The organism is Dyadobacter sp. CY343, assembly GCF_021390335.1.
Lineage (GTDB): Bacteria > Bacteroidota > Bacteroidia > Cytophagales > Spirosomataceae > Dyadobacter.
Genome location: NZ_JAJUXK010000005.1, coordinates 57,672 through 173,014, shown reverse-complemented (window position 1 = coordinate 173,014; position 115,343 = coordinate 57,672). Strand labels below are relative to the sequence as shown.

Here is a 115,343-nt window from a genome sequence, read left to right as displayed (position 1 = left end):
GAAAAGCAGCGCGATCGACAAGCGTTTGTCCGAAAATATAGAAATTTTTCCGAACCAGCTTTTTCGCGCCGGCCCGTTGAAAGTGAAGGATATTCTGATAAAAATCGAGCAGCGCGTTCCTGGGCTTGGAGGCGAACAGATAGTAATAAAAAGTAACTATTCGCAGCAGGTAGTAGGCAAAGTTCAGTCCCAGGGTATTAATGAAAAAGAGAAATATCTTGTACCCTGTTAAAGATCCCTTGGTCTTACCGTCCCAACGGCTCATTTAAAGTGCAAGTTTCTTACGGACTAACTGATAAAAATCACCAAAAGTAACAATCTCCCTGAAATCCTCACCTGTGAGCTTGATACCAAGGTTTTCTTCTATCAATACCACAAGATCCACGTAATCGAGACTGTCCAAATCCAGGGTATCTTTCAAACTGTTCTCAGGACGAATCTCACTTCTGTCCACTTCAAACTCCGTTGATAAAAAGTCCCTGGTCCCTTCGATCACTTCTTCCCAACTCATTTTTACATCGTTAGCATACATAGCTGTAAAATTAGTTTATTCTCACTGATAGTTAAAAATATTCCCAGATTTTAAAATGCACCGGTTCGTTCACAAAACAACCGATATTCGGTGAACTATCATAAAATGAAGCGCGGAGGAGAACAAAAATACAAAAATACGAGTACAAGAAATCGCCGGTTACGAAGATGTTAATAGGCAGGCTATTAGACTTTTTTAATGATCAGCGTAGAATTTGTGCCGCCAAAACCGAACGAATTAGAAAGAAAACAATCGATACGCTGCTCTTTCGTTTCAGGAATAATGTTGATGAGAGCGGAATCTTCATCAGGATTTTCAAAATTGATATTCGGCGCGATGAAACCGTTCTGCATCATCAGCAGCGAATACACGATTTCACTGGCTCCCGCCATCCAGCATTCATGCCCGGTCATGGATTTGGTGGAGCTGACAGGCACTTTTTCTCCAAAAACATCATAAATAGCGCGGGCTTCGCTTCCGTCCCCAACGGGCGTGGAGGTAGCGTGCGCGTTAATATAGTCCACTTCTTCCCTGGCAATACCGGCCTGCTTCAATGCCATTTGCAGTGAGCGTTTCTGGCCGTCGATACTTGGATTCGAGATATGGTCGCCGTTGGAAGAAAATCCGTATCCGATCAGTTCGCCCAGGATCGGCGCGCCCCGTTCCATGGCGGCTTCGTAAGATTCCAGTATTACAGTTGCTGCACCTCCGCTGGGTATCAGCCCGTCGCGGTCGCGGTCAAAAGGCCGGGAAGCTCTGGCGGGCTCGGATTCGCGGACAGAAAAAGTGCCCAGCCCGTCAAAAGCGGCCATTGAAGCAGCATTGATCTCCTGCGCGCCTCCGCAGATAACGCGGCCCTGCAATCCCTGACTGATCATCAGATATCCCATTCCAATCGAATGCGAACCCGAGGCACAGGCTGCACTGAGTGTGAAATTGATCCCTTTCAACTTGAAAATCGTTGAGAGGTTCATGTTCACGGTACTATTCATATTTTGAAAAATCGCGCCGCTGCCGATCAGCATCGTATCGTGTTTTTCCTTTGCTTTATCAATAGCCTCCACTACCGAAGCGGCTGTGCTGTCATTCCCATAAATAATGCCGGTTTCGGTTTTTTCCAAAAAATCAATATCAAGCCCGGCGTATTCAAGGGCTTCTTTGGTCGCCATGTAAGCGTAAATAGCCGGCTGGTGCATTCCCACGCGCTGGCGGCGGGACAGGAAACTTTTTAAATCAGGCTCCGGGACCATGCCAGTTAGGGCCGATCGGAAGCCAAAATCCTTTCTTACCTGGTCAAATACAATTCCGCTTTTTCCTGCATACAAGGATTTCGTCACCTCGTCCAGGTTTGCACCCAGGCAAGAGTAAATTCCGATCCCTGTTATGACAACTCTTTGACCCATTATTTATGAATAAATCCCACCATTAATATTAATCACCTCGCCGGTAATGTAGCCGGCTTTTTCAGAAACCAGGAAGCTCACCAAATGCGCCACTTCCTGCGGATTCCCAAAACGATTCATCGGGATCATTTGTTTCAATTCGGCTTCATTCAGGTCCTTCGTCATGTCGCTGGTGATGAAACCGGGCGCCACTGCATTGACAGTAATTTTGCGTTTTGCCACTTCCTGGGCCAATGCTTTTGTAGCGGAAATGATCGCACCTTTTGCAGCCGAATAGTTCGTTTGACCCGCAACCCCTTTCATTCCTGATACCGAAGCGATATTCACGATCCGCCCCGATCTTTTACGCAGCATTTGCTGGATCGCGTTCTGGGTTACGTTGAAAAGTCCCTTTGCAGATATATTCAGAACGTCATCCCAATCCTTTTCAGGCATCCACATAAATAGCCCGTCGCGGGTAATACCTGCATTGTTGACCAAAACGCTGATCGATTTCTCTTCGTTCTTTTCCTTCCAGCTGTTCAGGGCTTCGTCCACTTCCGATTTGGTCTGCACATTGAATTGCAGCAACTCCCCGCTCCCGCCCGCCGATTCTATTTCAGCCAGCGTTTCCTTTGCAGCCGCCTCATTTGAAGCATAGTTAACCAGAATATGCAGTCCATGATCTTTTGATAGCTGAACTGCAATAGCTCTGCCTAGTCCACGGGACGCGCCTGTTACCAAAGCACAGCTCATAATTGAAAAGGGGTTTCTTTAATATATTCCAAAACTGCTGCGATACTCTCCGATTGCGGCAGATCTTCTTTTACGAAATGTGCTTTCTGACGGATTTGCGTATAAATGGATTTTGCATTCGGGGAAAGCCGCTCTTTTTCTTCCGGTTCCAAAAGGTCAATAGCCTGGCAGATCGCCATAATATGTATTGACATCACCTGAAAAGAGTTTTCCAAAACCTGCTTGGCGATCACCGCGCTATTGGTACCCATACTCACAATATCCTGATTATCATTGTTATTGGGAATACTGTGCACATATACCGAAGTCGAAAGTGCCTGATTTTCAGCAGTTGTGGAGGTAGCTGTAAATTGAATACCTTGAAATCCAAAATTCAGTCCCCAGGTACCCGCATTCAGGAACGGCGGAAATTTACCATTCAACTTACTATTCATCAAGAAGTTGAGCTGTCTTTCCATGAGCATCGAAAGCTTTGTCAGCACGATTTTCACTTTATCCATTTCGAGCGAAATATAGTCCCCGTGGAAGTTGCCGCCGTGGAAAACATTATCATCTTCCGGTTTTACGATCGGGTTATCGTTTGTCGAATTCAGCTCATTTTCAACTACTTCCTGCGCATATTGGATCGTATCCAGGATTGGCCCCAGTATTTGCGGCACGCACCGGATCGAATAGTATTCCTGTATTTTCCGTTCAAATTCCTTGCGCTGCATTGCGGTATCGTCCTTGAACAACTCCTCCCGGCTGCGGATCAGCTGACTGCCTGCCACGAAATCACGCATTTGCTGCGCAATCAGCTTCTGGCCTTTATGATGCTTTACGGCATTCAGTTCCTTGGAAAACGAATCGTCAAAAGCCTCGATCACCTCATTCAACATGGACGAAGCCGCTACTGCCCATTGCAGCAGACGTTTGGCATATATAATATTAATAGCCGCCATTCCCGTCATGCAGGAGGTTCCGTTAATCAGTCCCAGCCCGTCGCGGAGCTCCATTTTCAGCGGCGCAATGTTCTTTTGAGCTAAAACCTCCTCCGTTCTCCTGCGTATACCTCCCTCATACACAAAGCCTTCCCCGATCAGGTTCAGTCCCAGATGCGACAGCTGTACCAGATCACCACTCGCGCCGACACTTCCGTGCTCGAAGATTTCGGGAACAATCCCATTATTTAAAAAAGCAACTAACTGCTTGATCACCGCAGTACTAACACCCGAATTGGCCTGCAAAAATGAATTCAGCCGCGCCACCATAACACTGCGCGCGTATATTTCGGAAAGCGGCTTACCTACGCCGCTGGAATGGCTGCGGATTAGGTTATATTGAAGCGTACTGAGCTTGTCGGTCTCAATACGATACTGGGCCATCGGGCCAAAGCCCGTATTGATCCCGTATATAATTTTATCTTTGGAGAAATTGGTTAAAAAAGCAAAAGATTTCGATACTTGGTTGAGGGCGTCGTCGGCTAAAATAAATTCCTTTTTTTCAAAAGCATATTGCTCGATCTGAGCTAATGAAATACGATTCATTTAAAGATGGAGTAATTGAATGTTGTGTAAAATAAATCTTTTTTTGCCGCTTTGACAAACCGCAGGATCACCGCCTCCGGCCTGCCCGGGAGTTGCCGGATTTGTACATTTGATTAAATTTGTCTCACACTCACTCGTTCCAGCCCCGATGATCGGAGATTTGCTTTTAAGGTTAAATAAATTCCTTTCCGGTCACAAAACAGCATTTTACTTTACACTTATATTGCTTTGCGCGTTTCTTTTTTCCGGGATTTTCCGGTTAAAAGTCACCCAAAGTATCTTCGCTGCCTTACCAAAAGGGAAAAGCTTTGAAGAATTCAATCGCCTGGTCGAGAATAAAAACATTATCAACCAGATCGTATTTTCCATTAAGATTCCGGAAGATACTGATACTGAGTCGGCAAGAATGCTCGCAGAGCGATTTTCGGATTCATTGAGTCGGTATACCAACGGCTATATCCGGAATTTGCAGATCGAGCGGCCCAATGTGCAGGAGGATTTATACGAATATGTGTACACCCATTTTCCGCAGCTGATCGATGAATCCTACTATGCACATATCAGCTCGCGCCTCCCGCCCGACTCGATAAAAGCTTCGGTAGCAGCCACATACAATCAGCTCCTCACGCCCGGCGGGTCTTTTTTGAAAGCATTCATATTAAATGATCCGCTCGGTATCACGGGCAAATATTTCCAGTCGCTTAATGCGAGTAACAATGCAGGAAACCTGGTTATCGACGACGGAATGATGTTTTCGTCCGATCGAAGTCAGATGCTCATTTTCGCTTCCACCGCATTTGATTCGGGTAACTCGGATAAAAATGTGGAGCTGTTTGAGCTTACAGAAGCTTTTCGCGAAAAATGGAATGCGCAGCACCGGTACAACCATCTCACGTATTTTGGCACTTTCGAAATTGCTGCACGGAACGCGATACAGGTCAAGCGAGACAGTTACCTCACTTCTTTTATCGCGATCGGGGCAATCCTGTTATTATTGATCGGCTATTACCGCAAATTTCTCATTCCCCTGTTTATGCTGCTCCCTGGCGTTTTTGGGGCTGTATTTGCATTGGGTATCATAGGTTACCTGCGACCTGAGATCTCCGGCATTTCACTGGCCACCGGCGCCGTAATCTTCGGGATATTGCTCGATTATGCATTCCATTTTTTTACGCATCTACGGCACACCGCCTCCATTTCGACAGCGGTAAAGGAAGTAAGCGCGCCGCTCCTCACAGGAAGTTTCACGACTATCATGGCGTTCAGTGCGCTCAATTTCGCGAATTCGACCGTTTTGCAGGATTTCGGGCTGTTTTCGTCACTTAGCCTTTTGGGCGCTGCCATTTTCACACTCACCGCGTTGCCGGTCATACTGGAATCAGCCTCATTTGATTATAAAAAATTACCTGCCGAAAGAAAATCGCTCCGCTTGCCCGCAATATCTTCCAAATGGCGGCCGGCAATGCTCGGAGTGATCGCGTTGCTAACCCTTATATTACTCTATTTTGCGCGATTTACAGAATTTGACAGTGGCTTCGAAAACCTGAGCATTCAAAGTGACGACCTTGCTTCGCGAGAGCAGGCGCTCACCGGCATTGACCCTAAAACGCAGAAAAGGATCTACGTTTTTGCCTCGGACGCAAACCGCAATACAGCTGAAAAGATCAATTTTAATATCTACCAAAAACTGGCAGAACTGCGGACCAATGGAAATGTGAGCATTTTTGCGAGCTCGGGTGCCTTGCTAATACCGCGTGATTTACAGATTGAGCGCAACCGGAAGTGGCACGAATTCTGGGACCTCGGCCGCAAGGAAGTGACGTTCAATATTATGGACCGGGCGGGAGCGAAAAATGGTTTCAATTCTTTCGCTTTTAATGATTTCAAAAGCTGGGTAGCGGGCCAAAACCAGCATTCTGTTTCTCTGGACACACTTTTCCAGGAATTGGGTATTGATAATCTCATCGAGCAAAACCGGTCGGGCAGCACGTTTATTTCCACGCTGATCGTGCCTCAGGAGAACCTGCCTTTCGTGAAAAGCGAACTGCGCAACATTCCCGGTGCCGCATTATTCGACAGGGGCGAAATGGCCAGCGAAATGCTTTCGATGGTCAAAAACGATTTCAATTACCTGCTATTGATCTCAGCCTCAATCGTTTTCCTCACCCTTTTACTCGTTTACGGAAGGATCGAACTTACGCTGCTTTCGTTTCTTCCGATGGTGATCAGCTGGATCTGGATCCTCGGAATAGCGGCGCTACTGGGTATTAAGTTCAATTTTGTGAATGTCATCGTCACCACATTTATCTTCGGTCTGGGCGACGATTTCAGCATTTTCGTTACCGACGGTCTTTTGGGGAAATACAAATACCGGAAAGATACGCTCAGCTCCTACCAATCGGCGATCCTGTTATCTGCCACCACTACCATTATCGGAACCGGCGTCCTGATTTTTGCCGAACACCCTGCTATTCATTCAGTTGCATTAATCAGCGTGATAGGAATTGCTTGTATCCTGTTCATTTCCTTCGCATTTCAGCCGGTACTATTTGATTTTTTTGTTCAAAACAGAATAGCCCGCAAAAGAGCGCCGGTTACAATGCTGCCGTTTTTGATCAGCATTTCCAGCTTTACCTATTTTTTGTCCGGCTGCCTGTTTTTACATTCCAAGCTGGTCACGGTTCTGCTTTTACCAATCTCCAAAAAGCGTAAACGCGAGATGATCAACCGGTCACTTTCGTGGTTTGCAAAAACGGTGATATACTCTGGCCCGCACGTAAAAAAGCGCTTTTCAGGACTGGAAAACCTGAATATGGACAAGCCGGTGATTTTCATCGCCAATCACACTTCGTTCCTGGATATTCTGCTCGCGATCATGCTCCATCCCAAAATTGTATTGATGGTCAAAGGCTGGGTTTACAAATCGCCATTTTTCGGTCCGATCATCCGGTATGCAGGTTATGTTTACACCGATGATGGTACCGAGGAGAATATTGAAAAAGTGCGGGCATTGGTCAGGGAAGGCTATTCCTTACTCATTTTCCCGGAAGGTACCCGCTCAGAAGACGGTGAGATCGCACGTTTTCACAAAGGTGCATTTCACCTAGCCGCCCAGCTCGATCTGGACATTCAGCCGGTGCTGATCCACGGGGCGCACGAAGTATTGCCAAAAGGTGATTTCCTGATCCGCCCGGGCGCGCTGAATGTGCGCGTCCTGCCTCCTATCCCGCCTTCCGATGAAAAGCGGAGCGGCCAGCTGCGCGATCAAACCAAAACTATAGCAGCCTATTTCCGAAGCAGTTATGCCGAATTTCAATACGAAATGGAAGATACCGGCTATTTGAAACACAGGATATTTACCAACTACGTTTTCAAAGGACCGGTATTGGAATGGTACTTCAAGATCAAATGGAGGCTGGAAAGCGCGAATTTTACTTTTTATAACAACCTGATCGGTGATCGCAAAAATATCCTGGACCTCGGTTGCGGCTACGGATACCTCTCTTTTTTTCTGCACTATAAAAATCCTGAGCGTCGCATTACGGGCATCGATTATGACGAAGAAAAGATCTCGATTGCAGCAAACAGCTACCACAAAACGGCTAATCTGAGCTTCCGGCAGGCGGACGTGATGCAGGTTAAAATTGAGCAAACGGATGTTATTTTTTTAAATGATATCCTGCACTATTTGTCAAAGGAAAAACAGCTTAATTTACTGCAAAGTTGTGCGCTTGCGCTGAATCCGGGGGGTATCCTGTTCATTCGCGACGGCATCACCGATCATGAAGAAAAGCACCAAAAAACGAAAACCACAGAAGCATTGTCGACCGGTTTGTTTTCATTTAATAAAAAAGAGGAGGCATTCCACTTCTTTTCCTCGCAGGATATCCGTGATTTTGCCCAACAACATCACTTCCTTTACGAACTGAAATCGCATTCCAGGAACACTTCCAACGTACTGTTCATCTTGCGAAAGCCTGTTCAATCCCCTGAAATTACACGAGTCGCACCTTAATATACTGGCTGTCAAATGCTGTCTTCGCTAGAACAAGAATACGATTTCGTTATCGTCGGAAGTGGCCTCGGCGGGCTCGCTTGTGCGGCTATTCTGGCCATGGAAAAGTACAGCGTGATTGTGCTGGAAAAAAACCACCAGATCGGCGGGCATTTACAGGTTTACAGCCGCGGCAAAAGCATTTTCGATACCGGCGTGCACTATGTGGGCAGTCTCGATAAAGGCGAAAATCTGTACCAGTTTTTCAAATATTTCGGGATTCTGGACAAGCTTAAATTGAAGCGCCTCGACGACGATCAGTTTGATGTGATCCGCTTCGCCGATGGCGCCGAATATCCTTATGCTCAGGGGTTTGACCAGTTTGCCAAAACTTTGATTTCCTACTTCCCCGAGGAAAAGGATGCGGTTAATAACTATTGCGAGAAGATCATTGAGATATGCAGTAAATTTCCCCTCTATAATTTGAAAAGCACGTCGGACGGGCATTATCTGGACAGCGATATCCTGAACATAAACGCACACGACTACATTGCCTCGCTGACCGAAAATGTGAGATTGCGTAATGTGCTGGCAGGTTCTAACCTGCTTTACGCCGGCACAAGGCGCAAAACGCCATTTTACGTTCATGCGCTGATAATGAAAAGCTATTTGTCCGGGGCGTACAAGTTTACCGACGGCGGTTCTCAGATCGCGATCCAGTTTAGTAAGGTGATCAGGCAGCACGGAGGAAAAATCGTCAAACACAAAAAGGTAGTTTCGGCGGATTATACGGAAGACGGGCTTGTCAGGGAAGTGATTTTGTCAAATGGCGAGCGTGTGAGAGGGAAGCAATTTATTTCCAATGTTCATCCGGCCGTCAGCATCGATATTTTTGGGCAGGACAGATTTTTAAATATTTACAAAAACCGCATTCAGGGACTCGAAAACTCAGTTTCGACATTCCTGGTGCACCTTACTTTTCATGAAAAAACCTTTAAATACCTGAACCATAACATTTACCTGCACCACACCGATAATGTGTGGGAAACCGCTGATTACGAGCCTGATAACTGGCCGCAAACCAGCTTTATATGCACTCCGTACATTTCCCGGACTGGCGAATATGCGGATTCCATGTCGGTAATGACGTACATGAAAGCCTCGGAGACGGCCCAGTGGGCAGAAAGTTTCAGTACAGTGGCTGAGCCGGGCGAGCGTGATGGAGCATATATTCAGTTTAAAAAAGATAAAGAAGCGCAGGTGATCCGGCGAATGGAGGAAACTTTTCCGGGAATTTCTGAAAAGATCAAGGCGGTGCACAGTGCCACTCCGCTCACTTTCAGGGACTATATCGGTAACAAAGACGGATCGATGTACGGGATTATGAAAGATTCGATGTCACCTGCCAAAACGCAGATCAATACAAAAACCAAAATTCCGAACCTGCACCTGACTGGCCAGAACATCTCACTTCACGGGATTTTGGGAGTGACCGTGAGCGCATTTATTACCTGTTTTCCCTTCGTAGATAAAGATATACTCATTCAAAAAATAAAAGACGCTTGATTATGCAAACAGTTGATGTGGTGGTGATTGGCGCAGGGCCGGCCGGAACAGTAGCAGCTTCCTATCTGAAAAAGCAGGGTTACAATGTTACGATTTTGGAAAAAGAGAAATTCCCAAGATTTCAAATAGGAGAAAGCCTGCTACCGTGCTGCATGGAACATTTGAGCGAATCAGGTTTATTGGAAGCTGTCGAAAAACAGCAGTTCCAGAAGAAGACGGGGGCTGCATTTATGCTGGGCGAAAAACGTTGCGAGTTCTTTTTCACCGAACAATTTACCAAAGGATGGACCTGGACGTGGCAGGTAAAAAGGGCAGATTTCGATAGCGCACTGGCCGAAGCGACCCGGGAGAAGGGAGTGGATGTTAACTTTGAATGCGAGGTACTGAGCGTGACTTGCAGCGCTGAAAAGCAGGTGCTCGAATACAGGGATATTGAAGGAAATACGCACAAGATCGAATGTAGATTTATTATTGATTCGAGCGGATACGGTAGGGTTTTACCGCGGCTATTTGACCTGAGCAAACCGTCGGCTTTCACGCCAAGAGGCGCTATTTTCTCACATCTGGAAGATAAAAACAGGTCTGAGAAAGCAAGCAACAACATATTCGTCCATTCATTTGACAACAACAAATCGTGGATATGGGCAATACCATTTTCCGATGGGTCCACTTCTGTCGGGATTGTGAGCGATAAGGAAAAGGTGATGGAGCTGGCTGAAAATGGCGGTGAAAAGTATAAGTCTTTTATCCGCGATTTTGAAGATCTGAATGGCCGGTTCAAAGAATCTGAGTTCAAGTTTGAGCCGCGCAACATACTAGGCTATTCTGTCGGCGTAAAAACGATGTTCGGAGAAGGATTTGTGCTTTCAGGCAACAGTACCGAATTTCTGGATCCCATATTTTCATCCGGCGTTACATTCGCGACCGCTTCGGGTTTGCTTTCAGCTAAAATGACGGACAGACATTTGCGAGGCGAGAAAGTAGATTGGAAAACTGAATATGAAGATGTGGTACAAAAAGGGATCAACGTTTTCCGGAGCTATGTAACTGGCTGGTATAGTGGTGATTTCCAGACCATTATTTTCGCTAAAACGATCGATGATGATATTAAATATCAGATTTGCTCGGTACTGGCCGGATATGTCTGGGACCACTCAAATCCGTTTGTAAAAAAGCATGATACAATTCTTCCGACGCTTGCGAAGGTGATTAAAATGAGGGAAAAAGCTCAGATCTAGTCTGCTGTAACCAGGATAAATCCGTGCTGTAATCCCTTGGACTGATTGTAAATCAATGTATTACCCACCGGCCGTTCTTCAACAAAGTGATATCTGCATTGCGGAGGCAAAGATTTACCTTCATACATTTGAACAGCGAGCCACAATGCAAATGCAGTTGCAGTAGGATAATCGCCGACGAGATTCTTATACGAATAACAGTTGCTAGCGGGGAATAGCTTTTTGTGCAGATCTGTGTAAATATGATCTGTCCGGCTATCTCCGCTAATACCTAGAAACAATGTGTCAATATCTTCGGGCCGCAGGTTATTTTTAGCCAAAAACAATTCAACTCTTTCTGTAACAGCACTTTCCGGCAAATAGCTACTCTGATCCACATCGAGAATACGCGGCGCACTTTTAGTCGACTTATTCGTCTCAACCACAAACATCGTCGCGCCTTCCCCATTTACAGAACCAGGCGTACCAGATTGCAGCAATGTCTCCGAACTGGTATCCCCCGCCTTGAATGAGCCGCTCAGCGAATTGATATTATGGTTATAGTCTGAAATTTCCTCCACGCTGCCGACTACTAATTTGGAAGCTTTTTTTTCCTCCATCAACATCAGCCCGTCCAACAATGCAGCTTCAAATGCAAGTCCGTTATGAACGTGCGTTGTGTTGTACCCGGTCGTCTTGCTCATCAGCGCCAGGCTGCCAGCGACCGAATTGGGCGTACTTTGGACAAAATTTGTGGGAGTAAGTGTGCCTTCATTATAATCGACAATCTGGTTCAGGAATTTGAGACAATCTTCGAGCCCACCATTGGCAGTCCCCAGAATAATTCCGTCAATACCGTTTTCCTGCACAAGCGGCAGCCCGGCCCCCACTCCCATTCTGATCGCCTTTCCCATTCGTCTGAGCAGCCCCGCCGGGATCAATTGCCCGTATTCGGGCTCCAATGCGGGATACCTGACTCCCTGATGTACTTTTACTTCACCATCCAAAAAGGCATTGTCAAAAGTGCGTTGGGGAGAAATACAGTTTGATTGTGTGATATACATTCCTGGATAATAATGCTACTGATGGTATTATACTGATTTTGCGTCCGAGATAAATTTCATGATCAGATCCTTGTATTCTGAAATCTCTCTTTGCTTCTGGTCTCCGCTCCATTCCAATTCCCGTGCCATCAAATCGGCGACGACAGGCAATGCTTCTAGTGTCTCGTTCCATCCCGTAATTTCCAGGCGGATCCTTCTAGCAAAAAAGTCGCGCAAGGTCATTGCCATTTCCTGGCGGATCGTATAAATAACCTCCGCCTGAATATAGGGAAGCTCCGCTATTAGCCTGGCTTTAAAGTTATTGTCATTTACTGTCAATGCTGCGACTTTACCAGCCCGGGAGCCGTATTTTTGGGTTAAATGCCGGGATATATCTTCGGGTAAATTGTAGGTTGCGGCTAGTTGGGGCCAGGATTCAAAGCTGAAATTTTCACCTCCCGCCAGAATGCATGAATCTGTGGTGCAGCTGTTATTTTTTGAGAAGAATCGATCTGCTTCGTCGATCGTATCCTTCGCCATTAAACGGTAGGTCGTCCATTTTCCTCCAAGCAAACTAATCAGCCCCGACTTCTCATCCGTCTCCACTTCATGATCTCTGACCAGACTTTTTGTCGACTTCACCGGGTCAGCCGCAAGCAGTGGGCGTAATCCGCCGAAACCGGCTTTCAATTCTTCCAGCTTAATGGGCTTTGCCAGATAGGGATTCAGGGTATCTGCCAGATACTTCTTTTCACTTTCATTCAAAGTTGGCTCAATGGAAACGTCCACATAATCTGTGTCTGTTGTACCGATCATCGTTGCCCCTTCAAACGGAATTGCGAATACAACCCGGCCGTCAGAAGTTTTGGGAATGAGCATGGCGTATTCACTATTCAGCGTCGCGGCAGGCAGCACCACGTGCACACCCTTACTAGGTCGCAGCCTCTCCGAAAGTAACGGATTGGCGAGAAGCCGGATATGATCTGCGAATGGGCCGGTACAATTGATAACTAATTTCGCACGAATTGCACATTGCGCTCCTGACCTGGTGTCCGTAGCATTGACGACATTCAATTTCCCTGAGGTATCCTTTCCAAAACCGTTGACTTCCATATAATTGGCGACGGTACCGCCTGCTTCGGCAGTAGACTGAACAATTGCAAGGCAATAACGCGCATCGTCGAGCTGACCGTCGTAATACAAAACGCCGCTGTGAAGCTTCCTGGAATCAAGTGTGGGGATTTTGGCTAGCACTTCCTTTTTAGTCAGCCACTTACTCTTCGGCAGCGTATCATTTGTTGCAAATGCGTCGTAGATCTGTAACCCGATCTTGAAGTATAATCCTTCGATCCAGGAAGAAACAGGGGTCATTAACGCCAGCGGCCGGGCCAAGTGGGGCGCGTTTTTGAGGACAATATGCCGCTCTTCCAATCCGTGACGAACCTGCTTGAGTTGCGCAAAATCCAGTTTTTTAAATGCCTGTTCCAGGTAACGTACCCCGCCGTGAATAAGCTTGGTCGACCTGGAAGAAGTTTCGGCCGCGAAGTCTTTTTTATCGATCAATGCAACCTTATATCCTCTTAAAACCGCGTCCAGGGCACAACCTGCGCCACTCGCGCCAGCCCCGATAATACAGATATCAAACTCTTCACTTTTAAGCTTTTCAAGAGATTCGGGGCGATTCATTCGTAGCGGGAACAGGAGTCGGCATTAATTTCACTGATTGCAAAAGTACAAAGTAGATATCTAAAACGCGTGCAGCGTGGCGATTCATCTTCTGCTTTTACTGGTATAATAATTGCTCTTGGAGAATCGGGCAGGCAAAAGAAATGTCTTATCCCAGACAATCACCTTTTCATTTAAAACTAAAAAACATGGGCTTATTCTCGTTTCTCAAAGGATCAGGCGAAAAAGTTTTCAAAAAAGAAGAAGTAGCTGCACCGACCCCTGAGGCCGAACCGCTACGCGCCAGCGCATTACTCGCTCACGTGAAAGCACTGGGACTTTTTTACAACAATCTCACTGTGAAGACCTCAGGTGACACGGTTACTCTTGACGGAGAAGTAGCAAATCAGGAGGATTCAGAGAAGATCGCACTTGCTGTGGGTAATGTAGAAGGAGTTCAGGTTGTAGATAACCGCCTGAAAGTGGCGACTCCCGCACCGGAGGCTACTTATCACACTGTGGAAAAAGGTGACACGCTTTCCAAGATCGCGCAAACCGTTTACGGCGATATGATGAAATACCCGGTTATTTTCGAAGCAAATAAACCAATGTTGACGCACCCGGACAAGATTTATCCGGGACAGGTATTGCGGATTCCGGCGGTTTAATTAGCTGTTAGCTGTTAGCTGTTAGCTGTTAGCATAAAAAAAACCGGGATCGAGTTATACTCGTCCCGGTTTTTTTTTAAAACTAATCGCTAAAAGCTAACAGCTGATAGCTAAAAAGCTAAACTCAATCTTCCGCTGCAATTACATTCAGCGCAACTTTGTGTTTTACTTCTTTGTGAAGATCGATCGTTGCAGAATATGTGCCGATCGATTTTACATCGTCAACAGTGATTTTCTTACGATCGATATCAAATCCTTTTGCTTTCAAAATATCAGCAACCTGGGTATTGGTAACGCGACCGAAAATACGTCCGCTTTCACCTACCACAGTTTTGATATCAATTGTCAGATCGCCGATTGCCGATGCGATATCTTCTGCATCTTTTTTCAACTTTTCTGCTTTGTGAGCAGCCTGACGTACGTTCTCAGTCACGATTTTGCGGTTGGACGTATTAGCCAACAGTGCAAATCCCTGAGGAATAAGATAATTACGACCGAAACCCGCCTTCACGGTTACGATATCGTTCTTATAGCCTACTCCTGCTATATCGGTTATAAGTATGATTTCCATTGTTTGTAGCTCTTTACTGTATTATTTCAATTGATCAGCAACAAATGGCAAAAGGGCCAAGTGACGTGCTCTTTTAATTGCCTGAGATACTTTGCGCTGATATTTCAGGCTTGTTCCTGTAAGGCGGCGTGGTAAAATCTTACCTTGCTCATTTACAAGTTTCAGTAAAAAGTCAGGATTCTTGTAATCGATATATTTAATACCAGCTTTCTTGAAGCGGCAATATTTCTTACGGTTAATGTTCTTTTCAACCGGTTCGTTAACTAGTGACATAGCTTATGCGTTTTCGGTTTTAGATTCAGTAGACTCTTCTCTTTTTCTACCTACCAATCCTTTGCGTTTCTTCTCGTTGTAAGCGATAGAATGCTTGTCAAGGACGATAGTCATAAAGCGTAAGATACGCTCATCACGACGGAATTCAGTTTCCAGAACATCAACCACGTTTCCTTCTTCCGATGCAGTGTATTCTACTACATGATAGAAACCGGAGTTTTTCTTTTGGATGGGGTAGGCCAGCTTGCGCAATCCCCAGTTCTCTTCATGTACAATCGACGCTCCGTTAGAGGTAATGATCGTAGTGAATTTTTCAACGGCGTCCTTTGCCTGGGCCTCAGACAAAATGGGAGTTAGAATGAACACCGTTTCATACTGTTTAGACATACGGTAATTTGTTAGTATTTATAAAAGTAAAAAACCCTCACCTTGGTTTAAAGCCAAAATGAGGGTGCAAAAATAAGGTTTACAAACTGAAATTCCAAACCCGGAAAACCATTAAGCCGAAGTTAAACCGAGCAGAACACTATCTAACTGTAAAATCGCCCTCTCCTATCTTGAAACCTTCACTGTAAAGTTCGATCGCATATTTGCCGTCTTTCAAAGGAATACCGCCGCGACCGTACAGAATATCAACCGATTGGTTACTGTTATCGAAATTAACAACCTGCGAAGAACTGTAAATCAGCTCCTTACCATTATGTACAAACGAACCTGAGCCTGTTGCCATATCCGAAAGAACAGCTCCGTCGGGATCCAGGATCCGCAGGTAGATCTGCTTTTCATTTTGTTTAGCAACCGGATTTTCAGCGATTTTGAAATTCACACGCAGCTTATCAATGCGTTTTGCTTTGTATTTTCCGCCCTGACGTTCCTTACCTTTCGAGTTTACTGCATTGACTGTCAACGCTTCCGCTTTCAAAGCCGATGCCAGATTTACCTTTTCGCTCAATTCGCGGTTTTGTACAGAATAGTTGGTCACAGAATCAGCAAGCAACTGTTTTTCAGATTCCAGACCCGTTAATTTCTGGCTCAGCTCTTCATTCTTTGTAGTTGCAACACCTAATTGCTGCCTCAGCGTAGCGATTTCGCTGTCTTTTTCCGACAATATCGATTCGTAAGACTTAATCTTTTTATTGTAGTTAGCCGCCGAATAAGTAGTCGCGTTTTTAAGTTCCCGTTTATCCTTTTCCAGTTGTTCCTTTAAAGCAACCAGTGAATCTACGCTACCTCCCAACTTTTGTATTTCGGCGATCTTCACATCCAGCTCCGCGGAGATCGAATCGAGTTTCGTTTTGATTGATAAAACTTCCTCTGTTTTTGCAGTTATAATTTCATCCTTCGCCAGGTTCTCCTGTTTTTCGTGATAGATAAAATAAACAAGTACCAGATTGAGCAGTAACAATACAGCCAATGCTGCCCATAGAAGCGTTTTTCGGTCTTGTTTTTGTTCCTGGTTGTAGTCCATACAGAAGGTTGAATTTTTAATTAAGTTGGTAAAAGAAATATGTTTTTTTCAATTTTGAAATATGTCCACATCGAATTTCTGGTCGCCTGAGTCAGAAGCTGGGCTTTAATCTCTTAATTCTCAAAAATTTAACTCCTGATAATGTCATCAATCGCTGAAAATATTGCCCGAATAGAAAAAGGATTAAAACAGGAAACAAGGCTGGTTGCTGTAACAAAAACCAAGCCCGTGGAAGTTCTTTTGGAAGCATATCAGGCCGGCGCGAGGCGTTTTGGAGAAAACAAGGTGCAGGAAATGGTCGCCAAATCGGAGGAACTTCCCAAGGATATCGAGTGGCACATGATCGGGCATTTACAGAGTAATAAAGTGAAATACATGGCGCCATTCGTGTCGCTGATCCATTCTATTGATAGTTTCAAATTATTGAAAGAAGTAAATAAAGAAGCTCTTAAAAATGACCGTGTTATTGAATGCCTTCTGCAAATATACATTGCGAGTGAGGAAACTAAGTTTGGCCTTTCGGAAGATGAAGCCAAAGAGATCGTCACTTCGCCCGAATTGTCTGACTTAACCAATATAAGAATCGTCGGTTTAATGGGAATGGCTTCCAATACCGACGATACTGAGGTAGTGAGAGCTGAATTTAAGGGGCTCAAAAACCTCTTCGAGTCATTTAAACAACATGAAAGTCCCCGGATCGAAATGCGGGAACTTTCGATGGGAATGAGCGGCGACTATCTGTTGGCCGCAGAAGAAGGCAGTACGCTTGTGCGGGTAGGCAGCGCCATTTTTGGCTCACGGTAACTGACTGATTTCCGATTCCCTGTCCAGCACTTCCTTCACTTTTTCCTGTACAAATTCAAAAGTCAGGTCGCAGCACGGTTGCCCCGCCTGACGAACCAGCACCACATTTTCCTGGCGCCCATATTTACCAGAATAGGGATTATAGTTTAAAAAATTATTCAAAGCGCCCATCAGGATCATTCCGAAAGTACCGGTTGCATTCGCCAGATGTGACGGACCGCTATCCAGTCCGATGAAGAATTTCGCCCGCCGGATCACTTCTCCTGTTTCGAGGATTGATAGTTGCCCACATAGATTCCGATAAGAATTGGCACCTACATTCAGGCTGCTTTTCATCCCAACTTCCACAATCTGATAATCATAAGTAGCTGCCAGCCAAGCGATCAGGATTTCCCAACGATCGGAAGGCCAGTCTTTCGGTTTGTAGTTGGATTGACAATGCAATACAATAAAACGATCAGGTAAATGGAGCGAATCGACTTTAGTCCGGTGACTTTCCTGCAAATACAACCTGGGTTGATCGTCGGCCGGAAATGGAGATTTGGGAGGAATTAGATCTCCCGTCTGCGCAAATACTTCAAGCAGATTTCCGTAATCGAAATAATTGAAAATAGTAATATTCCGCCTCACTGCCACCGGATTATCAATAAAAACCTGGCACTTAGGACAGTGGTTGTTATTACTGAACTGCAATTCAATGACTTCATCAAATACATTGCCAGCCATTAAAGTCTGTCGCTGGGTAACGCAAAATTCTCGGAAAACTTCATTAATCTCCGGATTGTAATCCACCAGTTCGTGAAAAGCGGACTTGACAAACCAAACGATATATCCATCGGGATGCAGCGACCTGATGTAGCGCGCAATAGGTTCGGCAGCTATAATATCACCGAAATGCTCCGTTCTCACCACTGCGATCAGTTTTTGGCCGGGATTCAACTTCTGCTTTACAGCGCGGAAATGCGATCTTGCCCGGAAGCCCAGCAGCCGGGCCTCGAAGATGTGGGAATATTTATGATAGCGGTGTGTCCAGAGTTGAATAAAGCGTTCTAACGTCATTTGAATGTACTTGTGCGCGACCTGCGGAGGTGGTTTAATTCCGCTTTCCTGTGCTGCAATATAATAAAATTGGCACAAACGGTTGGTTGCACTTTCCGCAGCGGCTAACTTTACCTACTGACTTAAAGATCCATTTTATGAAATTCATGATACAGGCGGGCGGCATATTGGGCGCTCTTGCGGTTGCCTTGGGCGCATTCGGCGCACACGCATTGAAAGGAATGCTGGAAGCTTCCGGCAGGAGCGAAACTTTTGAAACTGCTGTTAAATATCAGTTTTACCACGCGATAGCCATGGTTTTGGTCGGCTTGCTCATGCAACGAGCCGGTGCAGACGCAGTGAAATTGCTCGGTTGGTCCGGAAATGCATTTGCGATCGGGGTAATTATATTCTCCGGGTCGCTTTACGCCATTTGCTTTACAGGAATCACCAAGTTTGGTGCCACCGCCCCAATCGGAGGATTGGCCTTGATAGTTGGGTGGGTGTTGTTGATTTTGGCAGCAGGGAAGGTTTAAGTTTTAGTTAGTGAGCGAGTTAGTGAATGATTGAATGATTGAATGATTGAATGATTGAATCACCGGGTCGCTGGTGAGATGAATTTCTGAATGACTATTTAATAACTTAACACTCACTCATTCATTCATAAACCCCTATCCGCGTGACAAAGTAAACGGCCGCTGCGCGTCGATTTTCAGGAAAATAAATAGCAGGATCGAGAAAGACCAGAGCGACGAACCTCCGTAACTAAAAAACGGAAGCGGGATCCCGATTACCGGCATCAGCCCGATTGTCATGCCGACATTGATCATAAAGTGAAAGAATATGATACCAGCGACACAATATCCATAAACCCTCGCAAAGCGGCTACGCTGTCGCTCGGCGAGTATTACCAGCCGGGAAATGAGGCAAACGAACAGGAATACTACAATAGCAGCACCGATGAAGCCGTGCTCCTCGCCTACTGTACAGAATATAAAGTCGGTACTTTGCTCGGGTACGAAATCGAATTTGGTTTGAGTGCCCTGCAAAAATCCTTTCCCAGCGAATCCGCCGGAACCGATCGCAATCTTGGATTGAATTACGTTCCAGCCGATTCCCCTCGGGTCGGAATCGGGATCGAGTAACACCATAATCCTGCCTCGCTGGTGTTTTTGAAGCACATTATTCATAAAAAAATCCACCCCGAAAACGATCCCGATCATCACCAGGGAAACTAATATCGTAGCCCACAAGCCGCCGCGCCGCCGCGTCATAACCGGCATAATCCAGATCGCCAAACCGGCAATAATGATGATCGCGCCGGCGATATACCATTTCACAAAAAGCAAGGTAATGATCAGCAATGCCGCCATTACCATTCCTATCGCAGGAATAAAGCCGGGCATTCCTTCGCGGTAAAGTACCACAGCAAAAGAGGCAAATACGAGCATAGAGCCCGTTTCATTCGATAGTAGGATCAAAAATGCGGGTAGCGCAATGATTCCCATAATTGGGTAATAGTCTTTCAGTTTGCGCGTCAGACTGATCGCCGGGTCGCTCAGGTATTTGGCAATAGCCAGACTGATCGCCAGTTTGGAAAACTCGGCAGGCTGTAAAGAGAATGCGCCGATCTTTATCCAGGAACGTGATCCGTTGATATTGGATCCTGCAAACAGTACCAGCACAAGCAATGCGATCACAACCGCGTAAATGATAAAAGAAAACGTCTCATAAAATTTGTAATCGATCACCAGGATACAAACAATCAGCAAGGCGGCGGTACCGATCCACATTAGCTGCTTTCCGGCGTTGTTACTCACATCGAACATGCTGGTTTGCACCTCAGGATTATAAACGGCCGCATAGATATTAACCCAACCTATGGCGAGGCAAGCGATGTAGATCAGCACTACAATCCAGTCTACATTTTTCGTAATGGGTTTATTTTCAGGCATTATATAGCTCGATATTAAAAAATCTGTACATAGATTATGGATTCACAGCAACTGGTCTGTTGCTCACCACAGGTTTCGCGGGAGCAGCAGGCTTTTTCTTCACAGAATCGGCAGGTACCGGTTTTTTCCTGGTGCTGTCGGTAGTAACTGGCTTTTTCACGCCTGGAAGGATTACTTTGCTCATAAAATCCGCTTTCAGCATTCGCTCCTCCAGCGCCTTGTTGGTCACCTTTCTTGTTAAATACTTTTCGATCACAAGGTTGGCGATCGGCGCAGCGGCTGATCCTCCTGCTCCTGCATATTCCACAAATACTGCGATGGCGATCTTGGGATCATCCGCCGGTGCAAATGCAATGAAGATTGAACTATCATCCCCTTTTTTGTTCTGCGAAGTCCCCGTTTTACCCGCAATCGTAATACCTTCCACTCTCGATCTCCGCGCAGTACCACCTTCCACCGCACCGATCATTCCTTCGATCACAGGATCAAAATGACGAGGATCAACGCCGCTGTCGTGCCTTTCCAGAAACTCGGGCTTTACATACTTTTTATCACCAATCCCGTGAATTACGTGAGGTGTATAATAGTAACCGCGGTTCGCGATAATCGCAGCGACATTGGCCATTTTCAAAGGTGTAATCAGCAACTCGCCTTCACCAATACTGAGGGAATAGATATTTGAAAACTTCCACCGGTATTCTCCGTAAAAGCGATCGTAATATTTTTTGTTGGGCAAATTACCTTTGTATTCGCTCGGAAGGTCTATCCCCAGCCGCTGACCAATCCCGAATTTGCTCATTTTGTCGTGCCAGTCGTCGAGACCAACCGCAGATGCGCGAAAAGTATTGGTTATATTGTTTTTATAGATCAGCCTACGGAAAACGTTGTAGAAATAAGGGTTGCAGGAATGCATTACCCCAAGTGCGACGGTACTTGTCGCCGGGTGCACGTGGCAGCCCATCGGACAGTTTGCGTGCGTAAATCCACTTTCGGGCGTAATCACTCCTGCCTGCAAACCAATCAGCGCCTGGATCAGCTTGAAGGTAGATCCCGGGCGGTAACTCGCCATGACCGGCCTGTTGAACAGCGGTTTGTAAGGATTGCGCGCGAGTGCCGCAAAGTTCTTGGAAAAATGCCTGCTTGCAAGAATATTGGGATCGTAAGTCGGCGCGGAAACCATTGAAATGATCTGCCCGGTCTTTGGCTCAATAGCAACAACGCTACCCACCTTGTTGACCATCAGACTGTCCGCATATTGCTGTACTTCGAGATCAATGCCCGTGTAAAGGTTTTCGCCAGCGACTGCCATCGTATCAAGCTCGCCGTTTTTCCAGGGACCTTTGTAAACGCCGGCCACATTCTGCATCACAAACTTGGTACCCCGCTTCCCGCGCAGCTCATTTTCATAAATTTTCTCAATCCCGCTTTGCCCGATGTAGTCACTCTGCCGGTAATAAGGCTCCTCCTGCTTTTCCAGCTGTGATCTGGTAATCTCACTGACGTAGCCAAGCGTATTCGCCAGGGTTGGCGCGGTGTATGTTCTGAGTGAGCTTTTGGCAAATTCAAAACCTGAATAATCAACCATAACGTCCTGAATAGACGCAAAGTCTTCTTTCGATAATTGTCGGAGAAATAGCGAAGGTTTAAACGGGCTATAAGCAGCCGCAGCCGCCATTAAACTGTCAAAATCCCGCCGCTCGATCCCCAATACCTGGCAAAAACGCAGGGTATCCTCCACTCTGGCTTTTCGGGGGGTTACCAAAAGGTCATAAACAGGGGTATTATAAACGATGAGCTTTCCAGTACGATCGTAGATCTGGCCGCGGAAGGGGATTTCAATAACACGTTTGATAGAATTACTCGACGACTCGATGGAATAGCTCTCGTCAAGAACCTGTAAGTAGAAGAGCCGCAATAAGTATATTAAACCTACTAATGAGAAAAATCCAATAATAACGAAGCGACGATTTTCAAGCATTCTGCACTATAAAATTCCGGTTTTCTATTTTTATACGAAGTTCGTCATATCGTTACACATATCAAAGCCTGTTTACTCGCCCCGCGCGACGACCATAACGACCGATTCTTTGTCGATTACCACTGCGCCGTCCGGAAGCCCTTTCGGTTTTCGTACAAATTTTTTCGGTGTGTAAATAACCGGGCACAGCGAGTCATTTTTTCTTTTGGAATAAAAGGCGGCCAACTCCGCCGCCCGTTCGATCACCGGTGCTGGAAACGGTTTTCCTGACTGATTTTTCACTACCACGTGCGAGCCGGTCACATCTTTGGCATGCAGCCAGAGATCTTCTTTTCCGGCATATTGTTTGGTCAAAACGTCATTATTCTTGGCATTTCTACCAATCAGGATCACGTAACCCATAAATTCGACGCGCTTGAAAAGCTCACTTACAGGCACCTCTGCTTTTTTCCCGTCCAGCTGGTGCGCCTTCACGTAAGCCCTGAGCTCCCGCAGTGATTCGAATGCGCCTATTTGCTCCAAATGCAAAGCCAGTTCTGTCCTCTCTTTTTCACGAAATGCAAGACTATCGTTGAGCCGCGCCAGCTCTATTTTTTCATTTTTAGATTTCCGGTAATAATTCTCTGCGTTCTTCTGTGCGGAAAGCTCTTTTTTCAGCTTGACTACGATCTGAGTATCCCGGTAAAAATCAAAAAGCTCCACTTTCTCTGTCCGCTCGGGGATAGCGTGCATATTGGCCATAATGATATTTCCAATCTCATCGTTCCGTACCGCATTTTCCAGCTCGACCAATTTTTCAAAGGTATTTTCAAGATAATTATCCGTCTGCTGAATGCGTTTTCGCAGTATTCTCAGCCAATCGGCTTTCTCCCTGTCCAGCCCACTGAGCCGGATGTAAGTGATGTAAAATGCATTCAGTGCCTCAACCGGATCGGTGTATTCCTCTATTACCTCGCCGATTTCTAATAGTACCAGCGCCGGTTCGAGTTCATTTTTGACCAAATAAAACACCTCTGCATCCAACTGCTTCAACACCTCCTGAATGACATCCCAGCGTTCCTGCGGCTCTTCTTTTCCTTTTAGTTTTTCGGATAAATAAGCATTTACCAGCTTCCCGAATGTTGGGAAAAGGGGTTTGTGATCTAGGTTATTTTGAAGGTAGGCTTCGAAAGATTGATCTACATCGCGGTCGAGCGACGCGAGTGAAAGTGATTTATCAGGAGTTAATTTATTATTGAAAACCTGAATAATACTACCCCCCCTATCAAAAGAAAGCAAATTCGATCTGTTCCCGAAAAGCTTGAAGACCAATGCACTATCATCAGATAACTGAACTATAATCGCGCGCTCATTCTTGAATACCCGTACTAAGGCAACCGGTTTATTCTCAAAATCGATGAAGAGGTTCACACTATTCTTCCGCGCCCGGTCAAATTTGTCGGGAAAGCTCAGACAGGCGAATTGAGAAGTAAGGGTTGCTTTTATAAAAAAAGGATTGATCAATTCCTCTTCCCCAGCCTGATCCGCAAAAATCAGGATGATCTCATCCTTCTCCTGACTGAAAGCCTCAATAAAATATTTCCCCGCCAAACGATCATGCAGGGCCGGAGCGAGTTGTTTTAAAAAATGGTAATTCTGATGCAAAGTCAGGGCATTTGGTTCAGAGCAAAACTACTTTGTTTTGTTTGCTAATTGATAAGCACCGTTTGGATAATTTGAGATTGGAAAGAACGGTTTTCTGGTAAAAGGTTGTTAAGTTGTATGAACATTAAACGGATTGAAATGGAACAGACAACCAAGTTGAACGACATGCAACTGTTCATGCTCAGGATGTTTGAGAAACAACTCAACGCAAGACAAGAGCGTGAAATAAAACAACTACTCTCAGAGTATTTTGCAAAACAGATCGACGAAGAAATGGATCGAATTTGGGAGGAAAAGAGCCTGACACAAGAAAAACTCGACGAAGCACTGAAATCTCACAAACGCACTAAATATGGAGTTTCTTGATTCTTGTAATTGATACCAATTGTCTGCTTGTAAGTATTCCCAGGTTGTCAAAAACGCGATGGCTTTTTGATGCATTGAAGGCAGGAACCTTTCAGATTGGTATTACGAACGAAATTATTGAAGAGTACGATGAGGTTATCGGCAACTTCTATTCTCCTACACTCGCTGCGAATACGATAGAGCTTCTCTTAAATCTCAATAATACAATTTGGGTTACCCCTTTCTATAAATGGGGGTTGATTAAAGACCAGGATGATAACAAATTTGTAGACTGCGCAATCTCCTGCCAGGCAGAATACATTGTAACTCACGACAGGCATTTTAACATTTTGGAAGAAATCCCATTTCCCAAGATCAGGATACTGACGATGAATAAGCTGCATTCGCTCTTGGCAACCCGCTAAGCCGGAGAATCCTGCAAAAAAAAAAGAGAAGCTCCCCAAGGCTGGGAAGCTTCTTCAATAACACTACTACACTTAAAAATTAATGCACTGCCGAAGTATCTACTTTCGTTTTGCCACTTTTTGTCCAAAGCACAAACGGGACGCAGATCAGGAACAGAATGCCCAGGTAAAGAAATACATCCATATAAGACATCACCTGCGCCTGTTTTGAAACCGTAAAGTCAAGGATCTTGTACCCGCTTTTCAAAGCAACATCAGACGAAAGTCCCTTTGCCATAAATGAGTGCTGCAAACCTTCAACCCGCTGCTGAACGATCGGATTGTTGACATCGAGCTTACTTACCAGATCATTCCGGTGGAACATATTCTGACGGGCTATGAAGGTGGTAATTACCGCAACTCCAAAAGAACCGCCCAGCTGCCGCATCATCCCCGTAAATGCCGCTCCCTCACCAATTTCGCGCCCCTTCAATGTCGACAATGCGAGCGTTGTGATGGGTACAAATAACAATCCCAGCCCTATTCCACGCACGATCAGCATATTGAAAAACGCGTCGCTGCCGGTATCCGGCGTCAGTACCAGGTAGCCCCAGTAGCTGTAAATGAAGAAAAACACCATTCCGATCGCCACCAGATATTGTTGTTTCACGCCGCGCTGCAAAAGCTGCCCGACAATAGGCATCATCATGGCGGTCACGATAGCGGCGGGTACCATCAGCATTCCTGACTGGGTTGCTGTCCAGCCCAATGTCGCCTGGGTGTAAAGCGGGATAATGAATGTGGAACCGTACAACCCAAAACCAAGAATGAATGAGAGTATCGTACCGACCCTGAGGTTACCATTTTTCAAAACCCGCAGGTTCACGATCGGGTTCTTGTAAGTGAGCTCCCGCCAGATGAAGAAGAAGAATGAGAAAACCGTGGTTATCGAAAGAATAGTGATGATCTCGTCATTGAACCAATCCTCTTCCTGCCCTTTTTCCAACACATATTGCAAAGAACCCACTGCCGCTGCCAGGAAAATGATCCCCCACCAGTCGATTTCACTGCTGCTCTTTTTCTCCGAATACTTCGGACTTCTCACAAATTGCAGCGTAAGCATTGCCGCGATAATACCGAGCGGAATATTAATGTAAAATATGTAAGGCCAGCTGTAATTATCCACAATGTAACCACCCAGCGGCGGACCTAATGTAGGCCCGACAATCACACCTAACCCATAAATAGCCTGCGCAATCCCGCGTTTTTCAGGCGGATAACTTTCGGTGATCAGCGTTTGCGCGGTTACCAGTAAAGCGCCGCCGCCAAATCCCTGGATCAGCCTGAAAAAGACCAGCTCCCAAATATTATTTGCATTACCGCAAAGAAATGAGGCGACGGTAAATATGATAATGGAGGCCGCAAAATAATTTCTACGTCCAAATTGCTGGGAAAGCCAGCTCGTCATCGGCACAATGATCACATTACCGATCGCATAAGCCGTAATTACCCAGCTCACTTCCGATAATGTACCGCCCAGGTTTCCCCTCATATCGTTGAGGGCAACATTGACGATCGTTGTATCCACAATTTCCAGCAGCGCGCAAAGCACGGCGGTAATTGTAATAATGATCCTTCTATACCCGTATTCTACGAGTGATTCCTGTAATTCCATCCTGATTTATTTCAAGATTAGTAATTCGATATCCTAGTTCAGCTCCACGTCCACCTGCACGTTCATGCCAGGACGCAGCTGCGCGATAAACGCATCATCCGCTTTTGTAAATTCAATCCTAACCGGCAGACGCTGAACTACTTTCACGAAGTTGCCACTTGCATTGTCGGGAGGAAGCAGTGCGAAACGCGCGCCGGTTGCAGGTGAAAATGAGGCAACTTTTGCTTCAAATTCATGGTCAGGATACGCGTCCACATGTATTTTCACATGCTGGCCCAGCTTCATTCTGGTAAGCTGCGTTTCCTTGAAATTCGCTACTATCCAGGGTTCAGTGGTTGATATAATGCTGAAAAGCGACTGTCCCGCTTGCAAAAACTGTCCAAGCTGCGCATTCACTTTTGAAACGCGGCCGTCGGTTGGCGCTGTGATCACGGTGTAGGAAAGATTCAATTCCGCATTCGCGATCTCCGCCGCACGGGCTTTGATATTTGCATTGGCCACGGCAGTTTGGCGTGAAGTAGCGCTCGTCTGCTTTCCGGCCGCCTTCGCCTGACGCTCCGCCGCATTTTTCTGAGCTACCAAAACCGCCAGCTGGCGTTCGGCTTTCTGTTTCGTAGCCGAAGCCTGCTCAAATTCTTGCTGCGTGATCGAATGGTCTTTGATCAGGTTCTCATATCTCGCAAAATCCTGGTTCGCCCGCCACACATTGACTTTCGCTTCCTCGATCTGTGCTTCCACAATCGAAACATTCGCTTCGTAAGTAATGCCGCTCGCCTGAGAGGCAGTGGTTGTCGCATTCGCTACCACCAAACTTCCCTCCGACCCTGCGAGCGCAGCTTTCGCCTGTTCGAGCCTGATCTGCTGATCGCGGTTATCGAGCACAAGCAGCGTATCACCTTTCTTAACTTCCTGATTGTCTTTTACTTTGATCTCAGTAACATAACCTGATATCCTTGGAATAACCGGACTGATATTCGCATCAACCTGCGCATCGTCTGTTTCCTCGTGGTGTAATCCGTGGTTATACTTCGTAAATCCCCAGGTCCCGCCAGCCATAATCAGCACAGCCAGGATGATAATAAACCGGTTATTTTTCTTCTTCGGTGTGGTTTCCATTTTACAATGATTGAATGAGTGAATTAGTGAATTAGTGAATGTTTTTTGGGAGGAAGGAGGAAGGGAGGAAGGAGGAAGGAATAAAAAATATTATAATTACTGCGAAACTCCATCCTCCCTTTCCTCCATCCTCCTTTCCTCCCTTCCCCCCTACTGAATCACCCCCGCAGTTTGTTCCAACCGCTTGAAAGCGACGATGGCATCTGCCTTGGCGGCTTCGTAGTTGATTTTTGATTGTACCTGGGCTACGTCAGCGTCGAGGAGTTCGGTGGTGGTTACCAGGCTGTTATCGTATTTATTTTTGGTAATGCGGTAATTTTCGTTCGCCTGCTCCACTGCCTTCGCATAAACATCTATTTTTCTTTTACTCAAAACATAGTTGTAATAGGCAGTATTGACTTCAAGATGCAGCTTGTCCAGCAAGATATCTTCATTGGTTTTCAGCTGATAAGCGTGTGTCCGTGCCTGAGCGATTTTTGAACCGGATTTCCAGAGCGACGCCACATCGTACCTGATCCCAACGCCCGCATTCACAGCATTCGGGATAACTGCAACGCCGGGAATGTTCAGCGCGACGTAGCCCGCCGTCAATGCCACACTTGGATAAAAATCCGCTTTGGCGCCCTTAATATCCACATTCGCTGCCTTTTGGCGAATCCCATTTGCTGCAATATCCTTTCTGTGCGTCAATGCTGTTTGTTCCCAGTCACCCACATTTCCTTCTTCTTTGAAAGTCAGAAAACTTGCAGAATCTGCCAGCAACGGCGTATTTTCGGGCAATCCCAAAAGCAGGTCCATATTGATCGTGGTCACTTTCAGGTCGTTTTCTGCGTCAAGTAATGTAAGCTCCACGTTAGATTCCTGCAACTTGGCTTTCATCAGATCGTTTCTCGCGAGCATTCCATTTTTTTCACGATTGGTAAATTCTTCCACCCGCTGGCGCTCACGCAATAGGTTTTCAGCAACCAGATCGACCGATTTTTTAGCTTTGTAAAGGTTACTGTAAGCCGCAATTGTATTCTGGATCACCGCGTCGCGGTCACTTTCAGCATCGAGTTTCGCAGCTTCTTCAAGGTAGTGTGCTGATTGCAGTCCGTATTTGAACCGGAAACCAGAAAATATCGGCAGCGACGCACTCGCCATTCCGTACATGACCTGGTGCACTTCCGGAGTCGCCGAGCCCGAGGCGGTACTGTCGCTCGTGCTTGGTTTTACCTTCAAATTGATATTCGGTGTGTTGACCCGCAGGTAGGAACCCGAAATGCTCAGACTAGGCAGCTGATTTTCCTTGATCTGCCTGATACTCAATCCGGCCAGGTCTACATTGGTCTGGCTCAATTTCAGCTGTTTGCTGTTTTTCAGGCTCATTTCAATGGCCTCTTCCAGGGTAATCGTGCGTGCGGCCTGGGCGAATGCGTGGGAATTTGCTGCGATCCAGATCGCTCCGGCTGCCACCCAAACCATTCTCCTAATTTTGAATGTGGTGTTCATTGGTTACTGTCGATTTAAATAAGCTTTTAAGATGCTGGCTCAGACTGCGTTTCAAGTGTATTTGAAACTCCTCCTCGCCCATCGATTCCAGGTTGTTGATTTTCTTGTAAAAGTCCTGTGTAGCAATCGCGTAGTTGACGGTCCCGTAAAGTGTTGTGCTCATCAGGCTCATATCGATCCCTTCACGGAAAACCCCGGCCGCCTGTCCCTCCTGGATCAGACGCTGCATGAGTTCGATGTTCCTCATTTTCAGTCCCATAATGTGTTTGGATATGGTCTCGTTACGGTCCGAAGAAAGCGTTTCGCGCAGCATGATATTGTGAAAGCTCTGGTTACCCATTAACCTATCTATCACATTGTCTATCAGCATATTGATCTTTTGCATGGGACTCAGCTCATCGTTTGTGACCAGCGTTTCCAACCGCGATCTGGACTCTGTCATCCTGAACTGAAACAAAGCTTCGATCAGCTTTTCCTTCGACCCGAAATAGTAGGAGATCATCGACACATTCACGTCCGCCTCCTGCGCAATGTCGCGCACCGAAGTACCGGCGAAGCCCTTTTGAGCGAAAAGCCGCTCCGCGACTTCTATTATCTGTATTTGTTTCGAGTTATATTCCATCTAATGTATTCACCATCAGCTGTTAAAACTTCATTATTGCTGATTGCAAAACAAAGGTAACTGACTGAAAAACAAAATTCAAACGATCGTTTGAATTTATCAAACAAACGTTTGAATTATGGTATCAATTATTAATTTAATACCATTAAAATTTTTTAATATTTAGATTAAAACGGAAGCAACGTTATCGCTGCAGATATTGTCATATCTTGGACACATAAATATTCCACCCATTCCTTTTCGTTCGTCAATCCGCTTATGAATGCAATTTCTACCGGCAGGTCGTTGCTGATCTTTCTATTCTTTTTCATTTTTAAAATAGCCGCCGCGCAGCAGAATCTGCCGGTTTGCGCCACAAACGATTCACTATCAGGTGCCAGATTAGCCAAATACGCGCAACTCAGTGACCTCACCCGAGCGCGTACCTCGGCCGGCGAAAGACTGGAATACCGCCTCGGTATCGACATCAATTATGACACTTACGTCGCATATAATGGCGATAAGGACAAACTCACAAAAGAGGCTTACCGCTTTATACAGGCAGCGTCGGACATTTTCGAGCGCGAGATCAATGTAAAGCTGACGATCAGCTACATCCAGATCTGGGATCAGCCCGAACCTTACGTTTTCACAAACGACTTCGAATATTTCACACACGTCCTGAACTACTGGACGTTGAACCGTTTTGAAGAACGCGACGCGGTAGTCGGCTTTTCGGTGCGAAACGGGTGGTTTTACGGAGGCTACCGCATGTGTACATCCAACTTCCCAGTGCCCGGTAATTCTTATATTGATGTAGACCTGCTTTGCCATGAACTGGGACACACCTTAGGCTCGCCGCATACCCACAGCTGCTCCTGGCCCGGCGGTCCGATCGACCGCTGTACCAATGTGGAAGGCGCTACAAGCGAATGCGAGGACGGTTACCAGGAGTATGTGAATGGTTCGATTATGTCCTATTGCCGTAGCGTGCTCAGCTTTCACCCGCTTTGCAGGAATTTGATGCGCGACTATGCGGAAGGTAAGATAGAACCGACTTTCAAGCTCGGTGCATTCACCGAGCAGCCCAGTGCGCCTGCCGCACTTTCACTCCGCGAACCAAATCCCGACGCAACCATTTCCACCCCGTCTTTCGACTGGAAAGCAGCCTTTCGCGCGGATAGGTACCGGTTCCAGATCGCAAAGGATCAAGCATTTACACAAATTGTGGAGGATACACTGATCAGACAATCTTATTTCCAATCGCGCGGACAAAGTGAGGGCAGTTATTTTTCCCGGTACCGGGCAGAAAATGATATTAAAGCAGAAGAATGGTCGCAATCTGTCCGCTTTACGATCGCACCTTTCTCAACCAGCACCGCACCTCCCCTGCTCTTTGATGCCAGAATAATCAGTGCGAGGAATCTGACCGGCTATTTTTATGCATTTGCGGGTATCAGTCACTATGAGGTGGAGATCACCGACGTGAATGCGCGGGAAAGTTTTACACGGTCGTTTGAAACCCTTGCCGGGGCGCAACAGTCTTTTTCAATTTTACACCCTTATGAATGGTATAAGCAGTTTATAGTCCGTTTGCGCGTTCAGAAAAATAATGTCTGGGGCGAATGGTCTGCTGTTTATCCCCTTTCCCAATCCTGGACGAATGCTTTCGGCCCGGCCAATCAGGTTACAAAAACATCGAGCACCCCTATCCTGACAACAACGCTGTCAAAAGGCACATTTCACCCTGGCCCTATTACAGGTTACCTCGAAGTGGCGACGGACAACAAGTTCAGTAACATCGTGCATCGCGATTCCATGGCGTCCAATGCGATTAATAGCTGGAATTCCACCAAAATGCTCTACCGCCCCGATTTGCAGGAAAATTCATCCTATCATGTTCGTTCCAGAATCAAATGGGCGCCTAAATCTTATTCAGAATGGGAGAACTTACAGCTCAGCACGGGATTCAAGGATCAGCGGTTTCGGTATCTGGGCGTTGTTTCGCCCAACTTGCAGGAACCAGGATACACGGCGATGTTTAGAAACCGGTTTGTAAAGGGAGTTGACAAAATGTACGTTCACTCTATCACCGCCGGCTACTATGAAAGCGGAGATCTGGACCAATGGGATACCTACATTTCCTCAACCACAAATGGCAAGTCACCCAATACCCTCCAATTCTTCGGGACTAACCGAAATGGAACGATCTATATGATGGACCTGGCCAATAATATGGTAGTAAAAACAGGCAATACCTACAAAAGATATTTACAACCCGAGAAATTTTACTCCAATGGTTTATGCCCGCTCGCAGTCACTGAGAACAGCGGGGTTTTCTTTGTGACCGGTGACAGGGGTATAGGTCGTTTTCAGGAAGGAAAGTGGTATTTCTACGGCCAGGAAACATTTGGCACCACCCGGCTGATGACGGTGACAAGTGACCCCGACGATCATATCTGGGCTGTAACCGATCAGGGGAACGTTTGGAAATTCTATAATAACAACTGGTCGCAGCATTCATTTATACCGGAAGGCTACCGCGTTACAGGGTTGGCTTTTGATCAGAATAAGCTGCCCACCGCCTATGGTGAATTCGGTATCAGGCAACTCAACTCTGCTAATAATAGCTGGGAAATGATCGAGGCAATTGCCCCGCAATCTATTAGAAAGGTTGTTTTCGATAAAAATAACCGGCTTTGGGCTGCGTCATTCAACTTTTGGGACGACACCAACATTCAGCAAAGCCTGATCAGTTACAAAGACGGAATCGCAAATGTGTACACGGACGGTCTGGATATGCTCAGGGAGAACTTTGACATCGAGTACTTTAACGAAAAACTGCTGATTCTCACAGGTGGGGCCGAGCTGCATACTTTTGACGAAAATAAAATCCAGCGGTTCGAACCCAAAGCGGGCTATTGCACGGGCGAAAACGTAGCACTTACGATCACTTCCAACTCGACTTTTTCCAAAAACAAATCGGCTACGGTTGAAATCAGGAATATGGAGAAAGGGAATATCACGAGCATTCCGGTTCAGGTCGAAAACGGGCTGATCAGCTTCCAGTTGCCTGAAACGATTGCAAAAGGTACTTACGCGCTCAAAACGATATTTACGTATCCGGCCCTGGAAAGTAACGAAAGCGGCAGTTTCCAGATCCAGCCGCCTGCGATAGTAAATGTAAAAGTGGAGAAAAACGGGTTCTTTAAAACGGCATTGAAAGTCGCAGAAGCTCCGGACCAGAGTTATCAGTGGCAACTCAACGGAACCGATATTCCCGGTGCGACCAGCCCGGTATGGATGGCTTCGCAGAGCGGCGAGTACCGTGTCATCATTTCAAATGACGGAGGCTGTGCATTGCGATCTGAGATGATTCCTGTGACGATTGATCAGCCGAACGAGGTTACCCTATTGCAAAATAACCCAAACCCGGCCGGCTCCTCCACCGATATTTCCTTCTATCTGCCTACTCAGACAGAAGTAGCGCTTGAACTATTTAACCTGCGCGGACAGAAAATTATGCAACTTCAAAAAGGCGATCTGGCACCCGGCTGGCACTTCTCGAAAGTGAATGCAACCAACCTGCCAAGCGGCGTTTATGTGTACAGACTGAAAGCAGGAAATACAGAAAAAGCGTTGAAAATGATCAAATAATGCTCATTTCACACGGTTGGGGTTTTCGGTAACGAATGCGCCCCAACCGCCTTTTTTCGACTTTTTAGCAGAGCCCGTCGCGCTCGCGGCTGGTGAATTAGCGTGGTACTGGTGACATATCGCGATCGCAATTCCGTCGGTAGCATCCATAAACTCCCGGTTCAGTTCCATTTTTAATATTTTTTCCAGCATATAAGCAACCTGCTCCTTGGAAGCATTTCCGCTCCCGGTCACCGATTGCTTCACTTTCTTGGGCGAATACTCCACGATGGGGATATTCCGGGCTAGCGCAGCCGCCATTGCCACGCCTTGTGCACGTCCCAATTTCAGCATCGACTGCGCATTTTTTCCATAAAAAGGATCCTCGATCGCCATTTCGTCAGGCAGGTAATCCTCGATCAGCTGGGTAATGCGCTCAAAGATTTTCTTCAACTTCAATTCGTGGGTAGTATATTTGCTCAAATGAATTACCCCATATTGAACGAGAGAAATTTGCTGATTTTTCACCGATATCACACCATATCCCATCACCTGCGTACCGGGATCCACACCAATAATAATCTTCTCGGAAACTTCGGTCTGCTGCAAATTCATCATGGTGCAAGATAACGAACTCTCCCCTCCAAAAGAAGGAACCAAGCGGTTAAACCTGCTCTGGCTGATCAAGCTGGCGGTAACGCTGCTGATCATCAGTTATATCTATAAAACCTTTCAGAACGAGCAGAAAGGCATTACCGACATTGGCGAAGTGCTCAAAACGGTACTACTTCCCGCTCACCTTTACTTACTGCTATTTATCCTCCTGCTCGTCCCCGCCAACTGGGCGCTGGAAAGTTTAAAATGGCAGCGACTTGCGCAAAAGGTCCTTCCGATGACATTCAAAGAGGCTTTACGCGGAACACTTACGGGACTGGCAGTGGGCGTGGCCGCTCCTGCACAATTGGGAGATACCATCGGCCGGATCGCCGCATTGAAATCCGACAAAAGGCTTGAAGCGATCGGGGCTGCGCTGGTTTCAAACGGTATCCAGTTCCTTGTTTCAGTAACAGCCGGAGCCGCCGGTTGGTTTTTGTTAAAAGAAAAACTGACGCTGTCAGACACAGGCAAAACGGCTGTTGATATATTGATTTTCACCATTCTCGGACTTAGTTTCCTGTTATTCGCATTCCGGGCAAAGCTCACAGACTGGCATCCGAATCGGCCGCTATTCAAAAAAATACATTCTTACATTCGGATCATAGGCAGCTATTCAGCCGCGGAACTTGGTGCCGCAACTTGCTTTGGAGCACTCAGGTATCTCATTTTCCTGAGCCAGTTCGTATTAACGCTGTCCCTTTTCGACCTGCCCGTTGCGCCGCTTCAACTTGCTGCCTGCGTGTCTCTGATATTTCTTGCCAAAACCCTTATTCCCGCTATTAATGTGCTGGGCGATCTCGGATTAAGGGAATTTACTGCGCTCCTCGTATTCGCATCCTATCAGGTGCCGCCCGAAAAGATCATCGCGGCGACATTTTTGGTATGGATCATCAATGTGCTCGGCCCGATCCTGGTCGGGATTTACCTGATCTGGGAGAGTAAATGGAAACAAATCAAGTGACAATGCATTCATGATCGAACAATATCTGCTTTCCTGGCTGGTTCCTGCACTTTGGCTGTTAGCATCGAGCTACGCCGTTTTTACATTGCTTTTACTCTTATTTTGGTCTAAAATAAAAACCCCGGCACACCTACCCGGCGAGCATACTGCTACTATTTCCGTAGTGATTCCGGTTAGAAATGAAGCCGCCAATATTGTACTTCTTCTGCAAGATCTGGTATCGCAGACTTTCCCGAACGAAAGGTTTCAGGTTTTGGTCATGAATGATAACTCGACCGACGAAACCGCTGCGCTGGTGGAAGAATTTGCAAGACAAAACCGACTTGATATTCAACTGATCAATCTCCCCGATACGCCCACTACCTCTCCCAAAAAACGTGCAATTGAAACGGCTATCTCCAATGCAACTGGCTCACTGATAGTCACTACCGACGGAGATTGCCGCGTTGAGCCGGATTGGTTGAATGCAATTGCAACTTGCCACGCGTCTATAAATACAAAACTGATCAGCTCGCCCGTAACCTTTTCGCCAGCCAACAGCCTGACAGATCATTTGCAGATTGTGGAATTTTCAAGTCTGATCGGAAGCGGCGCGAGTGCGATCGAGGCTGGCTTTCCCTCTCTCTGCAACGGCGCAAATCTGGCATACGAAAAACAAGCTTTCCTGGATGTAGGCGGCTATGACGGGGTAAGGCACATTGCTTCCGGCGACGACGAGTTTTTAATGCACAAGATCGCAGCCAGATTTCCCGGCTCGGTTCACTTCCTGAAAGACCAGCGCGCAATAGTCAGTACGCAGCCACATTACCGATGGACCGATTTCTTCCGCCAGCGCAAACGCTGGGCGAGTAAATGGAAGCACTACCAAACCGCCACACCCCTCGTCCTCGCGCTTTACGTGTTTTCCTGTAATTTGTCTGTGATTTTAGCCGGTTCGTTTTGGGCGTTTGGTATGCTCGAAACAACTTCTCTTTTGGGAATACTTGCCCTCAAAAATATTCCGGAATGGCTGTTTCTGGGCAGCGTACTGCGCTTTCTGGGCAAACCGCGATCGATAGTTTTCATTCCCATTACCCAGATCATTTACCCTTTTTATGTCTGCTTTTTCGGTTTGGCTGCGCAAAAACCCACCTACAACTGGAAAGGCCGCAAGCTGGTTTGATCGGGACAGCCCAACAAAAAAACTGCCCGCAGACTGCGAGCAGTTTTTAAGAAGTTCACATAACGCTTAAGACTTAACTATTTCTTTAAAAGCTTTGAGGTGTACTTGCCTTCTGCATTGACCACATTCACAATATAGAGTCCCTGTTCGAAAGCCTGCACGTTGATTTTCAATTCGGTCTGTCCCTGAATCGGAGTAGCAAAATACATTTGTTTTCCCGATAAGCTTAGTATCTCTACCTTTTTTACAGCTGAGAAACTTTTCACATTCACCTCATCCTGAGTTGGGTTAGGGTAAAAATCAACCGACAATCTCGCATCGCAGCTCCCTGCATCCACACTTCTGATCGCGCTGTATTCGAACGATTCGTCGGTGTCTACCTGCTGCAAACGGTAATAGTAATGCTTTGCGGGAGCAGTTTCAGCGGAGAATGGCGAATCGGAGAACCTATATTCTTTCTGAGCAGGATTGTAATCAATGCGGGCCAGTGGCACAAAGTTCCTTGCATCTGTCGAGCGCTGAACTACAAAGTGTGAAAAATCAGACGCTTCTGTCACAACCCATTTCAATTCTGCATTGCAATTTTTGTTTTCGGCCGTAAAGCTTGCAAGTGTTACAGGCAACGTAGTTGGAGGAGGGCTGGTGTAGCAGGTTCCGATTGAAGCCGGATATTTTACTTCGATAATTTTCCATGGGTCAACCGTCACACGGATTGTCGCGCCATCCTGGCGAAGTGAAGACCAGCGATCTTCTACTTCCTCCCATTTGTTTCCATTTTTCTCGAATCCAGGCCACGCAACGCCGTTTCCTTCCAAATCAATAGATGCACCCGGGAATAAAACGCTTCCAGTCAGCGGTAGATCTGAGTCTTCATGAACGATCTTTCCGTCTGAGTTGATCCATTCGATTTTCGCAAACTTACCGGTCGCATCGAAATTGGAAGGGGTAATCGTGTAATCCAGATACGGTGCATTTTTCTCGCATTTCGAGTGGACGTTCACTGAGATTGTCTTCTCAGCCGGCTCAGGAACCGAGGGAAGGAAAGGCCAGAAGTGAATCTCATCTCCGTTGTGCGCGAATTTTTTTGCAATGATCTGGCCATTGATATTGCCGTTGTTATTTTTAACAAGTTCCGCCTGCGGGGTGAATATCGTTCCGTGAATTACACTTCCTGTAATCGTCACGCTTTTCGTTGCGTCCGGAAAGTTGTAGATCACATAACTGCCCTGCGGGTCAGACAAGCCGCCTACGTTTGGAAATTTAATGCTGCTATTACCTCCTCTGGATGCACAGAAAGTTGGGAAATCGACGATATTGATAATTAAACCAAATCCTCCGCCACCTGCTGCATATTGTTCTTCGGTAGTTCCAAGCTGCGGCCCGGAAGGAATATTCTCAAAATTGATATTATTGATGCTATTCCAAACTTCCGCTGAAACCGTCAACACATTGATCGCATTCGGGTTGACACGGATCTTAGGATTCTGATCGAATTTGCTTGGGTTATTGTAAGGTCCCATTTCAGCACCTTCGATGATCCCGCCATTCTGGTTGCGGATCGGCAGGTTATCTGCCAGGTCTTTCAAATGACCCGATCTTTTAATAAGTGTCGTAAAGGCGCCATCGATATCAATCTGATTTTCACCGCTTCCAAAAACGTTTTCGAAAATCGGATTGTAAGATTCGCCTACTTTCTGACCAGCTTTAAAATCGTTGACGCTGGCATTCAACTGAATATTGGGCTGACTGTCCCATCCGCCATCGGTATCTGTAATGCGGATTGTGGATTCTGCATTGTTTCTGTCTTTGTACCAGATTTTAAGATTGTTCAGATCGGATGCATTGGGTGTACCGTTTCCGATCTTCAGATAATTCTGACCGTTGATCTGCAAGGTACCGCTATTGAGCCTTACACCGCCGCGAACCGCAAGACCGATGGAAACGCCATCTACGAAAAATGCACCGTGTCTCTTATCGAAGCTGATCTGATATTGATTGGAAATTAAATTTCCCCCTACTGCGATCGGACCTTCTGTTTCATTTGGCGCAAGTGTTAAATCGCCGTGAATGAATATATTGAACCTGTGAGCGGCGGCGGTTGGACTTTGAGCGCGGACTGGACTAAAATTGATTGCTATTATAGCAAGGAAGCTAATGAGTAAACGTTTGACGGACATGTTGAGTCGGGTTTTTGATTTCTCAACGAAATTATGCCGACTCAAAAAAACAATAATTCTTTTTGTGACCATCCCGGATAAGTTTGGGGTCACTTCTCCGATTTCGGGGGTTATACAAGATCAAAAATTGTACTATATCTGTAAACTGCGTATATAGCCCACAAACTATCTAGCGAAACTTTGTTAGATTCTTATGGCTCATAATACTATAAATTCTACAAAATATTGACGAATTAGCCCTGTCAAAATCAAATTCTAATGCGAATTACATTCGAATTGCTACTCATTTGCTTTTAATGCCGTTTTAATAATAGCACTTTGTCAAGAGTCGCCAACTTATTGCAGCGTCATATTCTGTGTCCGTATTTCCTGAACCATACAATTATTTGTATGCTCCCCGACCCTTGATTTCCTTGATCTCGTTCTGCATATCCTGCAACATCCGCATCAGTTGCTGCATATCCGACTGCGGCTCGGGAAGCTGCTTGCTGTGGAAACTGTAATATTCCCAAAACTCGATCACGTCCGAAATCGGGACGGTGTAGGCGAAATATTGTTTGTTAAAAGATTGCAACAGTACCGTACCATCATTATTAATAGTGACCTGCTTGAAAACAAAGTCCTGATCACCTCTCAGAATAACGATGCAGGGAGTTTCCGGCTTGATCGTAGTCCAGTCCTGAATGTAGCGCGTGATGATATCACTGCCTTCCGGCACCGGCAGCATAGAATCCCCCACCGTCGGGAACATACGGAAAGTCCCGTTCTTAGGTACAGTAGGCAAATTGAACCTCGGCAGCGTTGCCAGAAACTCAGGATCTGCGTAACCCGACCGGTAACCTGCTTTTGCATGAACAGGCACATATTCAATATTTTCCTGCTCTTCCTTATCCACCGTAATTGCCAGTACGCGAATCTGGTCGCCCTTCATAAATAACTCACTTCCCACTTCCAGGTCCTTGATCTTCTGACCTGAAAGCTTCGTCAGGTCCATTTTAAGGATACTGTCAATGCTCATTCGGAAAAACTCAGAGAAATTGATCAGGTCATCGATAGTGGGGTTAGCTGTACGCCCGCTTTCGTGCGCATTCAGTTTCACCCTGCTAATCCCCAACTTTTCCGCAAGAGCCTCCTGGCTTAATTTTTGACGCAGACGCAAGAACTTAATGTTAACCGACCAAAATATTTCCTGAGTTTTCATAACGAACGATTGATATTTAAGAAATCAAATATAAGATATTTTTAATATCAAAACATAGTTTGTGTATTTTCTTGGGAAATAATTACAAAAAAGTTTTTGTTTAAGTATTTTTGAAAAAAGTTAAACAAAATGTCATCGTATTCTATTAGAGATCTGGAACGTATTAGCAATACCAAGGCGCACACCATTCGTATATGGGAGCAGCGGTACGGCCTGCTTACGCCAGAACGGACAGATACGAATGTGCGGTTTTACGATGACGAACAGTTGAAGAAGTTGCTGAATGTCTGTACCTTACTGAACCACGGAATGAAGATCTCGCGGATCAGTCAACTTACAAGGAGGCAGATGACGGAGGAGATAGACAAGATTATTGCCAGCTCTTCTCAAATTGAAGACAATACAGAAGCGATTGTGAACCGTGCGCTGATTGCGGCCACGACTTTTGACACCTTTTTGTTTGAAGAAGTCTTTGGCGATGCAACTAAGAAGTTGGGGTTAAGAAAAGCGTACGAGAAAGTCATTTACCCTTTGTTGGTCAGGACCGGCTTGATGTGGGTGAAAGATGATCTGCTTCCTTCGCAGGAACACTTTTTATCGAACCTGGTCCGCCAGAAGTTGTTTGCTGCGATCGATGCACTTCCGCTTCCTGAGAATTCCCCGCAGAAATGGCTGCTGTTTTTGAATGAATATGAGGACCACGAGATCGGGTTGCTTTTTGCACATTACCTGATCCGCCAGCGCGGACAACAGGTAGTGTACCTGGGCGCACGTGTCCCGTACCCCGACCTTGCAAATGTGGTGAAGCAATTTCAGCCGACCCATATCTGCTCGTTTTTTGTGTCAAACCAGATTTCTGATCAGCTAGATGAATTGCTTCGAAAGCTGACAACCGACTTTAAACAAACGACGATTTGCATTTCCTGCGGCCAGCCCGATATGCGTGAAACGATTTCCAGATACAAGGTCACACAGATAATATCCATCGACAAATTGATAGAAATGCTGAATTATGCAGAATAACGGTCACATAACGAATGCGAAGGCGCACGAAATTGCCGTGATCGGATCGGGATTTTCTGGTATGGCCGCGGCTGCCGTGCTGGCGAAAGCGGGCAACAAAGTGACTGTTTTTGAGAAAAACGATACAATCGGAGGCCGCGCGCGATCTTTCTCCGAGCAGGGGTTTGTGTTTGATATGGGACCAAGCTGGTACTGGATGCCTGATGTTTACGAACGCTTTTTTGAGCTCTTCGGCAATTCGGTTTCTGATTTTTACGACCTGAAACAACTCGACCCCGGTTTTGCCGTAATTTTCGGCAACTCAGAGGTCATGGATATCCCCGCCGATTTCGACGAAACGTGCGCGCTTTTTGAAAGTATAGAATCGGGAAGCGCCGCCAAGCTTCGCAAATTCATTGATGAAGGTGAATTTAAATACGAGGTGGGTATGCGGGATATGGTCTACAAGCCGGGCCACTCCGTCACAGAATTTTTCAGTTTCGGGCTTTTTCAAAACGCATTGAAGATCCAGCTCTTTAAATCTTTTTCAGCACACGCGAGACAATATTTTCGCGACCCGCGCCTGCTTGCATTGATCGAATTTCCTGTCCTGTTCCTTGGCGCGATGCCGCGCGACACACCGGCATTGTACAGCCTGATGAATTTTGCCGGGTTAAAACAGGGTACCTTCTATCCAATCGGCGGTTTCGTAAAAGTAGCGGAGGCATTTCACCGGATCGCTGAAAGTCAGGGCGTGGCGTTCCGTACCGGCCAGCAGATCGAGAAGCTGGAAGTTTCTAACGGTGCGATCCGCCAAATCCGATCCAACGGGATGCTGAAAAACGTAGATGCAGTAATAGGTAGCGCTGATTACCGGCATATTGAATCGTCTTTACTCGACCCCGAATACCAGATGTACAGTGAATCGTATTGGGAAAACCGCACATTTGCACCTTCCTCTCTGCTTTTCTACCTTGGTGTGAATCGGAAAATCGACAAACTGCGACACCATAACCTGTTCTTCGACGAAGATTTTGAACAGCACGCCATTGAAATATATAAGGATAAGAAATGGCCGTCAAAACCACTTTTTTACGTGTGTTGTCCTTCTAAAACAGACCCTACTGTGGCGCCGGAAGGGTATGAGAACCTGTTTGTACTGATGCCGATTGCAACCGGGCTCGACGATCCCGAATCGATCCGGGAACGTTACTTTACCTTGCTGATGGACAGGCTCGAAAAATTTGCCGGCGTCCCTGTGCGGGAGCATATTATCCTGAAAAAAACGTATTCCGTTTCTGATTTCAAGAACGATTATAATGCATATAAAGGCAATGCATACGGTCTGGCGAACACACTGATGCAGACTGCCATTTTTAAACCCAAAATGAGAAGCACCAAGGTGAGTAACCTGTATTATGCGGGCCAGCTGACTGTACCCGGCCCCGGTGTGCCCCCTTCAATCATCTCCGGCCAGATTGCCGCCCAGGAACTTTTAAAATCCCTAAACTAGGAAACCATGAAAATACTGTATGACAACTTATCGGCATCGTGCAGCAAAAAGACAACACAGCTATACAGCACCTCGTTTTCGCTGGGTATCTACTTTCTTAAACCCTCATTAAGAGCACCTATTTACGCCATTTATGGTTTTGTGAGACTGGCAGACGAAATCGTCGACAGTTTTCACGATTACGACAAGGAAGCGATGATGCGGGAGATCCGGGTCGCTACGGTGGATGCGATCAGCAGAGGGATCAGTATCAATCCGATCCTGAACAGCTTCCAGCACGTGGTCAACAAATACCAGATAGAATGGGAGCTGATCGATACTTTTTTGAGGAGTATGGAAATGGATTTGCAGAAAAAGGAACATACGCGGGACACTTTCAGTGAATATGTGCTCGGGTCTGCCGAGGTGGTCGGGCTAATGTGCCTGAGGGTATTTGCAGAGGGAGACGACGCCATTTTCCAGGAACTGAAGCCTTACGCCATGAAACTGGGCGCGGCTTTTCAGAAAGTTAATTTCCTGCGTGACCTCAAAGCAGATTACCAGGACTTGGGCAGGACGTATTTCCCAGAGGTGAACTTCGATCATTTTTCGATGAAGGACAAAGAAATCATTCAGGCTGAGATCCAGGAAGATTTTGATAATGCACTGATCGGCATCAAGAAATTGCCCGGCGGCGCCAGAAGGGGCGTTTATCTGGCTTATTATTATTATAAAAAACTGTTTATACGAATAAAGGAAACACCGGCTGAAAAGGTCATGAATGCGCGGATCAGGATCCCGGATTATGACAAGCTCGGCCTGATGTTTCGTTCACTTTTAAGGCACCAGTTTGACCTGTTGTGACGTTCTAAATGTATATGTCACGCGAACTATCGCCCTGAAACCCACTAATAATATGAGTGATCAAGTAGTTCTGGTAAATGAGGAAGACGAGGCCGTGGGCCTGATGCCGAAGTTAGAAGCGCACCAGAAAGGAATGCTCCACCGTGCTTTTTCTGTTTTTATATTTAATTCAAAAGGCGAAATGCTGCTGCAACGGCGGGCTTTTGGCAAATATCATTCGGAGGGATTGTGGTCAAATACTTGTTGCAGCCACCCTTTTCCTGACGAATCCACCCACCACGCCGCGGTACGCAGGTTGCAGGAAGAAATGGGTATTACTACTGATCTCAATTTCCTTTTTACTTTCCAGTACCACGCAGCGTTAGAAAATGGTTTGACTGAAAATGAGCTGGATCACGTTTTCTGGGGGATTTCGGATGAAAAACCTTTGATCAATACAGAAGAAGTAAGTGACTTTAAATATCTCAAAATGAGTGAGATCAAGGCAGATATTGACCAGAATCCGACACATTACACCGAGTGGCTCAAAATTTGCTTCGACGAAGTTTTTGAAAAGATCAAGCTTAAAAAATAACCGCCCCTGACCGGGCTCAACTTATATTATGCCAGTCTGGATTACAAATACATTAATTGTCATGGCGGCATTCATAGGAATGGAATGCGTTGCCTGGCTTGCCCATAAATATCTGATGCACGGCTTTTTATGGTTCTTACACCACGATCATCACCAGCGCGACGACGGTGATTTTTTTGAGAAAAACGACTACTTCTTCGTCATTTTCGCAACACCCGGTATCTTGTTCCTGACGATCGGATTGAACCAGGATTTTAATTACCTGTTCTGGATCGGACTGGGCATTACCATTTACGGATTCACTTATTTCATAATACACGACGTATTTATCCACCAGCGGTTCCGGGTTTTCAGGAATACCGATTCGGTATATTTGCGGGCGATCCGGCGGGCTCACAAAATGCATCACAAACATCTGGGAAAGCATGAAGGCGAGTGTTTCGGAATGCTTTGGGTACCATTGAAGTATTTCAGAGAGGCGAAAAAAACGGCGGCGAGATGAGTTCATTGTATTTGTTAATAGACCTCGCATCCATTTCCGTCCCGGTTATTGCATCTTTTCATCCCAAAATTGGTCTGAGCAAGCATTGGCCGATTCTATGGCCTGCTATCCTGATAGCCGCATTACCATTCATCGTTTGGGACAGCTTTTTTACGCAGATCGGCGTTTGGGGATTTACACCCAAATACCTGGTGGGAGTTTACCTCCTCGGCCTGCCTATCGAAGAGATATTGTTCTTTATCTGCATTCCCTACGCTTGTATTTTCACCTATTACACTTTCCGCGTTTTTCTCGGATTGGATTACAGGATCCGCGCCGAAAACTTTGTAATCTGGCTGTTTATCGTTGTTTCGGGTATTTCAGCGATCGTTTTTTACGACAGAGCCTACACGTTCTCAACATCGATACTGCTCTTTTTCTTTCTATTGTATTTAAAATTCTCCGCAAAACCCGAGTGGCTGAGCCTGTTTCTGTATTCGCACATGTTCCTGCTGATTCCTTTCATTATTGTAAATGGAATTCTCACCGGCACTGGCCTCGACGAGCCGATCGTGTGGTATAACGACGCTGAAAATGTAGGTGTCCGCTTCCTGACCATTCCTGTGGAAGATCTTTTTTACGGCATGCTCATGCTGCTTTTGAATACTTTTCTGTTTGAAAAGCTCCTTGCCAGGCGCGCTGTAATAGCCCAGTTAAGTTAGAATGGTTTCCCGTGGGTAAGCGTTACGAGCTTATTGAGAAGTTTGGGGGTTTTGTCTAATAGCCGCAATGCAAGATCGGTCGTCGTTTCCTTTCCAAACAGGTTTTGCAGGTAATATCCCGCTGTAATGCGTTTGCTGAATGCATTATTCCACGCCCGCTGATAATTTATACTCAACGATTCTCTGGATTGTTTTTGGTGTAAATGCAGTGCGATTTCCTTCGCGAGCAAATAAGAAGCGTGCATGCCCAAACTCATTCCATTTCCACAAAGAGGCGTAATCGAACCGGCTGCGTCGCCCAGCAAAAATATCCCGTCGCTTTCGGTTGCTTTTTTTTCGAAGTTGATATTGCTGATCACGAGCGGCTGGGTATTCACAAACTCTGATTCCTGAAATATCCTTTTCAAATGAGGGTTTTTAAAAAGAATCCGTTCTTCCATCGCCCTGATATCTTTGCCGTTTTCCTGCAAATTTCGGGAAGTGGTCAGGTAGCAGAGACAATACTGGTTTCTATCGACTTTTGAAATACCGCAATATCCGTCGCGAAAATTATGCAGCTCGATCCGGTTTGCAGGGAGGTTGGTGTGCACGTGGTACTTCACGCCAATGTAGTTCTGCGCAGTTTTTGTGGAAGTGTTTTTAATAAATTGCGGGGTATACTTTCCGTAACTGCCGCATACCAAACGCGCTTTGAAAGTACCCGAACTTGTGGTAACATAATATTCTCCGCCGGTGCTCGAAACGTCGGATACCTTACAATTTTCCTTTACTACAACCCCTTTCGTAGCAGCGATGATACTCAGCTGGTGATCCAAAGTGTACCGGCTGATCCCAAACCCGCCCGATTGCAGCACATGTTCCAGCATAAAGCCACGCGACGAACTGATTCCCAGCTGATTGATAAAGGGAATATTCAGAGAATCGAAAGGAAGACCCAGCCTTTTCAGAAAATCAAAGCTTTCCATCGATATATACTCGCCGCAAACCTTATTGAAAGGATATCTGTTTTTCTCAAATAAAATCACTGAAAAACCCTCGTCGGCGAGTTGTATAGCCAGGCAAAGGCCCGCAAGCCCGCCACCTACGATCCCACAATCGTACACCTCAGTCCGCGTTTCCATATACGATCACTTCATGCCTGAAAGCCCATTTATTTCGAACCGAGAAATGCCCGGCGCCAGCTTCCCGAATAATCGCGATCCACTCTTTCCTTTTGAAACCCCTCAATACCGAAAGCGGCGCGTCGTTTTTCACCAGGTAAGATTTTGAGAAAAAACGGGTCAGGTATTTAATAGAATAATGCGCCAAAGCATTGCGTTCGAGATCGTTAATCACAAGGATAGCCTTATTTTTCAAAGCAAAACCCACCAACTCGGCCAACTCGCTATTACTGAGGTGATGACAAAAGAGACAAGCATGAATAATATCAACCTGCCCGACGTGTGAAAACAGGTTGCGATAATCGTCGCAAATCAGGCTGACGTTGCTGTTTTTAAGGTTGTTAGCCGCATACTTGATACAAACCGGCTTGATATCAATACCATACAAATCAAGATCGAAACCCGCTTTCCGGTTCCATTCGGCGATCCTTTTGAGCGTATCTCCGCCGCCGCAGCCAATATCCGCCAGTTTGTAGGATTTCTCTTTTTTTAATACACTTTTCAGTGCATCGAAAGAGATCGCATAGCCTCCCAGCCAGTGATTAATAAAATCGAGTTCTTTCAGATTTTCGAAAAGGTCGGCGGCTGGAATATCATCCCGGTCGAGCAATTCCTTTTCCGCGCTCCTGACCTCAAACATATTGCAGCTGCATTGTTTCAATGCTCAGTCCCGGACCAAAAGCTGCGGAGAATATCCGGTCGCCCTGGTGCTCCGGCTTCGCTTTTTCCAACACTTCTTTTAATACAAACAGAACCGTCGGCGAGGACATATTGCCGTAATCCTTCAAAATCTGGTAGGTATGTGCGAGCGCGCATTTGTCAAGCCCGAGCGCAAGTGCAAAATCATCCACGATCCTCTTCCCGCCCGGGTGTATCGCCCAGTGTTTGTAACCACCCACACTCAGCTTCACTGCCCGCAGCATCGGTTCGATATTCTTGCTGATCAGATCGGGCACATAGGAAGACAAATTCATAATAAAACCCGTTTCTGAGAGCCGCCACGCCATATCTGAATAGCCGTTATGCAGTACCATCGAGTTAAAAGATTCAATGCTGACACTATGCAGGTACTGTTCAGAAGGCTGCGCAGTTACGAGCGCCGCCACCGATCCGTCGCCGAAAAGCAGGTTGGAAAGCAGGTAGTCGTCGTTATATTGTTTTTGAAAATGAATGGTACAGAGCTCTGTGCACACCACCAGCACTTTGGCTTTTGGGGTTGTACGACAAATGGTATCGGCCTGTTTCAAAGCAATGATCGCCGCATTGCAGCCCATAAAATTGACACTGCTCCGCTGAATGGAAGGCGGCAGATTAAGCTCCCGCATCAGTTCCACATCCAGCCCTGGCGCAAACAAGCCCGTACAGGTTACCGTGATCAAATGTGTAATTTGACCTTTTATCTGCTCAAATCCCCTGATCTTATTGACTGCCTGCAAGGAAAGTTTTGTGGCGTGTTCCTGGTAAAGCTGCATGCGGCGGCCCAATCCGGGCTCGGGTAGCAAGTCAACCGATTTATTAAAAAATTCGTATTGCTCCGGTTGTTTGTCAAAATCTGCGATGACAGAATACCGTGTTTCGATCCCCGTTTTACCCGCTACTACCTTGATCTTCCTTTTGGTGATCAAATCGTCGGTCGATCCCGAATAAAATGAAGCTAATGTTTCCTGCGAATAACGATGGTCCGGAACGGCGGTCTCAATTGCTGATATATAACTCAAAGGAATCCTGTTAATAATAATTAATATGATGAAACAACTATTCATGCAGATCGCCGCCACCCAGTTCATCCGCATCGTGTTCCTGAAATTAGCCTCTCCCCTATCCTTTTTTACCAGATAAAACCAATATCCGAAGTAGACCACGATCGGTAAGAAAAACACCTGGACAATGAAAAAAATCATTCCAAGTTTGTTGGTCGTAAAATACAAATAATAAAAGCTATTGCAGAGCAAAAACATCAGCGCGGTGAACACGAATGTCCCGATGTAGCCTAGCTTGTAGCTCAGCGTAACGATCCCGTCTTTCAGGTCTTGCCGGTGCTGATAAACCTGTGTGAGCGGATAAGCACCCGCGATCTGGAATGAGCAGCCCAATAGCACGTACCAGTTTGCGGGACTCATTTCCAGCACCTTTCCGGAAATGCCGACGATCGACATATAATAGGTAAACGCGCCCTGAAAAAACACGACTGTGAGAAAACCCGCGTAAGGATATTTCTTCAACCGTATTTGCCGGGAACTGTAAGCCCGCGACGCAGCAATATATAAGATCAGACAAACTGCAAACAAAGTATTTACGAAGAGAAGCGCCAATAAGATTGAGGCAGCGTCCATTAAAACGGTTAGATAAAACAAATCCTTCGTAGGCAGCGGCGGTTTTTCAAGTCCGCCAATACTCTCCTCGTCCCGGTCGACGAAACTGTTGTAACCGTTACTGGCCGGATATACAAGCAGATGAATGATCAAAAAAGCCCAGAGCGCCTGCCGATGCACCACCGTTTCTGCCTGGCTGTACGCAAACAGAAAAAGCGGCATCAAAAAGAACGAGAATGGGATTCTCAGGAGCTTAATGGTATTACCGTCGATGCGCATAACCGAATATAAAGAAATATTCGGTCCAACTGTTCAGGCACACATTGCAACAATTGTAAAAAATCCAGACTAAACAGAACTATAAGCGAAATACATACATATATGCAGTATTTTATACATAAAAAAGATACATTTACTGAACAATATTCAGACAAACGTAATATTGAGCGAATATGAGCCCTGCTGAATTTACACTTGACAAAACAGACCTGAATATCCTGCGGCTGATGCAGGAAAATGCGCGGATTACCAATGCAGATCTGGCGAGGGAGCTTGAAATGGCGCCTTCTGCTGTTTTGGAGCGGGTCAAGAAATTGGAACAGAAGAATGTGATCGTACAGTACACAACCCGGATCAATCCCGCGGCATTGCAGCAAAGTCTGCTCGCGTTCATTTCGGTCAGATCATCCGAAGGAATGGGCAGCAATGATACGGCGAAAGAGTTTGCAAAAATCCCCGAAGTACAGGAAGTGCACCACATTGCCGGCGAGGATTGCTACCTCGTGAAAGTGCGCACAACCGACTCCGCGTCGCTGATGGAATTAATGCGTAACTCTTTCAGCAAAATCCCGAAAATCTTATCTACACGCACCACGATCGTTCTCGAAACTGTCAAAGAAGAACAATTATTAGTCATTCCAGAAAAATAAACGAACATGCAAACCGACAACAAAACTCCTTCCACAACCCTGGTTGTATTGGCTTTTGCCACAGTTTACATTGTATGGGGCTCGACCTATTTCTTCATTCAAAAAGCCCTCGAAGGCCTGCCTCCGTTCTTTCTGGGCGCCTTCCGCTTTCTGATCGCGGGCATGATCATGCTGGCGTGGAGTTTGGCAAGAGGTGAAAAGGTATTTTCTCTCAGAGTCATCAAACCGGCAATCGTGACGGGCTTGCTGTTACTTTTTGTAGGAAATGGCGTCGTGATCTGGGTAGAACAGTTTCTGCCGAGTGCGATGGTCGCGATTATGGTATCATCGTCGCCGCTCTGGTTTGTGTTGCTCGACAAGCCGAAATGGTCGGAAAACTTGACAAACCGTTCCACGATCATTGGGCTGCTGATCGGTTTTGCGGGGGTAATATTATTGTTTTACGAGAAAATCCTGGCGTCGATGTCGTCGCTTAACAGCTCGCGTGATCTTTTCGCGATGGGCCTGGTGGTACTGGGATCAATGGCGTGGGCGGGTGGTTCCTTGTATTCGAAATACCAGTCGGGGACTGATTCTGCCACTGTCAATTCCACCTGGCAAATGTTTGCCGCCGGTATTGCATTCATTCCCGGGGTACTTTTCACGGGCGAATTGAAAAGTTTTGATCCTGCTGCTGTGCCGGCCGGCGCGTGGGGTGCGGCCGTTTACCTGATCATTTTTGGGTCGATCCTCGGATTCAGTGCTTACGTCTGGCTTTTAAAAGTCCAGCCTGCCACCAAGGTAAGTACCTATGCATACGTCAATCCGGTCGTAGCGGTGTTATTAGGGATATTTTTTGCCAAAGAAAGCATTAGTCCGTTACAGATCTCGGGCCTGATCGTGATCCTGGGCAGCGTATTATTAATTAATTTGCACAAATACCGGAAACCGAAAACGCTGGCTACGAATGCTGCCTGAAAAAGGCCGGTACTCCAAATAGTATTCAGTAACAAAGATCCATATTTGCGACTCTTTCTACCCTGGAAATATCACGATTGCGCCGGATCAATAACATAATCTGTTCAAAGTCAATCAGTCGGGATACTTCGAAAGCGATGATCCCAACGAATATTTTCCCTTTACTTCTGAAATCCAGGCGCTTAATCTTCGCGCCGTTTACTGATTCTACTGTGGAGGTTATTTGATGGAGGCTCACGGCGTCGCGGTAGATGATGCGCAACAGGAAAACGTCATTCATTTTTTTTAGTTTATTTAAACAGTGGCTAATTGTAATGCACCCTGCCGCGCCACCCTGACCGACCCGTAAATGCCGGCCAGGGTTTCTACGATTTGGTCTACCTCCTCGAATGTGTTGAATTTGCTGAATGAAAATCGCACGTTCTCCTTTTCACTCTGACAGGGTAATGCCGCGATCACGTGTGAAGTACCGAGACTCGAACATGCGCTCCCACCCGAAACGGCGATACCGGCTTGGTCGAGCAGTTCCACGATATTGCCGGCAGGCAGACAGGGAAAAGATACACTCACGACGTTTGGAAGGCTGTTTTCAGACGACCTGCTCTCTCCATTATAACAAACTCCCTCAATGCCGCTGATCGCCAGTTTCGAGATCAGGTATTGTTTGAGTTTCCCGACTTTCGTCTGACTTTCCTCGTGGTTTTTGTAGGCCACTTCCAGCGCTCTTGCCAGTCCTACAATCCCGATCACGTTCTCGGTACCGCCACGCTGCCCGTTTTCCTGGCCGCCGCCGTGGATTTGCGGCGCTATTTTGTGTTTCCTGTTAATGTAGAGAAAACCAACTCCCTTGGGTCCGTGGAACTTGTGCGCCGATCCCACGATAAAGTCAATATCCAGGTCACCGAGATCGAAAACAACCTTTCCTATTGTTTGGGTAGTGTCTGAATGAAAGATCGCATCGTACCGTTTGGCCAGCTTGCCGATCGCCTCTATATTCGTGATATTACCGATCTCATTATTTGCATGCATTAAGCTGATCAAAGACTGTGGATTAGCTCGCAAAAGGTTTTCCAGATGATAGGTATCTACATTTCCGCGTTCGTCCAGCCGGACGTAACTTATCTCAATATCCCCCTCTTTTTCATGCTGCCGCAAAGTTTGCAAAACTGCTTTATGCTCGATCCGGCTCGTGATCACGTGACTGATTTCATAGGCTTTGATCGCACCGGTCAATGCCAGGTTATTGGCTTCCGTAGCGCCCGAAGTGAAATAGATTTCGCCGGGATTGGCACCAAGCAATCCGGCAACGGTCCGGCGGGCACTTTCAACACCTTCTCTGGCCTTTCTACCTGCCCAATGAGTAGAAGAAGGATTACCGTAATTCTCTGATAGATAAGGAATAATTGCGTCGATCACTTCGGGATCAAGCGCGGTAGTAGCGGCATTGTCACAATAGATTTTCATACTCTTTTTCTGTCTTTTCGGTAAAACATAGTTTTCATCCGTCGACCGATAACGTCACAAAAGCGCATCAAAATTTCCAGCAAAAACAACAGGCTTTTCGGCTCAACTGCGTCGCATTCGGTCACTTTTCACTTCCCTTGTAATCCGGTGGTTGGATTTCAGATTTATCAATAGAATTAGGTTGGGGCACCTTAAAAAGTCTTAGGTTGCCAGAAGATCATAGAGCCTAACCTCTCCCTTCCTTCTTTATAAATCTAGTAATTCGATAGACAAAGATGATATAAAGAATTTGATTGTCCAAATGCAGGCTGCAAAAATTCCGAAAAAAATTTATCAACTTACATTTCGGCAACGCATTCGCCACATTCCTGAATCCAAATCAACCTAATCATTTGCCTGATGCTCAATAAAATATCTCCATTCCTGATGTTTGAAGGCCGCGCGGAAGAGGCTATCAATCTGTATATCTCGTTGTTCGAAAATTCGTCGATCGACTCGCTGGTCAGACGCGGCCCCGGCGACTTTGAAGGCAAGATTTTGCATGCGGCTTTTACTTTAAACGGGCAGAGTTACATGGCATCGGACAGTGATATCAAGCATGATTTCACATTCACGCCGTCCACTTCCTTTTTTGTAAACTGCGAAAGTGAAGAGGAAATTGACCGCCTATATGCCGAATTGTCCAAAGACGGCGGAGTGCTGATGCCTTTGGACAATTACGGTTTCGGTAAAAAATTCGCCTGGATCAACGACCGTTTCGGCGTGAGCTGGCAGATCAGTCTGCCTTAGGGAGCAACTGACGCAGTAATCGGGTAACCTTTTTTGAGCAGCGCCGAAAGTTCACCAACCGTGATTACATAGTTCGTATCCTTTGCGAGATTGGTAAACTCGTTCGGATCTTTTTCGTGATCGTATAGCTCCACGCCCGCCTTTCCTCCGTCCCATTCGGTATACCGAAAGCGCTCGGTACGCACGCTGCGGCCAAATATCTGGCCGCGCCTTACCTGCGTATAAGCTGGCTTCGTCCAGCGTGCGGCCGGATTTTTAAGCAGCGGGGCCAGACTTTCGCCCTGTAATTTCTGCCCGGGATACAGTCCGCAAAGCTCGGCAAGCGTCGGATAAATATCTACAAGCTCAACGGTCCTGCCGGAAGATTTCCCTTTCGACTGACCGGGCGCAGAGATAATGAGTGGCACGCGCGCCGAGTTTTCAAACAGACTTTGCTTCATCCATTGTCCGTGCTGGCCTACGTTATAACCGTGGTCGCTCCACAGCACAATAATGGTTTTGTCGGTCAGTTTGAGTTTATCCAATGCATCCAAAACGCGGCCTACCTGCGCATCAATGAAAGAAATTGTCGCATAATAAGCACGCAATGCTTCCCGGCGCTGCGACTCGTCGAGGCCCCAATGTGGCGGTTTTGTAAATATGGCAGCTTCGGGAATATCGTCGAGGTCGCCTGGAATTTCTTTTGGCAGCGGGATATTGGCCAGTGGGTATTGGTCAAAATATTTCTGCGGCGCCACATAGGGGGAATGCGGCCGGTAAAATCCTACCGCCAGGAAAAAGGGCTCGTCTTTATGCTCTCCAAGCAGTTTGATCGCCTCGGTTGCGACCATCCCGTCCGTTTGCTCTTCGTCCGTTCCCTCGGTGGCGCGCCACGCCAGTGCACTTCCCAGTCCGCGATCCGGCGTGAGATTTTTTACCAGAGCTTCCTCCGTTTTGTCCCTGCCTTTCGGATTCACTTTGTGGTCCCAGGAAATCGGATCATCCAGCCCGTCCGTACCTATCTGCCCCGGAACACCGTAATGATATATTTTTCCGACGCGGGCACTATAATATTTATTGTTTTTAAAAAGCTGCGGTAAAGTGACGATATCTGGCAGGTTCTGCCGGAAATGCGTTTGCAGTTCGTAAATCTTCGTCACGTCAGGACGCTGGCCCGTCAGCAGCGAAGACCGGCTGGGGCTGCAAAGTGGAAATTGCGTATAAGCCCGGTCAAACTTCACGCCTCTTCTGGCAAGCCGGTCAATATTTGGGGATTTCACAAATGTGTTACCGTAAGCCCCAAGGTCTGTATTGAGATCGTCCACAGCGATAAAAAGCACATTGTACTTCGCCTTCTGCTGTGCTATGACAAAACCACCATAGAAAGCTACTGACACAAAAACTAACACCGTAAGAAAATACCTTGCTGCGTTCATTTGACCAATTTAAAAATATCACTCATTTAATCATTCACTCATTCACACATTCACTCATTCAATCATTCAATCATTCAATCATTCAATCACTTCCCACCCTTCGCCTTCTCATAATCATAAAACCACTTGAACGTCTTGTCATAATCCTCCGCTCCTACGCGCTTGTACCAGGCGTCGTATTTCGAGACCAGCTTCTGGGCTATTTCTGGTTGTTTTTCAAATTGATCGTGCAGCTCGGAGCGGTCTTTTTCAACATCGTACAACTGCCATTTCTCAGTTTTTTCAGCGACTAGTTTCCACTTCCCATCACGGATCGCGCGGTTGCCTTCGTGTTCCCAGAATATCGGGTTTTTCCGGTTACCAGGCTTTCCGGTAAATGCAGGCCGCAAGCTCGCGCCTTCGAGTGGCTGGATTTGTTTTCCGGCGAATTCAGTGGGATACTTCGCGCCGCCCAGATCGACGAGCGTTGCCATGATATCGATGATATGCGCAGGCTGCTTCTCAAATTTACCATTCCTTGAAGCCGGAATCCCCGCCGGCCACGAGATAATGCCCGGCGAAGAAATGCCGCCTTCGTGCGTGTGATGCTTATATGCCCAGAAAGGTGTGCAGGCAGCTTCCGCCCAGCCCTGGCCCAGGAATACGGTCGACTGTGAATCGCCCGGTTTCGTTCCTTCGTACCTTCCTTCCATACCCGGCTCCGCATTTCCGCCATTATCGGACACGAATAGAATAACGGTATCGTCAAAAACCCCGCGCTGTTTTAAACCTGCCACGAGGTCGCCGATGCTTTTATCCAACCTGTAAATCACAGCCGCATAAATCGCCATCATATCGTCGTAACGTTTCTTATCCTCCTCGCTCAGACTATCCCATTTTGGTATGTTTGGATTGGAAGGCGGCAGTTTCCATGACGGATCGATCAGCCCGAGTTTAATCTGCTTTTCGTAACGTTCCTGTCTCAACTTCTCCCACCCTTTCAAATATTTCCCCCGAAACCTGGCAATGTCCTCTTCGGGCGCCTGCAATGGAAAGTGCGGCGCATTATGTGCCAGATATAACATAAACGGCTTTTTCTCTTTAGCCGCCTCGTCGATGAAACGCAAACCGAAATCCGTCCATAAATCGGTCGAATACCAGTTTTTCGGCAGCTTTTCAGAATCGTTAGCGAGCTCTTCGCCGTTCAGGAACACTTTCGCGTTTTTTCCATCACCATAATAAAACCCGCCCGCCGGTGCATTCAGCGAGCGATCGAAACCGCGTTTCCAGGGCACAGTACCGTGCGGCTGTCCCACGTGCCATTTTCCAGTCATTGCAGTGAAATAACCCGCGCTTTTCATCACCTCGGCGATCGTCACACTTTTATCGTTCAACTGGCCGCGGTAGGCAGGGTGCTCCGCGCCTTTGTCGTCCATCATGTGGCCGATCCCCGCCTGGTGACTGTAAACTCCGGTGAGTAATGCGGCCCTCGTCGGGCAGCAGCGGGCGGTATTATAAAAGCTGGTAAGCCGCACGCCGTTTGCCGCAAGTTTGTCGAGATTCGGCGTAGGTATCTCACTCCCGTAGCAGCCCAAATCAGCATAACCGAGGTCGTCGGCCAGGATTACGATCACATTTGGTTTTTTCTGAGCATACACTCCGGACGAGAATAACGAGACGAAAACGAAGATTTTGAATAGTTTTTTCATAAGAATAGGTTACTGATAGTAAAGTTATTTGCCCGAGGCGGTCGAAAATTCAGGGTTCGGTTTTGAAGGAACCGGCGCATTGGTTTCTGTTTTCCAGGCGTCGAGTTTATCTTTCAACTCTTTCGCCTTCGCTGGGTTTGACTTCGAGATATCCTTCGTTTCGCCGATATCCTGGCGAATATTATACAGCTCAATCCGGCCATCTTCGTAAAATTCGTGAAGCTTGAAATCTCCTGACCGGATCGTGCTCGTTGGCCGCGTTCGAAAGGCATCTTTGTTCGTTTTGTCTCCTTTATAGGCTTCGAGGTAAGCCGGAAAATGCCAGAAAATGTCCCGCTGCTTTGTTTGTTTTTGTGTCAATAGTGGTACCAGGCTCTGACCGTCAACTTGTTCATTTAGCGGCTTATCAATACCTGCTATTTCCAGGAATGTCGGGTAAAAATCGATACCGATAACCGGCGTATCAGTTGCTGACCCCGGCTTAGTCTTACCCGGCCATTTCACTATCAGCGGAACGCGCACGCCGCCTTCATAAAGCATTCCTTTGGAGCCGCGCAACGGATATTGCTTCGTCACTGCGCCCATTCCGCCGTTATCCGAAAAGAAAACGACCAGCGTATTTTTGTCGAGATTTAAAGTTTCAAGCTGTTTCAAAACCCGTCCGATCCCTTCGTCTGCACTCTGTATCATCGCAGCATAAGTCGGATTGTTGTGACAAGCGTCGCCTTTTTTTGTCTTGTATTTACTGATAATATCCGCCTTCGCTTCAATTGGCGTATGGACTGCGAAATACGACAAATACAGAAAAAAGGGCTTTTCCTTATTGGAATCCAGGAATTTGACCGCCTCATCTGTAAGTCTGTCTGTCAGGTATTCGCCTTCTTTTCCGGACGTAATACCCTCGTGCGGGGATTCTTTGCCCTGTTTATTATATGGGTAAAAGTAGGAACTGGTGCCCGGCGTGCCGCCTGTCACGTGATCGAAACCCTGACTTTGCGCATCTGCTTTTTGATTTTTACCGCCTAATTGCCACTTCCCGATCAGCCCGGTGCTGTAACCAGCATTTTTCAGTTCCTCTGCAATTGTGACAAATGAAGAAGCGAGAACTGTCTTATTTTCGACAGGGATCAGCTTTCTGTCCGTAGTTTCGCCGCGCTCGGACGTACCGACTGTGTAAATGCCGTGACGCGGCGTATACTTCCCTGTCATCAGAGAAGCCCGGCTGGGAGCGCAGTTCGGCCCAACGGAATATGCCTGGCTGAAACGCATTCCCTGACCGGCCAGATTGTCGATGTTCGGCGTTTCGTAATATTTACTACCCGCAGAACTCAGGTCAGTCCAGCCCCAATCATCAACCAGAATAAAAAGGATATTAGTTTTTTGCTGCGTCGTTTGTGTCTCCTTACCCGCATTCCTCACAACACTTCCCCCCGCTCCCTGGGCATAAGTCTCCTGGAACAATCCCGCCAGAAAAATGAGAATGGATATATATTTGCTCATTGCACCGAATAGTGAGATTTTGATAAGAAATGCTATTTAGGGTAAAATCAGGCACACTCCCGCTTCAACGCACCTATATATACGTCACACATGGAAGTGCCGGATATTCATCGATGTTATTTCCGGAGAACACTTTCCAGTTTTTCCTTATCACCAACCAGGCGGCCGGTTTCACCTTTCAGGTAGCCAAAAGCGTGAAGATCCTTTTCTGCATTTTCAGCAACCCAAAGCAAGAATTTTTTCGCCTCCGCATTGGTATTCTGTTTGTCGATTGAAAAGTGAATGTACTCGATCGGGACATTTTTTACTTTCTGGGTTTCCAGACTGGCGATCAATGCGTCGCGGCTGTCAAGTGCTTTTTCTTCTTTCGAGACTTTTCCATTTCCATCCAGATCGACCGGGATGATCGTCAAACCCTCCGCAGGTTTGCCGGAGGCAGGATCATAAGCCAGCCCGATTGTGGTATAGGTTACGCCCGTTTCGTCTTTCAGCAATGCTTTGATCAAGTGTTCATCCGCACCGGCAATGCTTTTCCCTTTGATATTCTGCTGCTGATAGCCAAAGTATTTCGCGAAAGTTACAGGCGCCCCGGCTTTTTGCAAGCGCGTATAAACGGTGTAGTTCTCAGGAAGTGTTTTGTCTTTTTCGGCATAAATATCATGGAAGAACAGCTGCTTGTAAGTCTTCTCGGTCAGTCCCTTTTCACCATATTCCTTTGCAAATGCCGACTTTGCATTCGCGACAGGCAGCAGTGCGTAACGCCCCACCGAAACATATTCACGCTTCTCTTTCGATTCCTTGTCCTGTTCATAAGCTTCAATGAGCAGGTCGTATTTCTGCGGGTCCGTAATAGTCCTGGTCTCAATCCTGATATTTGCCTGCGGATTAACAGCCTTGTAGTCTCCTATCCACTTCTCGACCAATGGATAAGCGAAACGTACCCCGGTAATTACGACTTCATTGGAGGTTTGTCCGAAGCCCGGCGTATTCAATACGAATAGCCCGAATGCTGCAACTATTGATTTTGCAATTTTCATGATATTTTCAATATGTGAGTGAAAGACGGTCCGCTTATGCAAACCGGTTAGAATAGGAGTTGAAAGCGCAGTTGATTACTTCACCAGGCAACAACAGGCCAGCCTTGTCGGCATTTGACTTGAAATGACCACCATAGTCGCAGGAGTACTTTCCGAAGAAATTGGATTCATCGATATCATAAGTTAATAATGAATGATAAACGCTTATCCCGGCTGGTGGTTAACGAGGATAATCTACTAATTTAATAGACAAAGTAAATTTAAAGAAAATGAAATAGCAAGGAGAATCGGATTTTTTCAGGAAAAATGAGAAAACAGGGTTTCTACCAGCTCACTCTCAGTCCCTCGGAAATGTAATTGTGGATCAGACTATCGTCTGTGATGAGGTTGTAATCGCCGCTGATCGCCTGCCATATCAGCATTCTGTCGAAAGGATCCTTGTGATAATTTGCTGATAGCTTATGAAAGGAACTACCCTCTTCTACGGTTATATCAATCAGTTTAAAACCATATTTCCGGCATATCTCGGGCAATTTGGAGGGATTGATGTCACCGAGACTTATCTTGCCTGTGCCGGTTTTGATAGAGATCTCCCAGAAACTTACCGCACTGACAAAGATGTCATTATTACCATCGGTAAGGATCTGCTGAATGCGTTTTGATAATTTGGCAGGCTCAAAAAAAGTCCAGATTAGAATGTGTGTGTCCAGTAAATAGTTCATGCGCCAAACTCGTCGTCAGATGTGACTGTAAAATCATCGCGCATGAAATAGCCCGCTTTCCCTTCCATCGCACCTAGTTTACGTGTTGGCTTGACCTCCTCTTCTTTTGGAACAAGCATCGCTTTCACCTCTTTTTTTCTCCCAAAAGTGATACCGATTTTCTCGCCCTGCTCAACTTCCTTCAATACTTTCGAAAATTGAGCCTTAAATTCTCCTACGCTCATTGTTCTCATTTCAGATCAGATTAGATCATAAAGATAAACTAATCTTGACAAGTTGTCAAGTACGATCCTATTCTACCGTCTTGGTCAGCGCGTTGAGTTCCGTGTCAGTTGGTGTAGCGGAAGGTACGCCGTCTTTTGGAATTTCGCCTTTGGCCGACCAAACAATCGCATTCAATACCAATTTTCTGAAACTATCATTCTGCCAGTTTTTATGCATGTGTCCGCCCGTAAAACCAAATCCACGCCCCCCGTCGGGCCGGTCCAGTGCCCAGGCGAGCGTTTGCAATTCTTTTTTTTCCAGGACCGCATCGCGGACATATTTGTTGTTGGAATGCGTTCCGTCGGGCAGCTTCAAAGTTTCGTCCGACGGCAAAGCCTGTAAAATCGGTGTGATATTTTTCATTCCATCAGCAAACCGTAAGTGATAATACCACTCGTCTACAATAGAAAATGGCTTCACGCCGCTCGAAATGGGATGGTCCGGGTAACTGGCGAATTTCGCCTCCCAGACCGGATTGACAGACCAATTAGTCTCAAAATAGCCACCGATCCACTTTAAAAACTGATCTCCCGCATTACCCTTTGGCACTTCCAGTGAAAAGTGCAGAAACACCAGACCCACTCCTTTGCCAGTGAGCCGGTTAACCTGCTCTGCGTGCAGAAACGCCATGTGATCGTCCCCGCCGCCATCCGAGTAAATGACTATTGCGTCGGCATCGTCGAGTATAGTCGGATCTTTTGGCCAGCCGTTTCGCACAATGATTGCATTTACGCCGGGCACGCTATCGTTGATCGCTTTCGCAAGTAATGTACAGCCACCGTTATGCTCGTGCTCTCCTTTTCCATGGCTATCGGGGCCGGAAATGAAAACGATCTTCTTCTCACCTGCCGCTGCTTTGGACTCCTGCGCACATACCCCGCTCGCACTGAGAAACAGCATTAAAAGAACCAGGATATTTTTCATGGTCGGTTTATTTAAGGTAGACTATATTAGTCCAGCCGGATTTCAAAAGAATCACTGTCGCCGGTCTCCTGCACTGACAATGACAAACCCTCAGCGCGGTGCTCACGCAAATAATTTTCTACCGCCAGAATCGCGTCATTTTCCGAAGCTGCTCCGGTTACCGAAAGTGTTACGCCTTTTCCTAGTTTACCCGACGAGTCTTTGTTTTCAATAGTTGCCATATTTGATAGTTTTAGATCAATTTACTCCTAACACAAATTGTGCCAGCATTGAGTTGACTTTTACTTTTAACAAAGAAGGCCGACCTGTAATAGGTCGGCCTTCTTTCTATACTAATACTAATTCAATATTATTTTCTAGGTACAGTACCTGTGCCAGTTCCGCCAGTACTAGATGGAGTTGTGGTGCTACCAGGAACCGTTGACGACGGTTGGGTCGTGCCACTAGGAACGGTTGTAGGTTCTGTTGAATTTGTTCTTGGAACGTTACTTCCAGGAGTTGTAGTGCTTCCAGGTACTGTGCTTGAAGGCTGGGTAGTCGATCCTGGTACCGATGAAGGTTGGGTCGATGTACGGGGTACAGTACTTGAAGGTTGTGTTGATGTACCAGGACTAGTTGTTCCCGCTGGCATATTTGTTCTTTCAGGCACCGTTCCAGGAGGTACAGATGGCGTTGTGCTACCTGGTGTAGTTGTCGATGCAGGTTGCTGCGTTGTACGACCCGGCTGAGTTGTAGTGCTTCCCGGCTGAGTTCCGCCTGGCAAAGTCGACGGCTGTACAGTGCTTCCAGGTACTGTCCTAGGCTGTGTAGAAGAGCCTGGTGTAGTGCTGGAAGGCGAACTAGACGGCGTTGTGCTCGAAGGCGACGTGCTTGACGGTGATGTACTCGATGGTGTAGTCGTTTGAGCAAATGCAATTGTTGATCCCAACAATGCTAAGCCTAACAGGTTCAATTTTAGCGATTTCATAACTTTCTATGTTTGTTGATAACTTTATATTAATAAGCAATTGCCCGCTAATCATAAAAGATCGTACCAGAATACATCAAGTGCGCCACAGCTCTGTATGCGCGCATACTATTAAGTCTGCTAATGCGCATTGCCCCAAAGTATGTCTTAAATACCCCTCCTTTTAGACTAGTTTACCCACTGTATCTATCAGAAATTAAAGAGAGATTTGTATAAAAATGAGAAAATCATGGAAAAGCTGGCAACATCGAATGAAGCCGTATTAGTTATCTCCCGTCCGATCGTGGATCGTGGTACGTGGATAAAGGCACGGGTCGCACTGATGAATGAGGAAAAGGAACTCAGCAAAATGGCTGACAGCCTGGCCGAGAAGCGTCGCAATCTGCCCTGGGTACGCGTAGATAAAGATTATCTTTTCGAAACAACGGAAGGTCCGAAAAACCTCTCCGATCTATTTAACGGTAACAGTCAACTGTTTATATACCATTTTATGTTTGCGCCGGAATGGGAAGAAGGTTGCCCCGGCTGCTCTTTCATGGCGGATCATCTCGACGGGCCGAACCTGCATATTCCGCACCATGATGTTTCCATAGTAGTTGTCTCCCGGGCGCCCTTGTCGAAAATTTTGCCTTTTAAGAAACGAATGGGTTGGCAATTTCCTTGGGTTTCTTCGTTTGGAAGTGATTTCAATTACGACTACAATGTCTCCTTTACCGAAGAGCAGATTAAATCGGGCAATGTTTACTATAACTACGAGATATTGCCGCACGACGCAGACACCGAATCACCAGGGGCAAGTGTGTTCTATAAAGATGAAAATGGTGACATCTTCCACACTTATTCCGCATATGCCCGCGGTCTTGATATTTTACTGACCGCCCATAATATCCTGGATATGTCTCCCAAAGGCAGAAACGAAGATGGTACCATGGACTGGATGCGGCATCATGACAAGTACGAAGATTTCAAAGGAAAAACAGAGAGCTGCTGTCACTAGTTATGCAGATTCCCCCGTTTTGAGCGGGGGAATTCCTTCCACAAGAAACAAAATGTCTTCAATGCCTTCGGTAGAATCATTTCACAGCCAGTTCCTCAGAAGGCAGAAAGATATATTTGTCTCTCAAAAACGCAGCAATCCAAATCAGAGCCAGCGGAGTAATTGCATTCAATGGGCTGGCGTGGGAAAGCTCGGTGGCCAATGCGCCGGCGAAGTAACAGGTCAGTAAAATGAAACCCATCTTCATTGTTTTGGGGTAAAGAAATAAAGCAGTAAAGCCGATTTCCATCAACCCAAGCGTGACAGTATGATCCGCAACTCCCATTTTGCTCATTGTGGCGACCACTTCATCGGACCCCATTAATTTCATAACGCCGCTGAATACGACCATTGCCGATGCAAGCGCAGTGACTACAATTGTGATAATTTTCTTTGCTTTCATAATGAAGTTTTTTTTGAACAAAAGTAATTACCTTTACTAACCATTTATTAGTAGTATACAAAAGGTTAGTTACTTTGAACGATCAACTCACATTAGAAAGTCCGGTCGATACACGGACAGCAGCCACTTGCACGGGTAAACTGAGTGCGCTCGGCGATGCATTGTATGTCATCGGCGGAAAGTGGAAATTAAGGGTAATTATCGCATTGCGCGAAGGCCATAAGCGGTTTAACGAATTGCAGCGCACCATTCCCGGCATATCGGCCAGGGTGCTTTCAAATGAGTTGAAAGAACTGGAATTGAATGGTTTTTTGAAAAGAAAGGTGCAGACTGACCCGGTGGTGGTGATCGAATATGAACTTACACCGTACAGCGACACACTCACGCCCATACTCGACTCTCTTGTAATCTGGGGCGAAATGCACAAGGCGAAGATCCGCCAGGAATGGTCGGCTACTGCTCTGGCAGAGAAACAGTAATATGCCACATATCCCCCGAATTGGACACTTTTTCGGTTCCCCAAACGCCCGGCCCACCGTCGGCTCGCAGGTATACGCCAAACACGAGTGTACTGATATTTGAGCCTTTTACCAATATGCTGCCGCAAGCCGCGCCATTATCACAGTTGCCGGTAATAGCACTTTTGTCGTGCAGGATCTTCGTTTGTGTATCGTCTACGATCAATTCCTTGGTTCCCGAAAGCTTGGTGACTGTCAGCGAAGGTGTCAATAATTCCAGCTCGGTGGCGAAACCCAGTCGCTGGTTACCGAAGTTGGTCGTGGCACCAAGCCCCATGATAGATAACACGGGATTACTCACCGGTCTGCTGAATTGCAGGCGCAACTTGCCGTAATAATATCGGCTTGTATCTGTTTTGGGCGAATTGGCTGTCAGCAAAGGTTTGGCTGAGAGGAAGATCTGCACACCGGGATTTGCATACAAATTAACACCCTGACCTACCGGACCATTTGGATGTGCTGTGAAAATAGTGCGCGTGGTATCCGTAAAATAATAGTTGCTGTTCACAACCGGCACTGCTTTGAAATGTGTGCTGCTAGCTCCCGACGCCGCACCGAATGTCAGACCTGTAACGTTCTGGGGAACATTAATATAAGTCTGATCATCGAAGCTGAATGTAAGCGAAAGCGACTCCTGAAGCTTTTGAAAATAGATCCCGCGGTCGGCGTTACCGTCACGGTTAAAAAAGAAACTAAGCGTTTGCGGAATCGATGTCGGCCCCTTCGGAACGGGCGGCTTATAGCTGTTGTTGACACCATCCTGCACAAATTCAAAAGTATGCTGTGCAAAAACTGGTGAGATGACCGCCAAAGAAATCGGCAAGAGTAATGCAGCGCGTGACGCCAGTCTTGATAAAGAAAGCATGTGTGTTTATGAGTATCGTTGAGAATAATTGTTCGTGCCGGCAATATAGGATTTCTCGTCTTTCGTTGCCAACGTGTTTCCCGGCTAATTGTAATTTTTACAATAAAGTACAAAACGTTCCGGGATCAATACTATGTGTGTTGAAAATTTAATATTGCCTCGATATGAGCACATTACAAAAATTTCTATTGCTCAGCGGCACGATAATTCTTGAAGGAGAGCGACAACACGCTCATCGAGAGTTGGATTGAGATTCGAGAAGAGCCACCAGGGATGGATCACCGCACCCGCAGTTATCAGCTTGCGGATGATCGTTAAATGAGCCGGCATAACTCCCTCGTGCGTCGTAGCCCAAAGTGTCTGGTCCAGTACAGTACCACCGAATTCATTCCTCGCTTCCAGCGGCGCTTTTCTATCCAGCAATATCTGCACAGTTTCAGAATAGCCGTAATAAGCGGCCCAATGCAGGGCAGTCCATTGCCTCAAGTCCCTGGCTGCGGGATTCATTCCATTGTCCAGGAAAAACGATACGACCTCGATCTGGTTGTGCATAGCCGCCCACACAAAAGCCAGTTCCAGACTCTCGGGAGGCTTTACCGCATACCCGAGCCAGGGAATATGGATCACGCATTTGCCAGCAGCCGCTTTTATATTGGACTGTAAAAATGTACCTACCAGTTCCGTGGAGCCCATTGCAGCTGCTGTAACGATATTGTCGACCCGCGCCCCGCGCCTTACCAATGCTCTGGCCGCATCCGGATAGTGAAAACAAATGGCTGTAAGCAAAGGCGAGCAATTGTTATGGATCCCATCTACCGCAGCGCCCCAGTCGGCGAGTTTTTCTACCAAAGCAACCTGCAACCCAGCCTTTGCCGGGTGCACGCTCGACACGAGCAGGTCCAGGGTAGTACACCATTTCTGTCCATAAACAGAGGCAATTGCATCGGGTTCACTTCCCGATCGGAGCAGGATATCTGCCAGCTCGGGTGCATTCTCCGGTGTATGCTGCCGAAAAGCTTCGACGCCATTTGCGGCGATATAATGCAGTAAGGTAGCCGAGTGGCTGCGCGATGAGCGTGCTTTTACGATGTCAGGATCTGCTGCTATTATTCGGGTCAATGCCGCGGGATCGCCCGAAACGATCGCGTCGGCCGCCTTTTCAAATCTGTATACCGCTGAATTTTCATCCGCCAATCCTACTATATGCCGCGCCAACAGTTCAAAATCCTCAAATCCGTATTCCCGGGCCAGGATGATTTTTGCGTCGGCAATCGAGAAGTTAGTCGCAGGATTGTTCAGTTCCGCTATTTTTCCGGGATCGGGATGGTATTTGAGTACGTGTTGAACCGACTCTTCTTCTATCGACCGGCAGGCTTCAAGCAGCTTTTGTGCCTTTTTCTCATAGAAATCCAAGGTAGCGTCGGAAACCAGAGGTAACACGTCGGTGGTATTCATATGTATTGCAGAAGGTGAAGGTGCGCCGGTTAAGACGCACCCGTATGGAGCAGAAATTACGAACCTACCTCCATTTTGACAATAACAATGACCAGAAAATCCACGAACCGACGGGGCATTTTTCCCACAAACTTATTATTCGGTATAGCCTTTGAACCAGCGATACCCATACGCTTCCAAAGTGATCGTGTGCCTGCCTCGCTCGTCGAGTTTACTTTCAATATTGTTGTTGAGATCGATAAGCCTTGCAGCCCCCGCCTGCTTTTCAGGCACGACCAGTTCCAGCGACGTTTCCTTGAAATTATGCCAGATCAGCAGGATCTTGTTCCGCCAGGTATATTTCATACCCAATATTTCGGTAAAGCCGGTATCCAGGATCTCCCATTCGCCATATCCGATCTCAGGACACTCTTTTCTAAGACGGATGAAAGTCGTCATCCAGTTTAGCAGCGAGCCCGGATCGCGCCGCTGGTTTTCGACATTCGTATGTTCGTAGGCATAGTAACCTTCTGAGATAACGGGGTTTATAATTTCTTTTGATTTCGAGAAGCCCCCATTCTCGTCTCCTGTCCATTGCATCGGCGTCCGTACAGCCTCTCTTTCAGGAAGTGTAAGATCTTCGCCCATGCCTATTTCGTCTCCATATCGGATCACGGGAGTGCCCGGCAATGAGAACATCAGGCTGTAAGCGAGTTCGGTCTGCTGCCTGTTCCCAAGCATCGGTGAAAGTCGCCGCCTGATCCCACGGTGGTACAATTGCATATCTTCCTCAGGCCCAAACCTTTCAAAAACTTTCTCGCGCTCTTCTTCTGTGAGCCGCCCCAGATCAAGTTCGTCGTGATTTCGCAGAAAATGAGCCCACTGGCTGTTTTTTGGAATATCCTTGGTTTGCTCCAAAGCTTTGATCAGGGGCCGGGTATCATTGGTTGCGAGGGCGTAAAAGATATATTGATTGACAAAAAAATTGAACATCAGGTGAATACCGTCGCCCTCCTTGCCAAAATACTCTTTACTTTCTTCGGGTAATACATTCGCTTCGCCGAGCAAAACCGCATCGCCTCTTCTCCATTGCAAAAACTTGCGCATGTCTTTCAGATACTCGAAATGCATTGGCGGTTTTTCGACGCCGGGCGCGGGCGATTCGAGGATAAATGGTACCGCATCTACCCGGAAACCGGCAATCCCGAGTTCGAGCCAATAGCCCATGATCCGGGCGATTTCCTCTCTGACTTCCGGATTATCAGTGTTGAGATCGGGCTGAAATTCGTAGAATCTGTGAAAGTAATAGGATTTCGTTTTCTTGTCGATCGTCCAGGTCGCCTTTTGGACGCCTGGAAAAACCATTCCTTTATTCCAGTCTTTCGGCCGCTTGTCCGACCAGATATACCAGTGCCTTTTCGAATTATCTTTGGAAGAACGCGCTTCCTGAAACCAACGGTGCTGATCAGAAGTGTGGTTGACAACCAGGTCAATAATCACCTTGATTCCCAGTTTGCGGGCTTTGTGAATGAACTCCACAAAATCACCGCTGGATCCGTGCCGCGGGTCGACGCCGTAGAAGTCACTGATATCGTACCCGTTGTCGCGGTTGGGAGTGGGTTGAAATGGCGCGAGCCAGATCGTGTCCAGCCCGAGCGCGTGTAAGTAATCCAATCGCCGGCAAAGCCCCTCAAAATCTCCGGTGCCGTCGTTGTTACCGTCCATGAAGGTTTCGAGGTCCAGACTATATATTACTGCATTTTTATACCAAAGGTCTTCGATCATTTTGCTATCGTTTTTTCAGTGGTTCTAAAAAAGCAGTGCCATTAAATGCATTTTTTCGATGCAAAGCGCGATTCAGCCAATGTCCAGGTGCACCCACTCAGCAATATCGGCGCTGTTATGCGTCACAATTTCAGGACTGTATATTTCGATAAACAACTGATTTTCCTGATCAAATTCGCCTTCACGCCATTCTTCTTCGTCACCGCGCCTGAACCTGACCTGTGCACCGTTTTCGGGTAATTCTGTATGTTTTTCCATAAAAAAGCTGGCAAATGCGGAACATCCGTCCCGCTCTGCCAGCTTCCCTACAAAACCTTGCCGGATCATTATTCCTGACTATACATATTGAATGCAAGCAAATGTTTTTTAAACATCGCCTCATATTGTGCGGCTTCCGGCTCCTGCTTCGCGCGCTTGCATTCCTGAACGATCGTTTGCAGAATGAACAGGTCTACATTCACATCACGATCACGCTGACCATCCTTTTTCTTAACCCAGGTAAGATTATCGTCCGATCTCACTGCCATAATCCGCGCGGAATCGAGCGCTTTCTTATTCTCTCCCACATCAAACAATGCACCTACAAAACCGACCGATACCTGATCAAACGGAATGGTATCGTCGGGCATTACGGCCATCGCCTTGTCGATCACCTGTCGGGCTTTATCCACACGCTTTTCGGCGATCAGCTGCTGGGCAAGGCGCAAAAAGGATAGGCGGGCCGTGACCACGGGCGAGCCGCGGTAGGTATCATCGTAATACACTTCGGGATTATTCATTTCCCGCCAGAAGGTTTTTTTCATTAGATTTTCAAACATAATATCTGAATTCACGTAGCCATCGTCCGCGCCAGGCACACGCACGGGCAGCAGGCGGAAAGCGTAACCTTCCATTTGTAAGTGCTCCTGTAAACCCAGATTCTGTGAAGATCCCATCGTCGAGGAGAAATACACGGGCCTTTTCCAATTGTTGCTTGCGATGATATCCAGTATCACGAGATCGCCCTTCTGCAAATCCCTCTTTCCGATCTTCCAGCTCATTGATTCGCTCAATAAGGGGTTCAGCTCCTCCTTAATAATGTTCATCGCCTTAACCTCGGCCACATTTACGGGCAAAAACAGATTGGATGAAGGCAGAATGGAAGTAACATCCCCACTGGTGAGCGGCACCTGGATCGCCTTGTTATCCTGCTGCACCAGTTCCAGATATTCTTTCAGGTTAATACCATTTTTGACTGACGGTATTTCGTAAAACGGGATATACTCATTTTTACCCTTCGCATACGCATTACTATCCAGCGAAAGCGGCAATGCATCGGATTTGTTTATTTTTCGCTTCAACTGACTGATATACCAGTCGCTGCTCAGGAATGTCTGCACACAAACACGCACATCGGTTCTGAAACCCTCCACTTCCTGCACGTACCAAAGCGGGAAAGTGTCGTTATCTCCGCCGGTAAAAAGGATCGCATTCGGGGCGCAGGAGTTGAGCAGGTTCCGGGCGAAATCGACGGAATGGTAGCGGTTGCTCCGGTCGTGATTATCCCAGCCTTTGCCAACCAGGATCAACGGGACTGAAAGGCTTGCTGCCACGGCAATTCCTGCCCGCGCCACATTGTTTTTGATCAGTTGCGCCAGCAAGCCAGCGATGGCCAGAACCCCCACGCCGATCCACATACAGAAAATATAAAATGACCCTACATATATATAGTCCCTTTCGCGCGGCTCGGTGGGCGGCGAATTGAGGTAAATAACAAGCGCGACACCAGTGAGCGCAAACAAAAAACCCAGCACGAGCAGATCCTTGCGGCTGCGGTAGTACATATATAGTAGCCCCGAAATCCCCAATAAAAAAGGCAGCATCAGAAAGTTGTTGTGTCCCCTGTTGCTCAGGATCGACTGCGGATACGACGATGCATTCCAGGGCAGCAAAGTGCCTGCTCCTTCGTGGTCACTTTCGCGGCCCACAAAATTCCAGAGAAAATAACGCCAGTACATGTGTCCGAGCTGGTGGGAGAACAAATAGGAGATATTGTGCCGCAGCGTTGGTTTTTCGCCTTCTGCAAGTCCCGTCATTTGCTTGTAGAGTTCGGGGTGGCCAGGCAGGGAACTGTACATTCTGGGTAGTATCATTTTACTTCCTGGCTCGTATTCATAGATCGGGCGGTAGTCGGTCACCACGTATTTACCGTCCTTTTTTGTGTAAACCGGCTCTCCCCTTTTCTGGTTGATCGCATTGGAAACAAACGAAGGGCCGTACAGAAGCGGCCTGCTTTCATACTGTTCCCTTTTCAGATAGGAGACAAAACGTAGTACGTTACTGGGATCATTTTCATTAATAGGCGGATTGTACCCCGACCGCACCAGCACCAGCATATAGGAAGAATATCCAACCAGCACAAAGGCGAGGGACAGGAGCGCAGTATTAAGCAATACCTTCTCCCGTTTTTGCGAATACCTTATCCCCCACGCCAGCGAGCCGATAAATAGGATTACAAAAAATGCGATACCCACATTATAAGGCGTACCAAGCGTATTGACAAAGAAAATCTCAACCTTACCCGCCAGCTCCGGCAGCCCCGGGATGATGCCCGCATTGATAATAGCCAATATCAAAAGTCCTGTCAGAAAGGCAATTGTACCGCCGAGTATACCAGGTTTGGGATATTTTTTGAAATAATAAACAAGTGCGAGCGCCGGGATAGTAACGAGGTTGAGCAAATGCACGCCGATAGATAACCCGACGAGGTAGGCGGTAAAGATCATCCACCGGTTTTCGGTAGCGGGATCTTCTGTCCGTTCCCACTGAAATACGGCCCAGATCACGATTGCGGTAAAGAAAGAGGACATTCCGTACACTTCCGCCTCAACCGCCGAAAACCAGAAAGAGTCGGACCAGGCGTAGGCCAGCGCGCCTGTTACTCCTGATCCCAGTACAAGAACCGTTTCGAAAGTCCCCAGCTCCTGTTCTTTCTTGCCAACCAGTTTTACAGTCAGCAAAACAATGGTTTTAAACAAAAAGAAAACAGTGAATGCGCTGCTCAATACCGCGACCATATTGACCCAATAGGCAACTTTGGTAAGATCCCCGAATGCAAGCAGGGAGAAAATGCGGCTAACCAAAAGAAAAAAAGGCGCGCCCGGCGGGTGCGGGACCTGCAATTTAAATGCACAGGCTATGAATTCGCCACAGTCCCAGAAGCTGGCTGTGCGCTCCATCGTCATTACATAGGTGATCAGTGCGAGCAAGAACACGCTCCAACTGGTTACCAGGTTGAGTTTGCGGAAAGATGTCATAATGAACAGTTTTGAATCAAGGTCAGACGAGATCCAAAACTATTCAATGGCTTCGGGGAAGCTTGCGGCGGGAATCTTAAAAAAAGTTAACCGGCGGCGCAAACAGGTGTTCTTTAACTTTCTTTAACAACACCGGTCCATCCCGGACCGAAGCGCCGGAAACTGCGTGACTTATCTGCTGACAATGTAATGGATACTATAAATGATAGAAGTCCATAGAATCGATCCGGCAATGACGGTGAAGATTACCGCGCCGACGATAGAAAAATCCTTTGCGTTAGAGTGGGTTATCAAGGTTCTCATCTCGGTAATAGCTGCTTTTTATATATTTCTACCTTTTTGAATAATTCGAGAATGTTAGTGACTTCGAGCTTGTCGAAGATTCTTGCTTTATAGGTACTTACTGTGCTTTCCTTGATATTAAGCTCGGTCGCAATGTCTTTGGTCCACTTGCCGATCAGCAGCATATCCATGATTTCGAGCTCCCTGTTGGATAAAGTTTCGACCGGGCTTTGCTTACTGTCTTTCTCCAGCAAGCTGTTACTGACAAGCTGATGCTGGATCACGTTGCTGATATACGTTCCGCCTCCGAGAACAGATGTGATCGCCTTTTCTAATTCTTCGTTGGAAGCATCCTTCGGCAAATAGCCGTTTGCTCCGGCCTTAAAATAATGCAAGGCGTACAATTCTTCATCCTGAGATGAAAACACTAATACTTTGACGCGCGATTGAATATCCTTGATCTTGCCGATCATATCGAACCCTTCGCCTCCCGGAATTTTTATATCCAATATCACCAGATCAAAAAACCGGGTCTGCAATTGTTTTAGCGTTTCATTGAAAGTAGCGGCCTCTACAATCGTCACATTCGAAATAAAATCCTCGATCAGCAACCGCACTCCCATTCTGACGATTGAATGATCCTCAACTAGTAAAACTGTTTTCATCAAAACTATCTTTCATATTAACTCAGTTTTAAAGTTAATGGAATGCTACGAATTCTGTTTGTAGAAAATTAGCTACCTGGATTATTTTTGGAAAAAATGATATGTATCGCTGTGCCCCTGGGTTCAAATGGGACCGCCAGTAGTTTGACCCTGATCAGTGTGCTGATTTCCTTGACGATCAGCAGCCCCATTCCGAAGCTTTGCGGATTATCGTCAGGCCCCGGAACCTTCGCCTGACTGTTGATCCAGTTTCTGATCTCCGGGCTCATTCCCTGCCCGTCGTCACATACGATCAGGTGCAGCTCATTGCGATGATCTTCGACTTTTACAATAATATTCCCGTGCGACGTAACCTTATTTGCATTGTCGATCAGGTTATGCAAGATAATCCCGACAAGCTGTAAGTTACTTTTCACGATCACACCCGGACTCACTTCGTTGACCAGCGTATTGGACTGGTTGACAGCCTGCGCGGAAAAGATCTCGAATTTCTGCGCAACCAGTTCATTCAGATCCATATATGAGAAAGTGATCCCATTATTCTTGTACCGGAACTCGGTGTATTCAAGGAGATTTTTCATGAAATTATACAGCCTGTAACTCGACTGGCTGATCGCCCGGACCGTCGGCAGATCGGGATGACTCGTGGCCAGCCGCCCGGTTGTGATCATTAAGAAACGCAGCGGGCTTTTGATATCATGTGAAATACTGGCCAGTAAATGCATCTGATGAACCAGTTCCTCTTTCTGCTTCTGCTGCAATTCCTCCTGCAACCTGAGGTTCGTCGTCAGTTCCACCGTTCGCGCGTCAAGTGTCCGGATCGTTTCGTTGAATGAACTGAAGAAATAGTAATGGATGAGTATGAGGAATATAAGATCGTTAATAAGCAATAAGCCGACCGCGATCTTGTTCGACCCGGCCGGGCCCAGCGGAATATTTGAACCGATCGGGTAACCAGCAAGCGAAAAGATGATAAATGCGGATAACACTAAAAGAGAATACGCTACCCCCCATTTGTTTCCCAGTCCGTAGAAAGCGCAAACAATCAGTATCACAGCATACTGCAGCGTGACCAGATTGATGGAATTATCGAGCAAAAGCAAATTGCTCCATAAGATCCCCATGAATATCGAAATGGCAGTGTGGATCGCCATTTTCCAGTGCAGCCCCATGGAGAGCGCGACGTAAAATAGAATGGATATAATAAAAAGGGCACCTACCCTGATAGTTTGCTGCGAGTAGTCGCCGGAGAGATAAAATACCAGTAATATCGCCATCGAGAGTATTCTCAGATGAAGAATATAGGCCAGAACTTTTATACGAAGACGGTTTAGTGTGTTTGTTTCAGTCGCCAGTTGCTTTCGGACCGGCCATTCTAAAAATGCTAAACTCATGCGCGGGGTTTTATGTGATCGCACTTTTGTACCCTTATGCCTATACGGAGGAGATTCCATAAGGTACAGAAATAGGCTGACTAAATAACTCGATATTATGTCATTTTAAATTCATATCAATACGCTTTGTCAGCTAAATCTACTTGCCCGACACACGCTGATTATTAACAAGCCCGCCGGTGTCAAGAAACAAAAGTTTCAAAAATATAAAAAACGAAACATGAATTGTAGAGAAATTACTACAAGATAAAAAACGGTGATCGACACCGAAAAATGATGGGGTGTCGTATAATTGTGACTAATTGTTGGTCTGAACTAAAATCGTGATTCGAACGACTACATTCTGATCCGGGGCCGAATCGAAATTTGTTATAAACGTTGAGTATATCTTACACCTTCCGGTAGCTACCGCGAAGGTGTTTTGTTATATAGCGTTGAATCACAGATATAAAAATGAGGAACGAGAGCGGATAGTGTTGCGCCAGGTTGAGCGCGGTATTAATTTTTCGGAGAGAGGCTTGGCAGACAGGGAAATGCTATTAAACTGTTTTGTCAGGATTTTCCCGCTGCATTTTTTTGGCTTTTTTCACTTCGCCCGGCGTAAATTCTCCATTGATCCACCTAACGAAATTTTTGGATTGAACCTGATACACCTGAGCCGACAAAGGTTTCAGATCCGATTTCTCAATCTCTAACAGATAGTCCGCGAGGAGCCTCTTAATTTCTTCCAGATACTTACTCTGTGTTTTCATGCTGAATTATTATGGGGTTTACTGACAAAAAGAATTTTTCCAATGCGGAAGTTGGCATTTCAGTGATCCAACCAGCTGCAATTATAATTTATTCGTTTTATTCAGTTTTGCTTTTTGTGGTGAGCCCGGCAAAATCATGGGTTAAGCCGGCGGTTCATGGGGCGGTTTGTACACCCCATATCAACAAAAAGCGGTACTTCCAGAGCAAAGCCCGGATGTACCGCAAATTTCTGGCTAATAGTATGGTTACTTCTTCTGACGCAAATACACGTTATTACTGATCGATTCAAGTCGCACGTCCGGCCCGCCGCCTTGAATGGTACCTTCGAGCAGGTAGCCTACAATCGGATTCTTTTCTTTTTTGTTCTTAAAATCAATATTTAAATCTGAATATACCTCACCGGTAATCGTTTTCATGGCGATATTCGCGCCTTTGGTACCCGGCCAGTTCATATCCACGTAACCGCTGATGGTTTTAGCAGAAACCGGCGAACTCGCACCTTCAATATCAATATTGCCGTCGATCGTTTCCAGTTTGAGTTGCGCATTCTTTGGCAGAAATACCTGGTAGTGAATGGTTTTACATAAATAACGTGACTTGCCTTCTTTATTGGTCCAGCGACCCTGTTTCGTTTCCGGACAGTCTGATTCCAAGCTTCCGTCGAGTATTTTCTCATCAAGATCGGTACTCAGTTTCACCTCGTCGGAAGTTTGACTTTCCCTGATCACCAGCGCGTCATTAAGCCGGCCACCGTTGATGGTAATATCCATTTTTACGAGCGCCTCGTCTTTATCCCAGTAACGCACCTTGATGCTGTCAGCGAATTTCAGTTCGAGATTTACGATCTGTCCGCTTTTGTAAGGCAAAGTCTTGTCAATTTTTTTCTGGGCAAACAATGTGGTAGTGCACAGGCAAATGCAGATTATTCTGAAAAGATCTTTCATGTTCATGGCGGTTTTATTTCTGTTTACGGATATAGATATTGCTGCTGATCGAGTTGAGCTGCAATTCAACCCCTCCTCCATTGGTACTACCCTCAATGTTGCTCGCGCCGCCCAGTCGGGAAAGCCCGTCTTTCGAATTTTTCACACCTAACTCAAAGTCCGTGTACATTTCGCCGTTGATCGACCTCAGCTTCATGTTCGACTTCGTAGCAGCTGGCAGCGACACATCAATCTCACCGCTGATACACGAAATGGCGGTTGGCTTAGCCTGGCTCAGGCTAGAGAATACCACATTGATATTTCCGTTTGTACTGTTTGCCACCACCGGTCCCGTCACTTTGTTCAAATTGATATTCGCCCCGTTCGTACGGATTTCCAGGTCGCCGTCCATATTGTTGATAACCAGGCTGGAAGTACCCTGCCAGCTCGTTTCCTGAAATAACACAGCGACCTGCTTTGGTACGCGGATCGTATATTTGGCTTCCTTGCGCGCCACCTTTTCGATCTTAAGGCCGTTGTTTTCATTGGTAACCGCCAGCCCAATTCCTGTGTTGTCCACACTGGTGTGATACAGCGGTTTCAGCCCTTTCGCCCGCTCAGGCGGCGCTTCGTAACCCGCTGAGGCCTGGATCACGATCTCGTCCGTATTGCTCCCTTCGATCTTCACGTCGGCAGCCGCCATTTCTATCACCACTCTTTTATCCTTTGAGTTGGCTAGTTTGGCCTTAAATTCGTGGGTCTGCGCGCTTGCGCCGGTAAGGCACAGCAATACACCCACACTTACTAACAGTGCTTTTTTCATGGTTTTTGATAAAATTATTTTTACTTAAATCGAATGGAAACTAACTCTTACAAGCTCTGGACGTGCGTATTACTGAGCTCCCCTATTCCCTGCTCCGCCCTGAGGCGCACCACCTCCATATTCTTCCCATTCCGGGCAAGTTGCTGAAACTGCTCGCTGGCGCGCTTTTCCCGGATAGCAACCAGCGCCTCGATCAGCAAGATCTGGATATTAGGATCAGTCTGAATGGATAACGAGTGGATCAACGCCTCGTTCACTTGCGGCTCATTTTCGAAATGCACCAGTGCCTGGCAGGCTGCGAGCCTGACATTTATATTCGGGTCAAAATTGAGGGTATTGATTAAAAGCTGGGTGGTTTCCGTGTCCACATTTGTGAGTTCATAACTTTGATTCACCGCCTGAATCCGCTCGCTGGCTGAGGTAGAAGCCATTTTTTCAAACGCCAGCGCATTTTTTATTGCGTGCCGCGGTACTTCGTCGGCTGATCCTGCAATGCGATCACCGCTTCTGTCGGAGCCTTTTTGCAATACATACCCACCCGCAAAACCGACCAGCAACAAAGCTAATCCAGCCGCTATCTGCACGATCCAGCTTGTAAACCTCCGCACCGGCCCCTGCTGCGGCGGGTCCAACCGGGCAGCCAGCGCACCTGTGAAAGTAAGCGACGGGTATTCTTCACGTGCCGCCGCGAAATAGCCGAATTGCGCCGCGTGACTTTCGAGATCTTTCGGTACACTTTCCTCCCGAAAAAACCTTTTCAATTCTCTTTCTTCCTCCACGCTGGTTTCTCCTTCGTAATATTTTTCCAGCAGTTTTTCAATGCTCATTTTCATAATTACTCGCTTTAAGATAGCTCTCCCTCAGTTTCTGCCTCGCTCTTGAAAGGATCACACGAATGTTGGCATTCGTCAAACCCGTCACTTCTTCAATCTCTTCGAAAGAATATTCCTCTACATCGCGCAAATGCAAAACCAGCTTGTACTGCTCCGGCAGCCCGCCGATCAGTTGGTGGAGAAGCCGTGAACTGTCGCTGCTTTCGAGCTGCGCATAAGGCGACTGTTCCTTCGCATGCACTTCCGAAATGTCGGAGCCGCCTTCCGTTTTCTGGTTTCGATGCGATTTTAGCCTGTCCAGACAAAGGTTTTTGGTCATCTGCACTGCCAGCGCATCGATGCTTTGGTAAGTTTCGAGCTGCTGCCTGTTGGTCCACAACCTGAGCAACACATCCTGGATCGCGTCCTCTGCCTCTTCGCGGTTACGAAGAAACATTTGCGCCAGTCGGAACAGGCGCCCCTGAACGGGCAAAATGCGTTGGTTGAAGGTTTGTAAATCCATTTCAATGACAAAGACGACTGGGCACCGGATTCGTTACAGCAAGACTGAATATTTTTTTCCGGCCCATTCGGTCACGAATAGAAAGCGTCCATTTATGGACAGGATATCTTTGAGAAAGTGCTATTATAATGCAGGAAATACTGTGTTATAGTTATTGCGAAACTTTGACTTTATAAGGAATTGCGCGAATCAACCGGGTATGGTTAAACTCTTCAATGGTACGTACATTTTCAGCGGGGATAATCCCGCGATTGATCCAGTTCACAACTGTCTCAACATTTTTTACACCGAACCTATTGCAGTATTCCTTGATTGTCACCCACTCAGCGAGGTCCACAACTTCGCCCTGACTAATCAGATAACTTGTCGCTTCCTTAATGGCATTGTCCGCCCCGGCAAGCAACCGCTCGATTTCCTTTGTCAATTCTGGTTTGCCTTCCATCTTTTGTTCGTTTAAATGTTATTTTGCTTCCATTTTTTCCAATATTTCAATGACATCCTGCAATGTTTCGATCTTGCTCCAAATCTCTAACCGTTGCATTTCGGTCATTTCTCCGGATTGATCCCTGAGCAGCTGCTTTAATGCAGCCAGATACATTTTTAAATTAAAAAGGTGCATAATTGATAGTCGAAAGTAAAAAATGTTTGGTTACCAAACAACGACATGTGCTTGGTACTGATAAGACGCTCGAATGCTAAGAAAGTAACATCTACATATCCCGATATCGCGTGAGAATCATAAAAACACTGACGTTTGCGCTACTTATTTGCGCTACTGGTGCTTCCGCCCAGAATCATCCGGACTGCGGGTCACAAGCTGTCCGCGATAGTTTATTTGGTGTTTACTCTGAGAAAGCTGAAAATTACCCCATTGAGCATCCTAGCAGGGTGCAGATTTTCGATTCACTGATTTCAATTTGTCCGAATATCTCGGAGGCTTACCAGGAAAAAGCGTTTTCATTTATTGCTACCAAAAATTTTGAAAAGCTTTTCGAGAATATTGATAAAGCCGTCGAACTTGAACCCAATCGCTGGCTGCCTTATCGGGGCTATTTGCATTGTATTTTGGCAAAAAACTACGACAAAGCAATCGCTGATTTTGAAGTCGCCGAGCAAATGATGCCGCACGCATTTACGATGGATCACACATTTTCATTTTTCATCGCGATGGCCTATTTGCAGTCAGGTGACTTTGAAAAGGCTGAGGTATATTTTCAAAAAGATATGGCTACACAAAGAAGAGGCGAAGGCAGAAACGACATTCACTACAATACCCTGCTCTACTCCGGAATCGCGTATTACCTGGGCAATGAACTGGACAAAGCGCAGGCCAGGTTCAGCGAGTGTTTACAGCAATACGAGCAGCACCCGACGGCCAATTATTACATGGGGCTGGTTCTGAAAGTGACTGGTGACAAACAGTACCAGGTCTATTTTCAGAAATCGCGACAATATCTGGAAGACGGTTACAAGATCAACGAGCCCAATTCTCATTTTGTACCCTATCCCAGGCAAGTAACCCTCGCCGACCTGGACGCAAACTGATCACGAGAATTTCGCTTCTACCCAAAGTGCAGTGAAGCAAATGAGTATCAAAGTGAACCAAAACCAATCCGGAAGTCTGGTATGAATACTCTTTATTTTTCCCTTTGTCCGTTCCAGCCCGGAAAGTTGCCTTTCATAAGCAGCTACAAAATCCCTGACCTGCGCCGTTTTGACATAATCCGACGATTTTTCGACAAGGACTTCTGTATTTAAAGAATCCTCCAAAGCAACCCAGCCGACCGTAGAAGGAATAAATATGCCATTTTTTGTTTTTTCGTTAAATGGCGAGCCCGTTGTGAAAAGTGAGTCACTACCCCAGTTGACCAGTTTATTTCTTTTTGAGTTACTGATCTCAATGTGGCTTTTGGCGCCGGCGATCACCGGTGCGACGATATTCACATTGCTTTCCTGAGGTGGGCGCAGATACGCAAGTATTTTGTGCCAAATTTTTTGATAACCTACACTATCGCCTGCCAGTTGCATTGGAAAAGTCTCATTAAGCAGACTTACCGCCACTTTTCCACCCCGCTTCTCCACTGCAACAGGATAATCCGGAATCTGCAACTGGTTTCCCGAAAGGGCAAAACTGTAAGGAAGCGCGCTGAGCGTATTCGAAATGTTGATCGCAGATTCATTAGAAACCCTACGAACCTGAAAACGAGTGCCCAATTCAGCATTGATCAACTGCATTTCGCTTGAAGGATCCTGAAATCCCATAAACAGAACACTCGCGCCGTTTGCCACAGCTTTTTTTATAGCAGCATTCTTCGCGTTATCAGGACTGGTTATGAAAAGGTCGGGAGCCGCCGCATTGTTAATCCGGACAGAAGCGGTCAGATCTTTTGAAATCCTGGCATCGTAGGTTACTGAATTACCATTCTTACCCAGCCACGAAGCAAGGTTACGCGACTCAAAATCAGGACTATCCAGTATAAAACGAACAGTTAATGGATCTGCTTTCCGAGCAAAGAAGCGCAGTGTATCGACTGTTGTGTTGGCCAGATGAAGTACGACCGCAGTCCGCCCCTCGGCAAATGCAGGAAAACTCAATTTGAAATCATTTATCCCCGGATTCAAAACCACACTGTCCAACGCATTCGCTCCGAAAGAAACCTTTAAAACCTGCTTTTTAGAAGACTCAACACTTCCCCTAAACACCTGCATTTCGCCTTTATTCAAAACACCTTTCCAACTCAACTGACGAAGCTGGTCCGGTTTGAAATAAGGGATCCATTTCACAAAAGGATGCCGGCCCGACTGCTGCAAATCGCTGAATATAACTTCCGGAATTTCCTGTCCTAAAAGCACGAGGGTATCTAAAACCTTGTTTCTAAGCAACTTGGGAGCGATCAATTCGGTATTTGGCAAACTATCGGTCAAGCTCCGCGACACTTCGTATGGTACCTCTTTTCCCGCGATAATCCCGGTAAGTGATTGCACGGGCCGGTTGAAATAGGGCTGCAAAACAAATGCAAGCAGAGAAAACCAGAGCAATACATTCAACGCAACTTTCAGAACATTCCTGCTACCCGACAAGCGCACATTATTCCTGAATAACAGCCACAATTGCAGCGGCAGCAGCGCAATCACAACAACCAGCAAAACCAGGCTCAACGTATCCGACCAGTCAAAATCAAATTGGATCATTCACAACGGGTTAGTCCGCTAACGCATTTTATTCCAGAAAGCATCTTCCAGTTTTTTGCTGGCAGAGTAGCCATTTCTGGTCTGCATAGTGCGATTGGCGTATTTATAAAGTTCGGTTTTTAGCTGTTGTTTTTCGGTTTGAGAGAGTGCTTTCCCGCTTGTCAGTTTTTGCAAGGCAGCGAGCGTGGGCCAAAATCGGCTTGCATTACCCGAAGGCCCGCTATCTACCAACCTGTTACTCAATTCATTCCCAGCCAGTTGCATTTGCGCCTGCTTTTTCCCTATTCCCGGATGTTCCAGAAAACCGAGCAGTTCGGCGGCAAGTTGCGCCGTCGTTTTCTGATCATATTGTTTTTTGGTGTTAAAATCGGCGGCCAGTTCTTTCAGTTCACCAGTGAGCCGCTTTTCGTTTTCCTTGATTGGCGGCGGATCGTAGCCACTTTTTTTCACATAAGTACGCGCTTTCTGCTGTGCCGATTTCAGGTATTCCAGCGCCTTATTTTCGAATGGGATTGCCTTTTCCGGCTCATAAGTTCGCAAATGCAGCTCCGATTGCCACATTTGTTCCAAAGCCATTTTCAGCAAACTGCGCGTAGAAGCTTCGTAAAAAGTATTGGTTTCCGCGTCGTCGTGCGAGTGGGTATATTGCTCCATCAATGCGGCCAGCGGATCTTTTGATTCGGTATCAGAATGTGCCTTCCCGTGATCGTGGTCGTGATTTTCTCCCACTGCTTCTGTCGCACGCTGCTCCGCGCCTTCGCCGGTACCGTCGGAATGGTGTGTAAATGCATCGACAATATCGCCACCTTCTTCAGGCGCTGCGCCGCCGCCGATATTGGTTTCAAACTCTTCGCCGAGATACTGTCCGTACCGCAGCCGCAGCAGTTTCTGATCAAACCCGATTTCGTTGGAAGCTGCGTTAAATGCCTGTTTTGAAAGCTTTTTCCGACGAGCAAGCAACTTTTCAGTATCAATGATAATCTGCCGCTGACTACGGAAATATTCGGGCATAATGTTGACTGCCATCGTCGCCAGTTCGGCTTCCTCAATTTGCGCAGTATCCTTATATACAATGAAATAAGTATCCGATTTGGTAAAATTCGCTTCCGGCTCCCTGTTATCTGCGGCTGCCCAATAGTAATACAATTCGTCGCCCGGGCTAAAATTAAGCGCATTCAGATCGATCGTTTTTTGAATAGTTGCCTCCCTGAACTGCGAAGGCGCAAGTGTATATTTGATCTCCCGAAACTTCACATTCTCACCCGCACCCCGCGCCACCGTAGCCACGATATATGCCTGACTAACCTGAAAATCGTCTGATATTTTCGCCGAAACGCGGATTGACTTGCTGTCTTTCAGCAAATGATACGTGTAAAGTTCTTTGGAAGCAGGCGCTATTTTAGGCGCAAGGTCAGGTATCGCTTCCAGCTTATAGAACTCCGACTGGTAGAAAAGTGAGTCTTCGAGATAAGCTTTGATCGTGTACAAACCGGAGCCGGTTATCTTATCCGCATATTCAAAATCGCCTGCTTTCCTTTTAAATGCAACTTCCTCACCGCGCATATTCGCCAGCTTGATAGTTATCCCCACTGCATTACTAAATCGAATATTCCACGTCAGGCGCGAGCCGGCAATTGTGCTTACATTGAGCTCCGCAGACTCCCGGGCGGGTAAGCGGGTGTAAGCTGGCGGCTGCACAAAAACACGCGCAGAAGCGAGTACGGGTACTTTTTCAGGATTTGATTTCGAAATCTCTTTACTTTCAACAATCTGAGTGTTTCCGGCATTTCCTCCGTTTCTTATTTGAGGTATAAAAAAATAAACTGCCGCCGCCGCGAGTAAAGCCACTGCGTAAGGTTTCAGTTCAATATATAATTTGGAGTATGGAAACGTAGCTTCCCGCACACTGATCCTTTCCAACTGCATTTGCTCTGCTATATTAAGCTCCCCTTTTTCAAGCAAATGCAAACTATATTCCGAATCTCCGGTGTACCTGTGGATCAAATTGATCGCAGCCTGTTTTTTGTTTTGATAGATACCTGTTTTCCAAACACCAAAACAAATCGCCGCCAAACCTGCAATGCCCGCATAAATGCCGGGAGCAAATGCAGCTACAAGCAAATACGCCGAAACCGCGAGCAGTACGCAGCGGATCGCGGCAGCTGTATAAAGCTGATTTCTTACCGACAATACAAGTTTTCGCAATTTATCCATAGGTCGGCAAAGTTGTTTTCCGCAATGCAAGCCACCTTTCGAGCATCGTTAGCAAGACCAATAATAGCAGCAGCCAGCGCCTGAGCGAAGTGGCTGCCTGTTCCGCGGCTGGCTTCGCTTCCACGAAAATGCTTCGCAATTGCTGTGTACTCAGCATTCCGCTGTTTCCGACCAACCCGAAATGAGCCGCCATTTTTTCGCCCAGCCACTCGGGCAACCTCCCATTTTGTACCAGTTCGGAGGCAGGTAACCGCATCGAATCGGGCAGATAATGCACATTGTTTCTCTTTTGGATCGGCTCTGGCTTGCCTGAGATCAAATAAATGGATTGCGGATTTATAGTGGCCGGGAGCTGGTCAGCCAGTATCCAATCGTATTTCCGATCTGCATTTTCACTTTCATCAATATCAAAAGGAATTTTATAAACCGTTTCCAGCGCCTCAATAGCCGCGGTTACCGTCTGCCTTTCCAGGCTATTTTTAAATTTCACCAAAACATAAACGGGACCTGAATGCGCAGGTGCAGAAGCAAACCGATAACCCGCCGGCTCAGACCCGAAAACTTCTAAAATCCCTGTTTGCGGATGAACAGCCAACTTTTCCCCCTCACTATTCAGTAAATATCGAAGCGGCCTTCGATCTGTGGAATCAAATGCGGGATACAAATCGAATGCGCCGGGCACATAGATTTTGGGCTGATCTAACAGTCCTTGTTTTGAAGCCAAATAGATCTTGAAGCTTACACCCGCTGCCGGAATATGATTTATCGTGTTTTGAAGGTATTGGGCGGGATTATTCACTTTTGGTATGTTGCCTATACGCTCCATTTCCACAGCTTGCTTGTCTACCCAAACCACTTTCTCACCTTTTCTCAATGCATTTTCCAGTTCAAAACGATATTCATTGACCACAGCTGCATTCGGCTCGACAATATGGACGGTCTTGTCTGCCATGCTATTTTCCCGAAAATTGAATATCGGCTGGCTCAGGATCAAGGTCAGTAACAGTATCAATGCACATCGAACCAGCAGAAGCAAAATTTCATGCAAACGGACACCGCGGTGTTTCAGGGAGGTTTTTTCAAATAGCCAGCGCGAAGCGGCCCATTCCAGCACCTTCCCCTTTTTTTGGTACCAAAAATGGATTGCAAACGGCAGTACTATCCCGGCGGCGCCCCATAACATCCACGGTTGCAGCAATTCCATCAGCCTTTTCTTTTGGTTAAAAATGCTTTCAGTACCATTCCGATGGGGTCTGTCAGTTTGACGTTGATCAACTGGACCTGCGGGAGTTGCAACTCTTTTTTGAGATTTTCAAGGTATTCGCCCAGCGAAGCCCTGAACTTTTCCCGCACCGAACCTGCGTCCAATTCGACTTCCTGACCCGTTTCCAGGTCTTTGAAACGATAGAAACCTTCTAAGGAAAAATCAGCTTCCTGCGTGCCCAGTATCTGAAAAATAACGATCTCGCGATGCGGATTCGCAAGCGAGCGGATCATTTGCAGCCATTCATTATCAACCTGTAAGAAGTCGCTTACAAAAATAAGTTGCTCTTTCTTCTTCGATTGCAGCTCTAAAAATTTACTACCCCGCTCCTCGTCCAAACGCCATTCACCAGAAGCAACCGTTTTTTCCAGTCCAACCAATATCTTTTGAAAAGCTTGCCGACCGGAAGCGCCTGATCCAGTTGCATTTAACGTTTCCACCGAGCCATTTTTCAGTGCGTACAAACTCATCTGGTCATTCTGAATATAGCCAAGATAAGCCAGCGAAGCCAGTAGTATCTGCGCATATTGCAGCCGGCTCACGCCATTTTCACTATAATTCATTGACCCCGAAAGGTCCAGCACAAACCGGATCTGCCGGTCACTTTCGGTAGAAGATTCTCTCACCAAATGCTTGTCTGTCCGCGCAAACAGCTTCCAGTCAATGCGTTTCGGATCATCACCCGGCTCATAATGCCGGTACTGCTCAAACTCAATACCAATACCCGACCGCTTACTGGAGTGCACCCCCAGCATCAACTCCTCACTAACCAGCCTCCCGGTCAGTTGCAGGTTTTTGAGCTTTATTAAATTGGATGCCAGTAAGGACGGTTGTTTTTGCATTGGTTTCTTTTTTTTTACCCCCTGCCTCGTTGAACTCTTACCCCCTGTCTCGTTGAGCTCTTACCCCCATGCCCCCTGGGAGGGGGTTCTAAAGTGTTGCTGCTCTTCCCAATTACCCCCTGCCCCCTGAGAGGGGGTTCTTACGTTGTTATATTAGAATAAGAACCCCCTTCCAGGGGGCAGGGGGTATTGCTAGCTCCCCCTTTCAGGGGGCAGGGGGTATTCCCTTCAACAACTCCCTCACTACCTGATCACTACTGATATTCTCGGCTTCCGCCCGGAAATTCATGGCGATTCGGTGGCGGAAAACGGGGTATGCCAGTGTTTGAATATCCTCCGGAATTACTGCAAAGCGCTCATTCAGGACAGCCCTGGCTTTGGCGCAGAGTACCAGCGCCTGGCCTGCGCGCGGGCCGGCGCCCCAGTCGCACCATTCTTTCACAAATTCCGAAGACGTACTTTCCGGTCTAGTCGCGCGCACCAGTTTGTTGATCCACACGATCAGCTCGTCGCTGATATGCACCTGCCGAACGAGATTTTGCAGGTCGCGGATATCGGTGTCAGTCAGCACCTGATCTACTTTTGCTTTGAATGAACCCGTCGTACTTTTCAGTACATCCAGCTCTTCCTGCTCATTCGGATAACTTAGTTTGATATACAACAAAAACCGGTCAAGCTGGGCTTCGGGTAAGGGATAAGTGCCGGCTTGCTCGATCGGATTTTGGGTGGCGATGATCAGAAACGGGTCGGGAAGCTGGTAATTGTCACCGGCATAAGTCACGCTTTTTTCCTGCATCGCTTCCAGTAAAGCAGCCTGGGTTTTGGGCGGGGTCCGGTTTATTTCGTCCGCCAGTACCACATTGGCGAATATCGGTCCGCGGTTAAATTTGAAAAATTTCTTGCCGGTTTCGTGATCTTCTTCCAGAATCTCAGTACCAACAATATCGCCGGGCATCAGGTCCGGCGTAAATTGAATCCGCTTAAAACTCATATCGAGCGCCTCCGACATGGTTTTGACCATCAAAGTCTTCGCCAGCCCGGGCACACCTTCCAGCAGACAATGCCCCGAAGCCAGCAGCGAAATCAATATCTCATCAATAGCCTCCCGCTGCCCGACGATAACCTTGGCGATTTCTCTTTTCAGCAGCGGCAGCTTTGTTACCAGCGATTTGTAGTGATCGATGTTTAGGTTCAAGTTAATTTTGAATGAGTGAATGAGTGAATGAGTGAATTTTGAATTAGTGAATGAGTGAATGAATGACTGAATGATTGAATGATTGAATGACAAAATCGGCAAAGACAAAACCCTTTCCTCCCTTCCTCCCTTCCTCCCTTCCTCCCTTCCTCCCTTCCTCCCTTTCAACCCATCAAAGCATAAACCACAATATTCACCCCAAACCTCGTATTATCAACAGCCAGAAAACGTTTGTTCCGGAAATCGTAATCCCATTCGCAGCCGTAATCTTTGTTGCTGTACAGTACACCGATTCGGCCGTTGATGGTGATTGCTTTGAGGTAATCGTGTACCAGGTCGTCGCCCCAGCCGTTTAGTTCGAATGAGGTGGTTGGGGGGCCGTCTTCGAATTTGAAGAAGGCGGAGTAAATAGGGTGGTTGTTCGGAATTTTCTGTAAAACTTTCGGCCCGAACGTCCGCTCCATTTCCTGCTCAAAGGATTTAGCAAAAAGCCCGTCAATATCGTGGTTGCAGTCGTCGACGAACACGAAGCCGCCGTTTTGCACATAGCGCCGGAAATGGTCGCGCTCCTGGGCCGAGAACTCTACCAGTTTGTGCCCGCTCAGGTAACAGAATGGACTTTTAAATATTTCATTACCATTGAGTTGTACAATCTTTTCTTTTTCGTCGATAGGTATCGTGGTATATTCAACCAGCGAATGCAACAGGTTGGAAGGCATTCGCTGGTCGGTATCCCAGTTTCCCGAAGTGTATTGAATACGTGTGAAAAAGAAAGGCTTCAATACTTAAACCGCGTCCGAAAGTGATGAAAATGTAAATTCCCTGATCTTCATAGGTGGTATCAGGTAGTTCCGCTCGGATTCGGTACTCACCACCCGTTCTGCTTTGCCCAGGGTTTCCAGGTTGTTCAGCATGATCACAGGACTTTCATTAAAACGGAAGTTCTTGACCGGATGTTTGATCACCCCGTTTTCAATATAAAAGGTACCGTCGCGGGTAAGTCCTGTCAACAGTAAAGTTTGCGGGTCCACTTCACGAATATACCAGAGCTTTGTAACCAGAATACCTTGCTTCGTCGATTTGATCATTTCCTCCATCGTAGCCGTGCCGCCTTCCATAATTACATTGCTCGGAAAAGGAACGGGCTTTACATTGTTCTTTTGCGCCCAATAGCGCGAATAGACCATATTTTTGACCACTCCCTTCTCGATCCAGTTCATCTTGTTAATAGGTAACCCCTCGCCCGACCACGGTGAACCGGGCAAATCCGGATGCGATGGATCGGAATAGATATTAACCCTTTCGTCGACGATCTTTTCGTTCAGTTTGGTCTTGCCGCCGGGCTTGCTCAGAAACGACCTGCCTTCGTCAGCACTTCTCGCATCGAAATTGAAAAAGATATTCTCCAATAAAACGGCAGCCGCCGTCGGTTCCAGGATTACCGTGTATTTGCCTGGCTCCAAAGCCTTTGCGCCCACCGAGCCTTTCGATTTTTGTACTGCAATTTTAGTCGCAGCAGTTGTGTCCAGCTTTTTTGCATCACTATAACCTCTTGCTACATAACCCGAGCCTGTTCCGTCAGGTGTTCTGACAGTGAGTGAAAAATTGACGCCGGTACTTGGGTAATAGGCAAATAATCCTTTCGAATTCATCATCGCGGAATAACCTTTCTGATTATCCAGGAAACCGGCTGCCGTCAGGTTTTCAGAGCGGGTGATATCGAGGCTGTTACCTACCGCACTGGCCCGGAAATTTGCATTGATCGCGGCGGTTGATTCAAAATACCCCTGACTTTTCTGATAAGTCTGCGGTTCGAGTACACTGATATATTCCGGATTTTCAGGAGCCAGCTGCGCGAGCTCTTCGGATCTTCTCACTACTTTTTGCAGGGATTCGTCGCTGAATTCGTCGATTGTGGCAACCCCAACTTTCTTACCAAATGCGGATTGTACGGATAAATTCTGGTTGATCAGCGAGCCGCTGGTGGACACTTCGTTTCTTGCGTAGCGAATGTTGCCCCTTTCCTCCCCGAGAATATTCACTTCGCATTCATCCGCTTTGGAGTAACTCAGCACTTTTTGCAATAATGCCTTTGCTTCTGATTCCGATAAAATGATTGACATGGCTGAAACGGTTATATTTTTCTGGCAGTATTGATCACATTGACTCCATTGAAACGCGCTGTCGAACTTCCGTGCGAAACCGCGCTGGACTGCGACGGCTGGCCTTTTCCATCAAAGAAAGAGCCTCCCAAACGATAATCCTTTTCATCACAAACCTGCACACAGGAATTCCAGAATTCCTGCGTATTGGACTGATAAGCCACATCTTTCAGCATCCCGACGATTTTACCATCCTTAATTTCGTAAAAAAGCTGACCGCCGAACTGGAAATTATAACGCTGCTGATCGATCGAAAACGATCCGTCACCAATGATATAAATGCCTTTTTTGACATCTTTAATCATTTCATCCACCGACAGTGGCGCTTTTCCGGCTGCGAGCGAAACGTTCGGCATTCTTTGGAATTGGACAGAACTCCAGCTATCTGCATAGCAGCAGCCGTGCGATTCTTTTTCACCAATTATATGCGCCTGATCGCGGATAGCCTGATAATTGACGAGCACGCCATCCTTCACCAGATCCCATTTCTTAGTATTTACACCCTCATCATCCCAACCTACCGCACCCAGTGAACCTACCTGCAATTTGTCGGCGATCAGGTTAACCTGCTTGCTGCCGTATTGGAAGTTTTTGGATTGCCATTTGTCGAGCGTCGCGAAGGAAGTACCTGCAAAATTGGCCTCGTAGCCGAGTACGCGATCCAGTTCCAGCGGGTGACCAACCGATTCGTGAATGGTCAGCCACAAATGTGAGGGATCGAGAATCAAATCATATTTGCCCGCCTCAACCGACTTGGCCGTCAGTTTTTCCTTGGCCTGTTTTGCCGCCGCGGTGGCATCTTCCAGCATATCATAACCCATATTATAACGGGTTGTAATGCCAGTTACTTTGTCGGCTGGGTTGGACTGCAGATAGTCGTAACCCATTCCCATTGGGGAACTTAGCGCATTCCTGGTCTCAAATTTTCCACTTTTCGGGTCAATGCTTGTGATATTGAATATCGGCCAGATCCTGTGGACGTCCTGATCAATATAAGATCCGTCCGTAGACGCAAAATATTTTTGTTCGTTTACTAAAAAAAGCACCGAATTCACATAATTGGCGCCATTTTTCATCGCCGCGTCGTTCACAGACAGCAGCAGATCTACCTTTTCTTTAATAGGTACCTCAAAACCGTTTTTCTTGATGGGCGCTTTCCAGCTTACTTCACCAAAACCCTTCTGCGGAGCGAGCTGAACGGGTTCTTTCATCAGTCTGGAATTGGCTTTCGCGATTGCGACGGCATCTTCGGCCGCTTTTGCCATTTGCGCTTCGTTGTTCACATCCACTACCGCCGCAAAACCCCAGCAACCATTAGCGATCACGCGCACACCTACCCCGTAAGATTCCGTATTGACGATATTCTGGACTTTATCTTCCCGCGTCACCACATATTGATTGAGGTACCGGCCAATGCGGACATCGGCATAAGAAGCGCCTTTCGATTTAGCCGCATTCAGTGCCGCGTCGGCCAGCCTTTTCTTGACAGCCACGTCGGCGCCCGGTTCCAGAAATGCTTCCGGGGATACGTTTCTGCCCATTGCCAGGCCGGGTAACATGAACGCTCCGGTCCCTAACCCAGCCATTTGAATGAAATCTCGTCTTTTCAAGGTATGTATTGTTTGCTAATAGTGACTCATGAATGCAATTCTACACTGCGTCGGACAAGCTTGTAAATGTAAAGTCCCTGATTTTCAGCGGAGGTACGAGGCTTCCACTCGCGCGCACCGGCTTTCCGATCGCCTCTACATTGTTCAGCATAATCACCGGACTTTCATTAAAGCGGAAGTTTTTGACCGGATATTTGATCTGCCCGTTTTCGATATAAAATGTCCCGTCGCGGGTGAGACCGGTATATAGCAAAGTTTGCGGATCCACAGCCCGGATATACCAGAACCGGGTTACCAGAATGCCTTTTTCTGTTCCTTTTATCAAATCCGCAATCGATTCGTTTCCACCTTCGAAAATAAAACCTCCTGCCGGCGGGGTGGCTTTAACACCTTGTTTCTCAGCCCAGAAACGGGAATATGACATATTTTTCACAACTCCTTTGTCAATCCAAACCACCTTTTCCTGCGGCCTTCCGTCGAAGCTGTAAGGTGCGCCAGGAATTTCGGCATTCATTGGGTCAGAGTAAATGGTAATGCGTTCGTCGAAAAGCTTTTCGCCCAGCCGGGTTCCGCCTCCTTTTTTACCTAAAAAACTTCTTCCCTCGTCTGCACTTCGCGCGTCCATACTGCGCATCATATTGAGCAGCAGGTCAGCCGCGGCGGTGGGCTCTAAGATTACCGTGTATTTCCCCGGCTCCAATGCTTTGGTATTGGCAGAGGCCAGCGCTTTCTGCATCGCGATCTCGGTAGCCGCCGAGGTATTTAGTTTGGAAGCATCATTGAAATCGCGGGTTACGTAACCCGACCCTTTTCCATCAGCTGTTCGGACAGTGATTGAAAAGTCTACCGACGTACTTTTGTTGTATCCAAAAAGGCCCTTATTATTTCCTATTGCTGAAAAACCCGCGCTATCTTCCATGTAGCCAGCCGCCGTCAGGTTCTTTTTCACGCATGGATCAATGCTGTTGAATGCGGCCTGGGCGCGGTATTCCGGGTTAATGTCAGCTGTGCTTTGCGCAAATGCTTTGCCTTCTGCATATTGCTGGGCGCCCAGCATCGGCACATATTCAGGATTATCGGGTGCCAGTTTCGCTATCTCCTCGGCACGACGCACCGTTTTTTCCAGCGACGCATCGTCAAACTCGTTGATGGTAGCCGTGCCCGATTTTTTCCCGTAAACAGAAGTCACCGAAAGTGAAAGATCCGAAGTTTCCCCACTCGTAGAAACCGAATTCCTAGCATACCTTATATTCCCCGTCCTATCACCCGACAGCCCGACACTGACCTCGTCAGCCTTCGAAAACGCCAGGACCTTATCTATAATTTTCTTTGCTTCTTCTCTTGATAAAATAGCCATAATTAATAGCGTTGGCAGATTGTAGAAAAAATCAACTTGCTGGGTTCACCCCCAACCCCCTGGGAGGGGGCTTTTGCATTTTCCGTTAGCCCCCTCCCAGGGGGTTGGGGGTACCTTCCTCCTTCCTCCCTTTCCTCCTTCCTCCCTCTATATCTTCCTCCCCGTATTAATCACATTCACCCCGTCAAACCGTGTTGTGGAGCTGCCGTGGGAGACTGCGCTTACCTGGCCGGGTTGTCCTTTTCCGTCGAAAAATGAGCCGAAGGTGCGGTAATCGTCTTTGTCGCAGAGCTGGGTGCAGGAGTTCCAGAATTCCTGGGTATTGGATTGATAAGCGACATCGTCGAGCATTCCGGCGAGTTCGCCATTTTTAATCTCGTAAAAAACCTGACCTCCAAACTGGAAGTTATAACGCTGCTGGTCAATGGAATATGAACCTCTGCCAATGATGTAAATCCCCTTTTCCACACCTTTGATCATATCCATCACACTCCGCTTTTCAGTGCCGGGTTTCAGGGAGATATTCGGCATGCGCTGGAACTGTACCGAAGACCAGTTATCCGCATAGCAGCATCCGTGCGACTCTTTTTCTCCTATTATTTTTGCCTGATCGCGGATCGCCTGGTAATTCACCAGGATACCGTCTTTGATAATATCCCACTCTTTGCAAGGCACACCTTCATCGTCGAAGCCGACCGCGCCAAGCGTGTGCGCCTGCGTTTTATCCGCTACTATATTGACCAGCTTGCTTCCGTAAGCGAAATTTTTCGATTGCCATTTATCCAGCGTTGCAAAGCTTGTCCCGGCGTAATTGGCTTCATAGCCCAGCACACGGTCCAGCTCGGTCGGGTGACCTACCGATTCGTGAATGGTCAGTCCGAGGTGATTTGGGTCTAAAACGAGATCGTATTTGCCAGCCTGTACTGACTTAGCAGTCATTTTTTCCTTTGCCTGTTTCGCTGCGACGATCGCATCTTCCACCATATCGTACGAATTGCGATAGCCCACCAACCCATTTGGCCCGGCGATTTTTTCTGACGCAATTCCGTCGAGGTATTCGTAGCCCATTCCCATCGGCGAGCTGATCGCGTCGCGGGTTTTGAATTTCCCGGCGGCTTTATCTGTCACAGTTACCGTGAAAGTCGGCCAGATCCGGTGAATATCCTGGTCTATAAATGAACCGTCTGAGGAAGCGAAGTACTTTTGCTCGTTGACGAAAAAGAGATTGGAGGTTACGAAACTGGCGCCATTTTCCATCGCTTTCCCATTCACATTCATCAACAGATCGATTTTCTCCCGGCTCGGAATTTCAAAGGCATTTTTGACAATGGGCGTTTTCCACGTTTTGTCCCCTACTCCTTTTTGAAGCGCAAGTTCAACGGGTTCTTTCTGAAATTTAGAATTGGCTTTTGCAATCGCCACGGCCGTTTCGGCGCATTTGGCGATTCCATCAGGGGTAACGTCGCTGGTGGCCGAAAACCCCCAGGTACCATTTGCAATCACGCGGATCCCGATCCCGTACGATTCTGCATTGACGATATTCTGCACCTGCTTTTCACGCGTGAACAGATATTGTTGCAGGTACCTTCCAATCCGAACGTCAGTATAGGAAGCTCCCTTACTTTTCGCCGCATTGAGCGCCACTTCGGTCAGTTTCTTCTTCGCAGCAGCGTCGATCCAGGGTTCAAGGAGTTGCAGTTCATTGATAGAGCTGCCTGTAACCGGTATCTGGGGCAGCATCATAGCGCCGATTCCCATTCCGGACATCTGCATGAAATCTCTTCGTTTCATTTGATAAAGTTCGGCCTTTCCGGGTAAAGATGAAGGATAATTTTGTACAGGAAAGGCTTCACAATGTAATGAATATATTTTTTTGCCAAATGTTGCTTTGGCAATTTTTTATCGGCGAGTAAAAAACGCCGATTATTGCACAGGCTGTATGAAGAGGTGGCGCAGCTCCTGCTCGTCCCAGGGCTTATTGATATATCTGTGAAAGTACCCTTTACTGGCTGCGAGCATAATTTCGTCGGTGTAGGCATTGCCAGTCATCAGCACACGCACACTGGAAGGGTATTTGACCGAGGCTAGCCGGAGAAACTCGAGCCCCGTCATTTCAGGCATTTGATGATCGGCAAACATGACATCAATTTCCTCTTCTTCCAGGATACGAAAACCCTCAACGGTTGAATCGGCAAGAAATATCTGCGCGTCGCGTCGGAATGCCGCCTTGAAGGAATTTAGATTATTAACTTCATGATCGATGTAGAGTATACTCATGGGGCTTTTTAAAGAAGGGGTGACACTGGCGCAAAATTCTCAAAATATCCTTTCCGATAACAAGCATTCAAACCTGTACTAGTAAAAAAATTCAAAAAAAGGATGGATCAGTAGTCTAATTTAAACCCGTTGGATCATATCTTATTTATAGTCAGCTATATAAAAGCCGGTGACTTATTTAACGGTAACGTTAAATGGGTGTCACCGGCCATTCTGCCTACCGGTCAATAGCGGTTCCTGCTAACTTGGGAAGTACATTTTTACCAAAAAACTCAATATACTCTGCTTGGTTGCGGCCCACATTATGTACGAATATTCCATCGAAACCGAGATCGGAAAGGCGCTGTAAATAGTCGATATAAACTTCTGCTTTCTCGGAAATCAGCAGGTGCTCGTCCATATCCGAGGGCTTCATATCGTTGGTAGCATTTTCAAAATCGGCAACCTTGCGGAAATTCGCGCATTTTTCAGGGGCTAGTGTATTAACCCGCCATTGTTCAAAAGCGTTTTGCCGCGCAATATCCATCGTGTCCGCCCAGCTGATATGGACCTGAACATATTTAGGTTTGTCGGCCCCGCCGCCTTCGTTGAAAGCCTGCATGACCTGCTTCAATACATCGACGGACTTGTTAACAGTCACCAATCCGTCCGCCCAGGAGCCCATCCAGTGTGCGGTTTGGGTAGTAAGCGCAGCACCAAATATCTGCGGCGGCGTTTCGGGCAGCGACCATATTTTAGCCTCGTCGGTATAATGGTACCCTTCCTTGCTGGTCACCGTTTCGCCGCGCCACAATGCCCGGATAATATCAGCAGCCTCTTTAATCCGCTCATTTCTTTCTTTTTTATCAGGCCAAACCGGCGATACCACCGTTTCATTCAGCGCCTCGCCACTTCCCAGTGCGATCCACTGAAAACGGTTGGGCGACATCTGTGCCAGTGTAGCCGCTGCGTGTGCCACCACAACGGGATGAAAACGCCAGCCGCCCGGAATACTGAGCGAACCGAATGGAATGCTGTGCGTAGCTTGAAGCGCCGCACCCAGCCACGACCAGCAATGCCCGGAATGTCCCTGTTCGCGGCTCCATGGATTCAAATGGTCGGAACTCATGGCGGCCCGAAAACCGCTTTCCTCGGCCATTTTTGCAAATCGCAGTAATTCAGATGGTGAAAATTGTTCGTGTGAAGCGTGGTATCCTATCTTGGTCATAGCCGGCTGAATTGTTGAATATCGCTGCCGCTCACAAATTTTATGCCGGGTGCCGGTCAATAACCTGGACAGACAGCGAAAAACGCATTCTGACTTCCATCGGGAGCATTTGAATGTCAGCACCTTATAAAAAAGCAGTGAAATTTGGATGAAAAATGCTTGCGAAGGAGAATATTAATACTAGTTTTGCACCACGTTTTTCAGAAAAGCACTGGAAAATAAATTACGGTTTGGTAGTTCAGTTGGTTAGAATACATGCCTGTCACGCATGGGGTCGCGGGTTCGAGTCCCGTCCAGACCGCAAAAGCTCAGAGAAATCTGGGCTTTTGTTGTTTTAATTCACAATTTTTTTTGTTGTGATTAAAAAATTGGAAGATATGTGCGAAAGGATTGGCTTGCGGGGATTTTGGCTATTATGGATGAGAGCGGGCATATTGTTCCTCTTACTGACCTGCCATATCGTTCGCGCAGCCGAAACCGGCCGCATTCTTCGCTATTCGCTCAAAGAAGGTCTTTCTTTCGGAATCGTCAACAGCATTGTACAGGATACCACCGGTCTGATGTGGTTCGGTACCGGCGACGGGCTCAACCGCTTCGACGGAACTTCATTTAAAGTATTCAAACACGACCCGAACGATCCTCAAAGCATTTCGGGCAACTATATCAAAGCCGTTTTCCGCGATCGCGACGGCGGGATCTGGACAACCTCGCGCAATGGTATCAATGAATATCTAGCCGAAAAAGAGGCTTTTCGCCGCCACGCACCCCGACCGGCCAAAAACGGTTTGCCGAGTGACGTCAGTGATATTGCACAGGCGCGCGACGGAAACCTCTGGCTCTCGCTTAATGGCGCAGGAATCGCTCTTTTCAACAAAAAAACGGCACAATTTACCTATTACAATCAAAGTACCCTACCCGATCTCCGGACAAATTCTATATTAAATACCTTCGAAGATTCGCACGGTTTGCTGTGGCTCGGCTCGCGGGAATCGGGCGTTGATGTGTTTCAGGTGGGTAGAAATCGTAGGCTGACAAAAGCCAGAATCGACCTGAGCAGCATTCCCAAAACGCGTATCAACCAGATTTTCGAAGATCATCTTCATAATGTCTGGATCGCATCGGCGAGCGGACTTATCGTTTACACACGCAGCGACGGTAAGTTTTACAACCTGCGCATCCCCAATCTCCGGCAAAGTGAGATTTACCTTTCCCTTCGCGAAAACCGGCAACAGAAATTGTTGGTTGGCGTGCAGGATGGCGGTATTTACAGTATTGACCTGGCAAAGTTTAAAGGTCGCAACCCGGCGGAATTTACATTTGAAAAGGTAGCGAATGCGCAGAATGAGGGCATTACGCAGCGATCGGTTCAGGCTATTTATGTCGACAGGGACGCGAATACCTGGCTCGGCACCTACGGCGAAGGCATTTATCTGATCAGCAGCATTGCGGAGAAATTCAGGAATTTTGAGAAAAAGATCAGGGATTACCGCGCCGAAAGTTACCTGCGATATTACGGAATGTGCGCGGACGAAAATGGTGATCTCTGGCTCGGGAGCGACGGTGACGGCATTTATAAAACCAAAAATACAGGTGAGTTGATCAAACATTATGCGGTCGACGGGAAGCCCGGCAGCCTTACTGACGGAGCGATTATCGCCGCGCTTGGCGACCGGGACAATAACCTCTGGTTCGGCTCCTATTCGAAGGGACTTTTTCTTTATAACCGCGAAACTGACTCTTTCCAGAACTATTCAAACCGGTCCAATGACCCGCAGAGTCTGGGGCGAAATGATGTGCGTGTGATTTTCGAGGATTCGAAAAGAAACATCTGGATCGGTACTAACGGAGGCGGGCTCGCACGTTTTGACCGAAAAACCGAAAAATTCAAGAACTACATTCCGTCCAACAGCAGTATCAATTCAAATGATGTGCGGGCGATTGCGGAAGATCAAAAAGGCAATCTGTGGATCGGTACTTACGGAGGCGGGCTAAATTATCTCGATGTAGCTTCCGGCCAGTTCACTTCTTTTTTCAATGATCCGAAAAAGCCCGATTTCCTGTCAAATCACATTGTTTTTTCCTTATTGTTTGATGCGAAACAAAGGCTCTGGATCGGCTCGGAGGGAAATGGCCTGCTGATGTACGATACCGTGAAGAAAACAACGCGGCGATATCATGAGAAAAACGGTTTACCCAACGACGTGATCAATGCGATCCTGGCTGAAACTCCCGATAAGATATGGCTTAGTACGAATGAAGGTATTTCGAGTATTGACCTCATTCATAACAAGATAAAAAACTACGATCAGAGCAATGGTTTGCAAGCGGGGCAGTTCAATCCCAATTCCGCTTTATATGATCCCAAGACCGGGATCATGTGTTTTGGCGGCACGGAGGGTTGGAGTTTGTTTTACCCAAAACTGATAAAACCTTCCCCCTACCGGCCCAAAGTGATGATCACGGGCTTGCAGCTGTTTGATACCAATGTAGAAGTTGGCGCTGAGATTGACGGAAATACGATCCTGTCACGCAGTCTGGCCGACCAGAATAAGATCGTTTTGCAGCCCAAGCAATCTGTTTTTTCAATCCAATATACTTCCCTGAATTATTCCTTTCCCGAACGCAACAGTTTTGCCTATAAACTGGAAGGTCTGGATGAACGCTGGAACTACGTCGAAAATGAGCGTTCGGCGACTTACCGTTATCTCCCGGCGGGTACTTACCATTTTAAGGTGAAAGCGGCGAATCAGGATGCGATCTGGTTCGAGAATGCGGCTGAACTTGAAATCCACATTCTGCCACCCTGGTACCAGACGTGGTGGGCATATCTGCTGTATATAGGCGCTGTTGTGGCACTTATCTACTCCTACCAGCTTTACAAACTGCGCCAAGCCAAGCTGAAATATGAGATCCAACTCGCGCACATGGAAACGCAAAAGGAAAAAGAGCTGAATGAGAAAAAGCTGCAATTCTTTACCAATATTTCTCACGAGTTCAGAACACCTCTGACGCTGATTATCAACCCCGTGCGGGCACTTTTGAAAGATCAGGGGCGACAGTCCGAAGGGAATTTGGAAATTGTATACCGCAATGCAAAACGGCTGCTGAGCCTGGTAGACCAGCTACTGCTATTCAGAAAAGCGGACTTGAAAGCGGATAAATTGAAACTGGCTACTTACAATCTGCGCGAATTAGCCTTCGAAGTATTTCAATGTTTCATTCACCAAGCTGAGGAAAAGCATATTACGTATGCGTTTTTGTGTAAAAATGAAGAGTTGTTCCTGAACTGCGACCGGGAAAAGCTTGAAATCGCATTGTTCAATCTGGTTTCGAATGCACTGAAATTTACTCCTCAAAATGGAAAAGTGAGTTTGGAACTGACTGATAATGAGGATGAAGTTCAGATTTTGGTAAAAGACTCGGGGCCGGGTATTCCGCCGGAAGCTAGTGAACAGATCTTCAAGGTATTCCACCAGTTCAAAAGCGGCCGCTCCGCTTCGAAAGGCGGATTCGGCATTGGTCTTTTCCTGACTAAAACGTTCATAGAGAGCCATTTCGGTGAACTGACCTACGAATCTGTTCTGGATAAAGGGACTGTTTTTAATATTAAACTACCCAAAAATCACCCGCTGCTGGTACCCGAATTTGAACCCGAAGGTGTAGCCGCCGGAAGCTCGGTATTCCTGGAAGAACTCTCGGGCAACTATACGGTTCCCGCGCCGGCTGTGAAATCCCGGCAGCAAATCGTGGTCGACGAACTGAGTTCGGGTGAAAAAACGATGCTGATCGTGGACGACGACGCAGATATCCGGCAATATATAGGTCAGATTTTCAAGGATAAATTTAAACTTTTGCAGGCAGATAACGCAGAAGAAGGCATTGTGCTTGCGCGGAAGCATATTCCCGATATTATCATTTGCGATGTAATGATGAGCGGAATGAGCGGCATCGAAATGTGCCGCCTGATCAAATCCGACCTGTCGGTAAGCCACATTCCGGTGATATTGCTCACGGCGAGTACGTCCCAGCAGGTGCGGCTGCAAGGCATTGAAGGCGGCGCGGACGATTATATCAGCAAACCGTTCGACCAGGAATTACTGGTTGCCCGCGTGACCGCTATCCTCAAAAATCGAAACGATCTGCAACGTTACTTTTACAACGAGATCACTTTGCAGGCCAACGATTTCAAAATTTCTTCCGAATACAAGGATTTCCTTAAAAACTGCATTCAAATTGTGGAGAGCCACCTGACCGACCCGGGCTTTACAATCAAGGTACTGGCGGCCGAGATAGGGATGAGCCACTCGACGCTGTACAACCGGATCAAATCCATCTCGGGGCAGTCGACCAACAGCTTTATCCGTTTCATACGCCTCCGTCGCGCGGCGCAGATCCTGATCACCACCGACATCACAATTTCGGAAGTTGCGTACCAGGTCGGGATCAATGATATCAAGTATTTCAGGGAGAATTTTTATAAACTTTTCGGAATGAAGCCTTCGGAATATGTCAAAAAATTCCGCCGCCCGTTCCACGAGAATTTCCAGGTAGACAAAGGGATTTTTCAGAACAAATTGGACAATTAGTTTACACCATAATAATATTCCATAATAAAAGGGCGCGATTCTTACCGGATCTCGCCCTTTTTATTGAATTACCCCCTTTTTAATGTGAGAATGTCCCCCGTCCCAAGCATTCAAATAATCCTACTTTTGATTGTTCGATTTATAAAAGTCGGCCGCTTGATTTAAGACCCAATTATTATCATTTTCAACCATTTCTGTATGAAAAAAACTTTTCATCAAAGGTCCGTTTTTCACGAGCTGCGCATTTCGAAAGTTGCAGCGGTGTGGAAAAACGGATTTTTCGCATTCCTGTTCGTGACGCTTTCCTCTTTGAGTTTCGGTCAGTCTTTTAATGTTAAAGGGACCGTTACCGCCGAAAACGGGGAGAGTTTGCCGGGTGCCAGTGTCATATTGAAAGGCACTTCCACGGGAACCACCACCGATGTTGACGGTAAATATTCGCTCGACGTGGCCGACGCCAGCGGAACACTTGTATACACGTACATTGGTTACGTGGCGCAGGAAATTCCGATCGCAAACAAAAGCCAGATCGATGTGAAACTGCTGAACAATGACAAAACGCTCGACGAGATCGTGGTTGTTGGTTATGGTACTCAAAAGAAAGCGACTTTAACCGGTTCTGTTTCAGAGGTTAAAGGAGCTGATATTGTAAAAAGTCCGCAGCCTAACCTTTCCAACTCGCTGGCTGGCCGGTTTTCCGGTTTTGTAGCCAACAACCGGGGCGGTGAGCCGGGTTATGATGGTTCCAGCTACACGATCCGCGGCTTTGCTTCGACGGGTAATAACGACGTTTTGATCGTTGTGGACGGCATTCCTGGCCAGGTTGGCGGATTGGAACGTCTTGATCCTAACGATATTGAGAGCATTTCAATCCTGAAAGACGCTTCTGCGGCAGTTTACGGTAGCCGCGCTGCGAACGGGGTAATTCTGGTAACAACTAAAAGAGGTACTACTGGAAAGCCGGTGATCTCATATAGTTTCAACCAGGGTTTTTCATCCCCTACCCGCCTGCCCAAATTGGCCGATTCGCCTACTTATGCGACGATTTTGAACGAGATCGATTACTATAACAACCCTGCGGGCGGTATGAACCAGTTTTATACAGCCGAGGAAATCGAGAAATTCAGAAACGGTTCTGATCCTTTAAATTATCCTAATACGGATTGGCAGCGCGAGACTTTGAAAAATTTCGCTCCGCAAAACCAGCATAATCTGGGTATTAATGGTGGTACTGATAATGTAAAATACTACGTTTCGCTGGGTACGATCTACCAGGATGCATTGTATAAAAACGGCGCTACCAAGTACAAGCAGTACAATTTCCGCTCGAATATCGACGCAAATGTTACCAAAGATTTCAAAGTAAGCCTTTCATTATCAGGTCGCCAGGAAAACCGGCAGTTCCCGGTTTCTTCGGCAGGCAACACATTCCGCTCCATTTACCGCGCCTACCCGACCGTGATCGCGAGATATCCAAACGGATATTATTCGACCGGGGTTGAAAACAGTAATCCAGTGGTTTTGGGAACGGATATGGGCGGTACTACCAGCAACCCGACTTCTGTTTTCAACGGAATTGTGCGGGCTAGTTACAATATGCCTTTTGTAGAAGGTTTGTCTGTGGACGGTTTCTATTCGGCTGATAAGTCTTTCAATTTTACTAAGACTTTTGCCATTCCGTACACGCTTTACAACTACGACGGCGCAAATGATGTCTATAGCCGCGTAGTTACCGGTGGTTCAGCAGGAGCGGCTTCGCTTAATCAGACCCAGGTCAATATCACCAACATTACGCAGAATATCCGGTTGAGCTACCTGCGCAGTTTTGGCAAGCATAATGTGAATACGTTCGTCGCTTACGAGCAGAACAAGCGCAACGAAATCACTTTCGGCGCGTCGCGGATCAACTTCCCGACAGCTTCTACACCCGAACTTTCACAGGGAGGTGCGGCTGCAACGGACAGGAACAACTCCGGAAAGAGCTACAACTTCACCAGAAAAAGCTTTATCGGCCGGCTTGCCTATGATTTCGACGAAAAATACCTGGCCGAAGTACAGGCACGGATCGACGGATCTTCTGTATTCCCGAAAGGCAAGCAATTTGGTTTCTTCCCTTCTGTTTCAGCGGGTTACCGTATTTCACAGGAAGACTGGTTTAAAAGCAGCGTCGGCTTTATCGATGATCTGAAAATCCGCGCTTCTTATGGTTCGCTGGGTAATGATAATGTGGGTCAATTCCAGTATTATAATAATTACTCATTTGTAAACCAATATGTTACGGGCGCAAATGTGATCACGCCAGGTATCGACCTGACCAAATTGGCGAACCCGAACATCACCTGGGAAACTTCCCGGAAAATGGATATTGGTTTGAATGCAGTGTTCTTGAAAAACTTCAACCTGGAAGTGATCTATTTCAGTCAGAAAAGATCGGATATCCTTGCAGCCAGAAACGCTTCTATCCCAAATACTTCTGGTATTGTAAACCCGCATAAAACGGATGACAATACACCTTTGGTGCCGGACGAAAACCTTGGAAAAGTGAATAGCAACGGTTTTGAAGCAACACTGGGTTATAATCATGCAGGAACATTCAGATACAACATTTCGGGTAATGTTACTTATGCCAAAAGCAAGGTAGTGTTTATCGACGAAGCACCGGGCGTACTTGATTATCAGCGTCAAACAGGCGGCGCATTGTACCGCGACTTGTATTACCGGACACTCGGAATTTTCCGCAGCCAGGCTGATCTTGACAAATATCCCCACCTGAAAGACGCGCAGCTCGGTGACCTGATCCTGGAAGATTACAATCAGGACGGAGCGATCACGGCCGATGACCAGATACGTTCAGATTATGGAAATGTCCCTTTGCTGACTTATGGTGTTGTATTCAACGCCGGCTACAAAGCATTTGATCTTGCTGTGGTGTTTGCCGGACAAGGTATGGTGAGCCAATATGTATTGCCGGAATCTGGCCAGGTCGGAAACTTTTACAGCAGCTGGGCTGACAACCGGTGGAGCCCGACCAATCCTGAAGGAAGCTTTCCAAGAGTGGATACACGCTCGTCTTCCTCAGTGAACGGCGGTCTTTACAAAAACGACTTCTGGCTGAACAATGCTTCTTTTCTGCGGTTGAAAAACGTTGAATTTGGTTATACGCTTCCGAAAGAGACTTTATCCAAATTCAAAATTTCAACGTTGCGCGTTTATGCGAGCGCTTTCAACCTGTTTACAATCACTGGCGTGAAGGATTATGATCCCGAAGGAAACAACCAGAGCGGACAATTTTATCCGCAACAAAGAATCCTGAACCTGGGCGTGAACATTAAGTTTTAATTGTAAAATATTGAATATGAAACGAATAAAAAATATAACCACGCTCGCCGTCGCAGCATTGATGGTCTCGATGGGATCGGTATTGACGAGCTGCCAGGAGAATTTCCTGGACGTGGTACCTACCGACCGGGTTTCGGATGCGTCGATATTGTCAGATTCAGTGCTTTTTGAATCCTACATCCTGAACCGGTATATGGGAACGCGGCTAACCGACAAAGAAGCCGAAGGTACCAACCCGGGTTTTGGCCGCGGATTTGAATACGCCATGTGGTCGTCACTTACCGACGAGTCGATTTATAACAATGACGATAATACATGGCTTATCCAGCGGGGGCAGATCGCTCCTGAGAATACGGGTATTGCGGGTACTTTCTGGGGAAGAAGTTACAGGAGCATTCGCGAGATCAATTATGCATTGGCGAATGTAGATAAGGTGCCGATGAGTGAGGGTAAAAAGAGCAGGCTGAGAGGCGAAATGCAGTTTATCCGCGCATTCCGCTACCATGATCTGATCAGGAATTATGGTAAAGTGGTTTTGTTGGGAGATAAAGTTTACGAGATCAGCGACGATCTTACTGCCGACGAACTTTTTCAGCGCTCGGACATTAAAACGGCAATTGATTACGCCGTAGCCCAGCTGGACGAAGCGGCTGCATTGCTTCCGGCTTCCAATGACAATAACTGGAAATTGGGCAGAGCTACGAAAGGTGCAGCAATGGCTTTAAAAGCGAGGTTACTGCTTTACGGGGCTAGCCCATTGTACAATGCAGCTACCTGGCAGCAGGCGGCGGCGGCAGCAAAATCGGTGATGGATCTGAACAAATACACCCTTTACACGGGTGGTTACCGTAATTTGTTCCTGACAAATGACAATCCTGAGATCATTTTCAGCCGGATTTATGCCCAGGGAGCACGCCACGTGACTTTGGAAATTGCGAACGGCCCGAATAGCTACAATGCGTGGGGCGGCAATGTGCCTGTCCAAAATCTGGTCGATGACTATGAAATGATGGACGGTACCAAGATCACGGAGACCGGAACGAGCTATGATCCTACCCAGCCTTACAAAAACAGGGACCCACGGTTTTACGAAACGATCCTGTACAATGGCGCACCTTACCGTGGCAGCACGATCGAAACTTTTACGCCTGGTGGCAAGGATAGCAAAGACGGTCCTTCCAACTGGAATACCTCGAAGACGGGCTATTACCTGAAAAAATTCATGAACGACGCGCTGCCGATCGATAATCCGTGGGATATTGCCGGAACGCAAACGTGGATCTATTTCAGATATGCGGAGATTTTGCTAAGTTACGCAGAGGCTCAGAATGAGGCTGTCGGCCCCGATGCATCGGTTTATGCGGCTATAAATGCAGTCCGTCAGCGTACCGGCGTAGCGATGCCAGCGTTGAAAACAGGATTGACACAGGCCCAAATGCGTGAAAAAATAAGAAACGAAAGACGCATTGAACTTGCATTTGAAGAGCACCGCTATTACGATGTACGGAGGTGGAAAATCGCCGATAGAACCGAGAATGTACCCGCCTACGGTATTGAGATCGGGAAGGCCGGCAATGCATTTACCTATACCAAAAAAGAAGCGCTGACCGGTAAGAGCTTTGCCGAAAAGCAATACTGGCTGCCGATCCCACGGGCGGAAATCCAGGCTTCGAACAATAAGCTGGAACAAAATCCAGGATATTAATTCTTTCAAAGCCGCCTTTTCTAACCGGAGAGGCGGCTTTTTTATTTTACCTAAATACCAAAACGGATAGCGATGCATAAATATCGTAAGCTACTTTCTTCTCTCAGTCTTCTCTCCTCTTTGTCCGCCTGCGCAGGCAGCGAGCCCGCCACCCAAAATGTGCCGGATACGCGTGCGGCTATAAAAATTACAATCGATCCTTCGAAAACATACCAAACCATTTCACATTTCGGCGCGTCTGACGCGTGGTCTGCGCAGTTCGTCGGTAAATGGCCGGATGCAAAGAAAAATGGTATTGCCGATCTGCTTTTCAGTCAGGATACACTGGCTGACGGGCGGTTGAAAGGGATCGGACTTTCGATGTGGCGCTTTAATATCGGCGCGGGAACTGCCGAGCAAGGCGAAAATAGCGGTATCAAAGACGAATGGCGGCGTGCGGAATCATTTCTGAATAGTGACGGCACCTATAACTGGGAGAAACAATCGGGGCAAGTCTGGTTTCTGAATGCGGCCAAAACGCGTGGTGTCAGTAGCTTTCTTGCGTTTCCTAACAGTCCGCCGGTTCAGTTTACGAACAATAAAAAAGGCTATGCGGATCATGGAAAGTCGAACCTTTCTGCCGGAAAATATGAGCAGTTTGCCGGGTTCATGTCGGACGTAGTTGCCGGGATTCAGAAGAAAACGGGCATTCTGTTCGATTATATCAGTCCTGTTAACGAGCCGCAATGGGATTGGAGCGACGGCGGCCAGGAAGGTACGCCGTTTTATAACAATGAAATCGCGGGTATTACCAGGTCGCTCAGCAAGGCGCTTTTAAGCAAAAACCTTTCAACCAAAATCAACATCGCCGAAGCCGGGCAGATCGACTATTTATATTCTCAAAGTAACAAACCGGGGCGCGGAGATCAGATTAAGGCTTTTTTTGATAAAAGCTCAGCGGAGTATGTGGGTAACCTATCCAATGTAATTCCTGTAATTTCGGGTCACAGCTATTTTACCACTTCTACTTACAAAAACGCGGTACTTAAGAGGCAGCAGGTTTCGGCTGCATTGAAAACTGTTCCCGGCCTGCAATACTGGATGTCGGAGTATTGTATTTTGGGAGATAATGAGGGTGAGATCAAGGGCGGAGGTAAAGATCTGGGCATTGATCCCGGACTTTATATTGCCAAAGTGATTCATAATGACCTCGTTAATGCCAATGCAACTGCCTGGCACTGGTGGATTGCGATCTCGCCTTACGATTACAAGGACGGGTTAATTTATATTGATAAAAACAAGAATGACGGTGAATACAAATCATCCAAAATGCTTTGGGCACTAGGCAATTACAGCCAGTTTATCCGTCCAGGCGCAATGCGGGTCGATGTTTCCGGTATTTCTGAAAATGAAAAGTTGCTGATTTCTTCTTATAAAAACGCGGACAACAAACTGGTAACCGTGATCATCAACTCTGACTCGGCTCCCGCCGAAATTGAACTAAACATCTCCCGAAACGAGCCTACGAAACGCAAAACCTACACTACCTCCGCCTCCGCTGACCTGCAACCCGGCAGTAAGCCGGGTAGCGGATCAGCTGTCACAGTTCCTGCGCGGAGCGTGGTTACGGTTGTCGATTTGGTCAAGTAGTTGTCAGGGAAGGCGGGTTGGACTTTACTCTGGGTCTTTAATTTTGATTTGTGCAGCATTATAAGCGCCGAAGCAGCCTAACCCGCCTTTTACATTTGTGTAGACCAGTGTAGGCTCCGCAAAAGGGTTATCCGAACTATTCCTGATTTCCAGCGAGCGTTGATATTTATAGTAATTGATATCAATATTCAATACGCTCATCAGCACCTGCTTGATTTTGGTATTGGGGTAAACTATAACCTTCGTTCCGTCCTTATTTTTTTGTTCACTTTGCTGCGGTAAATCAACTTTTCCGACCGGCGAGTTAAGTATTGCGCCATCCAACTGGTTGTCACTCAAAATTTCATTTTTCTCCGTTCGCCACCTCCAATTGAATTTATGTTGTACGACAATCCTTTTCTCAACAAATACCTCACTTGATTTTGGTGCCGCAACGTTGTAGTCAAAATCAATAAGCGCATGCACTTTGTAATAGTTGGTGTCTGAGGGAATATCCTGCCAGGCTATATTCAAAGTAATGGCTGAGTCCTTATTAAGGGGGTCGATATTTTGATATATAGAGCTAAAAATCAGCAATGTGTCAAATGCATACGATTTAATGACCGGTACTTTGCCCGGAACAACGCATTCGGCGGATACATTTCGCTTGCCATCCGAAACAGTAAGTACATATTTCTTCGAAGCTACAATAGGAAACTTGGACTGTGGGAGACTGTATATTTTGTTTGCCGAATCGTATGGAATCTGCATTTCATTGATCCCGTCGGAAAGGAGCACCTTTGCATTATCCAGACTTTTTTCAACCGCCTCTGAACCGTTGAACATCGGTGCTGATTCGGAGACTATTACATTAATAAATGGCAGCTGCGGCGAAATGATTGAGTTTACCACCAGCTTTGATTCAATCTGCGGAAGCTTCAACGGCGGAATGTCGGTTACCAGCGACTCGCAGGATGCCAGACAAATGGATAGCAGAACAATGCTGAAAATCGATTTTAGTGTGTTCATGGCTTAGAATTTAAAGTTATAACTTACAGAAGGAATGACCGGAAACAGCGAATACTTATTGAGGTAAGTTTTCCGCTCTCCGCCTGGCAGCAGATCCTGTGAAATGTCGTAGAAAAAGACGTTTTTCCGATTGTAGACATTGTATACGCTGATCTCCCAGGTGCGTTCATAGCGCCTTTTCTTTTTGTGAAACTGTACTGCAAGATCCATCCGGTGAAATGCTTCTGCCCGAAAGTCATTCTTCCCTTTATATTCCGTAACCCGGTAGCCGCCTTTTGTGCTGTTCAGGAAATGTTCATCGGGATTGTAGCTGCTGAAAAAGCTATTATCGATAGCATCATAAGTGGCAGCGGGGATCGTAAGTGCATTTCCGGTCCCGTAAACCCAGTTCGCAGACAGCGACACACGCTTATTAAATTCATAAATACCTACAAGGGATAGATCGTGGCGGCGATCATACCTGGGATGAAATATTTGCCCGTTATTCAGCTCAGGAAATTTCCAGTAGATCCACGAAAGCGTGTAGCCGATCCAACCTGAGAGTTTTCCTCTCTTTTTCTGCAAAAGAAATTCTGATCCATAAGACCAGCCGTTTCCCACCGTGACATTATCCTGCCACCTGACATCATTGGCATTTTCCCCGCTGATCCCCAGGAAAGTCGCGCCTTCCTTATAGCTGAGGATGTTGTCCATATTTTTGTAGAAACCCTCTAATGTAAACGTGAGCCCGCGGCTCGGCAGATCTTTGGCAAATCCGAAGGCGATTTGACTTGACTGCTGCGGAGCGATCTGATCCGTGCTGGTCACCCACAAATCGGTGGGAAGCCCCATTCCGGTATTTGAAAGCAAGTGAACGTATTGGTTCATTCTGGCATACGAAACCTTGGCTGAGAAGTCAGGCGCCAGTTTCAAAGCCGCTGAAAAGCGTGGCTCGGGATTGATATAACTTTTCTTCTCCGATTGAAAATGGCTTAGCCGAAAACCGAGATCCATTTTCAATGCATCAAAAGGCTGCCAGGTATCTTCTACATAAACTGCCGATTCCAGCGAACGAACTGGTTTTTCAACGGGATTTATTGCTTGCTCACTGTTAAAACCTTCTATCGCAATGGCGGAGGGAACAGATCTATGCAATGTGGCCTGCCCACCGAATTTGATCGAATGGGAAGCTGTCGGGTAGTAGTCGAAATCAACTTTTAAACTAAAATCCCTGATGTGTGAATCGTAGCGCATGTTCGATTCCGTCGGTTTCTGCTCTTTATCGAAAGATTCCTTCGTGTAGCTTGTTGTCGCGAAATTGAAATTCGTAAAGACGAGGGAAGTATTCACAAATAGCTTCGAATTTAGAATATGGTTCCAGCGCATTGTGGCGGTTGCATTGCCCCAATCCAGACCCGCTCTCATCTGAAAATCGTCACGCTTTTCTTTGATGTAAAATTTATCCTGTCCAAGGTACCCGCTCAGATACAGCTTGTCTTTTGGACCCAGATCGTAGTTAATCTTGGCATTCAGATCGTAGAAATAATAGCCGGGCCGCACTTTGCTTTGCCCGGGTTTCTGCGGCTTTCCGAGAAAAGGTGCAGCGAGTACATCTATATAAGTCCTCCTTCCTGAAATCAAAAAAGACGATTTGCCTTTGGACAAAGGTCCTTCCAACGTGAATCTCGAAGCAATTAGTCCTATTCCACCTTCTCCGTGCATTTTATCCTTACTTCCCTCCTTCATATTCAATTCCACGACAGAAGAAAGCCGGCCGCCATAACGTGCGGGAAAGCCGCCTTTGGTCAGCTCGACATTCCTGATCGCGTCGCTGTTGAATACGGAGAAAAAGCCAAAAAGGTGACTCGCGTTGTATACGACGGCGTCATCGAGGATAATCAGATTCTGATCAGGTCCGCCTCCCCGAACATACAGCCCGGTCTGCCCCTCCGAACCCTTTTGAACGCCCGGCATGAGTTGTAGTCCTTTTATTACATCCTTTTCACCGAAAAGCGCGGGCATTTTTTTGATCTGTTCAATAGGGATTTCGAGGCTACTCATTTGTACGGACCCGCTCACATTTTCTTCCTGCCTGCGGGCGGAAACAATTACTTCTTCTAATTGTCGGACGGAGGGTAAGAGGATATTCAATTGGGTGTTGTTCCGCGCGCTGACGGTTTGTTGAATTGTTTCATAACCCACGAGCGAGCAGGAAATGGTTACCGAATCGGCAGCGGGCAAGGTTAGCGAGTAGAAACCGTAGTTGTTGGTCGCTATACCTGTTGAAGTACCTGGAATGTAAACGTTTACACCGGCAAGTAACTCCTGGCTTCCCTTTTCCTTAACTACTCCGCTTATTGTTATACGTTGCTGCCCGGAAACTGAAAATGGGATCAGGCAGCACAAAATAATGGCTATTAATTTCATGGCTTTCTTGTATTAGCGCATCAGCAGGACACAATTTTCCAACCTCAGACAAGTCGGAGTCAACTAGATCCGGTCGTCCGAATGGAATAAGTAATCCCGCTGGATGCGACGGTGAATGATAAGGTTGTTCGATTAGAACTGCCTTAACGAAGCATAGAAAGATTGTCTTGCAATGGAGGCTGGTGAAGACTTTACTTTTTTACGTCCACTAGTTTGAATGGAACCTCTTCGCGGATTTCGGTACCATCTTCCAGCGTTGCGTCTACGTGGAGGAGAAGCTCCGCTGTTTTGTTGGTGTCATATTTAAATGATTCCTCCACATGCACCGTATCCTTGCCTTTGCAGTCGCATTCCCTTCTTTCCATCAAAATTGATTTTTTCTGTTGATTGTTAAGCCACACATGGTATCTAATTACCGATGTATTTTTCGGCTCAATTGTGGCCTTAATGAAGATGGTTGAAGTGTCATCAACAGACTGGTTACGGGCTGGTGAGGTCACAGTGATGAAAGGAGAATCCTCCCTTTTGATTTCCTGCTCTTTGCAAGCTGCGATAACTGCCCCGAGTGTCGATAGAATTAAAATGGATCTTTTCATCTTGATTTGATTTTTAATTTTCTGATTGAAATGCAAATCGATCGCATCGAATTCTGTGCCCTTTGCAGGTCAAAAAGGTATTGAGCTTTTTTAAGGTTGGGCTCCTTGATTTAACGGCACCGATGTGACAACCGGGTCAACTGCCTTCACCTACGAATGCTATATCTGGGGATTAAGTCCGCAGATAAAGTCCCTGATGTTTAAAACAGCTCGTCGAAAGCCATATTTAACCAGCTCTCATACCAGTCGAAAAAGGTAAATCGCTCTTTTTCAGGCATTGAAAAGGGGATCATACCTTGATCGGTTACTGAGCCGTCGAACCAGATATAGCCTTTTTCGTCACCCGCGACGACCAGCAAATGGTTGTAGCCATCGCCCTCCTCACAGATGCTCATCGTGCCGAAAACGCTTTGTTGTACGATTTCTTTTGTGATGCGGGTTTCGTTTTCGTTAAGCCAATAATGCGCTGGAAAGGGTTTGTGGAGATCCATCGCAGGCAATTCCACTTCGTGATGCACATAATGTGCCTGAAAGTCTTGCAGTGGCCTTACGCCATAATAGGGACCAGCCCCGCCGTTCCCGATTTGTGTGATGAAGTATTTGTATTCGGCAGGAAGCTGTATTGCATAAGTGTGTTCAAATTGCTCAGCCTCTGCTATGGAGATTGGCGCATCGAAAGTGTATCTGTGTTTTCTAGCACCAAAAAATCTGAATTTCTTGTCGGTCCGTTTCAGTTCCGCTACTTTCTCAATTACTGTGTCTCGCCACTCGGCAAAATGATTCATCATTACAGGATATTTAGAGATAAATGATAGACCTGATTGTAGTTATCCCTTTAATTGTAATGCATATTCTCCAAATCAGCGCATTAACAATAGACAGAATTATCCATCGGCAGGTATCATTTATCTCATAAACACCTCTGATGCGTACCTAGAAAGTATAGTTTTTAATATCACCATAAACCACTGAACCATCGCTCAGGATCGCATAGGCGCGGTAAAAGTAGAAGTAACGCCCGGCGAATGCGTCGCCTGTGTATAAGGATTTATTGGCCCCGGGAACGAGTGGACCGTCAAATTTGATCCTCCCACCATGTTCAATACGGGGCACATAGTCATGGTCGTTGGATGCACGAAAAAATGCGAGGTACAATATTCCGTGTTCGGTCACAGGCAAGTCTGCCATTTCGTAAGCCCTGACCCCGAAATTCCATCCATTATTATATCGAACGGAATCTGTTGTTATTCTAAGTGGCTCGGGAGTCACATGGTCTTGCAGCGAGCAGCTTGCGAAGAAGCCACCAATGACTAACACGGCAATTAAATAAGTGGATCGGAAAATGTTTTTCATAGGAACGTGAAGAGTAGAATGGTTAAAATAAGTATGACAAATATATGTTTTGCAGCGTTTTAATAGTGAGACCAGCACAGTTTTACACATAAAAAAAGCACCTAGCGAAAGCTAGGTGCTTGACAATAACGTGATCCGGATGTGATTCGAACACATGACCTGCTGCTTAGAAGGCAGCTGCTCTATCCAGCTGAGCTACCGGACCAAAAACTTTAAACCTACCAGCTACTGATTACAAGTCAGTTGCTCTCGACCTTCTTATCAAAAAAACAAAGGCAGTCAGCAGTATCTGCATACGGCTTGACTGCCTTTTGTCGGGGAGACAGGATTCGAACCTGCGACCCTCTGGTCCCAAACCAGATGCGCTACCGGGCTGCGCCACTCCCCGCGGTATTGACCTTAATCTATTTGATTTCGGTCTTCTTAATTTTCATTTCCAGATCGAGTGTAGAGGAAGCGGGATTCGAACCCGCGGTACCCTTGCGAGTACGGCAGTTTAGCAAACTACTGGTTTCAGCCACTCACCCATCCCTCCTTCTTTCCGTTCTGGGTTGCAAATATAGAGGGTTGCGTTTCAGAAAAGCAAACATTCGGCTAAAAAAACTTTATCAGAAGCCGCAAATGCCTATTTTTGGCGAAAGTTTTAATTACCCAAGCCGTTCATTATGAACTGGAATTATCCATTTGGAACCACAGAATATTTTTTCGTCTTTTTATTTATTTTTCTCTACACCGCCTACATTATCCGTACCGTGCGGGTCGCAAGGCAGTTACAGACCACCGCTCGGACACTTATCATCAAGCTCTTTTTAAGAAGTATTACCTTCTCACTTTTGATCGTCAGTCTGCTCGGACCTTCGTTCGGGGAGGCGGAACGGGATATTAAGGCAAAAGGAAAAGATATTTTTCTGGTAGTGGATTTGTCGAAATCGATGGACGCGGCAGATGTGACGCCTTCGCGGCTGGAAAAGGTGAAGTACGAAATCAACAGATTTGTGCAGAATGAAGTCGCGAACAGAATAGGGATCATTATTTTCTCAAATGATGCATTCATCCACGTGCCGCTCACTTACGACAGAGCCGCATTGGAGCTTTTTATTCAGTCACTCCAAACGGATCTGCTGCCAACCAGCGGCACCAATGTTTGCGCTGCGGTAGAGCTTGCATTCAACAAGCTGACCGGTGCAAATGACCCCACCGGGCGCTCCAAGATGGTGGTACTTTTTAGCGATGGCGAAAATAACTCGGGATGCAGCAGTACGCTTTATAATAATCTAAGAAGATTCGGGATCGGCTTTTACGCTGTGGCAGTTGGAACGAAGGTTGGGATCAGCATTCAGCAGGATGGGAAACCTTTGATGGACAATAACGACAAACTCGTGATCAGCCAGCTTGACGAAAGCTTCCTGCAGACGATGGCCAGCGCAACCAGAGGCACTTATTATGAGCTCAATAATTCCAAAAATGAAATGGCTAAGCTCACGAATGATATTGATGTTGCGGAAGGTACGCTCGTTGATTCGAGGACAATTACGGTGGTTAGTAACAAGTACTATTACTTCCTCGGCGCGGCGCTGATTTTGATTTTGCTCGACATTTTAATTACCATCGGAACGTTCCGACTATAAAGATCAATTCCTATTTTTGGGCTTCCAATATCAAAATCGATATGACGGCACTTATTCTTTATGTCCTTCTCTGGCTTTGGGATAACCGGACTTTCGATTCAATTACCAAAGCAAATCAGCGAAAAGTTGACGCTGAGCAAGCTTACCAGAGTAAAGAATACAAGCGTTCGGCTGAGCTGTACAACCAAATTACTTACGGTTCCCTGTTTTCAGCTCCTGCCGCGCGCCTTAACCTGGCACATTCCCTTTTCCTGACCAAAAACTACAAGCAGGCAATGAAACACTACCGCCTGCTCAGTAATATTGACGATAGCGCGATCGCGTCGGTCGCTAACAGCCAGATCGCATTGATACTGGTTGCAGGAAAAGATACCGCAGGCGCACTTGGGAACCTCCGTACCGCACTTCGCCTTGAACCGGGCAACCAGCTCGCGAGACAGAATTATATTGTTTTGAAGAAAAACTTCTCGGGCGAGGAAAGCCCGTCTGATATTCATACCGAAAAAAAGAAATCCACCCAGCAGACGCAGGCGGAACAAGACAGACCGGCCGAACCGCTTCCCAATACCGAAGGCCGCGAGTTGACGAACGATGCGAAAAAGGAGGAATTGCTGAAAAGTCTGAAAGAAATGAATATGTCTGAGGACCAGGCGCGTGCGATTTTGGATGCCATGAAATCGAACGAAAGCCAATATATTTACCAGCTCCGCAGAAAGCAATACAATACGCAGGCGAAGAAGACAGATGAAATCGAATGGTAATTTTTAATATAAACTAATGAACAGCATTTCAGGAACCAACTTCCAGTTTCCCGGACAAACAGGGTTTTACAAAGGAAAAGTAAGGGACGTTTACTCTTTCGAAAAAAAGCTTGTAATGGTCGCTACCGACCGCATTTCAGCCTTTGACGTAATTCTTCCCCGGGCGATTCCTTACAAGGGGCAGGTTTTGAACCAGATCGCCGGGCACTTCTTGAATGCGACTTCCGGTATTGTCCCCAACTGGCTGCTGGAAGTGCCGGACCCGAATGTGAGTATCGGTTTGAAATGCCAGGCTTACCCCGTTGAAATGGTCGTGAGAGGCTACCTGGCCGGTCATGCGTGGCGGGAATATTCTGCGGGAAAAAGGTCGGTTTGCGGTGTTTCTTTACCGGAAGGTCTGAAAGAAAATGATAAGCTACCCCAGCCGATCATCACGCCGACTACCAAGGCGCACGAAGGACACGATGAGGATATTTCGAGGGAGGAAATACTGGCGCAGGGACTGGTAAGCGAGGACGAATATGAGCACCTGGAACGCTACACGCTGGCATTGTTTGCAAAAGGAACTGAAATGGCGGCGGATCAGGGATTGATCCTGGTAGATACCAAATATGAGTTCGGACAGCTCGACGGGACCATTTACCTAATCGATGAAATCCACACACCCGACTCTTCCCGGTATTTTTATCAGGACGTATATGCGGAAAATCAGGAGGCGGGATTGCCCCAGAAACAGCTTAGCAAGGAATTTGTAAGGGAGTGGCTCATCCAGAATGGTTTTCAGGGTAAAGAAGGGCAAAGTGTTCCTGAGATGACCGACGAGCGCATTGAACTGATCTCGGCCAGATATATCGAGCTATTCGAAAAAGTGACCGGGAACAAATTTCAGAAAAATAACCTGGATAACCCTGTGAAGCGGATTGAGGAAGCGATTCTCAGAACTTTACAAACAAACTGATTTAGAAAATTCATTCAAACTATTGTTTTGACGAAACAACACAACAATGAACTTTAAACTGGAAAAGAAAGAACAATACGTATATATCGAACTGGAAGAGCCTGCTTTTGGCGGAGAAGTTCCGGCTGCATTTGAGGAAACCGCCAGGGGTCTATTCAAAGAAGGTTATCATAGTCTGATCGTGAACATGCAGTCCGTCAAATCGGTCGACGCGCCGGGAACTGTAACCCTGAAAAAGGTGAACTGGCTTTGTGCAAACGATCTGGGTATGCTGGCGATCGTCACCCGCGACGACGATTTTATGGATTTGCTGGAAAGTTTGAAAATTCCGGATCTGACGATTTTACCAACTAAAGAAGAAGCGATCGACGCAGTTTTTATGCATAAACTTGAAAACGAATTCGGCGCAGGAGATGATGATTACGATGACGAAGATTACGAAGGTGTGAGCGAATCGAAAGAACCCTGATCTTCAAAGCCTTAATACAGAACAGCCACTTCGACTTCAAGATCGGGGTGGCTGTTTTGTCTTTTACCCAGATCAAATTTATAATCTTCCAAGATGGCGAATTGTGGAAATTTGATTTCCATTTTCCTAACAATTAGACGCTCTCCTTACGTTTCTAGCAATATTTTTATAATAATTGTAACTAAATAATCAAAAAACACCGACTAGTAGAAAATTTTGCCATTCGCGTAATAAGCCAAATATTTTTTATGATTATCTTGCGTGGCTTTACCCTATCCATACTACAAAAGCGGTTTAGCACTTTTTTTAAATTGGTTATTTAAACAAATTCTAATTACGAATTTGGTAATTACCCTACAATCTTCGATAAATGTCGCAAATGTCTGAATCAATGGTAGAAAATCAGGGACTGTACCGTCCGGAATTTGAGCATGATGCCTGTGGGATCGGTTTCCGGGCTAACATCAAAGGCCGAAAGTCACACCAAATTGTGGCCGACGCTATTCACATGTTAGAGAGAATGGAACATAGGGGTGCTACCGGTTTTGACCCTAATACTGGTGACGGTGCCGGAATCCTCATTCAAATACCACATGAATTCTTTGTTGAAGAATCTATAAAACTGGGTTTCCACCTTCCTGCTGCCGGCGAATATGGCGTGGGTATGATCTTCTTTCCGGGCAACGAAACGATCCGGGAAGAGTGCCGCGACATTTTAAACCGCAAGATTAAAAAGCTTGGCCTGCAATTGCTGGGTTACCGCAGCGTGCCTACCCTGAACAATACATTGGGAGAAGGATCACTTTCGGTTGAACCGTGTGTGGAGCAGGTTTTCATCAAGCGCCCGGACGATATCACGGAGGATACTGCATTCGAAAGAAAGCTTTTTATCCTTCGTCAGGTTTCTACCCGATTAATTAAAGACACAGTAAAAGGTGGTGCGAAAAGCTTCTATTATTCGTCGCTTTCCTGCCGCACGATCTCATATAAAGGCCAGCTTACTACTGCCCAGCTGAAATATTATTTCCCTGATCTGGAAAACGAATCGGTGGTTTCTGCGCTTGCAGTTGTCCATTCGCGTTTTTCTACCAATACTTTCCCATCGTGGGAACTAGCGCAGCCTTTCCGGTACATTGCGCATAATGGTGAGATCAATACGGTAAAAGGGAATGTGAACTGGATCCGCGCCGGAGAGAAATCTTTCCAGTCTGACCTTTTCACAAAAGAAGAAATGGATATGCTCCTGCCGATCTGCGACAGGAACCAGTCTGACTCCGCTAACCTGGACAATGCGATCGAAATGC

General features: G+C 46.7%; 101 protein-coding genes, 4 tRNA genes and 1 riboswitch (2 of these 106 cut by a window edge). Of the genes, 35 read left to right on the top strand and 70 right to left on the bottom strand.

Annotation, left to right across the window (positions count from 1 at the left end; all coding sequences use genetic code 11):
* The 5 genes from LZG94_RS18450 to hutH form a co-directional block, all read right to left on the bottom strand.
* On the bottom strand, positions 1–265 hold the 5' end (the start) of the coding sequence (locus LZG94_RS18450) for a lysophospholipid acyltransferase family protein (protein ID WP_233793270.1). Its footprint begins 602 nt before the window's first position; 265 of the gene's 867 nt are visible here — the first part of the coding sequence; it begins with the start codon at positions 263–265; its stop codon lies off the left edge, out of view.
* Positions 266–532: an acyl carrier protein gene (locus LZG94_RS18445; protein WP_233793269.1), complete on the bottom strand. Its 267-nt coding sequence runs from the start codon at positions 530–532 to the stop codon at positions 266–268. It lies immediately after the preceding gene.
* A 185-nt stretch (positions 533–717) separates the two neighbouring features.
* Positions 718–1,935 (bottom strand): beta-ketoacyl synthase, encoded by a 1,218-nt coding sequence (locus tag LZG94_RS18440; protein WP_233793268.1) that lies wholly within the window; start codon positions 1,933–1,935, stop codon positions 718–720.
* A 3-nt stretch (positions 1,936–1,938) separates the two neighbouring features.
* The gene (fabG, locus tag LZG94_RS18435) at positions 1,939–2,670 is read right to left on the bottom strand and encodes a 3-oxoacyl-ACP reductase FabG (RefSeq protein WP_215231827.1); all 732 of its coding nucleotides are present in this window, start codon (positions 2,668–2,670) and stop codon (positions 1,939–1,941) included.
* Complete coding sequence (gene hutH / locus LZG94_RS18430) at positions 2,667–4,196, bottom strand: histidine ammonia-lyase (RefSeq protein ID WP_233793267.1); 1,530 nt, start codon at positions 4,194–4,196, stop codon at positions 2,667–2,669. Before hutH ends, fabG begins: the two co-directional genes overlap by 4 nt.
* Positions 4,197–4,344: 148 nt before the next feature.
* On the opposite strand from hutH, the gene LZG94_RS18425 reads away from it, so the two are divergent.
* Genes LZG94_RS18425 through LZG94_RS18415 form a run of 3 tightly spaced genes read left to right on the top strand, consistent with a single transcriptional unit; the run spans position 4,345 to position 10,994 of the window.
* Positions 4,345–8,211 carry a trifunctional MMPL family transporter/lysophospholipid acyltransferase/class I SAM-dependent methyltransferase gene (locus LZG94_RS18425; RefSeq protein WP_233793266.1) on the top strand — a complete coding sequence of 1,289 codons (3,867 nt, stop codon included), beginning with the start codon at positions 4,345–4,347 and terminating at the stop codon, positions 8,209–8,211.
* A 15-nt stretch (positions 8,212–8,226) separates the two neighbouring features.
* Positions 8,227–9,756 carry an NAD(P)/FAD-dependent oxidoreductase gene (locus LZG94_RS18420; protein WP_233793265.1) on the top strand — a complete coding sequence of 510 codons (1,530 nt, stop codon included), beginning with the start codon at positions 8,227–8,229 and terminating at the stop codon, positions 9,754–9,756.
* Between the two features lie 2 nt (positions 9,757–9,758).
* Positions 9,759–10,994, top strand: coding sequence for an NAD(P)/FAD-dependent oxidoreductase (locus LZG94_RS18415; protein WP_233793264.1), 1,236 nt, complete (start codon positions 9,759–9,761; stop codon positions 10,992–10,994).
* Here LZG94_RS18415 and LZG94_RS18410 read toward each other — a convergent pair.
* Positions 10,991–12,037 carry a beta-ketoacyl synthase chain length factor gene (locus LZG94_RS18410; protein WP_233793263.1) on the bottom strand — a complete coding sequence of 349 codons (1,047 nt, stop codon included), beginning with the start codon at positions 12,035–12,037 and terminating at the stop codon, positions 10,991–10,993. The genes LZG94_RS18415 and LZG94_RS18410 overlap by 4 nt on opposite strands.
* Positions 12,038–12,064: 27 nt before the next feature.
* Complete coding sequence (locus LZG94_RS18405) at positions 12,065–13,702, bottom strand: glycerol-3-phosphate dehydrogenase/oxidase (RefSeq protein ID WP_233793262.1); 1,638 nt, start codon at positions 13,700–13,702, stop codon at positions 12,065–12,067.
* A 188-nt stretch (positions 13,703–13,890) separates the two neighbouring features.
* Here LZG94_RS18405 and lysM point away from each other — a divergent pair, with 188 nt between their 5' ends.
* Positions 13,891–14,349, top strand: a complete 459-nt coding sequence (gene lysM / locus LZG94_RS18400) for a peptidoglycan-binding protein LysM (protein ID WP_215231834.1) — start codon at positions 13,891–13,893, stop codon at positions 14,347–14,349.
* 124 nt (positions 14,350–14,473) lie between these two features.
* Here lysM and rplI read toward each other — a convergent pair whose 3' ends face one another.
* From rplI to LZG94_RS18380, 4 genes are all read right to left on the bottom strand, one after another.
* Complete coding sequence (gene rplI, locus LZG94_RS18395; RefSeq protein ID WP_215231835.1) at positions 14,474–14,920, bottom strand: 50S ribosomal protein L9; 447 nt, start codon at positions 14,918–14,920, stop codon at positions 14,474–14,476.
* A gap of 21 nt (positions 14,921–14,941) precedes the next feature.
* The gene (rpsR, locus tag LZG94_RS18390) at positions 14,942–15,193 is read right to left on the bottom strand and encodes a 30S ribosomal protein S18 (RefSeq protein WP_015811483.1); all 252 of its coding nucleotides are present in this window, start codon (positions 15,191–15,193) and stop codon (positions 14,942–14,944) included.
* A 3-nt stretch (positions 15,194–15,196) separates the two neighbouring features.
* Complete coding sequence (rpsF, locus tag LZG94_RS18385; protein ID WP_215231836.1) at positions 15,197–15,580, bottom strand: 30S ribosomal protein S6; 384 nt, start codon at positions 15,578–15,580, stop codon at positions 15,197–15,199.
* Between the two features lie 139 nt (positions 15,581–15,719).
* On the bottom strand, positions 15,720–16,661 hold the full coding sequence (locus LZG94_RS18380; protein ID WP_215231837.1) for a hypothetical protein: 942 nt from the start codon (positions 16,659–16,661) through the stop codon (positions 15,720–15,722).
* A 141-nt stretch (positions 16,662–16,802) separates the two neighbouring features.
* Here LZG94_RS18380 and LZG94_RS18375 point away from each other — a divergent pair, with 141 nt between their 5' ends.
* Positions 16,803–17,465: a YggS family pyridoxal phosphate-dependent enzyme gene (locus tag LZG94_RS18375; RefSeq protein ID WP_233793261.1), complete on the top strand. Its 663-nt coding sequence runs from the start codon at positions 16,803–16,805 to the stop codon at positions 17,463–17,465.
* Here the strand turns inward: LZG94_RS18375 and LZG94_RS18370 are convergent.
* The gene (locus LZG94_RS18370; RefSeq protein WP_233793260.1) at positions 17,457–18,524 is read right to left on the bottom strand and encodes a glycosyltransferase family 9 protein; all 1,068 of its coding nucleotides are present in this window, start codon (positions 18,522–18,524) and stop codon (positions 17,457–17,459) included. The two genes, LZG94_RS18375 and LZG94_RS18370, sit on opposite strands and share 9 nt — an antisense overlap.
* 137 nt (positions 18,525–18,661) lie before the next feature.
* On the opposite strand from LZG94_RS18370, the gene LZG94_RS18365 reads away from it, so the two are divergent.
* Complete coding sequence (locus LZG94_RS18365) at positions 18,662–19,039, top strand: DUF423 domain-containing protein (RefSeq protein WP_233793259.1); 378 nt, start codon at positions 18,662–18,664, stop codon at positions 19,037–19,039.
* Between the two features lie 135 nt (positions 19,040–19,174).
* On the opposite strand, the gene rodA is transcribed toward LZG94_RS18365, so the two are convergent.
* The 3 genes from rodA to LZG94_RS18350 all read right to left on the bottom strand — a co-directional run bounded on the left by rodA (position 19,175) and on the right by LZG94_RS18350 (position 24,080).
* Positions 19,175–20,458 carry a rod shape-determining protein RodA gene (gene rodA / locus LZG94_RS18360; protein ID WP_233793258.1) on the bottom strand — a complete coding sequence of 428 codons (1,284 nt, stop codon included), beginning with the start codon at positions 20,456–20,458 and terminating at the stop codon, positions 19,175–19,177.
* Between the two features lie 34 nt (positions 20,459–20,492).
* Positions 20,493–22,436 carry a penicillin-binding protein 2 gene (gene mrdA / locus LZG94_RS18355; protein ID WP_233793257.1) on the bottom strand — a complete coding sequence of 648 codons (1,944 nt, stop codon included), beginning with the start codon at positions 22,434–22,436 and terminating at the stop codon, positions 20,493–20,495.
* A gap of 72 nt (positions 22,437–22,508) precedes the next feature.
* The gene (locus LZG94_RS18350; protein WP_233793256.1) at positions 22,509–24,080 is read right to left on the bottom strand and encodes an NFACT RNA binding domain-containing protein; all 1,572 of its coding nucleotides are present in this window, start codon (positions 24,078–24,080) and stop codon (positions 22,509–22,511) included.
* Between the two features lie 138 nt (positions 24,081–24,218).
* Between LZG94_RS18350 and LZG94_RS18345 the strand changes: the two genes are divergently transcribed.
* Positions 24,219–24,446: a hypothetical protein gene (locus LZG94_RS18345; protein ID WP_233793255.1), complete on the top strand. Its 228-nt coding sequence runs from the start codon at positions 24,219–24,221 to the stop codon at positions 24,444–24,446.
* Entirely contained in the window at positions 24,443–24,850 is a 408-nt protein-coding gene (locus tag LZG94_RS18340; RefSeq protein WP_233793254.1) for a putative toxin-antitoxin system toxin component, PIN family, read from the top strand. The genes LZG94_RS18345 and LZG94_RS18340 overlap by 4 nt, the downstream gene beginning before the upstream one ends.
* Positions 24,851–24,929: 79 nt before the next feature.
* Here the strand turns inward: LZG94_RS18340 and LZG94_RS18335 are convergent, their stop codons facing one another.
* The 4 genes from LZG94_RS18335 to LZG94_RS18320 form a co-directional block, all read right to left on the bottom strand.
* Positions 24,930–26,504, bottom strand: a complete 1,575-nt coding sequence (locus tag LZG94_RS18335) for a DHA2 family efflux MFS transporter permease subunit (RefSeq protein WP_215231846.1) — start codon at positions 26,502–26,504, stop codon at positions 24,930–24,932.
* 33 nt (positions 26,505–26,537) lie between these two features.
* On the bottom strand, positions 26,538–27,620 hold the full coding sequence (locus tag LZG94_RS18330; protein ID WP_233793253.1) for an HlyD family secretion protein: 1,083 nt from the start codon (positions 27,618–27,620) through the stop codon (positions 26,538–26,540).
* Positions 27,621–27,770: 150 nt separating this feature from the next.
* Complete coding sequence (locus tag LZG94_RS18325; protein WP_233793252.1) at positions 27,771–29,111, bottom strand: TolC family protein; 1,341 nt, start codon at positions 29,109–29,111, stop codon at positions 27,771–27,773.
* The gene (locus LZG94_RS18320) at positions 29,089–29,733 is read right to left on the bottom strand and encodes a TetR/AcrR family transcriptional regulator (RefSeq protein ID WP_233793251.1); all 645 of its coding nucleotides are present in this window, start codon (positions 29,731–29,733) and stop codon (positions 29,089–29,091) included. Before LZG94_RS18320 ends, LZG94_RS18325 begins: the two co-directional genes overlap by 23 nt.
* A 258-nt stretch (positions 29,734–29,991) precedes the next feature.
* Here LZG94_RS18320 and LZG94_RS18315 point away from each other — a divergent pair, with 258 nt between their 5' ends.
* Positions 29,992–33,369 carry a zinc-dependent metalloprotease gene (locus tag LZG94_RS18315; RefSeq protein ID WP_233793250.1) on the top strand — a complete coding sequence of 1,126 codons (3,378 nt, stop codon included), beginning with the start codon at positions 29,992–29,994 and terminating at the stop codon, positions 33,367–33,369.
* Positions 33,370–33,372: 3 nt separating this feature from the next.
* Here LZG94_RS18315 and ruvC read toward each other — a convergent pair whose 3' ends face one another.
* Positions 33,373–33,966: a crossover junction endodeoxyribonuclease RuvC gene (gene ruvC / locus LZG94_RS18310; RefSeq protein ID WP_229254483.1), complete on the bottom strand. Its 594-nt coding sequence runs from the start codon at positions 33,964–33,966 to the stop codon at positions 33,373–33,375.
* Here ruvC and LZG94_RS18305 point away from each other — a divergent pair.
* Complete coding sequence (locus tag LZG94_RS18305) at positions 33,965–34,966, top strand: lysylphosphatidylglycerol synthase domain-containing protein (RefSeq protein ID WP_233793249.1); 1,002 nt, start codon at positions 33,965–33,967, stop codon at positions 34,964–34,966. The genes ruvC and LZG94_RS18305 overlap by 2 nt on opposite strands.
* Before the next feature lie 10 nt (positions 34,967–34,976).
* Entirely contained in the window at positions 34,977–36,128 is a 1,152-nt protein-coding gene (locus LZG94_RS18300; protein WP_233793248.1) for a glycosyltransferase, read from the top strand.
* A 77-nt stretch (positions 36,129–36,205) separates the two neighbouring features.
* On the opposite strand, the gene LZG94_RS18295 is transcribed toward LZG94_RS18300, so the two are convergent.
* Positions 36,206–38,305, bottom strand: coding sequence for a choice-of-anchor A family protein (locus tag LZG94_RS18295; RefSeq protein WP_233793247.1), 2,100 nt, complete (start codon positions 38,303–38,305; stop codon positions 36,206–36,208).
* A 382-nt stretch (positions 38,306–38,687) separates the two neighbouring features.
* The gene (locus LZG94_RS18290; protein WP_233793246.1) at positions 38,688–39,506 is read right to left on the bottom strand and encodes a LexA family transcriptional regulator; all 819 of its coding nucleotides are present in this window, start codon (positions 39,504–39,506) and stop codon (positions 38,688–38,690) included.
* 129 nt (positions 39,507–39,635) lie between these two features.
* Here LZG94_RS18290 and LZG94_RS18285 point away from each other — a divergent pair, with 129 nt between their 5' ends.
* The 6 genes from LZG94_RS18285 (at position 39,636) to LZG94_RS18260 (ending at position 44,641) form a co-directional block, all read left to right on the top strand.
* The gene (locus LZG94_RS18285) at positions 39,636–40,529 is read left to right on the top strand and encodes a MerR family transcriptional regulator (RefSeq protein ID WP_233793245.1); all 894 of its coding nucleotides are present in this window, start codon (positions 39,636–39,638) and stop codon (positions 40,527–40,529) included.
* Positions 40,519–42,021: an NAD(P)/FAD-dependent oxidoreductase gene (locus tag LZG94_RS18280; RefSeq protein WP_233793244.1), complete on the top strand. Its 1,503-nt coding sequence runs from the start codon at positions 40,519–40,521 to the stop codon at positions 42,019–42,021. The genes LZG94_RS18285 and LZG94_RS18280 overlap by 11 nt, the downstream gene beginning before the upstream one ends.
* A gap of 6 nt (positions 42,022–42,027) precedes the next feature.
* Positions 42,028–42,864 carry a phytoene/squalene synthase family protein gene (locus LZG94_RS18275; RefSeq protein ID WP_233793243.1) on the top strand — a complete coding sequence of 279 codons (837 nt, stop codon included), beginning with the start codon at positions 42,028–42,030 and terminating at the stop codon, positions 42,862–42,864.
* A gap of 52 nt (positions 42,865–42,916) precedes the next feature.
* Entirely contained in the window at positions 42,917–43,438 is a 522-nt protein-coding gene (idi, locus tag LZG94_RS18270; RefSeq protein ID WP_233793242.1) for an isopentenyl-diphosphate Delta-isomerase, read from the top strand.
* Positions 43,439–43,499: 61 nt separating this feature from the next.
* Entirely contained in the window at positions 43,500–43,940 is a 441-nt protein-coding gene (locus tag LZG94_RS18265) for a sterol desaturase family protein (protein WP_233793241.1), read from the top strand.
* Positions 43,937–44,641: a lycopene cyclase domain-containing protein gene (locus LZG94_RS18260; RefSeq protein ID WP_233793240.1), complete on the top strand. Its 705-nt coding sequence runs from the start codon at positions 43,937–43,939 to the stop codon at positions 44,639–44,641. Before LZG94_RS18265 ends, LZG94_RS18260 begins: the two co-directional genes overlap by 4 nt.
* Here the strand turns inward: LZG94_RS18260 and LZG94_RS18255 are convergent.
* From LZG94_RS18255 to LZG94_RS18245, 3 genes are read right to left on the bottom strand one after another with little or no spacing between them, the layout of a single operon-like run.
* Positions 44,638–45,762, bottom strand: a complete 1,125-nt coding sequence (locus LZG94_RS18255) for an NAD(P)/FAD-dependent oxidoreductase (RefSeq protein ID WP_233793239.1) — start codon at positions 45,760–45,762, stop codon at positions 44,638–44,640. The genes LZG94_RS18260 and LZG94_RS18255 overlap by 4 nt on opposite strands.
* Positions 45,746–46,441 (bottom strand): methyltransferase domain-containing protein, encoded by a 696-nt coding sequence (locus tag LZG94_RS18250; RefSeq protein ID WP_233793238.1) that lies wholly within the window; start codon positions 46,439–46,441, stop codon positions 45,746–45,748. The genes LZG94_RS18255 and LZG94_RS18250 overlap by 17 nt, the downstream gene beginning before the upstream one ends.
* The gene (locus tag LZG94_RS18245; RefSeq protein WP_233793237.1) at positions 46,434–48,392 is read right to left on the bottom strand and encodes a UbiA family prenyltransferase; all 1,959 of its coding nucleotides are present in this window, start codon (positions 48,390–48,392) and stop codon (positions 46,434–46,436) included. Before LZG94_RS18245 ends, LZG94_RS18250 begins: the two co-directional genes overlap by 8 nt.
* Positions 48,393–48,565: 173 nt before the next feature.
* On the opposite strand from LZG94_RS18245, the gene LZG94_RS18240 reads away from it, so the two are divergent.
* On the top strand, positions 48,566–49,042 hold the full coding sequence (locus LZG94_RS18240; RefSeq protein WP_215231863.1) for an Lrp/AsnC family transcriptional regulator: 477 nt from the start codon (positions 48,566–48,568) through the stop codon (positions 49,040–49,042).
* Between the two features lie 6 nt (positions 49,043–49,048).
* Positions 49,049–49,999: an EamA family transporter gene (locus tag LZG94_RS18235; RefSeq protein ID WP_233793236.1), complete on the top strand. Its 951-nt coding sequence runs from the start codon at positions 49,049–49,051 to the stop codon at positions 49,997–49,999.
* Positions 50,000–50,024: 25 nt separating this feature from the next.
* Here the strand turns inward: LZG94_RS18235 and LZG94_RS18230 are convergent, their stop codons facing one another.
* Positions 50,025–50,279 (bottom strand): hypothetical protein, encoded by a 255-nt coding sequence (locus LZG94_RS18230; protein ID WP_233793235.1) that lies wholly within the window; start codon positions 50,277–50,279, stop codon positions 50,025–50,027.
* Between the two features lie 14 nt (positions 50,280–50,293).
* The gene (locus LZG94_RS18225; protein ID WP_233793234.1) at positions 50,294–51,463 is read right to left on the bottom strand and encodes a cysteine desulfurase family protein; all 1,170 of its coding nucleotides are present in this window, start codon (positions 51,461–51,463) and stop codon (positions 50,294–50,296) included.
* A gap of 161 nt (positions 51,464–51,624) precedes the next feature.
* Positions 51,625–51,718, bottom strand: a riboswitch (SAM riboswitch).
* A gap of 144 nt (positions 51,719–51,862) precedes the next feature.
* Here LZG94_RS18225 and LZG94_RS18220 point away from each other — a divergent pair.
* Positions 51,863–52,252, top strand: coding sequence for a VOC family protein (locus LZG94_RS18220; protein ID WP_215231867.1), 390 nt, complete (start codon positions 51,863–51,865; stop codon positions 52,250–52,252).
* Here the strand turns inward: LZG94_RS18220 and LZG94_RS18215 are convergent.
* From LZG94_RS18215 to LZG94_RS18180, 8 genes are all read right to left on the bottom strand, one after another.
* Positions 52,249–53,667 carry a sulfatase gene (locus LZG94_RS18215; protein WP_233793233.1) on the bottom strand — a complete coding sequence of 473 codons (1,419 nt, stop codon included), beginning with the start codon at positions 53,665–53,667 and terminating at the stop codon, positions 52,249–52,251. The two genes, LZG94_RS18220 and LZG94_RS18215, sit on opposite strands and share 4 nt — an antisense overlap.
* 86 nt (positions 53,668–53,753) lie before the next feature.
* Positions 53,754–55,355, bottom strand: a complete 1,602-nt coding sequence (locus LZG94_RS18210; RefSeq protein ID WP_233793232.1) for an arylsulfatase — start codon at positions 55,353–55,355, stop codon at positions 53,754–53,756.
* Between the two features lie 24 nt (positions 55,356–55,379).
* Positions 55,380–56,855: a sulfatase gene (locus tag LZG94_RS18205; RefSeq protein ID WP_233793231.1), complete on the bottom strand. Its 1,476-nt coding sequence runs from the start codon at positions 56,853–56,855 to the stop codon at positions 55,380–55,382.
* A 116-nt stretch (positions 56,856–56,971) separates the two neighbouring features.
* Positions 56,972–57,892, bottom strand: coding sequence for a substrate-binding domain-containing protein (locus tag LZG94_RS18200; protein ID WP_233793230.1), 921 nt, complete (start codon positions 57,890–57,892; stop codon positions 56,972–56,974).
* 323 nt (positions 57,893–58,215) lie between these two features.
* A complete protein-coding gene (locus tag LZG94_RS18195) occupies positions 58,216–58,614 on the bottom strand; it encodes a type II toxin-antitoxin system VapC family toxin (protein ID WP_233793229.1) in 399 nt (132 codons plus the stop codon).
* Positions 58,611–58,847, bottom strand: a complete 237-nt coding sequence (locus tag LZG94_RS18190; RefSeq protein ID WP_233793228.1) for a type II toxin-antitoxin system Phd/YefM family antitoxin — start codon at positions 58,845–58,847, stop codon at positions 58,611–58,613. Before LZG94_RS18190 ends, LZG94_RS18195 begins: the two co-directional genes overlap by 4 nt.
* A 58-nt stretch (positions 58,848–58,905) precedes the next feature.
* Complete coding sequence (locus tag LZG94_RS18185; RefSeq protein ID WP_233793227.1) at positions 58,906–59,802, bottom strand: ThuA domain-containing protein; 897 nt, start codon at positions 59,800–59,802, stop codon at positions 58,906–58,908.
* Between the two features lie 26 nt (positions 59,803–59,828).
* On the bottom strand, positions 59,829–60,023 hold the full coding sequence (locus LZG94_RS18180; RefSeq protein ID WP_233793226.1) for a hypothetical protein: 195 nt from the start codon (positions 60,021–60,023) through the stop codon (positions 59,829–59,831).
* 183 nt (positions 60,024–60,206) lie between these two features.
* On the opposite strand from LZG94_RS18180, the gene LZG94_RS18175 reads away from it, so the two are divergent.
* The 3 genes from LZG94_RS18175 to LZG94_RS18170 all read left to right on the top strand — a co-directional run bounded on the left by LZG94_RS18175 (position 60,207) and on the right by LZG94_RS18170 (position 61,766).
* Positions 60,207–60,530: a hypothetical protein gene (locus tag LZG94_RS18175; protein ID WP_233793225.1), complete on the top strand. Its 324-nt coding sequence runs from the start codon at positions 60,207–60,209 to the stop codon at positions 60,528–60,530.
* A gap of 51 nt (positions 60,531–60,581) precedes the next feature.
* Complete coding sequence (locus LZG94_RS26400; RefSeq protein WP_255700684.1) at positions 60,582–60,707, top strand: hypothetical protein; 126 nt, start codon at positions 60,582–60,584, stop codon at positions 60,705–60,707.
* Between the two features lie 291 nt (positions 60,708–60,998).
* A complete protein-coding gene (locus LZG94_RS18170; protein WP_233793224.1) occupies positions 60,999–61,766 on the top strand; it encodes a thioredoxin family protein in 768 nt (255 codons plus the stop codon).
* A gap of 76 nt (positions 61,767–61,842) precedes the next feature.
* On the opposite strand, the gene LZG94_RS18165 is transcribed toward LZG94_RS18170, so the two are convergent.
* A complete protein-coding gene (locus tag LZG94_RS18165; RefSeq protein WP_233793223.1) occupies positions 61,843–62,208 on the bottom strand; it encodes a DoxX family protein in 366 nt (121 codons plus the stop codon).
* A 74-nt stretch (positions 62,209–62,282) separates the two neighbouring features.
* Between LZG94_RS18165 and LZG94_RS18160 the strand changes: the two genes are divergently transcribed.
* Positions 62,283–62,687 carry a helix-turn-helix domain-containing protein gene (locus LZG94_RS18160; protein ID WP_215231878.1) on the top strand — a complete coding sequence of 135 codons (405 nt, stop codon included), beginning with the start codon at positions 62,283–62,285 and terminating at the stop codon, positions 62,685–62,687.
* Here the strand turns inward: LZG94_RS18160 and LZG94_RS18155 are convergent.
* The 14 genes from LZG94_RS18155 to LZG94_RS18090 form a co-directional block, all read right to left on the bottom strand.
* A complete protein-coding gene (locus LZG94_RS18155) occupies positions 62,662–63,591 on the bottom strand; it encodes a hypothetical protein (RefSeq protein WP_233793222.1) in 930 nt (309 codons plus the stop codon). The two genes, LZG94_RS18160 and LZG94_RS18155, sit on opposite strands and share 26 nt — an antisense overlap.
* A 192-nt stretch (positions 63,592–63,783) precedes the next feature.
* Complete coding sequence (locus tag LZG94_RS18150) at positions 63,784–65,046, bottom strand: ankyrin repeat domain-containing protein (protein ID WP_233793221.1); 1,263 nt, start codon at positions 65,044–65,046, stop codon at positions 63,784–63,786.
* Between the two features lie 135 nt (positions 65,047–65,181).
* Positions 65,182–66,810: an alpha-amylase family protein gene (locus LZG94_RS18145; protein WP_233793220.1), complete on the bottom strand. Its 1,629-nt coding sequence runs from the start codon at positions 66,808–66,810 to the stop codon at positions 65,182–65,184.
* Positions 66,811–66,882: 72 nt separating this feature from the next.
* Complete coding sequence (locus LZG94_RS18140) at positions 66,883–67,137, bottom strand: hypothetical protein (protein ID WP_233793219.1); 255 nt, start codon at positions 67,135–67,137, stop codon at positions 66,883–66,885.
* Positions 67,137–70,106 carry a DUF2723 domain-containing protein gene (locus LZG94_RS18135; RefSeq protein WP_233793218.1) on the bottom strand — a complete coding sequence of 990 codons (2,970 nt, stop codon included), beginning with the start codon at positions 70,104–70,106 and terminating at the stop codon, positions 67,137–67,139. Before LZG94_RS18135 ends, LZG94_RS18140 begins: the two co-directional genes overlap by 1 nt.
* A gap of 299 nt (positions 70,107–70,405) precedes the next feature.
* Positions 70,406–71,053 carry a response regulator transcription factor gene (locus tag LZG94_RS18130; RefSeq protein WP_233793217.1) on the bottom strand — a complete coding sequence of 216 codons (648 nt, stop codon included), beginning with the start codon at positions 71,051–71,053 and terminating at the stop codon, positions 70,406–70,408.
* A 68-nt stretch (positions 71,054–71,121) separates the two neighbouring features.
* Positions 71,122–72,447 (bottom strand): sensor histidine kinase KdpD, encoded by a 1,326-nt coding sequence (locus LZG94_RS18125; RefSeq protein ID WP_233793216.1) that lies wholly within the window; start codon positions 72,445–72,447, stop codon positions 71,122–71,124.
* A 539-nt stretch (positions 72,448–72,986) separates the two neighbouring features.
* Positions 72,987–73,199 carry a hypothetical protein gene (locus tag LZG94_RS18120; protein WP_215231885.1) on the bottom strand — a complete coding sequence of 71 codons (213 nt, stop codon included), beginning with the start codon at positions 73,197–73,199 and terminating at the stop codon, positions 72,987–72,989.
* Between the two features lie 246 nt (positions 73,200–73,445).
* Complete coding sequence (locus LZG94_RS18115; protein WP_233793215.1) at positions 73,446–74,144, bottom strand: DUF4097 domain-containing protein; 699 nt, start codon at positions 74,142–74,144, stop codon at positions 73,446–73,448.
* 13 nt (positions 74,145–74,157) lie between these two features.
* Positions 74,158–74,946, bottom strand: coding sequence for a DUF4097 family beta strand repeat-containing protein (locus LZG94_RS18110; RefSeq protein ID WP_233793214.1), 789 nt, complete (start codon positions 74,944–74,946; stop codon positions 74,158–74,160).
* Between the two features lie 47 nt (positions 74,947–74,993).
* Positions 74,994–75,779 carry a HEAT repeat domain-containing protein gene (locus tag LZG94_RS18105; protein WP_233793213.1) on the bottom strand — a complete coding sequence of 262 codons (786 nt, stop codon included), beginning with the start codon at positions 75,777–75,779 and terminating at the stop codon, positions 74,994–74,996.
* Positions 75,763–76,281, bottom strand: a complete 519-nt coding sequence (locus LZG94_RS18100; RefSeq protein WP_233793212.1) for an RNA polymerase sigma factor — start codon at positions 76,279–76,281, stop codon at positions 75,763–75,765. Before LZG94_RS18100 ends, LZG94_RS18105 begins: the two co-directional genes overlap by 17 nt.
* 151 nt (positions 76,282–76,432) lie before the next feature.
* Entirely contained in the window at positions 76,433–76,723 is a 291-nt protein-coding gene (locus LZG94_RS18095) for a hypothetical protein (protein WP_233793211.1), read from the bottom strand.
* Positions 76,724–76,741: 18 nt separating this feature from the next.
* On the bottom strand, positions 76,742–76,900 hold the full coding sequence (locus tag LZG94_RS18090; RefSeq protein WP_233793210.1) for a hypothetical protein: 159 nt from the start codon (positions 76,898–76,900) through the stop codon (positions 76,742–76,744).
* 110 nt (positions 76,901–77,010) lie between these two features.
* On the opposite strand from LZG94_RS18090, the gene LZG94_RS18085 reads away from it, so the two are divergent.
* Complete coding sequence (locus LZG94_RS18085) at positions 77,011–77,826, top strand: tetratricopeptide repeat protein (RefSeq protein WP_233793209.1); 816 nt, start codon at positions 77,011–77,013, stop codon at positions 77,824–77,826.
* Here the strand turns inward: LZG94_RS18085 and LZG94_RS18080 are convergent, their stop codons facing one another.
* The 12 genes from LZG94_RS18080 to LZG94_RS18025 all read right to left on the bottom strand — a co-directional run bounded on the left by LZG94_RS18080 (position 77,827) and on the right by LZG94_RS18025 (position 93,601).
* On the bottom strand, positions 77,827–79,473 hold the full coding sequence (locus LZG94_RS18080; RefSeq protein WP_233793208.1) for a hypothetical protein: 1,647 nt from the start codon (positions 79,471–79,473) through the stop codon (positions 77,827–77,829).
* An 18-nt stretch (positions 79,474–79,491) separates the two neighbouring features.
* Positions 79,492–81,687, bottom strand: a complete 2,196-nt coding sequence (locus tag LZG94_RS18075) for a DUF4175 domain-containing protein (protein WP_233793207.1) — start codon at positions 81,685–81,687, stop codon at positions 79,492–79,494.
* Positions 81,680–82,891 carry a BatA domain-containing protein gene (locus LZG94_RS18070; RefSeq protein WP_233793206.1) on the bottom strand — a complete coding sequence of 404 codons (1,212 nt, stop codon included), beginning with the start codon at positions 82,889–82,891 and terminating at the stop codon, positions 81,680–81,682. The genes LZG94_RS18075 and LZG94_RS18070 overlap by 8 nt, the downstream gene beginning before the upstream one ends.
* Positions 82,891–83,793: a DUF58 domain-containing protein gene (locus tag LZG94_RS18065; protein WP_233793205.1), complete on the bottom strand. Its 903-nt coding sequence runs from the start codon at positions 83,791–83,793 to the stop codon at positions 82,891–82,893. Before LZG94_RS18065 ends, LZG94_RS18070 begins: the two co-directional genes overlap by 1 nt.
* Before the next feature lie 205 nt (positions 83,794–83,998).
* Positions 83,999–84,988, bottom strand: coding sequence for a MoxR family ATPase (locus LZG94_RS18060; protein ID WP_233793204.1), 990 nt, complete (start codon positions 84,986–84,988; stop codon positions 83,999–84,001).
* Between the two features lie 164 nt (positions 84,989–85,152).
* Positions 85,153–85,770, bottom strand: coding sequence for a DUF4159 domain-containing protein (locus tag LZG94_RS18055; protein WP_233793203.1), 618 nt, complete (start codon positions 85,768–85,770; stop codon positions 85,153–85,155).
* Between the two features lie 3 nt (positions 85,771–85,773).
* On the bottom strand, positions 85,774–87,111 hold the full coding sequence (locus LZG94_RS18050; RefSeq protein WP_233793202.1) for a TldD/PmbA family protein: 1,338 nt from the start codon (positions 87,109–87,111) through the stop codon (positions 85,774–85,776).
* A gap of 11 nt (positions 87,112–87,122) precedes the next feature.
* Entirely contained in the window at positions 87,123–88,760 is a 1,638-nt protein-coding gene (locus LZG94_RS18045) for a TldD/PmbA family protein (RefSeq protein WP_233793201.1), read from the bottom strand.
* A gap of 40 nt (positions 88,761–88,800) precedes the next feature.
* Positions 88,801–90,117 carry a TldD/PmbA family protein gene (locus LZG94_RS18040; RefSeq protein ID WP_233793200.1) on the bottom strand — a complete coding sequence of 439 codons (1,317 nt, stop codon included), beginning with the start codon at positions 90,115–90,117 and terminating at the stop codon, positions 88,801–88,803.
* 147 nt (positions 90,118–90,264) lie between these two features.
* Entirely contained in the window at positions 90,265–91,908 is a 1,644-nt protein-coding gene (locus tag LZG94_RS18035) for a TldD/PmbA family protein (protein ID WP_233793199.1), read from the bottom strand.
* A 132-nt stretch (positions 91,909–92,040) separates the two neighbouring features.
* Complete coding sequence (locus LZG94_RS18030; RefSeq protein ID WP_233793198.1) at positions 92,041–92,394, bottom strand: response regulator; 354 nt, start codon at positions 92,392–92,394, stop codon at positions 92,041–92,043.
* 217 nt (positions 92,395–92,611) lie between these two features.
* The gene (locus LZG94_RS18025; RefSeq protein WP_233793197.1) at positions 92,612–93,601 is read right to left on the bottom strand and encodes a TIGR03885 family FMN-dependent LLM class oxidoreductase; all 990 of its coding nucleotides are present in this window, start codon (positions 93,599–93,601) and stop codon (positions 92,612–92,614) included.
* Between the two features lie 227 nt (positions 93,602–93,828).
* Between LZG94_RS18025 and LZG94_RS18020 the strand changes: the two genes are divergently transcribed.
* The 5 genes from LZG94_RS18020 to LZG94_RS18000 all read left to right on the top strand — a co-directional run bounded on the left by LZG94_RS18020 (position 93,829) and on the right by LZG94_RS18000 (position 104,860).
* A tRNA-Asp gene (locus LZG94_RS18020) sits at positions 93,829–93,902 on the top strand.
* Between the two features lie 76 nt (positions 93,903–93,978).
* Positions 93,979–98,187, top strand: coding sequence for a two-component regulator propeller domain-containing protein (locus LZG94_RS18015; RefSeq protein ID WP_233793196.1), 4,209 nt, complete (start codon positions 93,979–93,981; stop codon positions 98,185–98,187).
* A gap of 198 nt (positions 98,188–98,385) precedes the next feature.
* A complete protein-coding gene (locus LZG94_RS18010; RefSeq protein ID WP_233793195.1) occupies positions 98,386–101,526 on the top strand; it encodes a TonB-dependent receptor in 3,141 nt (1,046 codons plus the stop codon).
* A gap of 16 nt (positions 101,527–101,542) precedes the next feature.
* Positions 101,543–103,231 carry a RagB/SusD family nutrient uptake outer membrane protein gene (locus LZG94_RS18005; RefSeq protein ID WP_233793194.1) on the top strand — a complete coding sequence of 563 codons (1,689 nt, stop codon included), beginning with the start codon at positions 101,543–101,545 and terminating at the stop codon, positions 103,229–103,231.
* 72 nt (positions 103,232–103,303) lie between these two features.
* A complete protein-coding gene (locus tag LZG94_RS18000; RefSeq protein WP_233793193.1) occupies positions 103,304–104,860 on the top strand; it encodes a glycoside hydrolase family 30 protein in 1,557 nt (518 codons plus the stop codon).
* 24 nt (positions 104,861–104,884) lie between these two features.
* Here the strand turns inward: LZG94_RS18000 and LZG94_RS17995 are convergent, their stop codons facing one another.
* From LZG94_RS17995 to LZG94_RS17960, 8 genes are all read right to left on the bottom strand, one after another.
* Positions 104,885–105,868, bottom strand: a complete 984-nt coding sequence (locus LZG94_RS17995) for a DUF4249 domain-containing protein (RefSeq protein ID WP_233793192.1) — start codon at positions 105,866–105,868, stop codon at positions 104,885–104,887.
* 3 nt (positions 105,869–105,871) lie between these two features.
* Positions 105,872–108,274 (bottom strand): TonB-dependent receptor, encoded by a 2,403-nt coding sequence (locus tag LZG94_RS17990; protein WP_233793191.1) that lies wholly within the window; start codon positions 108,272–108,274, stop codon positions 105,872–105,874.
* Between the two features lie 191 nt (positions 108,275–108,465).
* Positions 108,466–108,870 (bottom strand): hypothetical protein, encoded by a 405-nt coding sequence (locus LZG94_RS17985; RefSeq protein WP_233793190.1) that lies wholly within the window; start codon positions 108,868–108,870, stop codon positions 108,466–108,468.
* A gap of 200 nt (positions 108,871–109,070) precedes the next feature.
* Positions 109,071–109,658 carry an SMI1/KNR4 family protein gene (locus LZG94_RS17980; RefSeq protein ID WP_233793189.1) on the bottom strand — a complete coding sequence of 196 codons (588 nt, stop codon included), beginning with the start codon at positions 109,656–109,658 and terminating at the stop codon, positions 109,071–109,073.
* Between the two features lie 145 nt (positions 109,659–109,803).
* Positions 109,804–110,223, bottom strand: a complete 420-nt coding sequence (locus tag LZG94_RS17975) for a hypothetical protein (RefSeq protein WP_233793188.1) — start codon at positions 110,221–110,223, stop codon at positions 109,804–109,806.
* A 131-nt stretch (positions 110,224–110,354) separates the two neighbouring features.
* A tRNA-Arg gene (locus LZG94_RS17970) sits at positions 110,355–110,428 on the bottom strand.
* 109 nt (positions 110,429–110,537) lie between these two features.
* Positions 110,538–110,611 (bottom strand) — tRNA-Pro (locus LZG94_RS17965).
* Between the two features lie 60 nt (positions 110,612–110,671).
* Positions 110,672–110,758, bottom strand: a tRNA-Ser gene (locus LZG94_RS17960).
* A gap of 130 nt (positions 110,759–110,888) precedes the next feature.
* Between LZG94_RS17960 and LZG94_RS17955 the strand changes: the two genes are divergently transcribed.
* From LZG94_RS17955 to gltB, 5 genes are all read left to right on the top strand, one after another.
* Positions 110,889–111,851 carry a VWA domain-containing protein gene (locus tag LZG94_RS17955; RefSeq protein WP_233793187.1) on the top strand — a complete coding sequence of 321 codons (963 nt, stop codon included), beginning with the start codon at positions 110,889–110,891 and terminating at the stop codon, positions 111,849–111,851.
* Between the two features lie 41 nt (positions 111,852–111,892).
* On the top strand, positions 111,893–112,612 hold the full coding sequence (locus LZG94_RS17950; protein WP_233793186.1) for a tol-pal system YbgF family protein: 720 nt from the start codon (positions 111,893–111,895) through the stop codon (positions 112,610–112,612).
* Positions 112,613–112,628: 16 nt separating this feature from the next.
* A complete protein-coding gene (locus LZG94_RS17945) occupies positions 112,629–113,570 on the top strand; it encodes a phosphoribosylaminoimidazolesuccinocarboxamide synthase (protein ID WP_233793185.1) in 942 nt (313 codons plus the stop codon).
* 46 nt (positions 113,571–113,616) lie between these two features.
* Complete coding sequence (locus LZG94_RS17940; protein ID WP_215231913.1) at positions 113,617–114,039, top strand: STAS domain-containing protein; 423 nt, start codon at positions 113,617–113,619, stop codon at positions 114,037–114,039.
* 370 nt (positions 114,040–114,409) lie between these two features.
* A protein-coding gene (gene gltB / locus LZG94_RS17935) for a glutamate synthase large subunit (RefSeq protein WP_409013314.1) crosses the window boundary here: on the top strand, positions 114,410–115,343 show its 5' portion. Its footprint extends 3,650 nt past the window's final position; only the first 934 of its 4,584 coding nucleotides appear in the window; the start codon lies at positions 114,410–114,412; the stop codon falls past the right edge of the window.

What these genes read in the sequence shown, in the direction of transcription:
- LZG94_RS18420 (WP_233793265.1), top strand. Translation starts at nt 8,227, where the DNA reads ATGCTGTCTTCGCTAGAACAAGAATACGATTTCGTTATCGTCGGAAGT.
- LZG94_RS18135 (WP_233793218.1), bottom strand. Translation starts at nt 70,106, where the DNA reads ATGACATCTTTCCGCAAACTCAACCTGGTAACCAGTTGGAGCGTGTTC.
- mrdA (WP_233793257.1), bottom strand. Translation starts at nt 22,436, where the DNA reads ATGCTTGAAAATCGTCGCTTCGTTATTATTGGATTTTTCTCATTAGTA.
- LZG94_RS18220 (WP_215231867.1), top strand. Translation starts at nt 51,863, where the DNA reads ATGCTCAATAAAATATCTCCATTCCTGATGTTTGAAGGCCGCGCGGAA.
- LZG94_RS18090 (WP_233793210.1), bottom strand. Translation starts at nt 76,900, where the DNA reads ATGCACCTTTTTAATTTAAAAATGTATCTGGCTGCATTAAAGCAGCTG.
- LZG94_RS18445 (WP_233793269.1), bottom strand. Translation starts at nt 532, where the DNA reads ATGTATGCTAACGATGTAAAAATGAGTTGGGAAGAAGTGATCGAAGGG.
- LZG94_RS18100 (WP_233793212.1), bottom strand. Translation starts at nt 76,281, where the DNA reads ATGGATTTACAAACCTTCAACCAACGCATTTTGCCCGTTCAGGGGCGC.
- LZG94_RS17975 (WP_233793188.1), bottom strand. Translation starts at nt 110,223, where the DNA reads ATGAAAAACATTTTCCGATCCACTTATTTAATTGCCGTGTTAGTCATT.
- LZG94_RS18265 (WP_233793241.1), top strand. Translation starts at nt 43,500, where the DNA reads ATGGCGGCATTCATAGGAATGGAATGCGTTGCCTGGCTTGCCCATAAA.
- LZG94_RS18315 (WP_233793250.1), top strand. Translation starts at nt 29,992, where the DNA reads ATGAATGCAATTTCTACCGGCAGGTCGTTGCTGATCTTTCTATTCTTT.
- LZG94_RS18125 (WP_233793216.1), bottom strand. Translation starts at nt 72,447, where the DNA reads ATGAGTTTAGCATTTTTAGAATGGCCGGTCCGAAAGCAACTGGCGACT.
- LZG94_RS18035 (WP_233793199.1), bottom strand. Translation starts at nt 91,908, where the DNA reads ATGAAACGAAGAGATTTCATGCAGATGTCCGGAATGGGAATCGGCGCT.
- LZG94_RS18185 (WP_233793227.1), bottom strand. Translation starts at nt 59,802, where the DNA reads ATGAAAAATATCCTGGTTCTTTTAATGCTGTTTCTCAGTGCGAGCGGG.
- LZG94_RS18010 (WP_233793195.1), top strand. Translation starts at nt 98,386, where the DNA reads ATGAAAAAAACTTTTCATCAAAGGTCCGTTTTTCACGAGCTGCGCATT.
- LZG94_RS18365 (WP_233793259.1), top strand. Translation starts at nt 18,662, where the DNA reads ATGAAATTCATGATACAGGCGGGCGGCATATTGGGCGCTCTTGCGGTT.
- LZG94_RS18235 (WP_233793236.1), top strand. Translation starts at nt 49,049, where the DNA reads ATGCAAACCGACAACAAAACTCCTTCCACAACCCTGGTTGTATTGGCT.
- LZG94_RS18335 (WP_215231846.1), bottom strand. Translation starts at nt 26,504, where the DNA reads ATGGAATTACAGGAATCACTCGTAGAATACGGGTATAGAAGGATCATT.
- LZG94_RS18380 (WP_215231837.1), bottom strand. Translation starts at nt 16,661, where the DNA reads ATGGACTACAACCAGGAACAAAAACAAGACCGAAAAACGCTTCTATGG.
- LZG94_RS18165 (WP_233793223.1), bottom strand. Translation starts at nt 62,208, where the DNA reads ATGAAAGCAAAGAAAATTATCACAATTGTAGTCACTGCGCTTGCATCG.
- rodA (WP_233793258.1), bottom strand. Translation starts at nt 20,458, where the DNA reads ATGCCTGAAAATAAACCCATTACGAAAAATGTAGACTGGATTGTAGTG.
- LZG94_RS18210 (WP_233793232.1), bottom strand. Translation starts at nt 55,355, where the DNA reads ATGAAAAAACTATTCAAAATCTTCGTTTTCGTCTCGTTATTCTCGTCC.
- LZG94_RS18065 (WP_233793205.1), bottom strand. Translation starts at nt 83,793, where the DNA reads ATGCAAAAACAACCGTCCTTACTGGCATCCAATTTAATAAAGCTCAAA.
- LZG94_RS18375 (WP_233793261.1), top strand. Translation starts at nt 16,803, where the DNA reads ATGTCATCAATCGCTGAAAATATTGCCCGAATAGAAAAAGGATTAAAA.
- LZG94_RS18140 (WP_233793219.1), bottom strand. Translation starts at nt 67,137, where the DNA reads ATGATCCGGCAAGGTTTTGTAGGGAAGCTGGCAGAGCGGGACGGATGT.
- LZG94_RS17950 (WP_233793186.1), top strand. Translation starts at nt 111,893, where the DNA reads ATGACGGCACTTATTCTTTATGTCCTTCTCTGGCTTTGGGATAACCGG.
- hutH (WP_233793267.1), bottom strand. Translation starts at nt 4,196, where the DNA reads ATGAATCGTATTTCATTAGCTCAGATCGAGCAATATGCTTTTGAAAAA.
- LZG94_RS17955 (WP_233793187.1), top strand. Translation starts at nt 110,889, where the DNA reads ATGAACTGGAATTATCCATTTGGAACCACAGAATATTTTTTCGTCTTT.
- LZG94_RS18250 (WP_233793238.1), bottom strand. Translation starts at nt 46,441, where the DNA reads ATGTTTGAGGTCAGGAGCGCGGAAAAGGAATTGCTCGACCGGGATGAT.
- LZG94_RS18110 (WP_233793214.1), bottom strand. Translation starts at nt 74,946, where the DNA reads ATGAAAAAAGCACTGTTAGTAAGTGTGGGTGTATTGCTGTGCCTTACC.
- LZG94_RS18330 (WP_233793253.1), bottom strand. Translation starts at nt 27,620, where the DNA reads ATGGAAACCACACCGAAGAAGAAAAATAACCGGTTTATTATCATCCTG.
- LZG94_RS18030 (WP_233793198.1), bottom strand. Translation starts at nt 92,394, where the DNA reads ATGAGTATACTCTACATCGATCATGAAGTTAATAATCTAAATTCCTTC.
- fabG (WP_215231827.1), bottom strand. Translation starts at nt 2,670, where the DNA reads ATGAGCTGTGCTTTGGTAACAGGCGCGTCCCGTGGACTAGGCAGAGCT.
- LZG94_RS17985 (WP_233793190.1), bottom strand. Translation starts at nt 108,870, where the DNA reads ATGAAAAGATCCATTTTAATTCTATCGACACTCGGGGCAGTTATCGCA.
- LZG94_RS17980 (WP_233793189.1), bottom strand. Translation starts at nt 109,658, where the DNA reads ATGATGAATCATTTTGCCGAGTGGCGAGACACAGTAATTGAGAAAGTA.
- LZG94_RS18240 (WP_215231863.1), top strand. Translation starts at nt 48,566, where the DNA reads ATGAGCCCTGCTGAATTTACACTTGACAAAACAGACCTGAATATCCTG.
- LZG94_RS17990 (WP_233793191.1), bottom strand. Translation starts at nt 108,274, where the DNA reads ATGAAATTAATAGCCATTATTTTGTGCTGCCTGATCCCATTTTCAGTT.
- LZG94_RS18325 (WP_233793252.1), bottom strand. Translation starts at nt 29,111, where the DNA reads ATGAACACCACATTCAAAATTAGGAGAATGGTTTGGGTGGCAGCCGGA.
- rplI (WP_215231835.1), bottom strand. Translation starts at nt 14,920, where the DNA reads ATGGAAATCATACTTATAACCGATATAGCAGGAGTAGGCTATAAGAAC.
- LZG94_RS18255 (WP_233793239.1), bottom strand. Translation starts at nt 45,762, where the DNA reads ATGGAAACGCGGACTGAGGTGTACGATTGTGGGATCGTAGGTGGCGGG.
- LZG94_RS18005 (WP_233793194.1), top strand. Translation starts at nt 101,543, where the DNA reads ATGAAACGAATAAAAAATATAACCACGCTCGCCGTCGCAGCATTGATG.
- LZG94_RS17995 (WP_233793192.1), bottom strand. Translation starts at nt 105,868, where the DNA reads ATGAACACACTAAAATCGATTTTCAGCATTGTTCTGCTATCCATTTGT.
- LZG94_RS18120 (WP_215231885.1), bottom strand. Translation starts at nt 73,199, where the DNA reads ATGAAAACACAGAGTAAGTATCTGGAAGAAATTAAGAGGCTCCTCGCG.
- LZG94_RS18425 (WP_233793266.1), top strand. Translation starts at nt 4,345, where the DNA reads ATGATCGGAGATTTGCTTTTAAGGTTAAATAAATTCCTTTCCGGTCAC.
- LZG94_RS18205 (WP_233793231.1), bottom strand. Translation starts at nt 56,855, where the DNA reads ATGAGCAAATATATATCCATTCTCATTTTTCTGGCGGGATTGTTCCAG.
- ruvC (WP_229254483.1), bottom strand. Translation starts at nt 33,966, where the DNA reads ATGATGAATTTGCAGCAGACCGAAGTTTCCGAGAAGATTATTATTGGT.
- LZG94_RS18290 (WP_233793246.1), bottom strand. Translation starts at nt 39,506, where the DNA reads ATGAAAACTCAGGAAATATTTTGGTCGGTTAACATTAAGTTCTTGCGT.
- LZG94_RS18015 (WP_233793196.1), top strand. Translation starts at nt 93,979, where the DNA reads ATGTGCGAAAGGATTGGCTTGCGGGGATTTTGGCTATTATGGATGAGA.
- LZG94_RS18275 (WP_233793243.1), top strand. Translation starts at nt 42,028, where the DNA reads ATGAAAATACTGTATGACAACTTATCGGCATCGTGCAGCAAAAAGACA.
- LZG94_RS18000 (WP_233793193.1), top strand. Translation starts at nt 103,304, where the DNA reads ATGCATAAATATCGTAAGCTACTTTCTTCTCTCAGTCTTCTCTCCTCT.
- rpsR (WP_015811483.1), bottom strand. Translation starts at nt 15,193, where the DNA reads ATGTCACTAGTTAACGAACCGGTTGAAAAGAACATTAACCGTAAGAAA.
- lysM (WP_215231834.1), top strand. Translation starts at nt 13,891, where the DNA reads ATGGGCTTATTCTCGTTTCTCAAAGGATCAGGCGAAAAAGTTTTCAAA.
- LZG94_RS18320 (WP_233793251.1), bottom strand. Translation starts at nt 29,733, where the DNA reads ATGGAATATAACTCGAAACAAATACAGATAATAGAAGTCGCGGAGCGG.
- LZG94_RS18190 (WP_233793228.1), bottom strand. Translation starts at nt 58,847, where the DNA reads ATGAGAACAATGAGCGTAGGAGAATTTAAGGCTCAATTTTCGAAAGTA.
- LZG94_RS18195 (WP_233793229.1), bottom strand. Translation starts at nt 58,614, where the DNA reads ATGAACTATTTACTGGACACACACATTCTAATCTGGACTTTTTTTGAG.
- LZG94_RS18070 (WP_233793206.1), bottom strand. Translation starts at nt 82,891, where the DNA reads ATGGAATTGCTGCAACCGTGGATGTTATGGGGCGCCGCCGGGATAGTA.
- LZG94_RS18180 (WP_233793226.1), bottom strand. Translation starts at nt 60,023, where the DNA reads ATGGCAACTATTGAAAACAAAGACTCGTCGGGTAAACTAGGAAAAGGC.
- LZG94_RS18215 (WP_233793233.1), bottom strand. Translation starts at nt 53,667, where the DNA reads ATGAACGCAGCAAGGTATTTTCTTACGGTGTTAGTTTTTGTGTCAGTA.
- LZG94_RS18440 (WP_233793268.1), bottom strand. Translation starts at nt 1,935, where the DNA reads ATGGGTCAAAGAGTTGTCATAACAGGGATCGGAATTTACTCTTGCCTG.
- LZG94_RS18405 (WP_233793262.1), bottom strand. Translation starts at nt 13,702, where the DNA reads ATGAATCGCCCCGAATCTCTTGAAAAGCTTAAAAGTGAAGAGTTTGAT.
- LZG94_RS18415 (WP_233793264.1), top strand. Translation starts at nt 9,759, where the DNA reads ATGCAAACAGTTGATGTGGTGGTGATTGGCGCAGGGCCGGCCGGAACA.
- LZG94_RS18370 (WP_233793260.1), bottom strand. Translation starts at nt 18,524, where the DNA reads ATGACGTTAGAACGCTTTATTCAACTCTGGACACACCGCTATCATAAA.
- LZG94_RS18080 (WP_233793208.1), bottom strand. Translation starts at nt 79,473, where the DNA reads ATGATCCAATTTGATTTTGACTGGTCGGATACGTTGAGCCTGGTTTTG.
- LZG94_RS18145 (WP_233793220.1), bottom strand. Translation starts at nt 66,810, where the DNA reads ATGATCGAAGACCTTTGGTATAAAAATGCAGTAATATATAGTCTGGAC.
- LZG94_RS18050 (WP_233793202.1), bottom strand. Translation starts at nt 87,111, where the DNA reads ATGTCAATCATTTTATCGGAATCAGAAGCAAAGGCATTATTGCAAAAA.
- LZG94_RS18025 (WP_233793197.1), bottom strand. Translation starts at nt 93,601, where the DNA reads ATGACCAAGATAGGATACCACGCTTCACACGAACAATTTTCACCATCT.
- LZG94_RS18345 (WP_233793255.1), top strand. Translation starts at nt 24,219, where the DNA reads ATGGAACAGACAACCAAGTTGAACGACATGCAACTGTTCATGCTCAGG.
- LZG94_RS18260 (WP_233793240.1), top strand. Translation starts at nt 43,937, where the DNA reads ATGAGTTCATTGTATTTGTTAATAGACCTCGCATCCATTTCCGTCCCG.
- LZG94_RS18105 (WP_233793213.1), bottom strand. Translation starts at nt 75,779, where the DNA reads ATGAAAATGAGCATTGAAAAACTGCTGGAAAAATATTACGAAGGAGAA.
- LZG94_RS18155 (WP_233793222.1), bottom strand. Translation starts at nt 63,591, where the DNA reads ATGCTTTCTTTATCAAGACTGGCGTCACGCGCTGCATTACTCTTGCCG.
- rpsF (WP_215231836.1), bottom strand. Translation starts at nt 15,580, where the DNA reads ATGTCTAAACAGTATGAAACGGTGTTCATTCTAACTCCCATTTTGTCT.
- LZG94_RS18230 (WP_233793235.1), bottom strand. Translation starts at nt 50,279, where the DNA reads ATGAATGACGTTTTCCTGTTGCGCATCATCTACCGCGACGCCGTGAGC.
- LZG94_RS18075 (WP_233793207.1), bottom strand. Translation starts at nt 81,687, where the DNA reads ATGGATAAATTGCGAAAACTTGTATTGTCGGTAAGAAATCAGCTTTAT.
- LZG94_RS18200 (WP_233793230.1), bottom strand. Translation starts at nt 57,892, where the DNA reads ATGAAAATTGCAAAATCAATAGTTGCAGCATTCGGGCTATTCGTATTG.
- LZG94_RS18305 (WP_233793249.1), top strand. Translation starts at nt 33,965, where the DNA reads ATGGTGCAAGATAACGAACTCTCCCCTCCAAAAGAAGGAACCAAGCGG.
- LZG94_RS18170 (WP_233793224.1), top strand. Translation starts at nt 60,999, where the DNA reads ATGGAAAAGCTGGCAACATCGAATGAAGCCGTATTAGTTATCTCCCGT.
- LZG94_RS18150 (WP_233793221.1), bottom strand. Translation starts at nt 65,046, where the DNA reads ATGAATACCACCGACGTGTTACCTCTGGTTTCCGACGCTACCTTGGAT.
- LZG94_RS18300 (WP_233793248.1), top strand. Translation starts at nt 34,977, where the DNA reads ATGATCGAACAATATCTGCTTTCCTGGCTGGTTCCTGCACTTTGGCTG.
- LZG94_RS18295 (WP_233793247.1), bottom strand. Translation starts at nt 38,305, where the DNA reads ATGTCCGTCAAACGTTTACTCATTAGCTTCCTTGCTATAATAGCAATC.
- LZG94_RS17945 (WP_233793185.1), top strand. Translation starts at nt 112,629, where the DNA reads ATGAACAGCATTTCAGGAACCAACTTCCAGTTTCCCGGACAAACAGGG.
- idi (WP_233793242.1), top strand. Translation starts at nt 42,917, where the DNA reads ATGAGTGATCAAGTAGTTCTGGTAAATGAGGAAGACGAGGCCGTGGGC.
- LZG94_RS18410 (WP_233793263.1), bottom strand. Translation starts at nt 12,037, where the DNA reads ATGTATATCACACAATCAAACTGTATTTCTCCCCAACGCACTTTTGAC.
- LZG94_RS18285 (WP_233793245.1), top strand. Translation starts at nt 39,636, where the DNA reads ATGTCATCGTATTCTATTAGAGATCTGGAACGTATTAGCAATACCAAG.
- LZG94_RS18280 (WP_233793244.1), top strand. Translation starts at nt 40,519, where the DNA reads ATGCAGAATAACGGTCACATAACGAATGCGAAGGCGCACGAAATTGCC.
- LZG94_RS17940 (WP_215231913.1), top strand. Translation starts at nt 113,617, where the DNA reads ATGAACTTTAAACTGGAAAAGAAAGAACAATACGTATATATCGAACTG.
- LZG94_RS18225 (WP_233793234.1), bottom strand. Translation starts at nt 51,463, where the DNA reads ATGAAAATCTATTGTGACAATGCCGCTACTACCGCGCTTGATCCCGAA.
- LZG94_RS18095 (WP_233793211.1), bottom strand. Translation starts at nt 76,723, where the DNA reads ATGGAAGGCAAACCAGAATTGACAAAGGAAATCGAGCGGTTGCTTGCC.
- LZG94_RS18115 (WP_233793215.1), bottom strand. Translation starts at nt 74,144, where the DNA reads ATGAAAGATCTTTTCAGAATAATCTGCATTTGCCTGTGCACTACCACA.
- LZG94_RS18130 (WP_233793217.1), bottom strand. Translation starts at nt 71,053, where the DNA reads ATGAAAACAGTTTTACTAGTTGAGGATCATTCAATCGTCAGAATGGGA.
- LZG94_RS18040 (WP_233793200.1), bottom strand. Translation starts at nt 90,117, where the DNA reads ATGGCTATTTTATCAAGAGAAGAAGCAAAGAAAATTATAGATAAGGTC.
- LZG94_RS18245 (WP_233793237.1), bottom strand. Translation starts at nt 48,392, where the DNA reads ATGCGCATCGACGGTAATACCATTAAGCTCCTGAGAATCCCATTCTCG.